Here is an 84127-nt window from a genome sequence, read left to right as displayed (position 1 = left end):
AAAGCTCGCGGCCGAGATCGGCATGAATTCGGCGGTGCACCGCATGCCGGCGGAGACCAGCGAGGCCGAGCTGCTCGCCAAGCTCGCGGAGCTCAATGCCGACGACGCGGTCGACGGCATCCTGGTGCAGCTGCCGCTGCCGAAACATATCGATACCGGCCGGATCATCGACGCGATCGATCCCGCCAAGGATGTCGACGGCTTGCATCCGATCAATGCCGGCCGGCTCGCCGGCGGCAAATCCGGGCTGGTGCCGTGCACGCCGCTGGGCTCGATGCTGCTGCTGAAAGCGGCGCTGCCCTCGCTGTCGGGCCTCGAGGCCGTGGTCGTCGGGCGTTCCGAGCTGGTCGGCCGGCCGCTGGCGCAATTGCTGCTCCAGGCCGATTGCACAGTCACGATCGCGCATTCGCGGACGCGCGACCTTCCGGCCGTCTGCCGGCGGGCCGACATCCTGGTCGCGGCGGTCGGCCGGCCGAACATGATCAAGGGCGACTGGATCAAGCCGGGCGCGACGGTGATCGATGTCGGCATCAACCGGCTGCCGGACGGCAAGCTCACCGGCGACGTCGATTTCGCGGAGGCGGCGAAGGTCGCGGGCGCGATCACGCCGGTGCCGGGCGGCGTCGGTCCGATGACCATCGCCTGCCTGCTGCGCAACACGCTGAGTGCGTTCCACGCCCGGCGGGGGTGACGGTCAAGCGCGCCGCGACGCGAGAAGGTCTTCGATCGCAGCGCGCAAAGGCAGAAGATCGTCGGTGATCACGGCCCAGACGATGTCGGGGTCGATGCGCCAGTATTCATGCCGAATCAGATTGCCGATCGCTCTGATATCGGCCCAGGCCCACATCTGCCCGCAGGGCGAGTAAATCGTCTGGAAGATGTCGCACGGCCTCGGAGATGATCTCCAGCGACCGCTCGACGCCACGCTGCACGAACAGGGCTTTACTGAAGCTCGCGCGGTCATGGCTGGCGGCGGCCTCTTCGATCAATGCGATCGCGTCGAGAATATCCTCGAGGACGACATCGACATGTCGCGCCATCAGAAGACCCTGACGGCTTCGCCCTCGATCTGCGCGCGCAGCTTCGGGTGCAATCCCTTGCGCGTCGTCAGGTCGATCTCAACGCCGAGTTGCTCGGCGAGATAGCTGCGCATTCCCGCGAGATCGATCAAGGAGAATTTACGGCCCGGTGCGACATCGATGAAGACATCAATGTCGCTGTCGGCAGTTGCTTCGTTCCTTGCCGTCGAGCCGAACAGATAGGCAGCCTGCGCGCCGCGGGCGCGCAGGGCGTCGGCGCGACGCGCCAGTTCAAGAGATGCCTCGTCTCGTGTCATGGGCGAAACCTATCATGGCTGCGCCGATCCACGAAGCAAGCGAGGCTCACATATGGATCGGGCGCTTGTCGACGGCGAGCGCCGCTTCCTTGACCGCCTCGGCCAGCGTCGGATGGGCGTGGCAGGTGCGGGCGAGGTCTTCCGAGGAGCCGCCGAATTCCATCAGCACGGTGACCTCGGCGATCAGATCGCCGGCATGGGGGCCGATGATGTGGCAGCCGAGTACGCGGTCGCTCGCGGCATCGGCCAGGAACTTCACGAAGCCGTCGGTGTGCCGCATGGCGCGGGCGCGCGCATTCGCCGTGAAGGGGAACTTGCCGATCTTGTAGGCGATGCCGGCGGCCTTGAGCTCCTCCTCGGTCTTGCCGATCGCGGCGACCTCGGGGGCGGTGTAGATGATGCTCGGGATCGCGTCGTAGTTCACATGGCCCGCCTTGCCGGCGATGAGCTCGGCCACCGCCATGCCCTCGTCCTCGGCCTTGTGGGCCAGCATCGGGCCGCGCACCACGTCGCCGATCGCATAGATGCCGGCGACATTGGTCTTGAAATGGTCGTCGATGACGACGCGGCCCTTCTCGGTCGCGACGCCGGCCGCCTCCAGCCCGAGGCCATCCGTGTTCGGGCGGCGGCCGATGGCGACCAGCACGATATCGGCCGACAGCGTCTTGGCCTCGCCGCCAGCGGCGGGCTCGACCGTCACGGTCGCGCCCTTCTTGCCGGTCTCGACCTTGGTCACCTTCGAGCCGAGATGGAAGGTGAAGCCCTGCTTCTGCAGGATGCGCTGGAACTGCTTGGCGATCTCCTCATCCATGCCGGGGATGATGCGGTCGAGATACTCGACCACGGTGACCTTGGCGCCGAGACGGCTCCAGACCGAGCCGATCTCGAGGCCGATCACGCCGGCGCCGACGATGAGCAGCTCCTGCGGCACGGTTGTCAGCTCGAGCGCGCCGGTCGAGGTCACGACGGTCTTCTCGTCGATCTTCACGCCCGGCAGGCCGGCGGCTTCCGAGCCGGTGGCGATGACGATGTTCTTGGTCTCGAGCGTCTGGCTCTTGCCGTCAGCGCCCTTGACCTCAACCTTGCCGGCACTGGGGATGCTGGCGACACCCTGGAAGGCCTCGATCTTGTTCTTTTTCAGCAGGAAGGCGACGCCGTTGACATTGGCGTCCACGGTTTCCTGCTTGTGGACCAGCATCTGCTTGAGATCGAGCTTCGGCTTACCGACGACGACGCCGAGGCTGGGGAAGGTATGGGCGGCTTCCTCGAACATCTCGGACGCATGCAGCAGCGCCTTGGACGGAATGCAGCCGACATTCAGGCAGGTGCCGCCATGGGTCTTGCGCTTTTCGACCACCGCGACCTTGAGGCCGAGCTGGGCGGCGCGAATGGCGCAGACATAGCCGCCGGGGCCGGTTCCGATGACGACGAGATCGTAGGACATGAGCTTCTTCCGCTGAGGATGACTTTCAGAGCGTAGCCGACTGGCGCCGCAAGGGCGCAGGGCGTCGACCCGGCCATACATGGCTTTGTGCCGTGACGCCATGCCGACAACCGTTGACAAGGTTGCAGGCGGGGTTGTGGCGCGCTCCGATTGGGAGCGTAGTCTCCCAGATAACAACAAGAAGAAAAATGCTCATAGTCGTACGACTATCGTCTAATTCCTTGGGGAAGGAAGGGCATTCCATGTGGAACCAAGTCTACGATCCATTCGACAATAGCGTCTTGTCCACGATTGCCGCCGCGCTGCCGGTTGTTGTCTTGCTAGGACTCATCGCATCCAACGCCGTAAAAGCCCATATCGCAGCGATCATTGCCTTGATCGTCGCGAATATTGTCGCGATATTTCTATTCACCATGCCTGCGGGGATGTCGCTCCGCGCCACTGTTCTCGGCGCGGTGACGGGTTTCTTCCCGATCGGCTGGATCGTCTTGAACGTGATTTTTCTCTACCGGCTCACGGTCGAGAAGGGCACCTTCGAGACCTTGCAGACGACGATCGGCGGCGTCACCAGCGACCGCCGCATCCAGCTCCTGCTGATCGCCTTCGCCTTCGGCGCGTTCTTCGAGGGCGCGTCGGGTTTCGGCACGCCCGTGGCCGTCACCGGCGCGATCCTGATCGGGCTCGGCTTCTCGCCGCTGGCGGCGTCGGGGCTGTCGCTCATCGCCAATACCGCGCCCGTCGCCTATGGCGCGCTCGGCACGCCGATCCAGGGCCTCTCCCAGGTCACCGGCATCGATCCCTTCCTGCTCGGCGCCATGGTCGGCCGGCAATTGCCGTTCTTCTCGCTGCTGGTGCCGTTCTGGCTGATCTGGGTCTTCGCCGGCTGGCGCGGCATGCTGCAGATCTGGCCGGCGATCCTGGTCACTGGCGTCTCCTTCGCCGTGCCGCAGTTCCTGATCTCGAACTACATCAATCCCTGGATCGTCGATATCGGCGCCTCGCTGATCTCGATGGCCTGCCTGATCGGCTTCCTGCAGGTCTGGAAGCCGAAGGAGGTCTGGACCTCGCCAAAGCTGCGCAGCCACGACATCTCGGACGAGGGGCGGATCGCGCCGGTCCCGTCGACCGTGGTGCCGAGCCGCGCACAGGTCTGGATGGCGCTGACGCCCTGGATCATCGTCTGCGCCGTGCTGCTGATCTGGGGCACGGGCTGGTTCAAGACCGCGGTCAATCCCTGGACGACCTGGAACTACGCCGTACCCGACCTGCACAACCAGATCGCCAAGGTTGCGCCGGTCGCGCCGAAGCCGACGCCGGAAGGCGCGGTCTTCTCGTTCACCTGGCTGTCCTATACCGGCTCGGGCATGCTGATCGCCGCGATCATCTCCGGCTTCGTCATGGGCTTCACGCCGGGCCGGCTGCTCATGACTTATGCGCGGACGATCAAGCTCTGCGCCTATTCGTTGATCACGATCTCGGCGATGCTGGCGATCGGCACACTGACCAGGCTGTCGGGCCTCGACGCCACGCTCGGCCTCGCCTTCGCGGGAACCGGCGTGCTCTATCCCTTCTTCGGCACGCTGCTCGGCTGGCTCGGCGTGGCGCTGACGGGCTCGGACACGGCCTCGAACGTGCTCTTCGGCAACCTGCAGAAGGTCACCTCCGAACAGCTCGGCCTGTCGCCGATCCTGATGGGCGCGGCGAACTCGTCCGGTGGCGTGATGGGCAAGATGATCGATGCCCAGTCGATCGTCGTCGCTTCGACGGCGACCAACTGGTTCGGTCACGAAGGCACGATCCTGCGCTTCGTCTTCTGGCACTCGATCGCGCTGGCCTGCCTCGTCGGCGGGCTGGTGATGCTGCAGGCCTATGTCCATCCCTTCTCGGCGATGGTGGTGCAGTAGGAAGAGCAGCCTGCGTCAACAACCGTCATCCCGGACGGAGCGCTGCGGCGCTCCGTCCGGGATGACGCAAAGAGATCTTTACCTCGTTGCAGGTGTCTACCCGGGAGCTCCCGTCTTCACGTCATCAAGCGGATGAGCATGAGGACGAGGCCGATGAACGAGGCGAGCCAGACGAAAGTCCGGATCACCGGGATGCCGGCGGCGTAGAGCAGGACATAGGCGACGCGTGCCGCGAGGTAGAGCCAGGCGCCGGTCGCGCCGAGCCCGCCGGCCTTGCCAGTGATCGCGAGCGCCAGCGCCAACGCGACGAAGGCCGGGTAGCTCTCGAGCAGGTTGTCGAGCGCTCGCTTCAGCCGACGCGACACGACGCTGGCGGACTCGCGCGGCTCGTCGCGCGGGCTGAACAGGTATTGCGGGCCAAGGTCGCCGGACGTGCCGGCCTGCAGGATAATCTGAAGCAGCAGGAGCACGACGCTCCAGCCGAGAACCGTGATTTCCGTCGTCGCAGCAATCGCGTTCATGACACCCTCCCAGCCAAACGCGTGGCCGAGGGACGATGGCAGTTTTGACAACCGGGCGCCAGCGGCGCGCCCGTTCAGGCCTTGCGGCGCTGCGCCTCGAGCAGGTGGATCAGGGAATCGACGATCATCGCGAGGCCGTGCGGGTTGGCCGGCCTGTGGTCGATCCACGGCCAGGAGCCGACCAGCGTGCCGGCGACGGCGATCAGCTCGATTTGCCCCTCGGCCTCGATCCGCCGAAGCTTCGCGTCGATCCCCAGGCCGAAGATGTCCTGTCCGTGGATCGTGATGTCGGTATAGGGATGATCGCCCGGCTTGCCGTTGGCCATGATCAGCCCACCCGCGTGCCCGAGGCCTCGGCGTAGCGCTTCACCGCGACCAGGATGGACGACAGCCGCTCCGGCTGTACCGGCTTGTAGTCGACCAGCGGCCAGTTCCAGATGATGTCGGAGACGAGCCAGCGCAGGTCGGGCGAGCCAGTCGCGTGGAGCTGGCGCACCATCTCGTCGATCCCCATGCCGAACAGGTTCTCACCATGGGTGGTGATGTCGGTATAGGGATGATCGCCCGGCCGGCCGTTCGCCATGGCCCGGCCTCAGAGGTCGAGCACGAGACGCGCCGGGTCCTCCAGGGCTTCCTTGATGCGGACGAGGAAGGTCACCGCCTCCTTGCCGTCGATGATGCGGTGGTCGTAGCTGACCGCGAGATACATCATCGGGCGGATCTCGATCTTGCCGGCGACGACCATCGGCCGCTCCTGGATCTTGTGCATGCCCAGGATGGCCGATTGCGGCGCGTTCAGGATCGGCGTCGACATCAGCGAGCCGTAGACGCCGCCATTCGAGATGGTGAAGGTGCCGCCCTGCATGTCCTCGATCTTGAGCGCGCCGTCGCGCGCCTTCTTGCCGAGTTCGCCGATCGCCTTCTCGACGCCGGCAATGGAGAGCTGGTCGGCATCGCGCACCACCGGCACGACCAGGCCCTTGTCGGTGCCGACCGCGACGGCGATGTGGTAATAGTTCTTGTAGACGATGTCGGTGCCGTCGATCTCGGCATTGACCGAAGGGATCTCCTTCAGCGCCTGGACGCAGGCCTTCACGAAGAAGCCCATGAAGCCGAGCTTCACGCCGTGCTTCTTCTCGAAGACCTCCTTGTACTGGTTGCGCAGGGCCATGACGGCCGACATGTCCACCTCGTTGAAGGTGGTCAGCATGGCGGCGGTGTTCTGCGCCTCCTTCAGCCGGCGCGCGATGGTCTGGCGCAGCTTGGTCATCTTGACGCGCTCTTCGCGCGAGGCGTCGTCCGGCACTGAGGGAGCGCGGACCTGCACGGGGGCGGCCGGAGCCGAGCCGGCGACCGCCGGGCCGGTCGCGATCGCGGCCAGCATGTCGCCCTTGGTGACGCGGCCATCCTTGCCCGAGGCGTTGACGCCTGCGGGATCGACACCGCTCTCGGCGGCGAGGCGGCTGACGGCGGGGCCCGAATCGGTGGCCTTGGTCGCGGGCTTGACCGGCGTGTCGCCGGCGACCGCGCCCGCCTTCTTCTGCGCCTCGGCCGAGGTGTCGGCGCCGGTCTTGCCGGCGGCCTGGGCCACGGAGGTCTCGTCCTTCTTGGGCTCGGCCTTCTTGTCCTCGGCCTTCGGCGCACTCGCGGCGGCCTTGCCGTCGCCAGCCCCGATCGAGCCGAGCAGCGCGTTGACGCCGACCGTCTCGCCTTCCTTGGCGACGATCTCGCCGAGCACGCCGGCTGCCGGCGCGTTGACCTCGAGCGTGACCTTGTCGGTCTCGAGCTCGACCAATGGCTCGTCGGCCTTCACCGCATCGCCCTGCTTCTTGAACCATTTGCCGATCGTCGCTTCCGAGACGGATTCGCCGAGGGTGGGTACGCGGATTTCGGTCGCCATATCAGGCCTCTTATGCAAACTCGTGGGCGTCATCCCCCGGAGCGAAGCGGAGAGCCGGGATCCATGCCGGAACGGTCAGGCATGGATCCCGGATCGGCGCCGCTTCGCGGCTTGTCCGGGATGACAGGGTTCAGGCGGCAAAAGCTTCGTCCATGAAGGCGGCGAGCTGGGCGAGATGCTTGGACATCAGCCCGGTTGCCGTCGCGGCCGAGGCCGGTCGGCCGACATAACGCGGACGCTTCGATTTCGAGCCGGCATGGCCGAGCACCCATTCGAGATAGGGCTCGACGAAGGTCCAGGAGCCCATGTTCTTCGGCTCCTCCTGGCACCAGACGACGTCGGCCGCCTTGAAGCGCGCCAGCTCCTGCGCCAGCGACTTCAGCGGGAAGGGGTAAAGCTGCTCGACACGCATCAGGTAGACGTCGTCGACGCCACGCTTCTCGCGCTCCTCCAGCAGGTCGAAATAGACCTTGCCGGAGCAGAGGATGACGCGGCGGATCTTCGAATCCTTGACCAGCTTGGTCGTGGAGGCGCCGCGCTCGGCATCGTCGTGCAGGACGCGATGGAAGGTCGAGCCCTCGGCCAGATCCGCCAGGTCGGAGACGCAGCGCTTGTGGCGCAGCAGCGATTTCGGCGTCATCAGGATCAGCGGCTTGCGGAAGTCGCGCTTGAGCTGCCGGCGCAGGATGTGGAAATAGCTCGCAGGCGTCGAGCAGTTCGCGACCTGCATGTTGTCCTCGGCGCACATCTGCAGGAAGCGCTCGAGGCGGGCGGAGGAATGCTCCGGACCCTGGCCCTCATAGCCGTGCGGCAGCAGGCAGACGAGGCCCGACAGCCTGAGCCATTTGCGCTCGCCCGACGAGATGAACTGGTCGAACACGACCTGCGCGCCATTGGCGAAGTCGCCGAACTGCGCCTCCCACATCGTCAGCGCGTTCGGCTCCGACAGCGTGTAGCCGTATTCGAAGCCGAGCACCGCCTCTTCCGAGAGCATCGAGTTGATGACCTCGTAGCGCGCCTGGCCCTCGCGGATATTGTTGAGCGAGGTGTGGCGGGCCTCGGTCTCCTGGTCGATCAGCACCGAATGACGCTGGCTGAAGGTGCCGCGCTCGCTGTCCTGGCCGGAGAGCCTGACGGGATTGCCGTCGAGCAGCAGCGAGCCGAAGGCCAGCGATTCCGCCGTCGCCCAGTCGATGCCCTTGCCGGATTCGACCGACTTGCGCCGGTTGTCGAGGAAGCGCTGGATCGTCTTGTGGACGTTGAAGCCGGCCGGCACGGCCGTGATCTTCTCGGTGATCTCCTTCAGCACCGCTTCCGCCACGCCGGTCGCGCCGCGGCGCGGGTCGTCCTCGTCGGCGCGGATCGCCTTCATGCCGGCCCAGCGGCCGTCGAGCCAGTCGGCCTTGTTGGGCTTGAAGGTCTGGCCGGCCTCGAACTCGATCTCGAGCTTGCCCTTCCAGGCCGCACGCATCTCGTCGAGCTCGCCCGGCTGGATCACGCCCTCGGCCTCGAGCTTCGTGCTGTAGAGCTCGAGCGTCGATTTGTGGCTGCGGATCTTGCGGTACATCAGCGGCTGGGTGAAGCCCGGCTCGTCGCCCTCGTTATGGCCGAAGCGGCGATAGCAGAACATGTCGATGACGACCGGCTTGTGGAATTTCTGCCGGAACTCGATCGCGATCTTGGCCGCGAAGACGACCGCCTCCGGATCGTCGCCGTTGACGTGGAAGACCGGCGCCTCGACCATCTTCGCCACGTCGGACGGATAGGGCGAGGAGCGCGAATAGCGCGGATAGGTGGTGAAGCCGATCTGGTTGTTGATGATGAAATGCACCGAGCCGCCGGTGCGGTGGCCCTTCAGGCCCGACAGGCCGAGGCATTCCGCGACCACGCCCTGGCCGGCGAAGGCGGCGTCGCCATGCAGCAGCAGCGGCAGCACCTTGGAGCGCTCGACGATATCGCCGAACTGGTCCTGCTTGGCGCGGACCTTGCCGAGCACCACGGGATCGACGATCTCGAGATGCGAGGGGTTGGCGGTCAGCGAGACATGGACGTTGTTGCCATCGAACTCGCGGTCGCTCGAGGCGCCGAGATGGTATTTGACGTCGCCCGAGCCCTCGACGTCGTCGGGCGCGAAGGAGCCGCCCTTGAACTCGTGGAACAGGGCGCGGTGCGGCTTGCCGAGCACCTGGGTCAGCACGTTCAGGCGGCCGCGATGGGCCATGCCGAAGACGATGTCGCGCACGCCGAGCGCGCCGCCGCGCTTGATGATCTGCTCCAGCGCCGGAACCAGCGATTCACCGCCGTCGAGGCCAAAGCGCTTGGTGCCGGTATATTTCAGGTCGAGGAATTTTTCGAAGCCCTCGGCCTCGACGAGCTTGTTCAGGATCGCCTTCTTGCCCTCGGGAGTGAAGGCGATCTCCTTGTCGGGACCCTCGATCCGCTCCTGCAGCCATGCTTTCTGCTCCGGATCGGAGATGTGCATGAACTCGATGCCGATCGTGTTGCAATAGGTCCGCTGCAGGATCGCGACCATCTCGCGAACCGTGGCGAACTCCATGCCGAGCACGTTGTCGATGAAGATCTTGCGATCGAGATCGGCCTCGGCGAAGCCGAAGGCGGCCGGCGACAGCTCCTCGGGATTGGCGACCTGCTCGATGTCGAGCGGATCGAGCTTGGCGTGGAGATGGCCGCGCATGCGGTAGGCGCGGATCAGCATGATGGCGCGCACGGAATCGCGCGTCGCCTGCTGGACGTCGGAGGCGCTCAGCGTCGCGCCGGCGGCCTGGGCCTTGCCCTTGAGCTTGTCGGAGACGACCTTCTCGACCACGGCCCAGTTGCCGTCGAGTGCCGAGATCATCTCGCCATTGGCGGGAATCGGCCAGTTCGGCTTCTTCCAGGAGGCGCCCTTGGCGTTCTGGACGATGGCCGAGCCCTCGTCCTTCAGCCCGGCGAAGAAGCCCTGCCACTGCTCGTCGACCGAACCGGGGTCGGCCTGATAGCGCGCGTAGAGATCCTCGATATAGGCCGCGTTGCCGCCATAGAGGAAACCCGTCTGCGCGAGAGCCTCGTTGATGTCCTGGCGAGCCATTGTCGTCCTGCCTTCTTCCTAACCTGCCACGTCATGCCCGGGCTTGGCCCGAGCATCTCTTCGTGAATCTCGCTGGTCACGAGATGGCCGGGTCAAGCCCGGCCATGACGGCGAGATATTCAGCCCTTCAATACTTCGACCAAGGTCTTTCCAAGGCGCGCCGGCGAGGGCGAGACCCGGATGCCGGCCGCTTCCATGGCTGCGATCTTGTCCTCGGCGCCGCCCTTGCCACCGGAGATGATGGCGCCGGCATGGCCCATGCGGCGGCCGGGAGGGGCCGTGCGGCCGGCGATGAAGCCGACCATCGGCTTCTTGCGGCCGCGCTTGGCCTCGTCCTTGATGAACTGCGCCGCGTCCTCCTCGGCCGAGCCGCCGATCTCGCCGATCATCACGATCGACTTGGTCTTCTCGTCGGCCAGGAACATCTCGAGCATGTCGATGAACTCGGTGCCCTTGACCGGGTCGCCGCCGATGCCGACGGCCGTGGTCTGGCCGAGGCCCTCGTTGGTGGTCTGGAACACCGCCTCATAGGTCAGCGTGCCGGAGCGCGAGACGATGCCGACCGAGCCGGGCTTGAAGATGTTCGCCGGCATGATGCCGATCTTGCTCTCGCCCGCCGTGACGACGCCCGGGCAGTTCGGCCCGATCAGCCGCGACTTCGAGCCCGAGAGCGAGCGCTTGACCCTGACCATGTCGAGCACCGGGATGCCCTCGGTGATGCAGATGATCAGCGGGATCTCGGCATCGATCGCCTCGCAGATCGCATCGGCCGCGCCCGGAGGCGGCACGTAGACGACGGAGGCCGTGGCCCCGGTCGCATCGCGCGCCTCGGCGACGGTGTCGAAGACCGGCAGGCCGAGATGCAGCGCACCGCCCTTACCGGGCGAGGTGCCGCCGACCATCTGCGTGCCATAGGCGATCGCCTGCTCGGAATGGAAGGTGCCGTTCTTGCCGGTAAAGCCCTGGCAAATGACCTTGGTGTTCTTGTCGATCAGGATGGACATGGTTTTCCCTCAAGCCTTCTTGATCGCAGCCACGATCTTCTGGGCGGCATCGTCGAGGTCGTCGGCCGGGATGACGTTGAGGCCGGAGGACCGGATGATCTCCTTGCCTTCCTCGACATTGGTGCCTTCGAGCCGGACGACCAGCGGAACCTGAAGCCCGACCGCCTTCACTGCGGCGATGACGCCGCGCGCGATGACGTCGCATTTCATGATGCCGCCGAAGATGTTGACGAGGATGCCCTTCACCTTCGGGTCGGCGGTGATGATCTTGAAGGCCGCAGTGACCTTCTCTTCGGAGGCGCCGCCGCCGACATCGAGGAAGTTCGCCGGGGATTCCCCATAGAGCTGGATGATGTCGAGCGTCGCCATGGCGAGGCCGGCGCCGTTGACCATGCAGCCGATCGTGCCGTCGAGCGCGATATAGGCGAGGTCGTGCTTGGAGGCCTCGATCTCCTTGGCGTCCTCCTCGGTCTCGTCGCGCAGCTCCATCAGCTCGGGATGGCGGTAGAGCGCGTTGGAGTCGAAGGAGACCTTGGCGTCGAGGCACTTGACCTGGCCTTGGGTCGTCACGATCAGCGGATTGATCTCGAGCATCGCCATGTCCTTGCCGACGAAGGCGGCAAAGATCTGGGCGAGGACGGTCTGGGCCTGCTTGGCCTGATCGCCCGAGAGACCGAGCGTCTTGGCGACGGTGCGGCCGTGATGCGGCATGATGCCGGTCGCGGGATCGACCGAGAAGGTCTTGATCTTCTCGGGCGTGTCATGCGCCACCTTCTCGATATCCATGCCGCCCTCGGTCGAGACGACGAAGGCGATGCGCGAGGTCTCGCGGTCGACCAGGGCCGAGAGGTAGAACTCCTTCTCGATGTCGGAGCCGTCCTCGATATAGAGGCGGTTGACCTGCTTGCCGGCCGGGCCGGTCTGCAGGGTCACCAGGGTGTTGCCGAGCATCTCCTTGGCATGGGCCTCGACCTCTTCGATCGACTTGGCGAGCCGCACGCCGCCCTTGGCGTCGGCCGGCAATTCCTTGAACTTGCCCTTGCCGCGGCCGCCCGCATGGATCTGGCTCTTCACGACGTAGAGCGGGCCGGGCAGCTTCCTGGCGGCCTCGACGGCTTCCGCCACCGTAAGCGCCGGGAAGCCGGCGGAGACCGGCGCGCCGAACTCCTTGAGAACCGCCTTGCCCTGATATTCGTGGATGTTCATGTGCTCGGATTCCTTGCGTGCGCTGGCGAAGGGCGAATAGGGCGGGCGACTGTGAGGCCGTCCGCCCTTCGCTCTATCTCACGCCAATGACGAATCGATGGACTTGCAGGCGTCGATCAGGCCCTGCACCGAAGCCACCGACTTCGACAGCATCTCCTGCTCCGCCTTGTTGAGGCGGATCTTGACGACGCGCTCGACGCCCTTGGCGCCGATCACGACCGGCACGCCGACGAACATGTCGCGCACGCCGTACTGGCCCTTCAGCGCCGCCGCCGCCGGCAGCACGCGCTTCTGGTCCTTGAGGTAGCTCTCGGCCATGGCGATGGCGGAGGCCGCCGGCGCATAGAAGGCCGAGCCGGTCTTGAGCAGGTTGACGATCTCGCCGCCGCCCTTGCGGGTGCGCTCGACGATGGCGTCGAGACGCTCCTGCGTCGTCCACTTCATCTTGACGAGGTCGGGCAGAGGAATGCCGGCGACGCCCGAGTAACGGACCAGCGGCACCATGTCGTCGCCATGGCCTCCCAGCACGAAGGCCGAGACGTCCTTGACCGAGACCTTGAACTCGTCGGCGAGGAAATGGCGGAAGCGGGCGCTGTCCAGCACGCCGGCCATGCCGCAGATCATGTTGGGCTTAAGCCCTGAGAATTTCTGCAGGGCCCAGACCATCGCGTCGAGCGGGTTGGTGATGCAGATCACGAAGGCCTTGGGCGCGTATTGCTTGATGCCCTCGCCGACTGCCTTCATCACCTTGAGGTTGATGCCGATCAGGTCGTCGCGGCTCATGCCGGGCTTGCGCGGCACGCCGGCGGTGACGATGATCACGTCGGCGCCCTTGATGTCCTCATAGGACTGCGTGCCGCTATAGGCGGCGTCGAAGCCGTCGACCGGGGCGGACTCGGCGATGTCGAGACCCTTGCCCTGCGGGATGCCTTCGGCGATGTCGAACAGCACGACGTCGCCGAGTTCCTTGAGCCCGGCGAGATGGGCGAGCGTGCCGCCGATCTGGCCGGCGCCGATAAGGGCGATCTTCTTGCGGGCCATAGCCTAGTCCTTGTCCTTGCGCTGCAAAATTCCGGATACCCGGCAAAACCGTGCGTTCCTTTGGCCCAAACCGGCCTTTCGCCGCAACCCTGTCGCGATCCGGGTCAGCCGAGGGGAGAGAGCGATGCGGGGCGAGCAGACTTTACCTTTCTTGCCGTCAAATCAACGCCTTGTGAAAAAGCGACCTGATCGTCCTTCCTGATATGGTGGCGAAAGCGGCGATTACATATTACGATAATTGTAATTCGTAACCGGAATTTCAGATGATGCCGGTCGCCAGTACACGCAATGCGACGCGGATCAGTGCCGATAGCCGGATATCGACCGAGGCCTGCGGGACATCGGCGTCGAGCTCCAGCGCGGCCGGGTGGATGAAGCGATGGGTGGCGTCGATGACGAAGGCGATCGCCCGGTCGCGGTCGCGCGGCTCGAAGGCGCCGGACGCGATGCCCTCGTCGATGACGCGCTCGAACAGCGCCCGGACGCGGGTGCGGTTGCGCCGGCTGATCGCATGGCGCCCGGCCACGGCCTGGGAGAGTGCCGCGAAGAGGTTGCGGTCCTCGATCAACAGGTCGCGATTGGCCTTGGCGAGCGCCAGGATCAACCGCTCGAGCTTGTCGTCGGCCGGGTCCGGCCCGTCGGCGATATCCGCGAGGCGGCGCTCCGTCGCCTTCAGCCAGAGATCGACCACGGCGTCGACCAGCGCCGCCCGCGACGGGAAGTAGCGATAGACATTGGCATGGGTCATGCCGGCTTCTTCGGCCACCGCGACGACGGTGAAGCGCTTCAGGCCATGAAGCCGCAGATGCTCGCTGGCGACGGTGAGGATGCGGGTCTCGCTCGGCTCGCGCGTCGGCATCGGGAGCGCTCCCTAAGTCTCGACCAGCCCGGTCGAGTCGCCGCTGGCGGCGGAATCGGCCCGGCCATGGGCGAGCGCGAGATAATCCTCGGAGCGCATCTCGATCAGCCTGGAGACGGTCCGGTCGAATTCGAAGGCCTCGCGGCCCTGCTTGGCGACATAGAGCTCGTGCGGCTCGGCCGCCGCCGAGGCGAGGAGCTTGACGTGGTGCTCGTAGAGCGTGTCGATCATGATGATGAAGCGTTTCGCCTCGTTGCGGCGCTCGTCGGCCAGCACCGGGATGTCGTCGAGGATCAGCGTGTGGAAGCGCTGCGCCAGCTCAATATAGTCCGAAGCGCCATAGGCCTGCGAGCAGAGATCGGCGAAGCTGGCGCGGGCGACGCCGGCGGCGGCCTGGGGCAGGCGCAATTCGTGGCCCTTGACGGTCAGCGTCACGGGCTCGCCATGGGCCGAGCCGCTCAGCCGCTGGAACGCCGTGTCGAGCGCGGCGCTGGCCGCCGCGTCGGCCGGAACATGGTAGGTCGGCGCGCCGCCGAGCTTCTCCAGCCGGAAATCGGTGCGGGCATCGAGCCGCACGACCTCGACCTTCTCGGTCAGCAGGGCGATGAAGGGCAGGAACAGCGCCCGGTTGAGCCCGCCCTCGTAGAGCCGGGACGGCTCGACATTCGAGGTCGCGACGACGACGACCCCGGCCGCGAACAGCGCCGTGAACAGCCGGCCCAAAATCATCGCATCGGCGATGTCGGTGACGGTGAACTCGTCGAAGCAAAGCAGCGTCGCCTCTTCGGCGAGATCGGCCGCGACGGGGGCGATCGGGTCCGGCTCCTTGACCTCGCCGGCCTTGAGCCGCTGGCGATAGGCGTGGATGCGGCCATGGACGTCGGCCATGAAGGCGTGGAAATGCACGCGTCGCCGGGCCGCGACCGGCGCTGCGTCATAGAACATGTCCATCAGCATGGTCTTGCCGCGCCCGACTGAGCCCCAGATATAGAGCCCCTTGAGCCCGTCCTGCGCGGATTGCCGATTGCCGAAGAGCCAGCCGAGCGCGCTGCTCTTCTTCGCCAGCCGCCGGGTTGCCAGCGCTTCCGTCAGCGTAGCGAGCCGCCTGACCACGGCGACCTGCGCCGGGTCGCGCTCGATCGCGCCGTCCTGGACCAGGGCTGCGTAGCGTTCGGTGATCGTCTTGGGCATGGCCGGCGGGCGGGACAGCATTTGAACCCGGGGTTACGTCAGGCCCGGCCCGACCGCAAGCCTGGGACGTTGCCGAGGTGCGGCCAGATGACGCTGATCGCGCCAAAATGAACAAAAAATCCTCCCTTTCGTCCAAAATAGCCGCAGGTTCGCCTCTTGTATTCCATGATCGAGGGAACATCTTCCCCTCGAGACTAGGGACAAACGCCTCCTGGACGGTAGCGCCGCATTGGCGCCGTGACAGGAGAAGATATTTTGGCTCGTTCCACAAAGACCGGCGCAGTGACCGGCCAGGGCGAAACCCGCCGACTCTGGCCCGCGGAGCGCTCGCTTTTCACCAACCACCTGCTGCGTCTCGACGCGCTCACGCGCCGCGAACGCTTCGGCACGGCGGTGAATGACGACTTCCTGATCAACTACGCCGAGACCACGTTCGGGGTCGGCGGGCTGGTCTATGCCTATATCGAGGATGGCGAGGTCCGTGGCGCGGCCGAATTGCGCGGGCTCGAGGACATCGTCGCCCAGACCGGCGAAGCCGCCTTCAGCGTCGAGAAGGACTGGCGCCGCCGCGGCATCGGCGAGACGCTGTTCGCGCGGCTGATCACCGCTGCGCGCAATCGCAGCATCCGCACGCTCTACATGACCTGCCTGCCCGAGAACGCGGCGATGCGCCGGCTGGCGCGCAAGTTCGAGGCCGATCTCGTCGGCGGCTACAACGATGTCGAGGGCACGATCGCGACCGGCGGGCCGACGCCCTTCACCGTGCTCGACGAGGCGCTCGACAACGCCAAGGGCTTCGCCACCCTGGCGCTGTCGCTGCAGCGCCGGTTCTGGCGGCCGGCCTTTTTCGCACGCGCCGCGTCGCGAGGCTGAGGCGAGCCCGCGGTCAGCGATTGAGCGAGAGCGCGGCGCCGGACTTCGTGACGGCGCCGTTCATGCCGCCGCCGTCGCTGGCGCGCAGGCGGGCGACCACAGAGCCACCCGACTGATAGAGATAGACCTCGCCGTCACGATAATCCCAGGCATTGACCTTCTGCAGATCGCGGTTGGAGCAACCCGCGGCATTGGCGCGGTAGAGGTCGAGCGAGGGCGCGCTCGAGAGCTGGACGCGGCAGGAACCGCCAGTCGCCTCACGCGCCGTCCAGTTGCCGACCACGCTGTCGCGCGACGAGGCGCCGCCGCGTGGGGAGGTGGTGCTGGAGCCGAGCGTCGCGACCTGGCCGCCGCCGCCACGCAGGGTCGGTGGTTCCGTGGTGCGCTCGACCGGCGGCGCGCCCGAACCGGGCGGTGCGCCGGCATTGGGATCGAAGAAGGGATCTCCCTGCGGCGGCAGGCCGCCCGGAGAATTCGGGGCGGAGGCGACCGGATAGCCTCCGGGAGGCGGCAAGGGCTGCGAGCTGATCGGGGCTGAGCTGATCGGTGGAGCCGATTGCAGCTGCGGCTGGGTATAGACCGGCCCGCCCGCGATGGCGGGGCCCGGCCCGGTGAAACGCTGCGAGCCCGCGCAAGCGGTCAGGGCAAGCAGGGGCAGCAGGCTCGCGGCCGTGATCAGGCGATGGCGATTGGCGGTCCCGATAGTCATGCAGCGCTCATTTCCGTCAGTTTGACCTGGTCTTCTGATTCGCAGTCTACGCCTTGCGGGTGAACGTGGCATGAGCACGGCGATCACCCAAATGTCCCTGCACCTCAGCGCCTCTCGCCACGAACACATCGCGGCCGCTCTGGTTCCGGATGTCGTGGCGCGGCATAGTCCGCCGGCACTGGAGGACCAGCATGACGCCGCTCAACCCGCCCTCGATCCACGCGCCCTTCGCGCGCTACAGCCACGGCGCCGAAATTCCGGCCGGCCAGCGCCTGGTGTTCTGCTCCGGCCAGCTCGGCGTCGCCGCCGATGGCAGTATCCCCGAGGATGCGCGGGCCCAGGCCGATCTCTGCTTCGCCAATATCGCCGCCATCCTCGCCGAGGCCGGCATGACCCTGGCCGACATCGTGCGCGTCAATGCCTATGTCACCGACCGCGCCCATATGAAGTCCTATATGGAGTCTCGCGACGCCCATGTCGGGGCGGTTCCGCCGGCTTCGACGCTGATGATCGTCTCGGGCTTCACGCTGCCGGAGTTCAAGGTCGAGATCGAGGCGGTAGCGGCTGCGCCGTGACGCCTCACGCCTCGGAGCGCCACGGATAGCTCCAGGTCTCGGTCAGCGTCTTGTCGCCGCTCTTCAGGAAGGCGCGCATCTCGGCGAGCTGTCCGGGCTCGACGACGATGTCGATGAAAGCGCGGAAGCCTTCGGTCTTGGGATTGGGGACGATGAAGGCGCGGTTGATCCGGCCATAGGCGATCGACGGCACGATCTCGACCTTCTCGGGCTGCTTCAGGTGATAGGCTAGGTCGCCGCCGGCGAAATCGACGATGAAGCGGCGCGCCCCGTCCGTCACCGGCTCGCCCGAGCCGAGCGCCTTCGGCTTGGCCTGATAGGTGTTGATCACGCGCCCGCCAGGATGGAGATCGCTGGAATCGAGCAGCGCGGTGAGCTTGTAGCCGAAGCGGAACTCGCGCCCCGGCTCGATCGGCGCCTTCGGGGCCCAGAGCGCGACGATGTTGTCGTTGGTCTCGTCACCGGTCGGCAGCTCGATCAGCTCGACGCTACCCTCGCCCCAGTCGCCCTGCGGCTCGATCCAGTAGGAGGGGCGCAGCTCGTAGCTGAGATCGAGATCCTGGTAATGCTCGAAGACGCGGTCGCGCTGCATCAGGCCGAAGCCGCGGACATTGCGCTCGACGAAGGAGGAGACCGCCTGGACGCGCGGGTTGCGCAACGGCCGCCAGATCCACTCGCCGGTTCCCGAATGGATCATCAGCCCGTCCGAATCATGCAGTTCGGTGCGGAAGTCGTCATGGAAGCGCCGGTCGTTCTCGCCGGTGAAGAACATCGAGGTCAGCGGCGCGAGACCGAGCTTCTCGATCGGCTTGCGCGGGAACAGCACGACGCCGACATCGAGCACGCTGTCCACGTCCGGATAGATGTGGAACTGGTAGGCGCCCGAGACCGAGGCCGAATCCAGCAGCGCATAGACGGTGACGCGCTCGGCGCCGGCGCCCGGCGCATCGACCCAGAATTCGCGGAAGACCGGAAATTCCTCGCCGCCGGGCACGCCGGCGCCGATCGAGAGGCCGCGCGCCGATAGCCCATAGCGCTGCTCGCGCCCGAGCACCCGGAAATAGCTCGCGCCGATGAACGAGATCAGCTCGTCGAAGATCCGCGGGTCGTTGAGCGGGTAATGCAGCCGGAAACCGGCGAAGCCGAGATTGACCGGCAGCGGCTTCTCGAACTTGACCCGCCCGTAATCGAACAGATTGGCGGAATAGGGCACCGGCGTCGGCACGCCGTCGCGGATGATGTTCACCGTCACCGGCCGGGTGAAGAGGAAGCCGGGATGGAACATCTGCATGCGGAAGCCCGAGCCGGACTGCGCCAGCAGCGCCCGCTCCGGCCGGAAGCGGATATCGCGCCAGGCATCGAAATCGAGCCGCGACAGCGGCTCCGGCAAGGTCGGCCCCGCCTCATAGGGCGCTGCCGCGATCTCACGGGCGCGCTGCACCACATCCTCGAAGCCGAAGCGCGGTTGCGGCGGCGCGGGAACGGGAGCGGGCCTCGCCTCGGGCTGCTGCGCCAGCAGCGCGGCGGGCGCCACGGAGAAACTCAAGGCGGCGGAAAGGCCGGCCAGGATCTGGCGGCGGTCGGTCACGGTCATGGTTCGAGGAAGCCCCGTCGCGTTTGCACCCGAAGGCGCATCTGGCCAACGAATTAGGCGATGAAATGGGGCCGGTCTAGGGCGCGGCCGCGTCGCAGCCGCGCCGATAGGCGCCTGATAGCGGACCGCACGGCCTTCCGGTGGGGGCGTTCGCTAAAAAAACCGAACCCGAGGGTCAAAAAAAACTTGTAGAGCGGGGCCGCAATCCGTATATGCCGCTTACCCAATTCGCACGTGCCTGTGGCCGCGTGTCAGTCGGTGGGCATCCGGACAAGAGGCCGGACAGCCGCCAGGGATGGGAAACGGATGGAGGGGGATGGATATCCCCTCAAATCACGCTCCCGGCGCTCGCAAGAGGGCCGCTCCCGAACAGCGACTGGCAGCCGGAGGCGAAACCGGCGAACCCCGAATCTCCACGGGGGACGCAGCTTAAAGCAACGACGGAACGGGCTTTTTTTGGTCTCGCTGGTCCTCCAAAGACCAGCACCGAAGAGGCTTGTCCTTCATTGCCGGGCGTGCGGGGTCTCCCCAAGCGACGGTCATCAGAGTCCGGACGTATCGTTCGGCGGTACTTGGCGTCTCCATCGCGCCTTGAGCCGCCTGCGATTCAACCGGCTTCACGTCGCATCGGCGCCGCTTGCGCCGGAGGAGAAGCGTCTCATGACCGAGCGCATCCGTGAGTTTCTTCGTAACCGCCGCGAGGACGGTCCCTGCGTCGTCATCGATCTCGATGTCGTGCGCGAGAACTATCATGCCTTCGCCCGGGCGCTTCCCGACACGCGCGTGTTCTACGCCGTGAAGGCGAACCCGGCGCCGGAGGTGCTCGCCCTGCTGGCCAAGCTCGGCTCCTGCTTCGATTGCGCCTCGGTCGTCGAGATCGAGCTCGCGCTCGCGGCCGGCGCCACCGCCGATCGCATCTCCTTCGGCAACACGATCAAGAAGGAGCGCGACGTCGTGCGCGCTATGGAGCTCGGCGTGCGTCTCTTCGCCGTCGACTGCACGGCCGAAGTCGAGAAGGTCGCCCGCGCGGCCAAGGCGACCAACGCCAAGGAGGCGCGCATCTTCTGCCGCATCCTGTGCGACGGCGCCGGCGCCGACTGGCCGCTGTCGCGCAAGTTCGGCTGCGTGCCCGAGATGGCCGCGGACGTGCTCGAGCATGGCCATCGCCTCGGCCTCCAGGCCTATGGCATCTCGTTCCATGTCGGCTCGCAGCAGTCGAATGTGAACGCCTGGGATTCGGCGCTGGCCTCGGCCTCCGCCGTGTTCAAGGAGTGCGCCACTCGCGGTCTATCGCTGTCGATGGTCAATCTCGGCGGCGGCTTCCCGGCGCGCTATCTGCGTCCGATCCCGGGCGTCCCGGCCTATGGCGATGCGATCTTCCAGGCGCTGTCGAAGCATTTCGGCAACCGCCTGCCCGAGACCATCATCGAGCCGGGCCGTGGCATGGTCGGCGAAGCCGGCATGATCGAGGCCGAAGTCGTGCTCGTCTCGAAGAAGAGCGAGGACGACCAGGTTCGCTGGGTCTATCTCGACATCGGCAAGTTCAACGGTCTCGCCGAGACCATGGACGAGGCGATCCGCTACCCGATCCGCACCCCGCGGGACGGCGACGCGACGGTTCCCTCGGTCCTGGCCGGCCCGACCTGCGACTCGGTCGACGTCATGTACGAGAAGACCCCGTACATGCTGCCGTTCAGCCTGGAGATCGGCGATCGCGTGCTGATCGAAGGTACGGGCGCCTATACGACGACCTATTCGGCCGTCGCCTTCAACGGCTTCCCGCCGCTGAAGCAATACGTCATCTGACGTTCACGGCTCCGGCACCCGCCGGAGCCGATCACCCCCCAATCGTTCATTTGTGGCCGCGTTCGCGCGCGGCGCCGGGAAGGTCTGCGGTTCGATGCAGGCGCTCCGGCCGGAGGTGCGTCATGATCACGATCCGCGAGGAAGCCGTTTCCGATGTCCCGGTGCGGGAAGCCCTGCTCGACCGCTGCTTCGGCGAGCGTCGCTTCGCCAAGACCAGCGAGCGCCTGCGCGAGGGCCGGCTTCCGGCCGAGGGGCTCGCGCTCGTCGCCGAGCGCGACGGCGTGGTGGTCGCGACCGTGCGGCTCTGGAACGTCGATGCCGGTGGCCGCGACGCGCTGCTGCTCGGCCCGCTCGCCGTCGCGCCCGAATGCCAGGGCGAGGGGCTGGGCCGGATCATGATGCGCGAGGTGATCTGGCGCGCGGCCTGCCGCGGCCATGGCGCGGTGCTGCTCGTCGGCGATGCGCCCTATTACGCGCGCTTCGGCTTCTCGACGGAGCCGACACGTGATCTCGCCCTGCCGGGGCCGGTCGAGCGCGAGCGCTTCCTCGGGCTCGAGCTGCGCGACGGCGCCCTCGCCGAGGCGAGCGGCATTCTCGCCGCGACCGGCCGGCTGCTGGATGATGGCGTCGACGCCATCCGCCAGGCCGCCTGATCCGTCATCGCGCCGTCATCGGACGGCGCTCCCTCCCGCATTCGACGCCGCCAGACGCCCGGCATGACCGCCGGCGCGATTGACGGCGTCGGATCGCGTCAATACGACCCGCCCCAATCCTTCAATCCTGTTCTTTAGTGAGGTTCCCGACCATGACCAGCTGGCCCGTACACGGCAAGATCACCGGTCCGATCGTGATGATCGGCTTCGGCTCCATCGGACGTGGGACGCTGCCGCTGATCGAGCGGCATTTCGAGTATGACCGGGCCCGCTTCGTCGTCATCGATCCGGACGATGCCGATCGCGGCCTGCTCGACGAGCGCGGCATCCGCTTCATCCAGGAGGCGGTGACCAAGGACAACTACAAGAGCTTGCTCGAGCCGCTGCTCACCGGCGGCGGCGGCCAGGGCTTCTGCGTCAACCTCTCGGTCGACACCGGCTCGCTCGACATCATGCAGATGTGCTCCGAGCTCGGCGCGCTCTATATCGACACCGTCAACGAGCCCTGGCTCGGCTTCTATTTCGACTCGAGCAAGGGACCGGAGGCGCGCTCCAACTATGCCCTGCGCGAGGCGACCATCGCGGCCAAGCGGGCACGGCCGGCCGGCACGACCACGGCGGTCTCCTGCTGCGGGGCCAATCCCGGCATGGTCTCCTGGTTCGTCAAGCAGGGGCTGCTCAACATCGCCGCCGATCTCGGCCTGCAGACGCCGGAGCCAAAAAACCGCGCCGAATGGGGCGCGCTGATGCGCGAAGTCGGCGTCAAGGGCATCCATATCGCCGAGCGCGACACGCAGCGCGCCAGGCTGCCGAAGCCGCGCGACGTCTTCGTCAACACCTGGTCGGTCGAGGGCTTCGTCTCGGAAGGCCTGCAGCCGGCCGAGCTCGGCTGGGGCACCCATGAAACCTGGATGCCCGAAAACGCTCGTACCCACGAGGCCGGCTGCCAGGCTGCGATCTATCTGCTCCAGGCCGGCGCCGACACCCGCGTCCGCACCTGGTGCCCGACGCCCGGCCCGCAATTCGGCTTCCTGGTGACCCATAACGAGTCGATCTCGATCGCCGACTACTTCACCGTCCGCGACGAGGCCGGCAAGCCGGCCTACCGGCCGACCTGCCATTATGCCTATCACCCGGCGAATGACGCCGTGCTCTCGCTGCACGAGATGTTCGGCCGCGCCGGCAAGGCCCAGGAGCAGAACCACATCCTCGAGGAGGACGAGATCGTCGACGGCATCGACGAGCTCGGCGTGCTGCTCTACGGCCATGGCAAGAACGCCTATTGGTACGGCTCGCAGCTCTCGATCGAGGAGGCGCGCCGGATCGCGCCCTACCAGAACGCGACGGGCATGCAGGTGACCTCGGCCGTACTCGCCGGCATGGTCTGGGCGCTCGAGAATCCGAAGGCCGGCATCGTCGAGGCCGACGAGATGGATTTCCGCCGTTGCCTCGAGGTGCAGTTGCCCTATCTCGGGCCGGTCACAGGGGCCTATACCGACTGGACGCCGCTCAAGGATCGCCCGGGACTGTTCCCGGAGGATATCGACACCAACGATCCGTGGCAGTTCCGGAACGTCCTGGTGCGCTGAGGCGAGTGCTCGCCGGAAAACGGTCCGCCGGACCGTGAGAGACGAAAAAGGCCCGCCGGTGAGGCGGGCCTTTGCATTCATATCGCTGCTTTGATGAAACGCGGGTCATCCCGGCCGGAGCGCAGCCTAGCGCCGGGATCCATGCCGGAACCTTCATGGGGAGCGCTCCGGCATGGATCCCGGGTCGGCGCGGCTAAAGCCGCTTGCCCGGGATGACGGAGCTTTTTCGATTCCGTCAGATCACCATCAGCTCTGATGCGAAACCGCTCAGTAGCGCGGCGTCGCGAAGGTGTTCGCGAACGGGTTGGCGCCGGAGCCGATGCGCGGCGGCAGGGTGCCCTCGCCATAGAGTTCGGCCGAGTTGGCATAGACCGGCGTGGCGCGGACATGCTGGCTCGAATACTGGTTCATCGAGCCGACCGGGACGACCTTGCCGGCGTCGAAATAGCTGCGCTTCTGCACCGTGACGCGCAGGGGCCGGCGCTGCTGCGCCTCGGCCACCGAAGCGACCACGGTCAGCGCCACGAGCGAAATGCCGAAGCCGGCGGCGAGACGCTTGAAGGAACGCATGACGAATGTCTCCTGAGGCGATGACCAAGGGGAATAGACGACGATCGATTGCGACAAATCTACCCGCCCGTGGTTAACGTTTTTATTGCCCCTTACAAACGAAATAGCGCTGCCGGGGCGGTTTTCAATGGATCGTGATTCAACGCCGCGCGGCGGTCTTCAGGGCAGGGGTCCTGCCGTCGGCGTCGAGCCATGACGCCTTGCGTCCGCTGGCCGAGAGCCGCGGCGGCGAGCAGGCGCCCTGGCGGTTGAGCTCGGTGCGGGCGAAGACCGCGCGCAGCGCTTGGTCCTCGCCGGCGCTGAGCAGGTCGAGCCTGTCGATCAGGCAGATCAGTTGCTGGCGGTCGGCCGGGCGCTTCTCGCCGCCGCACCACCAGCCGCTCATCGCCAGATGCGACTCGCCGCCGCGATGGCGGAAACCGATGCAAGCCCGGCTGGTCTCGCCGTCGCTCATGGTGGCGTCGGAGGTTTCGACGAGCCCGAACTTGGTCTCGATCCCGGTCGGTGCGCCACTGCGCAGCACCGACATGCCGCGCGCTGCCGTATCCCGCATCAGCGTAATGAGGAAGGGCTGCGACAGCGGATCCTCGCCGCGATCGGTCACGAGCCGCAGCAGCAGATGCGGCTTGGCTTCGGAGAAGGCACCGAATGTCAGCACGTCCTCGCGCTGCATTCCGTCCTGGCTCCGGCGCGCCTCGTAGACCGGCGACTGACGGTCGAGCTCGGGGGATTCGAGCCCGAATAGCGCGATCGGCCGGGGGATCCGCACCCAGTCCTCGCCAGCCATCGCGAGGAGGCGGGGCTCGCGACGCACGTCGCGGACGGGGCGGGTATCGGAAGCCGGCTGCTCGGTCAGGCTTGCCAGACGGAGCTCGCTGTCGCCGCTCGAGAGGCCGCCGGCGAGCGCGGCGGCCATGCCGATGCCGGCCATGGCCGCCAGCCCGCGCCAGGCGAGCCCCCCGCTCAGGCCGAAGCCGCGATGGCGGATGGCGGTACGCGACCAGCGCAGGACGGCGCGCAGGATTGCGCGAATACCGAATTCGAGATGGTCGGTGATGGTGATCAGAGCGCCGATCGGGTCGAGGGTGGCGAACCTCGCCTTCGAGGCACGCAGCATCGGCGCGGCGCGGCGCGAAACCTCCGCGGCGAAGCCGAGGCAAGCGGCCGCGAGCCCCAGCAGGCGATCGACCAGAAGCGACAGGAACTCACGCGACACGACTGCACCCCACTCGACCGCTCGCGCCCCCACGCAAGCGATGTCCCGACCCGGGCGCGAGCCTGGACCTGGCCGGTCAGCACCGGGTTACCGCGCGGCGGCAAACCGCGATCAACGTGAATCGCCGGTTAGGAGGCAGGGTTAACGTCGCCCCGAGGCTCCGGACCGGCGAGAGTGATTGACTTTTTATCGCTGCCGGTGTTCTGGATTTGCTGCGCGAGCGGGTGCCAATTCCCGACGCGACGCGAATGCCTGCAGCCCTATGGGATTTGGTTCCGTGACTGTCGCCCTGACGACGAAACGCACGACCAAAACGGCGACCGGAACGCTCCGGACGCCGCGCTGACGCTTCGCCTCGGTTCCGGGCCCTCCCCCCCGGCGGGGGCTATCGCCGAACCCGCCAGGTCAAACCGGCGAGCCGGCATCCCCGGGGGAGACAGAACCGGTCATTCCAAAAGGATTTATCACCATGAGCTTCAAGGTCGCGATCGTCGGCGCCACTGGCAATGTGGGCCACGAAATGCTGGACATCCTGGCCGAGCGCGCCTTCCCGGTCAGCGAGGTCGTGGCCCTGGCCTCGTCGCGCTCGATCGGCACCGAGGTCTCCTTCGGCGACAAGACGCTGAAGGTGAAGGCGCTCGAGCATTACGATTTCTCCGACACCGATATCTGCCTGATGTCGGCGGGCGGCGAGGTCTCGAAGCAATGGTCGCCGAAGATCGGCGCGCAGGGCTGCGTCGTCATCGACAATTCCTCGGCCTGGCGCATGCACCCCGACGTGCCGCTGATCGTGCCCGAGGTGAATGCGGCCGCTGCTGCCGGCTTCTCGAAGATGAACATCATCGCGAACCCGAACTGCTCGACGGCGCAGCTCGTCGTGGCGCTGAAGCCGCTGCATGAGCGCTTCGGCGTCAAGCGGGTGGTGGTCTCGACCTACCAGTCGGTCTCCGGCGCCGGCAAGGAGGCGATGGACGAGCTCTTCAACCAGACCCGCGCCGTGTTCTCGGCAGGCGAGGTCGTCACCAAGAAGTTCCCCAAGCGCATCTCCTTCAATGTCATTCCCCACATCGACGTCTTCATGGAGGACGGCTTCACCAAGGAAGAGTGGAAGATGATGGCGGAGACCAAGAAGATCCTCGATCCGAAGATCAAGCTGACCGCCACCTGCGTGCGCGTGCCGGTCTTCATCGGCCATTCCGAGAGCGTCAATATCGAGTGCGTGAAGCCTGTCACCGCCGACGAGGCGCGCGAGGTGCTGCGCTCGGCCCCCGGCATCCTCGTCATCGACAAGCACGAGCCCGGCGGCTACATCACCCCGCAGGAGGCAGCCGGCGAGGATGCGACCTATGTCTCGCGCATCCGCGAGGACGCCACCGTCGAGAACGGCCTCGCCTTCTGGTGCGTCTCCGACAATCTCCGCAAGGGCGCGGCGCTTAACGCGGTGCAGATCGCCGAGGTGCTGGTCAACCGCAAGCTGATCCAGCCGCGCAAGAAGGCGGCCTGACGCCGATCGGCAAGGAACGCTGAGGAGGCGGGCTTTGCGCCCGCCTTTTCTCTGCTGGTTGGACGCATGGGGGCTGTTCTGCCTTTGCGCGCGGGACCGGGAGATAAACCTGCTAGGCTGCGCCCCGTCATCGTCTCGTCTCCCTGTCCGGTCCCTTGCCCGATCCTCTCCCTTCCGAAAGCCCTGCGCCGGCGCTGCCGGTCACGGCCGAAGCCTTGCCGCGCCCCCGGCCAAGCGACGATAACGGCCTGCGCGGCATCGGACTGACCCTGCTCGCCTCGGTCTTTCTTTCCAGCGCCGACGTTGCCTCGAAATACCTGGCCGACAGCGTGCCGGCCCTGCAGATCACCTGGATGCGCTATGCCGCCTTCGCCTCGATCATGCTGGTGATCGCGCTGCCCGGGGGCGTCGCCGTGCTGCGGCCGAAGCGCTTTTCCACGCAGCTTCTGCGCGGCGTCGCGGTCACCATCTCCTCGATCCTCTTCGTGTCGTCGCTGAAATACCTGCCGATCGCCGACGCCACGGCGACGAGCTTCGTCGCGCCGCTCTTCGTCACGGCCCTGTCGATCCCGCTGCTCGGCGAGAAGGTCGGCTGGCGGCGCTGGAGCGCGACGCTGATCGGACTTCTCGGGGTCCTGATCGTGGTCAGGCCGGGAGGCGCGGGCTTCCAGATGGCCTCGCTCCTGCCGGTGCTCTCGGCCCTGACCTGGGCCTTCGCCCTGATCGTGACCCGGATGATGAGCGCCAGCGAGAACCCGGTGACGACCCTGACCTATTCGGCGCTGACCGGCTTCGTGCTGCTGACGCTCCTGCAGCCGCTGACCTGGCAGCCGCTCTCGGCGTCAGCGATCGCGATCGGCGCCTTCATCGGCATCGCCTCGACGGTGGGGCACTGGTTCGTGATCCTCGCCTTCCGCCATGCCGATGCCTCGCTGCTGGCGCCATTCTCCTATGTGCAGCTGCTCTGGGCCTCGCTTTTCGGCTTCTTTCTCTTCGCCGTTCTACCCGATATCTGGACCCTGGTCGGCTCCGTCATCATCGCCGGTTCCGGGCTCTACACGGCGCATCGCGAGCGGATGCGGGCAAGGGAAGCGCTTCGCTGACGCGCGAGCCGGGTTCAGCGGCCCGCCGGCCGCTTCGCATAGCGCGCCAGGAACATCTCGACGGCGGCTGCGACGACCCGGCTGATCTCCGCGTCGGAGGGCGGCTTGCGCACGGCGTTGAACAGGCGTGGGCGCAGCAGGCCCGATTGGCAGAGATCGAGGAACTGCATCGCCGCCAGCGCGGTGTCGTCGATCGCGAGCTGGCCTGCGGCGACCTTGCGGTCGAGATAGCCGGCGATGCGCTGCGCGCCCTGCATCGGCCCGTTCTCGTAGAACTCCCGGCCGAGATCGGGCATGCGCTCGGCGACACCGATGACGATGCGATGCGCGCTCATGGCGAACTCGCTGACGAGCAGCCGGATCAGCCTTTCGCCGAAATTGGTCAGGGCGTGGGCGAGATCGGGATCCTCGTCGAGGGCCTCGAAGGCGCCGCGCTTCTGAGCCTCGCGCTCGCGCTCGATCAAGGCGACGAAAAGATGCTCCTTGTCCTCGAAATAGACGTAGAGCGTGCCTTTGGAGACATTCGCCGCCGCCGCGATGTCGCTCATGCTGGCGGCGTCGAAGCCGCGCGCAATGAAGATCTCATGCGCTCCGTCGAGAATCTGCCGGCGCTTGTCCGGGTCGGCGCCGGCGGCGCGACGTCTGCGTCGCGGCATTGTCGGCATGGTTGCGGGGGCCTCGCTCATTCCGATTTCGCTTGTCTGTTCTGCTGTTGGTGCATTGCACAAAAATAATCGAACCGATTGGTTCGATTTCCCTTGATATGCGCCATCGCCCGCGCTATTTCAAGCGAAATCGAACCCGATGGTTCGAATGTTAATCGTCAGGACCGCCCATGTCTGCCGAGACAATCATTGAGCCGCGCAGGGATCGCCTCAAGCTGGTCGACCCCGTGCTCGAGACCGCTCCCGCCCCTGTGCAGGACCGCAAATCCGACGAGGCGCTTCCGCGCGAGGCCGAAAAGCCGGCCGCCGCGCCGCGCGGCAAGACCGTGCGCCGCGCCGGGCTGATGCTGCTGGCGACGGCGGTGCTCGGGACCGGGCTCTGGTACGGCACCGACTGGTGGCGCAATGGCCGCTTCATCGTCTCGACCGACGACGCCTATGTCGGTGCCGAGATGGCGACGGTCTCGGCCAAGCTCGCGGCCAATATCGCGACGGTCTCGGTGAAGCAAAACCAGGAGGTCAAGGCCGGCCAGCCGCTGGTCGCGCTCGATGACGGCGACCAGCGCATCGCGCTGGAAAGCGCCCAGGCGAAAAGCGCGACGGCCGCCGCCACGCTCCAGCGCATCGACGCACAGACGGAAGCCGCCCGCGCAAGCCTTCAGCAGGCCCAGGCGCAGCAGACCTCGGCCGAGGCAGCCGTGACCCGCACCGCAGCCGATTTCGACCGTGCCCGCAGCCTCGCCGCCAAGTCCTATGGCTCCCAGGCCACCCTTGACGCGGCCGTCGCAGCGCGCGACCAGGCGGTGGCCTCGCTGGCGAGCGCCAAGGCCGGCGTCACGCAGGCGCAGGCCAATATCGAGGTGCTGAAGGCGCAGCGCATCGAGGCGGCGCGGCAGGCCGACGAACTCAAGGTCGCCGAGGAAAAGGCCGAGCGCGATCTCTCCTTCACCAAGATCGCCGCGCCGATCGACGGGCTCATCGCCAACACCAACATGCAGCTCGGCGATCTCGTCAGCGCCGGCAAGCGGCTGATGTCGATCGTGCCGCTCGACCAGGTCTATGTCGATGCGAACTTCAAGGAGACGCAGGTCGGCGGGCTGAAGATCGGCGACAAGGCGACGGTCACGGTCGATGCGCTGCCCGATCAGGTCTTCACCGGCACCGTCAGCGGCATCGCCGGCGGCACGGGCTCGGTGTTCTCGCTGCTGCCTCCCGACAACGCCACCGGCAACTTCACCAAGATCGTGCAGCGGGTTCCCGTGCGCATCGCGCTCGACCGCCAGGCGGCGGAGCGCCATGTCCTGCGGCCCGGCATGTCGGTCGTGGTCTCGATCGACCCGCGGCCGGGCAGCCAGCGCTGAGACGTCGCGAGCCTTCACCCTGAGGAGCCGCTCCGCGAGGAGCGACGTCCCGAAGGTGGATCCAGCGCCCCCTGGAAACATTCTTCGAGACGCAGCCTGAGGCTGCTCCTCAGGATGAGGGCTCGCCACCGCAACCGCGATCCCGATCGCACCAGGAGGCCATGATGGCCACCGCAACCCTTGCAAGCCCTGCCGGCGCCCCGCCGGCCGACGACGCCATTCCGATGCGCCGGATCTTCGCCTTCCTGGCGATGGTCTTCGGCATGTTCATGGCGATCCTCGACATCCAGATCGTCTCGGCTTCGCTGGCCGAGATCCAGGCCGGCCTGTCGGCCAGCGCCGACGAGATCGCCTGGGTCCAGACCGCCTATCTGATCGCGGAGGTCATCATGATCCCGCTGTCGGGCTATCTCAGCCGGGCGCTCTCGACCCGCGTCTTCTTCTCGATCGCGGCGGCGGGGTTCACGGTCGCGAGTATCCTCTGTGCGACCTCGACCTCGATCAACGAGATGATCCTGTGGCGCGCAATCCAGGGCTTCATCGGTGGCGGCATGATCCCCGGCGTCTTCGCCGCCGCCTTCACCATCTTCCCGGCCTCGAAGCGGCCGATCGTCTCGCCGCTGATCGGCCTGATCGCGACGCTGGCGCCGACGATCGGCCCCACGATCGGCGGCTATCTCAGCCATGCCTTCTCCTGGCACTGGCTCTTCCTGGTCAACGTCATCCCCGGCATCGGCGTCACGATCGCCGCCTGGACGCTGATCGACTTCGACAAGCCGGATCACAGCCTGCTCAAGCGCTTCGACTGGCTCGGGCTCGGCGCCATGGCGGCCTTCCTCGGCAGCATGGAATATGTGCTCGAGGAGGGCACGCGGCTCGACTGGTTCCAGAGTCACGAGATCGTGTTCTTCAGCGGGCTGATGCTGGCCGGCGCGGTGCTGTTCTTCTGGCGGGCGCTGACGCGGGACGACCCGCTGGTCGATCTCTACGCCTTCAGGAACCGCAATTTCGCCTTCGGCTCGCTGTTCTCCTTCACCATGGGCATCGGCCTTTACGGGCTGACCTATCTCTACCCGGTCTATCTCGGGCGCATCCGCGGCTATGACGCGCTGATGATCGGCGAGACGATGTTCGTCACCGGCCTCGCCATGTTCCTGACGGCACCGATCGCCGGGCGGCTGTCGGTCAAGCTCGATCCGCGCATCATGATGATGATCGGCTTCGGCGGTTTCGCGGCGGGCACGTATATCGCCTCCTTCATCACCGCCGATTGGGACTTCCACGAATTGCTGCTGCCGCAGATCCTGCGCGGCTGCTCGCTGATGCTGTGCATGGTGCCGATCAACAATCTGGCGCTCGGCACCTTGCCGCCGGCACAGCTCAAGAACGCGTCTGGCCTTTACAATCTGACCCGCAATCTCGGCGGCGCCGTCGGGCTGGCGGTGATCAACACCTTGCTCAACACGCGCACCGATCTGCACATCACCCGGCTGCACGAGGCGGTGGCGGTCGGCCGGCAGGTGGCGGAGGAGAGCCTCGCCAACATGACGCAGCGCTTCTCCGATTTCGGCGATGCGGCGCAGGCGATGGCGCTGACCGTGATGAACCAGCGCGCGCATAAGCAGGCGCTGATCATGGCCTTCGGCGATGTCTTCCTCGGCCTGACCTTCATCTTCGGAGCGCTCGTCCTGCTTTCCGTCTTCATGCGCAAGCCGCCCAAGGCGGCGCCGGCGGGGGGAGGGCATTGATCGTTTGCGACCCTGCCTGATGCGACTTGTCGCAGCCGGCTCGCAATTGACATTCGCGCCTGACTTCGCCAAATATAGCAATAATATCAGTAGTTTATATATTTTCTAAACTACGCGGCCGGCCTGCCGGCATTGTGGAAGGCGTATCGATGAGCGTTTTGACCGCGAAGGAACTCAGCCCGGCACGCGTGGCCCCGGAACAGATCCCGTGGCCGCAGAAAAGCCCGGCGTCCTGCCCGATCAGCGCCGTGAAGGCGCGGCTGCGGACCGCCGGGCTGCGCCCGACGCGCCAGCGCATGGCGCTGGGCTGGCTGCTCTTCGCCAAGGGCGACCGCCATGTCAGCGCCGAGATGCTCTATGAGGAGGCGCTGCGGGCCCGCGAGCCGCTCTCGCTCGCGACGGTCTACAACACGCTGCGCCAGTTCTCCGAGGCCGGCCTGCTGCGCCAGGTCTCGGTCTCGGGACCGAAGACCTTCTTCGACACCAATGTCTCCGAGCATCACCACTTCTACAACGAGGACGACGAGACCGTCGTCGATATCCCGGGCTCCGAGATTCATGTCAGCGGCCTGCCGCAGGCGCCCGAGGGTATGCTGATCTCCTCGGTCGAGGTCATCGTGCGGCTGCGCCGCGCCGATGGCGAGGAGATCGAGACCAGGGTCGCGTCCGGAGCTGGGCACCACGCGTGATCGTCTGTTCCTGCAACGTCCTGTCCTGCCGGCAGATCAAGGGCACCATCGCCCCTGACGGCTCCGGCCCGGTGACCGCCGGCGAGGCCTATGACTGCCTCGGCTGCAGCCCGGACTGTGGGCGTTGCGCGCGCGAGGTCCGCGCCATTCTCGCCGAGGCGCGCGCCGCCTGCGCCAGCCAGTGCCAGTCCTGCGCCAGCCGCGAGATCGAATGCGCGGTGCATGTCTCCGTCGGCCAGATGCTGGACGGCCTCGCCACGAGCGACGAGCGCGCCGCGGCCTGAACGGGCTTCCCAAAAAGCGCTGTCCAAAAAAGCGTTCCGGACCGCCACTCTCCCCTTTCTTTTCGCGGCTGCTCTCTCTACATTAGGATCATTCTAATGTGAGATTGGAGCGGCGCCATGAAGGGTGACAAGAAGGTCATCGAATATCTCAACAAGGGGCTCCGCTCGGAGCTGACCGCGATCAACCAGTATTGGCTGCACTACCGGATGCTCGACAATTGGGGGCTGAAGGACATGGCCAAGACCTGGAAGAAGGAATCGATCGAGGAGATGGTCCACGCCGACCGCTTCGTCGACCGCATCCTGTTCCTCGAGGGCTTCCCGAACCTGCAGACGCTCGACGCGCTGCGCATCGGCGAGAACGTCAAGGAAGTGATCGAATGCGACCTCAAGGCCGAGGTCGAGGCGCGCTCGCTCTATCAGGAGGCGGCCAAATATTGCCGCGAGGTCGGCGACTATCCGTCCGAGGACCTGTTCAAGGATCTGATGAAGGACGAGGAGGGTCATATCGACTTCCTCGAGACCCAGCTCGAGCTGATCCAGCGCGTCGGCCTGGAGCTCTACACGCAGAAGCATATCGGCGGTCTCGAAGGCGACGATCACTGAGGTTGCTTTAGGCGTAGGTTGATCGAAGCCGGGCTGCTTGCGGCCCGGCTTTTTCGTATATGGATCTGCCTCCGCGCGTTGATCCTACGTCTGAATATCGGCATGGCGCCGAGAACCGACGAGGATGAAGGAGGCAGGTTCTGACATCTCATCCGCACCGTCTCTGGATTGTCCTCCTGGCGGGCCTGGCAGCGATTCTCGGTGTCGCCGCCTTCCATCCCTCGATCCGGAGCCGGCTTCTCGTGCAGCAGGACCACCCCGTCGTTGCATTCGCCCGCGATTTCTCGGGCCATGACGAGGCGCTCGTCGCCAAGGTCAAAGCCTTCGTCGATTCTCCGCCGACGACGCTCGAGCAGCTCGGCTTCTACAGTGTCGAAAAATACAATCCGACGGCCCGGCTCTTCCTCGCGACGGTGAATCTGCTCGACGAGGCCGGCCATCTCAGCTCGGTCGAGGACAAATACACCTATGAGCTCCTGCAGATCTGGAACGACGACAAGATCGTCGACGCCGATTCGCTGCCGGAGCCGGCAAAAACGGTGTTCGCGCCCTTTCTGAAGGGCGCTTCCCTGGACAAGCCCGCCGAGGAGGTCGCCGCCTACCGCGCCGTGGTCTGGGAGAACTACGCCGAGGCCACCCAGCAGCTCGAAGAGCACCTGGCTGCGCGCGGCAAGGTCCTGCTGTCCATCGACGCGACCGATGGCGACACCATGCTCTTCGCCCTCGTCGACAAGGACATCGCCGCGCGCTGGCGTGACCGGGCGCTGAGCGAGCAGGACGGCTATCGGGCCGGGGTGCGCGCGCCGATGTGGGACCGGTTCTGGGCTCATTTGAGCTATGCCGCCCGCGGCTTCCTTGTCGACGAGGCGCGGACCGGCTATCCGCCGGGCACGCGCCTGCGCAGGGACGACATTCCGTTCGCCCCCTGATCCGGAGGCCTCGGACGCTCAAACGTGTTCGAGGCGGCGCACCGTCCGGTACGCCGCCTCGAAAACTGCGCTTCGCGCGCCGATCAGACGTAGCTGACGTTCGCCGCCTCGGGGCCTTTCTTGCCGGCGCGGATCGAGAAGCGCACGCGCTGCCCGTCCATCGGTGGCTGCAGGCCGCTACGGCTCAGCGACGAGACATGCAGGAACACGTCGGGCCCGCCCTTGTCGGGGGCGATGAAGCCGAAGCCGCGATCGGCATTGAAGAATTTCACGGCGCCGTCGAAGGGGCCTTCCATCGGCGCGCTGTCGCGGTCGCCAAAGCCGCCGCTCCGGCTGCCATAGCCGCCGCGATCGCCGCCACCGCCATAGCCGCCGCGGTCGCCGCCATACCCGCCGCCGCCATAGCCGCCGCCACCGCCGAAATCGTCACGCGGCGGGCGCGGCGAGAAGGGCCGGGGCGGGCGCTCGCCGCGCGGGGCGGCCGGCGTCGCCGTCGAGGGATCGATCTCGTGCACGGCCACGACCTGCAGGCCGCGCCGGCCCTCGCCGAGATCGGCGATGATCGTCGCGCCCGGCTGGAGTTCCTGGGGGTCGAGCGGGCCAATGGCCGAGACATGCACGAAGACGTCGCCCGAGCCGTCGGCCGGGGACGCGAAGCCGAACCCCTTCTCGGGGTCGAACCACTTGATCTTGGCTTCGATATTTTCGTGGGTGACGAAGGGAGCAGGTGCCGAAGGCTTACGACGATCGAACATGGAGGCTTCAAAAATCAGTGACCGGGAGGCGGCAATCTAGCGCAAGCCGAACGCGCCGTCATCGGGGGCCACGCAGCTAAATTAGCGCCGTCACTCCGCCTCGCTGCAGCGGATGGTCTGGACCTTTTTCGGCATTTCGCCGACAGCCGGAACGAACTGTCCGGTCATCGGATCGAGCACCATCAGCACACCGGTCGCGACGGCGAAATAGGCGCCGTGCAGATGCAGCCGGCCCTTGCCCTCGAGGATGCTGATGCAGGGGAAGGTCCGCAGATTGGCGAGCGATTGCTGGACCGAGGCCAGAGCCAGACGCTCGACATAACCTTCGAAGCTCTCATTGCGTCCGCGCCCGCCGGTGCGCCGCGCCGCCGGCTCGATCAGCGTGATCCACTTGCCGATGAAGTCGCCGGGCGAAAGCGGACCCTGGGTATCGTCCGCGAAGGCCCTGATGCCGCCGCAGCGGCCATGGCCCATGACCACGATATGCTCGACCTTCAGCGCCTGCACGCCGTATTCGAGGGCGGCCGAGGTGCCGTGCAGCTGATCGTCGGGGGAGAAGGGCGGAATGAGGTTGGCGACGTTGCGGATCACGAACATCTCGCCGGGGCTTGCATCGAAGATGGTCTCGGGCGCGACGCGCGAATCGCAGCAGCCGATCAGCATGATCTTCGGTGACTGGCCGCCCTCGGCGAGTTCCTTGTAGCGGCTGCTCTCGCGGGCGAAGCGCTCGTCGAGAAAGGCGCGATAGCCTTCGGTCAGGCGCTCGGGGAATGGCCGTGGCGTATCCATGGCCTCTTCGGATAGGATGAGACCGGCTTCGTCAAGAGATTTGTGCAGCGCGGCAGGGGCGGATCTTCGCTAGCCCGAAGCGAGAACCTGCTCCAGCCGCCGCGCGATCAGGCCGCCATCTCCGGCAATGAGCAGAGCCTTGCGCCGCGCCGCGCCGCCGGCGATGAGGGTGACGCTGGACCGCGGCACTGCCAGGCTGCGAGCGACGAGCGCGATCAACGCCGCGTTGGCTTCGCCCTCGCTCGGCGCCGCGCGCACCCTGAGCTTGAGCACGATCTGGCGGTCGGCCAGCTCCCCGACGCCGTCGATGGCGTCGCGGCCGCCGCGCGGGGTCAGTCTCACGTAGAGCCGCAAGCCCTCGGGCGCGACCACCCAGGGCGTCGGCACCTCAGATCGCGATGGGATAGAGGTAATAGACGATCAGCCGCTCGATGAAGAAGATGATCAGCAGCAGGATGATCGGCGAAATGTCGATGCCGCCGAGATTGGGCAGCATGTTGCGGATCGGCCTGAGCGCCGGCTCGGTGACGCGATAGAGGAAGTCCCAGACCGCCGCGACGAACTGGTTGCGCGTGTTGACGACGTTGAAGGCGATCAGCCAGCTCAGCACGGCCGATGCGATCAGGATCCATGTGTAGATGTTCAGCGCGAGCATCACCACGTCGAGAACGGCACGCATCGGCATCCCTCTTGTTGTCATCGGCCAGTGGCGCTGAATGATTTCGCCTCGACCGCGAAACTCGTGGCGCAGGCGATTGACATTCACGCGACGCAGGGCCTAGAAGGCCAGCGCCTCGGGGCTGTAGCTCAGATGGGAGAGCGCTGCAATCGCACTGCAGAGGTCAGGGGTTCGAATCCCCTCAGCTCCACCAGGCTTCCCACATGTCACTGATATGCCGCGAAATCATTTGATTTCAGCGGCTTATCCTGTGTGCGGTGCACGTTTTCGTCGCGAGCCGGGCGAGGCCGCGATGCCCGCCTGATCGCCGTCGCCCAGGCCATGGAGGCCAGATCGTGACCGAGCTCACACCGAACCTGCCCGACGTGGTCGCGGAAATTACCGACCTGTTCGAACGCTACGAACAGGCGCTGATCGACAAGGATGTCGCGGTCCTGGACGCCACGTTCTGGGAGAGCCCCTACACGATCCGCTATGCGTTGCATGAGAACGGTTACGGCTTCTCGGAAATCCACGCTCACCGGGTCGCGCGGCCACCGGGACCGGGCATCAAGGAAAAGCGGCTGCGACTGGAGATCCTGACCCTGGGGCGGGACATCGCGACGGTGAACCTGGAGTTCAAGGTGCGCGGGCGGGACCTGGTCGGCCGGCAGAGCCAGACCCTGGTGCGCTTTCCCAAACTGGGCTGGAAGGTGGTCTCCGCCCATGTCTCGACCATGGACGGCGCGCCGCTCTGGTGAGCGGCCTTGACCGTCGCCGCGCTAAACGGGCAGCAATGCGCTGCTGCTGCGGCTATTCCGGCTCGGCATCGACCCGCGCCTGACGGACGCCATCGCTCGGATCGCGCTCGTCCTGCTCGTCGCGGCGCAGGTCGTCGCCTGGCACCTGATCCTCGGCTGAGCGCGACACCTGAATGGCGCCGCCGAGGGCGAAAGCGGTTGCCGGAGCGAGCGCCTCGTCATCTTGCGCGACGGTTTCGGGAACGATGAAAGTGATCGTGCTGTACTGCCCGGCCTCGGGATCGGCCGGAACGAGCACATCCATCTGGACCAGGTAACTGTCGCCGGCCTTCACATAACTCCGCTCGATCGGCAGATCCGAACCGTCGACCTCGATCCGCAATTCGTCGCGGATCGCGTCGCTGAGGAAGACGTCGCCCCGGAAGCGAAGGGCGAGAGGCTGGCTTCGGTCGAGGGGAAGGTGGAGGGAGCTCTCCAGCGTCGGCCCGGACCACAAGCGCCAGTGCCCGTCCTCATGGGGATAGCAGCGCGCGAAGCCGTCCTGCCGAATCTCCGGCGAGATGAGCACCGTCGCCTCGGACAGAGGTTGTGGTGCCTCCGCCTCGACCGGCTCCGGGGGAGCGATGATTTCCTTGACCGGCGCAGGCGCGATCTTGATGCTGCCGCCGAGCGCAAAGGCGGTCGCAGGGGCGAGTGCCTCGTCATCCTGCGCGACGGTTTCGGGAACGATGAAGGTGATCTTGCTGTCCTGCCCGGCCTCGGGGTCAGCCGGAACCAGCACATCCAGCTGGACCCGGTATCCGTCGCCGGCCTTCACATAGCTCCGTTCGATCGGCAGGTCCGAACCGTCGATCTCGATCCGCAATTCGTCGCGGATCGCGTCGCTGAGGAAGACGTCGCCCTGGAAGCTGAGCCGGAGGGGTTGGCTTCGGTCGAGGGGAAGGTAGAGCGAGGCCTCCAGCGCCGGACCTGACCACAAGCGCCAGTTCCCGTCCCCGGCGGGATAGCATTGCGCGAAGCCGTCCTGCCGAATCTCCGGCGATATCGGCACGGTCGCGTCGGACAGAGGTTGGGGCGGCTCCGGGATGCTTGCTTCGGCTGGCGCAGGCGCGATCTTGATACTGCCGCCGAGCGCAAAGGCGGTCGCAGGGGCGAGTGCCTCGTCATCCTGCGCGACGGTTTCGGGGACGATGAAGGTGACCTTGCTGTCCTGCCCAGCCTCGGGATCGGCCGGAACGAGCACGTCCATCTGGACCAGGTAACTGTCGCCGGCCGTCACATAACTCCGCGTGATCGGCATAGCCGAACCGTCGACCTCGATCCGCAATTCGTCGCGGATCGCGTCGCTGAGGAAGACGTCGCCCTGGAAGCTGAGCAGGAGCGGCTGACTCCGATCGAGGGGAAGGTAGAGCGAGCTCTCCAGCGCCGGCCCCGACCATATGTGCCAGCGCCCGGCTTCGGCGGGATAGCAGCGCGCGAAACCGTCCTGCCGAATGCCGGGCGATATCGGTATGGTCGCGTCGGACAGGGCGCGAGGCGGTTCCGGGGGAGGGGCGACTGCTTTGACCGGGGCGGGTGCGATCTTGATGCTGCCGCCCAGCGCGAAGGCCGTCGCGGGGGCGAGCGCCTCGTCATGCTGTGGGACGAGCTCTGGAACGATGAAGGTGATCGCGCTGTATTGCCCTGCATCGGGGTCGGCCGGAACCGGCACATCGATCCGGACCCGGTATCCATCGCCGGCCTTCACATAGCGTTTTTCGATCGCAACATCAGACCCGTCCACCTCGACCCGCAATTCGTCGCGGATCGGGTTGCTGAGGAAGACGTCGCCCTGGAAGCGAAGCACGAGCGGCTGGCTCCGGTCGAGCGGAAGGTAGAGCGAGCTCTCCAGCGCCGGGTCTGACCACAAGCGCCAGCGCCCGGCCTGGTCGGGAAAGCGACGGTCGAAGCCGTTCTCGATGATGCCCGCCGACAAGGGGACCGTTGCCTTGGACATGAGGGGCAACCCCCTGTCCGTATGCAGGAACTGCTGAAGCAGCGGTTCGCGGAATTCTTCGAACCCCGCATCCGGTGCGAGACCGAATTTTTGCCGCGCCGCCGCCAGCCGCTCGTTAAAAAGGGAGCGGGCATAGTCGTAGAGTTTCAGATCGAGGCTGTGCGTTTTTCGGACCCCGTCAAGAAAGGCCTTCGGAACCTTGGGCTTCCGGCCCGGAGTCGGATTATGGCGATAGTCCATGGCCCGCAGCGGCAGGCCATAGGCATCGGCAAACAGGATCGCGGTTCCGCCCCAGTCCTCGACAAGGCCGAAGAAGCGCATCGCATCCAGGCGCGCCTGGGCGAGAGCAAGCTCGCGTTCGCCAGTCGGCGGCGCGCTGGTGTCTTCCGTGCCCGACAGCGCGATAAAGCGCAGCGTGATGTTACTGAACTGACCTTCGATCTCCGCCGCCTCGGCCCCGAGCTTGGCCGTCGCCTCCTCCGGGGACAGCGAGGCGTCGTGGAAACTCGCCAGAATCAGCTCGCCCATCTCGCGATGACGATCCGCGCCCTCGCCAAGCTTCGCGATATCGTCTTCCGCAATGTCCGTCGTATAGCGGAGGCCCGAAAGGACGTGATCGACAGGTTCGCGCAGTATGGTGACGGGGTCGAACGAGGCGCGGGCCGTTTTCGAAAGCTCCATCAGCCGCCAGCCGAAATGACCTGATGCAAAGCGCTTTCGCTTTAGACTTTTGAGCTCGAGCTCTTCCAGTTCATTCAGGTGATCGATCGGCAGAAGATCGTCGACATCGAAGAGACGGTGCAACCAAAGGCGGAAACTCGTGCCAGCTGTCTTGGGAATATGAAGAAAATAAATCTCGGGGAGGTGATTAATAATCGTTCGGGGTTTCATACTGTGTCCAAAACGTAAAGCTTTACTTTTTATTTTCGGCTCTGTAACGTAAGGTTATCGTTGGGAATTCCTCAGCACCTTTCGAGTCGACCGGTGTTTATAATCTAGATTTTGTAGTTGGGCACTGCGAATCGCGCATGGCGAATTCTCTCCGGCCGCATTGTGGAGAACTTTCGTCTCTTAAAATTGTTCCGAAGCACTCACGTTCGAATCGGACGCGGCCGGTTGTTGAGCTCGTTGCGGTGCCTCGTCATGAAGCGCTTTGCCCGCGGCGGTCGGTTGGCCGTCGCATGACAGGTCGACGGGTCTCGCGCCCGATGCGCCGGCATTCGGCGACCCTGCGCCACCATGCGTCCCGTTGGCCGAATGTCTCAGGAACGGGCAGGTGCGGGACCGGCCTTCGGCGGTGTAAGGTGCGCCCAATCAGGCGTTGGCGAGCCAAGGCCGGACATAAGGGAGAACGCTCATGAAGAAGGTTTTCTTGCTGTCGGCCTTGTCGGCGGCCGCCCTCATGGCGGCGGCGCCGCTATCGGCCAAGACCCTGATCTATTGCTCGGAAGGCAGTCCCGAGAACTTCGCGCCGAGCATCAACACGACGGGCACGTCGTTCGACGCCAACACCCAGATCTACGACACCGTCGTCCAATTCGAGCGCGGGGGCACCAAGGTCCTCCCCAGCCTGGCGGAGTCATGGGCGGTCTCGGAGGATGGGCTGGTCTATACCTTCAACCTGCGCAAGGGCGTGAAATGGCACAATACCCGCGCCTTCAAGCCGACGCGCGACTTCAATGCCGACGATTTCCTCTTCATGATCGAGCGGCAGTGGAAGGAAGATAACCCCTATTACAAGGTGACCAGCTCGAACCATTCCTATTTCAACGACATGGGCATGCCCAAGCTGCTGAAATCGGTCGAGAAGGTCGACGACCACACCGTCAAGATCACGCTCAATCAGCCCGAGGCACCCTTCCTGTCCGACCTGGCCATGCAATATGCCAGCGTCCAGTCGAAGGAATATGCCGACGCGATGCTGAAGGCCGGCACGCCGGAAAAGATCGACCAGGACCCGATCGGCACCGGTCCCTTCTCCCTGGTGCAATACCAGAAGGACGCGATCATCCGTTACAAGGCCTTCCCGGACTACTGGGCCGGCAAGGCCAAGATCGACGACCTGATCTTCGCCATCACGCCCGACGCCTCGGTGCGCTGGGCCAAGCTGCAGAAGGGCGAATGCCACGTCATGCCCTATCCGAACCCGGCCGATCTCGACGCGATCAAGAAGGACGCCAATGTCCAGATCCTCGAGCAGCCGGGCCTGAATATCGGCTACCTGGCCTACAACACCACCAAGAAGCCGTTCGACAACGTCAAGGTGCGCCACGCCGTCAACATGGCGATCAACAAGCAGGCGATCATCGACGCGGTCTATCTGTCGAGCGGCATCGCGGCGATCAACCCGATCCCGCCCTCGATGTGGTCCTATAACGAGACCGTTAAGGACGACCCCTACGATCCGGAAGCCGCGAAGAAGGCGCTTGCCGAGGCGGGCTACCCGAGCGGCTTCGAGATCGACCTCTGGGCCATGCCGGTGCAGCGACCCTACAACCCCAATGCCAAGCGCATCGCCGAATTGATGCAGGCCGATCTCGCCAAGGTCGGCATCAAGGCCGAGATCAAGACCTTCGAATGGGGCGAGTACCGCAAGCGCCTTCAGGCGGGCGAGCATCAGACCGGGATGTTCGGCTGGACGGGCGACAATGGCGACCCGGACAACTTCCTGCACACGCTGCTCGGCTGCGATGCCTCCAAGAACAACGGCGGCAACGTCGCGAAGTTCTGCTACCAGCCGTTCGAGGAGCTGGTCCAGAAGGCCAAGACAATCACGGACACGGCCCAGCGCACCGAGCTCTACCGCCAGGCCCAGGTGATCTTCAAGGAGCAGTCGCCCTGGTTCACCATCGCGCATGCGGTCCAGCTGAAGCCGGTCCGCAAGGAGGTGAAGGACTTCAAGCTCTCGCCCTTCAGCCGGCATACCTTCTACGGTGTCGACATCAACTGAGGCGTCGATATCGACGGAGGCCTTGGCCTGCCTGATGCATCGATCCTCAGGGCGCGGCGGGAAAGCCGCGCCCATTCCCGATCGGAGAGCGCGATGACGATTCGACAACTGGTAGCGGCGGCAGCCGTCGCACTGGGGCTGCAGGTCGGCGCCGTTCAGGCCCAGACGCTGGTCGTCTGTTCCGAGGCGAGCCCGGATTTCCTGAACCCGCAATTCACCGGCCAGAACACGGCCTTCGACGTGGCGGCCCAGATCTATGATCGCCTGGTCGCGACCGAGCGCGGTGGCTCGCAGATCATCCCCAGCCTGGCCGAATCCTGGACCATCTCCGATGACGGGCTGGCCTATACGTTCAAGCTGCGCACGGGCGTGACATGGCACGCCAGCAAGGCCTTCACGCCGACGCGCGCCTTCAACGCCGACGACGTGGTGTTCTCGTTCCAGCGCATGTTCGACGAGAACCATCCCTACCATAAGGTCGGCGGCAGCAATTATCAGTTCTTCAACGAGATCGTCCGGCCGAGCCTGAAGGCGATCGAGAAGGTCGACGACCAGACCGTGCGCCTCGTGCTGTCGCGGCCCTATGCGCCTCTGCTGAGCGCGCTCTCGGTCGAGCCGATGTCGATCCTCTCGGCCGAATATGCCGATGCGATGATGAAGGCGAAGACCGCCGAACAGGTGAACCTGGCGCCGATCGGCACCGGCCCGTTCTCGCTGCTCGCCTATCAGAAGGATGCGACGATCCGCTTCCGCGCCGTGCCCGACCATTGGACCAAGACCGTCGGCAATCGCGACCGCATGGCGCTGGTCAACGACCTGATCTTCGTGATCACGCCTGACGCCTCGGTGCGCTATGCCAAGGTCAAGTCGGGCGAATGCCAGATTGCGCGCTATCCCAATCCCGGCGACCTGCCGGCGATGCGGGCCGATCCGAACCTGACCCTGCTCTCGGGCAGCATCGCCGACCAGAGCTTCCTCGCCTTCAACCAGCAGAAGAAGCCCTTCGACGACAAGCGCGTGCGCGAGGCACTGGTCTACGCGACCAACATCCCGGCGATCGTCGAGGCGGTCTATCAGGGCACCGGCAAGCAGGCCGCGGCGATCATCCCGCCCTCGCTCTGGTCGCATGACGAGGACTTGAAGCCGCGGCCCTACGATCCGGAGAAGGCCAAGGCGCTGCTCAAGGAAGCGGGCCTGCCCGACGGCTTCAAGACCACGCTCTGGGCGATCCCGGTCGTGCGCGCCTATATGCCGAACGGCCGCCGCGCCGCCGAGATGATCCAGGCCGACTGGGCCAGGATCGGCGTCCAGGCCGAGATCCAGAGCTATGAATGGGGCGAGTATCTCAAGCGCGGCCGCGCCGGCGACCATGAGGTCGGCATGTTCGGCTACACTTGGGACTATCCCGACCCGAGCCAGATCCTGCTCTCGGGCTGGCATTGCGACGGCGTCAAATCCGGCGCCAATCGCGCGCGCTGGTGCAACAAGGAGTTCTCCGACCTGCTGACCAAGGCCAACACGATCACCGACCAGGCCGAGCGCACCAAGATGTTCCGGCGCATGCAGGAGATCTGGCAGGATGACGTCGCCGGCCTGTTCTTCGCCAATGCGCAGGCCTTCACGCCCGTCACCAAGAACGTCAAGGACTACAAGATCCATTTCTTCGGCGGCCAGCCCTTCGTCGGCGTCTCGCTGACGAAGTGATCTCCGTGCGGCGGGACTCAGGGTCCCGCCGGCTCGCTTTCCGTCAAGAGGGTCGAACCGCCTTGCGCATCTACATTTCCGCCGACATCGAGGGCATTGCCGGGGTCGTGACGCGCGAGCACACGCGCCCCGAGGGTTTCGAATACCAATCGGCGCGCCTCTGGATGACCGACAGCGTCGCGGCCGCCGCCAATGCTGCCTTCGAGAGCGGCGCGAGCGAGGTCGTGATCAGCGACAGCCATGGCAATGCGCAGAACCTGCTGCTCGACCGACTGCCCAGGGCCGTTCAGGTCGTGCGCTCCTGGCCGCGTCCGCTTTCGATGATGCAGGGCGTCGAGTTCGGCGATTATGCCGGCGCGCTGTTCATCGGCTACCATGCCGGCGCCACCAATCCGGACGGCATCCTCGCCCATACCTTCCGCAGCGCCTCCTTGCGCGAGGTCCGCGTCAACGGCGTCTCGGCGCCCGAGGCGCTGATCAACGCCGCCATCGCCGGGCATTTCGACACGCCGGTGCTGCTGATCAGCGGCGACGATGTCTGCATCACGGAGACCACCGCGCTCATGCCCGAGATCGAGGCGGTGACGGTGAAATGGGCGCATAGCCGGCTCTCGGCGCGCACGCTGACGCCCGAAGCCTCCTATGACCTCATCGCCGAGGGCGTGAAGCGCGCCATCGCCCGCCGCGCCGGCATCTCGCCTTACCGCATCGCGGGACCGATCACGCTGGAGCTCAGCTTCCTCTACCGGCAACCGGTCGAATATCTCGCGATGCTGAAAGGCATCGAGCGCCTCGATGCCTTCACCATCCGCTACATCGCCGACGACATCCTCGACTTGCAGCGTTTCATGGTGTTCGCATTGGGCTACAGTTCGACGCTGCAATAGCAGGACGAGACAATCCGCTCGCGGCCTGGGAGCAGGCCGCCGGCTGCACTGACAAGACTGGCTCTCCCATGCTGCGTTTCATCCTGACCCGCGTCAGCCTCGTGATCCCGACCTTCATCGGCATCACGCTGCTCGCCTTCTTCCTGATCCGCCTCGTGCCGGGCGACCCGATCGAGACCATGGCCGGCGAGCGCGGCATCGACCCGGCGCGCCACGAGGTGCTGCGCAAGGAATTCGGCTTGGACAAGCCGCTCCTCGTCCAATACGGCATCTATATCGACCGCGTCCTGCACGGCGATCTCGGCAAGTCGATCGTCACGCGCGAAAGCGTGATCTCGGAATTCTCGACCCTCTTCCCGGCGACGATCGAGCTCGCGCTCTGCGCCATCTTCCTGGCGCTGGCGATCGGGCTGCCGGCGGGCATCCTCGCCGCGGTGAAGCGCAACTCGATCTTCGACCACGGCGTGATGGGCATCTCGCTGACCGGCTATTCGATGCCGATCTTCTGGTGGGGCCTGCTGCTGATCCTGCTGTTCTCCGTGCAGCTCGGCATCACGCCGGTCTCGGGCCGGATCGCTGTGCAATATTATATCGAGCCGGTGACCGGCTTCCTGACCATCGACAGCCTGCTGGCCGGCGATTTCGATGCCTTCAAATCGGCTTTGTCGCATCTCGTGCTGCCGGCGATCGTGCTCGGCACGGTCCCGCTCGCGGTGATCGCGCGAATGACGCGCTCGGCCATGCTCGAGGTGCTCGGCGAGGATTATATCCGCACCGCGCGCGCCAAGGGCATGGCGCCGCTGCGCGTCATCGCGCTCCATGCCCTGCGCAACGCCCTGATCCCGGTGGTGACGGTGATCGGCCTGCAGGTCGGCGTGCTGTTCACCGGCGCCATCCTGACCGAGACGATCTTCTCCTGGCCGGGCGTCGGCAAATGGCTGATCGAGGCGATCAGCCGGCGCGACTATCCGGTCCTGCAGGGCGGCACGCTCCTGCTCGGCATGGTCGTGATGAGCGCCAACCTGCTGGTCGATCTGCTCTACGGCCTGATCAACCCGCGCATCCGGCACGCGCGCTGAAGGAGATCGCGATCATGGCACGCCCCGTCTCACCGCAGGTCACCAGCCCATGACCGCCGAAACGCTCGAAGCTCCGGCCGTATCCGTGCCGACCGGCACGCCACCGCATCCGCTGCGCGAGTTCTGGAGCTATTTCAGCGCCAATCGCGGCGCAGTCGCGGGACTTTTCGTGATCGTCGCGGTGCTTCTGATGGCCGTGTTCGCCGATCTCATCGCGCCGCATTCGCCCTATCTCACCAATAACGAGGCCTTCCTCAGGCCGCCCTTCTGGCAGGAGGGCGGGTCCTGGACCTATCCGCTCGGAACCGATGCGATCGGCCGCGATATCCTGTCGCGCCTGCTCTATGGCGCGCGCCTGTCGCTCGTCATCGGCATCGCCGTGGTGGCGCTGGCGATGGCTCTGGGCATCGTGCTCGGGCTGGTCGCCGGCTTCTACAAGGGCATCACCGAGATCGTCATCATGCGGCTAATGGACATCGTCCTGACGCTGCCAAGCCTGCTGCTCGCGATCGTCATCGTCGCGATCCTCGGACCCGGCCTGATGAACGCGATGCTGGCCGTCGCGATCGTCGTGCTGCCGCATTATGTCCGCATCACCCGCGCGGCGGTGATCGGCGAGACAGCGAAGGACTATGTCGTCGCGGCCCGGGTCAGCGGCGCCGGCACCTTGCGCCTGATGTTCAAGGAGGTGCTGCCGAACTGCGCCGCGCCCCTGATCGTGCAGGCGACGCTCGGCGTCTCGACCGCGATCCTCGACGCCGCGGCGCTCGGGTTTCTTGGGCTCGGCGCGCAGCCGCCGACGCCGGAATGGGGCACGATGCTCGCCGATGCGCGCGAATTCGTGTTGCGCGCCTGGTGGGTCGTGACCCTGCCCGGTCTGGCGATCCTGATCACCGTGCTGGCCTTCAACCTGCTCGGCGACGGCCTGCGCGATGCCCTCGACCCCAAACTGAAGCGCTGACCATGCCGCTGCTCGAAGTCAAGAATCTCAGCGTCGAATTTCCGACCTCCTCGGGCCTGATGCGCGCCGTCGATGGGGTCAGCCTGTCGCTGGACGAGGGCGAGATCCTCGGGGTCGTCGGCGAATCCGGTTCCGGCAAGAGCGTCACCATGCTCGCGCTGATGGGGCTCGTCGCCTATCCGGGCCGGATCAAGGCCGAACGGCTCGCCTTCGCCGGGCGCGACCTGCTCTCGATCTCCGACCGCGAGCGCCGCAAGCTCACCGGCAAGGATGTCGCGATGATCTTCCAGGAGCCGAGCACCAGCCTCAATCCCTGCTTCACCATCGGCTTCCAACTCGCCGAGACCCTGAAGGCGCATGAGGGCATGGACAGCAAGGCGGCGCGGCGGCGCAGCATCGAATTGCTCGAGCAGGTCGGGATCCCGGCGCCCGAGAGCCGGCTCAAGGCCTTTCCGCACCAGATGTCGGGCGGCATGAACCAGCGCGTGATGATCGCCATGGCGATCGCCTGCAATCCGCGCCTGCTCATCGCCGACGAGCCGACGACGGCGCTCGACGTGACGATCCAGGCCCAGATCCTCGATCTCCTGATGTCGCTGCAGAAGGAGCGCGGCATGGCGCTCGTCCTGATCACACACAACATGGGCGTCGTCGCCGAGACGGCGCAGCGCATCATGGTGATGTATGCCGGGCAGGTGATGGAGGAGCGCGAGGTCGCCTCGCTCTTCGCGGCGCCGCAGCATCCCTATTCGGCCGCGCTCCTGGCGGCGCTGCCCGAACGCAGCGAGGGCGACCACCGCCTCGCGACGATCCCGGGCATGGTGCCGGGCCCGCATGATCGGCCGCAGGGCTGCCTGTTCAGCCCGCGCTGCGCCTACGCCACCGAGCATTCGCGGCGCGTGCGCCCCGAGCTGCGGCCCTGGCAGGGCGGACAGGTCCGCTGCCATTATCCGCTTGGCGATCCCGAGCGCGAACGCGCCATCGCGGCCGATGGCGGCCAGCCGGCGACGGTGGGGGCGGCATCGTGAGCGGCCCCGTCGTCGCGGCACGCGAGCTGACGCAGATCTATGCGGTCAATCGCGGCTTCATGCGGGCGCCGGCGCATCTGCAGGCCGTGACCGGCGTCTCCTTCAGCGTCGAGGCCGGCCGGACGCTCGCCGTCGTCGGCGAATCCGGCTGCGGCAAGTCGACGCTCGCGCGCATGGCGACGCTGATCGAGAAACCGGCCTCGGGCACGCTGACGCTCGACGGTCTCGACGCGGTCAACCCGCCAGCGGGGGAGGCGAAGCGCCTGCGCCGCACGGTGCAGCTCGTCTTCCAGAACCCCTATGGCTCGCTCAATCCGCGCAAGAAGATCGGTGCGATCCTGGAAGAGCCGCTGGTGATCAACACCTCGCTGACCAAGGCGGAGCGTATCGAGCGGGCGCGCGGAATGATGGCCCGGGTCGGGCTGCGGCCCGAGCATTACGGCCGCTATCCGCACATGTTCTCCGGCGGCCAGCGCCAGCGCATCGCGATCGCCCGCGCGCTCATCCTGTCGCCGAAGCTGCTCGTCGCGGACGAGCCCGTGTCGGCGCTGGACGTCTCGATCCAGGCCCAGGTCCTCAATCTCCTGGCCGATCTGCAGGACGAGCTGCAACTCGCCTATCTCTTCATCTCGCACGATCTCGGCGTCGTCCGTCACATCGCCCATGACGTCATGGTGATGTATCTCGGCCATGCCATCGAGCACGGCCCGAAAAAGGCGATCTTCGCCCGACCGCTGCATCCCTATACCCAGGCCCTGCTGGCCTCGACGCCGAGCGTGGCGGCCGGCAAGCGCCAGCGCATCGTGCTGCGCGGAGAGCTGCCGTCGCCGCTCGATCCGCCGAAGGGCTGCGTGTTCTCGACGCGCTGCCCCTATGTGACCGAGCGCTGCCGCAGCGAGCGCCCGCTGGCCCGGCCGCTCGACCAGCGGCTCGTCGCCTGTCATTACGCGGAGCGTTTCCTGGCCGAGGCGGCCTGAGCGGGCCGCGCGGATTTGACAATCCCGGCGGCGCACCCCAGCTTTGAGCCATGATGTCGTGTTTCTCGCATTTCCGTCGCGGCCTGCACCGGGCAGGTAACCTGATCGCGGGCCACTAGCCCCGGATTCGTCGCGCCGCGCGCCTCGAATTCGGGGAGCGCGGGCTTCCGGCATCGACCGGAACCCGGCGCCGCTGCGGAGATTTCCGCGCAAACCATCCTTGAGAACCGAAAACATGCAGCCCTGGCCGGGCGCGGGCCTCCCGCCGCGGCATCGCTGCGCCTTTGGGCAGAAATGGAATCTTTGACATGGCCAGCCGGCTTTCAGGCGGGGCAAAGCCCCGCATCACCTTGACCGCGGTCGATCACGAGCGCCTGACGCAGCTCGCGACCGCGGCGACCGATACGTTCCCCGAGGTTGCGGCGGAGCTCGCGGACGAACTCGCCCGCGCCCGCGTGCTGGCGAAGGGCCGTCATCTTGCCGACACCGTGCGCATGGGCAGCGAGGTGCTGTTCCGCGACGAGACGACGGGCCGCGAAACCACCGTGACCCTAGTCTATCCGCAGGATGCCGATATCGCGCAAGGCAGGATCTCGATCCTGACGCCGGTCGGCACGGCCCTGATCGGGCTGTCGGTCGGCCAGTCGATCAACTGGACGACGCGCGGCGGCGACGTGAAGCGCCTGACGGTTCAGGCCGTGCGCGAGCCCGCGCAGGCGGAGGTGCTGCCGGGGTGATCCACCTCAGGAGCGGGAGGCGGCCAGCATATCGGCCAGCGCCGGCCGCCGATGGCCGTCGCGGCCTGTCGTGTCGGGAGCGGCGAGCATCGCGTTGAGCACGGCCTCCTGCGTCGCCTCCGCCGCGGCGCGGAAGGGCAGGTCGATGCGGCTCTCGTTCAGCGCGGTGAGCGGCACGAGATCGGCCGTCTCGTGATGCGCGATGCGGCCGGCGGTTGTGAAGGCGAGCGCGATGTCGCCGCTGCCATGGCCCCAGAAGGCGCCGAGCCGTGCCAGGCCGGCGCCGCAGCGCCGCGCGACGCGGGTCAGTTGCCGGCTCTCCATCGGGATGTCGGTCGCGAGCACGATGATGACCGAGCCGCGCTCGGGCGGCGGCGGGGCCGGCACCTCGGGCGGGACGGGGCGGCGGCCGTCGGGCAGGACGAGGTCGGCCGCCTGGCCGAAATTGGCGAGGACCAGCACGCCGAGCGTGTAGGAGTGCCCGTCGAGCGCGAGCAGCCGCGACGCGGTGCCGATGCCGCCCTTGAAGCCGAAGGCGCTCATGCCGGTGCCGGCGCCGACCGCGCCTTCCTCGACCGGACCGGTCGCAGCTGCATCGAGCGCGGCGAAGGCGTCGGCCTCGGTCGGCGCCCGGGCGCGGATGTCGGAGAGCCAGCCGTCATTGCACTCGAGCACGACCGGATTGACGGTGCCGGTCTCGCGGCCGATATCCGGGTTTGCCGCAAGAGCCCGGGTAACCAGCGCATTGAAGCCGGTCCCGACCGAAAGCGTGTTGCCGAGCAGGAGCGGGGTCTCGATCTGGCCGAGCTCCGCCACCTGCACCAGGCCTGCGCTCTTGCCGAAGCCGTTAATGACCTCGACGCCGGCGCGCAGCTTCTCGCGGAACATGTCGCCGTCATGCGGCAGGATCGCGGTGAAGCCGGTCCGGATCGCGCCCTCCCGGATCGTGCGGTGGCCGACGCGCAGGCCGGGAACATCGGTGATCGCGTTGAGCGAACCGGGCGGCAGCGTGCCGCAGACGAGGCCGAAGGAGCGGGCGCGGGCAGTCATCGGCGATCTGGGCCTCCGGTCACAAGCAGAGCCACCGGGTATATCCGAGGATGCCGTTTTCGCCATGGCCACGCAGCCTGCTGGTGCGGACCGGCAACGGCCGCTGCATAACATTCCCGAACGGCAACAAGCCGGTTGACAGCAGATGGCCGCGTCGTCCTAGATTGGGCGGTCACGGTCTCTCGAACCCCCGGTTCGAGAGCTAAGAGGGAAGCCGGTGCGATACCGGCGCTGCCCCCGCAACTGTAAGCGGCGAGTTCTGACGTCCAGCCTATGTCACTGGAGCCTCAAGGCTCTGGGAAGACGGACGAGAGCGACGACCCGCGAGCCAGGAGACCTGCCGCGACGGAATGATGATGTCGCGCGGGCGGGGTGTCCGGCGGGTCGCCGACGCTCGGGCAGCCCCTGCGGCAGGCCATCTGCGTTCGCGTCACGCAACTAGCCTCCTCTGCGGTTTTAGCGAGGGGCTAAACGATGCAGACCAAGTTCAATCGCGAGCCAGCGGCCGCCGGATACGCATGCCGGCGACGGGCCGGGCAGCGATGCTGCCGAAAAGCATCTTGCAACGTTATAACATATCATAAATAAGCGCCGTCATGAACACGGTTTCCTCTTTTCACCCGCCAGCGGGGCGGGCGGCGCATGGCGTCGTCCCATCGTCCGGCGCGCTCGATCCGCTCGCGCTCTATGCGTCGGCGATCGACAGTTCCGACTATGTCACCCGGGTCTCGCCGATCATCCATCGTCTCGTGCCGGATATCGGTAGCCTGATCGATGTGGGTGCCGGCGGCGGCCAACTCGGCGCGTCGCTGGTCGCGGCCGGCCAGCGCTGGGTCGCGGTCGAACCGGCGCCCGTGATGACCGCGCGATTGCGGGCGCTGCCCGGCGCGCCCCAGGTCATCCCGCTAGGCTGGGACGCACCGGAGCTGACCTGCGAGCCGGCCGAGACCGTGCTTGCAGCAACGATGCCGGCCTATCTCACCGATCCGGCTCGCTTCCTCGCGCGCTGCCGGCAATGGGCGCGCCGCCGGGTCGTCTGGGTCGTGCCCGCGCAGAAGGCGCCGCGCGGCCTGATCCTCGCCGCTTGCCTGCCGCGCGAATGGCATGGCGAGGACGAGACGCCGGGGATCGACCTCGTGCTGCCGCGCCTTGGGCCGGATCAACCGGACCATGTCGAGGCGACCGACTGGACGTTCTCGCTCGTCACGCGCGACCTCAAGGGCTTCGCGGCCTTCCAGGCTGACCGGCTGGGTTGGCCGGAGGACGATCCGCGCCGCCCGGACCTCTTCGCCCATCTCCTCAAGCAGGCCGTGCCGACCGCGGCGGGCCTGCGTCTCTCCTGCCATCGCCGCTCGGCCATCCTCGTCTGGACCCTGTCATGACCATGCCCATTCTCCGCAGGCGCCTGCTCCAGGCCGCGACCTGCCTCTCCCCCTTGACCCTGGCGGCGCCTGCCGCTGCGCAAGCCGAGATCCAGCTCGACGAGCTGGTCGTCACCGCCACCGGCCGGGCCGAACCGCGCAGCCAGATCCCGGGAACGGTGCAGGTCATCGACCATGAAAAGATCGAGCGCTCCTCGGCCAAGTCGATCACCGACCTCCTGGCCGAGAATGCCGTCGGCTTCTTCAGCGAATGGACGCCGGGCCAGACCTCGATCAACATCCGCGGCGGCGCCAGCGACGGCCAGGGCAAGGATTTCCGCAGCCAGATCCTGGTGCTCGTCAACGGGCGACGCGCCGGCACGGCGAACCTGTCCAAGCTCTCGGCCGCCGATGTCGAGCGGATCGAGGTGGTGCGCGGGCCGTCCTCGGTGATCTATGGCAGCCAGAATATCGGCGGCGTGATCAACATCATCCTGAAGACGGGCCGGACAGCGCCTGGCACCATGATCGAGGCCGCCGGCGGCTCCTGGGGCCTGCTGCAGGGCAAGGCCCAGACCGGCGGGCTCTATGACAGCATCGACTATTATGCCGGCATCTCGGGCGGCACGCGCGACGACTATCATTCCGGCCGCGGCGGCCAGGTCATGGCCAATACGGGCTGGAAGCGCTTCGGGCTGACCGGCGCGCTCGGGCTGCAGATCAATCCCGACCACCGGATCGAGGTGACCTTGCGCACGGACGGTATCTACGATGTCGGCTTCCGCGGCTCCGGCGCCAACACGATCAGCCAGGAGGACCGCTACAACAACTCCTTCGACATGACCTATCGCGGCCAGCTCCCGGAGGGGCGGTTCCGCTGGATGCTGCAGGGGTACGCCGTGCAGGATGTCGACAGTTTCCGCTGGGCCTCGCCGGTGATCCGCGGCGGCACCGGCCTACCGGCGCCCGGCACCGCGGCCGACTATAACCGCCGCCAGCTCGACATCTTCGGCACGCGCTTCCAGCCGGGGGCGACGCTCTGGCAAGGCAACGACATCCTCGCCGGCTGGGATTGGGAGACGAGCCGGCTGCGCTCGACCCGCGACCGCGTCGGCGTGCCGGGCAACCCGCTGGCGCCGGTCTCGCCGCAGGACAACAACCAGTCGGAGACCGTCAACGCCATCTATGTCGAGGATGCGCAGAAGCTCTTCGACGACCGGCTGGTGCTGCGCGGCGGCGTGCGGCGCACCTTCGGCACCACGAGCTTCGAATGGACGCCGAACCTCGCCGGGCAGCGCCCGCGCGACGTGGATTACCAGGCGACGACCTGGTCGACCGGGGCGACCTTCAAGGCGACCGACGCGCTGACCTTCCGCGCCGGCTACGCGACCGGCTTCCGCGCGCCGACGGCGACCGAGCTCGCCGCCGATTTCAACACGCTGGGCGGCGGGCGCATCTTCGGCAACCCCTCGCTCAAGCCCGAGACCAGCGAGCAGATCGAGGCGGGCGGGACCTTTGCCGGCGATGGCTGGCGCGTCGATGCGGCGATCTTCCAGAACGTGATCTCCGACCGCATCGTGACGAGGCTGCGTCCCGGCGTCGCCAATACCTCCGACTACGCCAATAATTCCGGCGACGTGGTGGTGCGCGGCGTCGAGCTGCAATTCGATGCCGATCTCATGAAGCTGGCGCGCTATGGGGATACCCGCTGGCGCTGGTCGGTCTTCGCCAATGGCGCCTATCATTTCGATATGGAGGACAAGGGCGCGGCTGCCACAGCCAATACCCGCAAGGTCGAGCGGATGTATCGGTACCAGGCGGCGATCGGCACCCGCTTCGGCCAGAGCGGCGGGCAATATGACTGGTCGATCCAGGTTCAGGGCATCCTGCGCGGGCCGATGTGGTACAATACCGAGGAGAACCTCGTGGCCGGCGCCGAGCCGTTCCGCGAGTTCATCCACCGCAAGAATCCGTTCTGGATCTGGAACGTGCGCGGCGAGGTCGAGATCAGCAAGGGCGTGAAGCTGTTCGCGCTGGTCAACAACCTGTTCAACAAGAACGAGCACCCGATCTTCATCGGCCTCGACAAGAAGCCCTACAAGCTCGACTCGCGCTTCGCCAATGGCGGCACCGGCACGTCGATGCCGGGGCTCGAGGTCCAGGCCGGCCTGCAGGCGCGGTTCTGAGCACGCCCTTGATTATCAAAGCCCTCATCCTGAGGAGCGCCAAAGGCGCGTCTCGAAGGATGCTCCAGATGATTCCGGAGCCTCCTGAAGCATCCTTCGAGACGCCATTCCTGATGGAATGGCTCCTCAGGATGAGGACGCGATACATGCCTCTAAGATATCGGAACAGGCTGAGCCTATCTTGGTGGCCTTGGTTGGCTCTCCTGCCAGTCTTCGCGAGCGGAGCCGCTTCGGCCGAGCCGATCAGGCTGGTCGATGCCGTCGGCCGCGAGGTCGTGATCGCCCAGCCGCCACAACGGATCGTGCCGATCTTCGCCTCGAACACCGAGCTCGTGGCGGCGCTCGGGCTGAGCGAGCGCATCGTCGGCGTCGAGGCCTATACGCGCTTCCCGCCGGAGGTCGCGGGCAAGCCGCTCGTCGGCGGTAGGCTCGGCTTCTCGGTCGACGCCATCGTCGCGCAACGGCCCGATCTCGTCATCGTCACGCCGGCGCGCCAGGCCATGCACCAGCTCATCGAGCCGATGAGCCGGCTCGGCATTCCGGTCATGGTGCTGCTGAGCCGCAGTGTCGCCGAGGTGATGAGCAATATCCGGCTCGTCGGCCGGGCCGCGGGCCTGGAGGCGAGGGGAGAGGAGGTTGCGCGCGGTCTGGAGGCGCGGCTTGCCGAGGTCGAGGCCCGACACCCGCCCGGCCCGGCGCCTCGCGTCCTGATGATCACCGGCCGCCTCGGGAATGGTCTGGTGCTGGTCGCGCGCGCCGACACCTATACCGGCGATGCGATGCTCAAGGCCGGCGGCCGCCACGCGCTGGAGCGCACGGTGGTGCCGCAGGTCTCGCCCGAGGCGATCATCGCGGCCGATCCGGACGTGCTGCTCTTCGCCAGCCGGCAGGACGAGCTCGACGCGTTGATCGCGCAGCCGGGCTGGGGCCTGCTGCGCGCCATCCGTAGTGGGCATGTGCATCTGGTCTCGCGCGCCGAGTTCCTGATTCCGGGACCGCGAACGGTCGCCGGTATCGAGAAGCTCGCTTCCCTGTTGCGCGCCCAACCGGTCGCCGCCCGATGAGCCGGGCGTTCATTCTCGTCGGCGCGATCCTGCTCGCATTGCTGTTCGCGGCCATGGCCGGCCATGACTGGGCCTCGCCAGGCCAGCTCCTGCAGGCGCTGTCGGGCGATCCCTCGCTCGGCAGCCAGTTGTTGCTGGTCTGGCGGGTGCCGCGCGTGCTCGCCGCGGCGCTGGTCGGCGCCCTGCTCGGGCTCGGCGGCGCGATCTTCCAGGGCGTCTTCCGCAACCCGCTGGCCGAGCCCTATCTGCTCGGCAGCTCCGGCGGCGCGGCGATCGGCGCGACCGTCGCGCTGCTGGTCCCGCTCGGGTTGCCCGGCGGGCCGTTGCTCGCCGTCCTGTCCTTCCTCGGCGCCTGGGGGGCGACCTGGATCGTGCTCGCCGTGGCGGGGTTCCATGGCCGCCCCGACGCGGCGGGGCTGCTGCTCGCCGGCGTCGCCGTTGCCGCGATGCTGGGGGCGTTGCGCTCCTTCCTGATGCTCGCCTTGTCCGACGACGCGATCAATCTCCAGGTCGTGTTGAGCTGGACGCTGGGCGGCATCCAGACGCCGAGCTGGGCCGGGCTGGCGTTGCTGCTCGCCCTGACGCTGCTTGCGCTGGCCGGCGCGGCGAGGCTCGCATCGGGCCTCGACCTGCTCGGCCTCGGCGACGAGCAGGCCCATGCCTTCGGGCTCGACCCGCCGCGCTTCATGCGCCGCGCCGTTCTGGTCGGCGCGGCGATCGTCGCCGCCGCCGTCGCCTGGGGCGGGCTCGTCGCCTTTGTCGGGCTGATCGCGCCGCATGTCGCGCGCTGGTGGGCGGGGCCGCGCCATGGCGCGTTGCTGCCGCTCAGCGCCGGGATCGGCGCCGTCATCGTCACGCTTTGCGATGGCATCGCGCGCGCAGCGCTGCCGCCGGCGGAGATTCCGCTGGGGCTGATCACGGCGCTGGCCGGCGGGCCGTTCTTCCTCGTCTTGCTCGCGAGGAGGCTACGGTCATGAGCGCGATTTCCTGTAATGGGCTCGGCGTCTCGGCCAACGGCCAGGCGCTGCTGCGCGACGTCTCGCTCGACTTCACGCCCGGCGCGCTGACCGGGCTGATCGGTCCGAACGGCGCGGGCAAGTCGACCCTGCTGCGGGCGTTGGCGGGCTATCGCCGGCCGGACCGCGGCTCGGTCGTGTGGAACGGCCGCGACCTCGCGCTCTGGAGCGCGGCCGAGCGCGGGGCGGCCAGCGGCTATCTCCCGCAGCATCTGGAGCCGGCCTGGAGCTATTCGGTGCAGGAGATCGTCGCGCTCGGCGCGGCGCGCGCTCCGGTGCGCGCTGCGCCGCTTCGTGAACTCATGGCCGAGCACGGGCTGGAGGCCCTGGCGCAGCGGCGCTGGAACCAGCTTTCCGGCGGCGAGCGGGCGCGCGCGATGCTGGCCGCGATCGTGGCGACGAAGCCCTCGATCATCCTGGCGGACGAGCCCGGCGCCAGCCTCGACATCCGGCACAGGCTCGATCTCGTCAGGCGGCTGCGGACGCTGGCGCGCGACGCCGTCGTCATCGTCGTGATGCATGATCTCGATCTGGCGGCCCGGTTCTGCGATCGGATCGTCCTGCTCGGCGACGGCCGGGTCGCGGCGGACGGCGCTGCGCCCGAGATCATCCGGGGGCCGGCCTTCGAGCAGGCCTTCGGCGTCCGCTTCCAGCGCGAGACGCTGAAGCGGGACCATGATTGGCTGCTCGGGCTGCATGGGCCGGGAGACGGCTCCTAGCGGCAGACCTGGTCTGACCTAGGCATTTGCCGAAGAGCGAGCGGCGGCTCTCCGAAACTCGCCTTGAAGTCCCGCGACAGGTGGACGCTGGCGCAAAACCTGCCCTCATGGCGGTCCGGGCAGGAGCGGCCCGGCGCTTCTATTGACAGGCGGAATTTGGATATATCATATAGTTTTGTTCCTCCCGATGCCGACCTTGAGACGACCGAAGAGGATGCCCTATGTCATTGTCCGAGATCAGCAAACGTTCTCTGCTGCAAGGCGGCGCCGCCGCGCTGGCAAGCCTGGCCGTGCCGCAGGCCGCGCGCTCCGCCGGCATGCCGCTGACGGTGGTGCTCGAATCCGAGGTCGTGATCGTCGATCCGCACGTCACGACGGCGGCGATCACCCGCACCTTCGCCTATCAGGTGTTCGACACGCTTTTCGCGATGGACACGAAGGGCATGATCCACCCGCAAATGGTGGAGAGCTTTGAAACCGCGCCCGACGGTCTCTCCTGGCAGTTCAAGCTGCGTGACGGCCTGCTCTGGCATGACGGCGCACCCGTCAAGGCCTCCGACTGCACCGCCTCGCTCAAGCGCTGGGCCCGCAGCGACACCCTCGGCAAGATGCTGCTGGCCAATGCGACGGCGATCGAGCCGATCGACGACCGCAGCTTCAGGATCGCGCTGAAAGAGCCTTTTCCGCTGATGCTCGACGTGCTGGGCAAGCCGAACGCGCCGGTGCCGGCGATGATGCCGGAGCGGATCCTGCCGCAGGGCGATCAGCGCATCACGGAGATCGTCGGCTCCGGCCCGTTCAAGTTCCGCGCCGACGCCTGGCGCGCGGGCGATCGCATGGTGCTGGAGCGCTTCGACGGCTACAAGCCGCGCTCCGAGAAGCCCGATTTCCTGTCCGGCGGCAAGGTCGTCAATGTCGACCAGATCGTGATCAGGGCCATGTCGGATGACGCGACATCGGCCTCCGCGCTGATCGCCGGCGAGATCGACTACATGCAGTACCTGCCATTCGACTGGCTCGGAAAGCTGGAGGGCACGAAGGGCCTCAGCGTCATGGCGCTGACCGGTGTCGACATGTTCCAGGGCAATTTCCGCCTCAACCATGCGACGGGCCCGCTCGCCGACCCGGCCGTGCGCGCCGTGTTGTGGAAACTGGTGGACCAGGCCGAGGTCCTGCAGGCGATCGGGATCCCCGATCGTTATGCGGCAAAGAGCTGCTCCTCCTTCTTCATGTGCGACGCGCCGCTCAGCACGAGCGAGGGCGCGGGCGTTGCCAAGCTCGCCGTGAACGAGGCGCGCGAGGCGCTCAAGAAGACCGGCTACAACGGCGAGCCGGTCATTTTCCTCACGGTTGCCGGCTCGATCTCGCAGACGGCCGGGAGCGTCCTTGCCGATCACATGCGCAAGGCCGGCTTCACGGTCGACGAACAGGTGATGGACTGGGGAACGGTGCTGGCCCGGCGCGCCAAGAAGGACGGCTGGAGCATCTTCCCGGTCTATGCCAACGGCATCGACATGGTCTCGCCCCTGACCCATTTCTACATCGGCAATAACTGCGCCGATTATGCCGGCTGGAGTTGCAGCCCGGCGATGCGTGACAAGCTCGTCGCTTTCGCCAAGGCGCCCGACGCTGCCGCGCGCAAGCGGCTCGCCGCCGAGATCCAGGTCGAGGCCTACAAGGACACGCCGTCGGTGATGTGGGGGCAATTCTGCCGCCCGGCCGGATATCGCTCGCGGGTCAAAAACCTCATCCAGTCGAGCTTCCCGATGTTTTGGCAGCTCACCGTCGAGGCCTGAACCGGCCGCCTCCCGAACCTGTCCGACAAGGGAATCCCATGGCCACTGACGCCGATCGCAGCGCCTTGAAGGCGGCTGTGCCGCCGCTCTCGGGCGCGTTCACCTTCCCGGGGCTGGAGAAGACGGGCACCGTTCATCGCGATTCCTGGGGAATTCCGCATATCCGGGCGGGCAGCGAGGCCGATGCCTTCATGGCGCTCGGCTTCGTGCACGCGCAGGACCGGCTCTTCCAGATGGACCTGACCCGCCGCAAGGCGCTCGGCCGCGCCGCCGAATGGCTCGGCCCGGAGGCGGCGGAAGCCGACATCCTGGTGCGGCGCCTCGGCATGGAGAGCGCCTGCCGGCGCGACTATGCGGCGCTGAGCGCGCCGGCGAAGGACATGCTCGTCGCCTATGCGGCCGGCGTGAATGCCTTTCTCGCATCGGGCGCGCCGCTGCCCTACGAGTACCAGCTGCTGCAGGCCGAGGCCGAGCCTTGGCAGCCCTGGCACAGCATCGCCGTGATGCGGCGGCTGGGCCTGCTGATGGGCTCGATCTGGTTCAAGCTCTGGCGGATGTTGGCGCTGCCCGTCGTCGGCGCGGAGAACGCGCTCAAGCTGCGCTATGACGATGGCGGGCGCGACCTGCTCTGCATTCCACCGGGTGCCAGCGCGCAACGCTTCGAGGCCGATCTCGCGGCCCTGGCGCCGGCCGTCGAGAGCCTGCTTCAGGCCATGGGAGGCGACGCCGCGGACGGCACCGGCGGCGGTAGCAACAATTGGGCGGTCGGCCCGAAGGCAACGGCCACGGGCCGGCCCGTCCTCGCTGGCGATCCGCATCGCGTCTTCGAGATCCCGGGCATGTATGCCCAGCATCACCTCGCTTGCGACGCCTTCGACATGGTCGGGCTGACCGTGCCCGGCGTGCCGGGGTTCCCGCATTTCGCCCATAACGGCAAGGTTGCCTATTGCGTCACCCACGCCTTCATGGACATCCACGATCTCTTCCTCGAGCAGTTCACGGCCGAGGGCGCGCAGGCAAGGTTCGGCGACGGGTTCGAGCCGACGCGCCGCCGCACGGACCGCATCTGCGTCCGTGGCTCAGCCGACCGCATCTTCGAGATCGTCGAGACGCGGCACGGTCCGGTGATCGCCGGTGACCCGGGCAAGGGTGTCGGCCTCTCCTTGCGATCCGTCCAGTTCGCGGAGACGGATCTGTCCTTCGACTGCCTGCCGCGCATGACGCGGGCTGCGACCGTCGCCGGCCTCTATGAAGCGACGCGCGGCTGGGGCCTGATCGACCACAACCTCGTCGCCGGCGACACGGCCGGTTCGATCGGCCATCTCGTGCGCGCCCGCGTGCCGCGCCGGCCGCGGGAAAACGGCTGGCTGCCGGTGCCGGGCTGGACGGGGGAGCACGAATGGCGCGAATGGATCGCGCATGAGGACATGCCCTGCATCATCGACCCGCCCGGTGGGATGATCGTCACCGCCAATAATCGCGTGGTCGACGACAGCCACCCGGACTATCTGTGCACCGATTGCCACCCGCCCTATCGTGCCGAGCGGATCTTCGAGCGCCTGCGCGCGGCTCCGTTCAAGGTCGAGGACGCCGCGGCGATCCATGCCGACACCGTATCTCCCCATGCCGGACTGTTCCGGAAGCGGCTCGCAGCGCTGGGCGCCGGGGCCGGCCGGAAAGCCGAAGAGCTCCGACAATTGCTGCTCGGCTGGGACGGGCGCATGGACGAGGGCTCGCGGGCGGCCGCGGCCTATAACGAGTTTCGCCGGGCCCTGACCGGGATCGTGACCGCCCGCAGCGGACTGGCGCAAGCGACCTCGCACGCTTTCGCCCATGTCCCGCCCGGCATTTCACCGGATGGGCAGGTCTGGTGGGCGCTGCCGAGACTGCTGCGCGACGACGATACCGGCCTGCTGCGCGGCGGGACCTGGGACGAGGCGATTGCGGAGGCGCTGTCGCTCGCGGCGGAACGCTTCACCGGAAAGACCTGGGGCGAAGCGCACCAACCGCGTTTCGTCCATCCGCTATCGGCGCATTTTCCGGACGTCGCCGCGCTGCTCGATCCGCCGTCGCGGCCGATCGGTGGCGATGGCGACACGGTGCTGGCGACCGGCATCGTGCCGGCGGCCGGGCCGGCCTCGACCTATGGCGCCCTGTCTCGCTATGTCTTCGACGTCGGAGCCTGGGAGAACAGCCGCTGGGTCGTCTTCCACGGAGCCTCGGGGCATCCCGGCAGCAGTCACTATGCCGACCAGAATGCGCCCTGGAGCGCCTGCGAGATGGTGCCGATGCTCTATGACTGGGATCGCATCGCGGCGGAGGCAAAGGCGGTTCAGCAGTTGGTTCCGCGATAATCGCCCCGACCGTCCGTGGGCTATGAGGCCGCGGCGCTTGGCTTCGAGGCTTCGGACGGCAGGCGTCCGCTGCCGTATTCGGCGTAGCGCGCCAGAACCGTATCCATCTCGGCATCGTCCAGCATCACGACCGCGCCGGTCTGCTTCGCCAAACAATATTGACGGGCGAGCATTTCCAGCTTGATCGCCCGCGCGAGCGCCTGCTTCAGGCTGTCGGCGCGGCAGACCATGCCGTGATTGGCCATGAGGCAGGCGTTGTGCAGCCGCAGCGCCTCGATGACGCCCTCGGCCAGGGCGGCCGAGCCGAAGACGGCATAAGGCGCGCAAGGCACTTCCTTCCCGCCGAACGACGCGACCATGTAGTGGAAGGCCGGGATGGGCTTGCGCAGGCAGGACAGGGCGACGCAGTGATCGGGATGGGCGTGGATGACCGATCCGCCGAGCCCGGCCTGGTAGACTGCAGCATGGATCGCCCATTCGCTCGACGGCACGCCCGGCGACAGGGCGGTTCCGTCCAGCCGCGTCAGGACGAAGTCCTCGGGGCGGATGGTGGCGCCATCAGCCCCGGTCGGGCTGATCAGCATGTGCTCGCCGAAGCGGATGCTGATATTGCCGGCATTGCCGATGCTGAGCCCGACCTGCTCGATCCGGCGATAGACGTCGCGCAATTCGACGCGTGCGGCCTGTTCGTTGGCTCCTGCCTGCCCGTTCTCAGCCATCATCCGTCTCCGCGTTCCATCGTCTCGAGCATCGGCAGGAACATGTCGTCGGGACCGAGCTTCCCGGATTTCAGGCAGAATGCGAGCGGCTCGGCGCCGTCCGCCACGGCGTGCGAGATGCCGGGCGCGCGATAGGCTCCGACGGTCAGCCGGGTGATGCCGAAGCCGTCGAGGATCGCGCCCGAGGTCTCGCCACCGGCGATCAGGAAGCGCCGGACCCCGGCCTCGCGCAGGCGCTGGGCGAGGAGCGACAGGATCGTCTCCGCCCGCGCCGCAGCCTCGCGGCGGCCGAGGCGCTCCTGCAAGGCGGCAACCTGTTCTGGGCCGGCGGAGGTCGCGATCGCGACCGGACCGGCAGCGAGCCGGGGCAGCGCCCAGTCGAGCGCCTGCGCGCAGGCAGCCTTCGGATCGCTGAATTCTCCCGGGTCGATGGTCAGGACGGGCCGCGACTGCGCGAAGATCTCGAGCTGCTTCAGCGTCTTCTCGGCGCAGCTTCCGGCCAGCACCACACCCGGCCCTGCAATCGCGGGCAGGAGCGCCTTTTGTGCCTCGCCGACCAACCCTGCCCGCCGCCACAGCGCCGGGTAATAGGCGGCGACGGAGGAGTTCCCGGTCATCAGTGGCCAGGCCATCGTCAGCTCGGCAATGGCAGCAAGGTCTTCGGGCGTCGCCGCGTCGGCGAGCGCAAAGCCGATCCCGCGCCCGACCAGGCCGGCGCAATGCCGCTCCATCGCGGCGAGACCGTCGCGGACCACCTGCTGCGGGATCAAGCCGACCGATGTCGCCGTCTGCTGTTGCAGGACCCGGACCAGGTCCGGGTCGGTCATCGGCGTCAGCGGATCATAGCGTTTCGACGATTCCGAGATCAGCCGGTCGTCGGCAAAGAGATGCCCCTGGAACACCCGCCTGCCGGCTTCGGGGAAAGACGGGCAGAAGGCGGTGAGGCCGCCGCCAGTGATGGCGCGCAGCGCATCGGCGCAGGGGCCGATATTGCCGGCGGGTGTGGAATCGAAGGTCGCGCAATATTTAAAGAAGATCTGCCGCGCGCCCTGGTCGCGCAGCCAGCTGCCGATCCGCGTGAACTCGTCGCGGGCGAAGGCGGGATCGGCCACGCGCGTGCGCCTCGCCACGACGATCGCCTGCGCTTGTGCCGGCTCCGCCGCGTCCGTTACGAATTCGCAGGCGACGCCCTGGGCACACAGCATCGCCGCCAGTTCAAGCCCGCCGGTCAGATCGTCGGCGATCGCACCAAAAACCAGCGCCATCCGTTCTCGGCCTCCCTAGACGCAAAACGAATATATCATATACATAGACCCGTCCACCCGACAGGAGGCCCCTCATGGTAGTCCTCGCCAGGCAGGCGCGCCGCGCGCCGACACATCGCGGCAGGGCGCCATGACGGCCCGTCCGGAACGCCAGCCCGCGCCGCGCATCCTCGATGCCGCAGCGCTAGCGGCAGTGGCCGCCCGCCTGCGGCGGCGCGTGGTCGAGCTCGTCGCGCCCACCGGACAAGGCTATGTCCAGCAGGGGCTCGGCGCGGCCGATCTGTTCGCGGTGCTCTATTTCGCCGAGCTGCGGCTCGACCCGTCCGACCCGGACTGGGCCGATCGCGACCGGCTGCTGCTGTCGACCGCCCATAACACCGCGATCTTCTATGCGACGCTCGCCGAGCGCGGCTTGGTCGATACCGCGGAGCTTGCCAACTATTGCCGCGATGGCTCGCCCTTCGAGGTCAACGCTTCCGAGCGCCTCGGCACGGTGATCGAGGCGACCTGCGGCTCGCTGGGGCAGGGGCTTTCGGTCGCGATCGGCATGGCGCTGAGCGCCAGGCGCCGCGGCGCGGCAAGCCGGATCTACGTGATCCTGGGCGATGGCGAATTGCAGGAGGGGCAGGTTTGGGAGGCGGCGCTTCTCGCCGGCAGCCTCGGCCTCGACAATCTCTGCCTGCTGATCGACGACAACCGCATGCAGGTCGAGGGCCATGTCGACACGGTGGTGAAGCTCGAGCCGATCGCCCAGAAATGGGCGGCCTTCGGCTGGGCCCAGGAGAATGTCGACGGCCACGATATTCCGGCCCTGCTCGTGGCGCTCGAGCGCGCCCGCGCGGCCTCCGGGCAGCCGACATGCCTCGTCGTCCGGACCTTGCCGGGCAAGGGCGTGTCGGCGCTGGAAGGCATCCTTGCCCATAACCTCAAGCTGCCGCCGGATGTTGCCGCGATGGCGCTCGCAAGCCTGGCCCAGTCGGAGGGCGAGCCATGACCTCGAAACCTGCCGAGACGCTCGCCGTCCAGGATTTCAACCAGCGCGGCGCCGCTGCGGCACCAGTGCGCAAATACTATGGCGAGACGCTGCTGGCGCTGGCCAAGGCGGACCCGCGCATCGTCTGCCTCACCGCGGACCTGACGCTGCCGACGGAAACCGACCTGTTCCGGGACGCGCTGCCCGAGCGCTTCCTTCAGGTCGGCATCGCGGAAGCGAACATGATCGGCATCGCCGGCGGCATGGCCCGCAGCGGCGAGATCCCCTTCGTGCATTCCTTCTGCGTCTTCGCGACCCGTCGCTGCTACGACCAGATCGCGATGCAGGTGGCCTACCCGAAGGCGAATGTGAAGATCGTCGGCGTGATTCCCGGGCTGACGACGCTGCTCGGCGTCTCCCACCAGGCGATCGACGATATCGCGCTGATGCGGGCCCTGCCGAACATGACGGTGATCGAGCCGAGCGGGCCGGGCGAGGTACCGGCCGCGGTTCGCGCCGCGGCCGCCCATGACGGGCCGGTCTATCTCCGACTCAAGCGCGCCGACGGGACCGAGCAGGTGCCGGCCGTCAGCGAGGAGGCAATGCCGATCGGGCGGGTGCGCATCCTGCGCGCGCCCGGAGAGGGGCTGCTGCTCGCCTGCGGCATGATGGTCGAGCAGGCTCTGCTGGCGGCCGAGCGCCTGGCGACCGAGGGGATCCATGTCGGTGTCGTCGACGTGCCGACGCTGAAGCCGATCGACCCCGAGATCGCCGTGCTCGCACGGTCGGCCCGCACTGTCATCACGGCGGAGAACCACTCGATCATCGGCGGGCTCGGCAGTGCGGTCGCGGAACTGCTCATGGATAGCGGCGTCCGCTGCGGCTTCGCGCGCGTCGGCGTGCGCGACGTCTTCGCGGAAGGCGGGACGACGCCCTATCTCTTCGAGCGCTACGGCCTGACCGCAGAGGCGATCGTCCGCGCCTACCGCAGGGCGCGTGAGACCGCGTCAGCCTGACGGGGCGGTGCCCTGCTCGCGCGACAGGTTGCGGGTATCGCCGCCGGCTTCGAGCAGCTTGACGAGATTGACGCCGCCCTGCCGCATATCGGTCTGGATCGCGTCGCGCACGCCGGCCGCATCGCGGCGGCGCAGGTTCTCGAGGACGCGCAGATGCTCGTGCGGGCCGGGATAGGTCGGCGGCGCATGCGGATAATGGTAGTTCAGCAGCGGGCCGTTGCGCATCCAGATGTCGTCGAGGATCGCGAGCAGCTCCGGCATCTCGGCGGCTTCGTAAAGCCTGTGGTGAAAGCGCCAATTGGCGCGAACCGCGTCGGACCAGCGCTTCTCGGCTTCGGCCGCGACCAGTTCTTCATGAAGCGCCGCCATCTGCGCGATGCCTTCGTCGGTGATGCGCGCCGTGGCGCTCTCGGCGGCCGTGCCCTCGAGGAACAGCCGGATCGTGCGCAGCTCGAGATATTGCGCGAGCGACATATGGGCGACGATGATCGAGCGGCCGTCGAGCAGCTCCAGCGCGCGGGCGCGCACCAGCTGCATCAGCGCCTCGCGGATCGGCGTCTCCGAGACCCTCATCGAGGCGGCGAGCTCGCGGATCTTGAAGCGATGACCGGGCCAGAAGCGGCCCTCCATCAAGGCGAGGCGCAGGTTGTTGTAGACAATCCTGGTCAGGCTGTCGCGCGCCACCGGCGCCATCGCACCCGATCCATCGGCCGCCGCGTCTTCCGTCATCGCCACGTCTTGCCCCACGCTGGAACGACCCATTCAATGCGGGTGTACATGATATTTCGGCGCGCCAGAACCTCAGCCTGCGATCCGTGCACATCAAGGCAGGCCCGCTAAATTCACGACATCCCGGCAAAGCCAGATCAAGCTTGCCACGAAGGATATATCAAATATTATGTCGGGAAATAAGAGGGGATAATGCTGCAATCGACTGAAGCGAGCAGCCGTTCTGTCGGCATCGAGCTGAGAGATATCGTCAAGCGGTTCGGTTCCGTCGCCGCGGTCGATGGCGTGTCGCTGGACGTCAGGCCGGGCGAATTCCTGGCGCTGCTGGGGCCGTCCGGCTCGGGCAAGACGACGATCCTGATGGCGATCGCCGGCTTCGAGTACCCCGACGCGGGCAGCATCCTGGTCGGCGGCGAGGACGTCACCTGGGTGCCGCCGAACAAGCGCAACCTCGGCATGGTCTTCCAGAAATACACGCTGTTTCCGCATATGTCGGTGCTGGAGAACATCGCCTTTCCGCTCAAGATGCGCGGCGTCGGCCGGGCCGAGCGCGAAGACAGGGCGCGCGCCGCTCTCGCGACCGTCCGGCTCGACGCCTATGGCGACCGCAAGCCCTCGCAGCTCTCCGGCGGCCAGCAGCAGCGCGTCGCGATCGCCCGGGCGATCGTCTACAAGCCGCGCGTCCTGCTGATGGATGAGCCGCTCTCCGCGCTGGACAAGAATCTGCGCGAGGAAATGCAGATCGAGACCAAGCATCTGCAGCGCGAGATCGGCGTCACCGTCGTCTTCGTCACCCACGACCAGACGGAGGCCCTGACGATGGCCGACCGTGTCGCGGTGCTCGACCAGGGCAAGCTCCAGCAGGTCGGCTCGCCGCAGGACCTTTATGAGACGCCGCGGACCCCCTTCGTCGCCGGCTTCATCGGCGAGACCAATTTCTGTGCCGGCACGGTGCGCGATGCGGGCGCGTCGGGCGGACCCGTCACGGTCGTGCTCGACGGCGGCGCCCTCGTCGCGGCAACGGCGGTCGATCCGGTCGCTGCCGGCGGCCGCGTAAGGCTCGCGGTCCGGCCGGAGCGGCTTGCCGTCGTCGCGGCGGACGGCGCCGCCCTGACGGCGCGCGTGAACGAAGCCATCTATGCCGGCAACGCGACCACGCTGATCCTCGAGGGGCCAAACGGCCTGCCGTTCCGCGTGCGGCTGCCCGCCGGCAGCCAGCATGCCGCGCCGGCGCTGGGCGACCAGGTCGGCCTGCGCTGGAGCGCCGAGGACGCGCGCGCCTTCGGAGATGCGCCTTGAGCCGGCGCCCGAGCAGCTGGGTCCTTGGCGGCCGTCACTACAGCCCGGCGGCGAGCCTGCTGCTGGCAAGCCCCTTCCTGCTGCTGGCCCTCGTCACCTTCCTGCTCCCGCTCGGCTCGCTTCTCCACGAGAGCCTTTTCCTGCCGGCGCCGACGCTCGCCCATTACGAGCGGGCGCTCGGCGAGCCCGTCTATGTCCGGGTGATGCTCAGGACCTTGCGGATCGCGGTCCTGGTCACGTTCCTGACCCTCATTCTCGCCTGGCCGCTGGCCTGGGCGATGTCGCGGGCCGGAGGCGTCAAGCTCGCGATCCTGGTGGCGTCCGTGCTGCTGCCGCTATGGACCTCGGTCCTGGTGCGCACCTATGCCTGGATGGTGCTGCTGCAGAAGAACGGCGTCATCAACCAGGTCCTGATGTCGACCGGCGTGATCGGCGAGCCGCTCAAGCTGCTCTACACCGAAGCGGCCGTGGTCTTCGCGATGAGCCATGTGCTGCTGCCTTTCATGGTGCTGCCGATCTATTCGGCGCTGCGTGGCATCCCGGACGATTACGGCCGGGCGGCGCAGATGCTCGGCGCCTCCGACTGGGCAACCTTCCGCGAGGTGATCTTCCCGCTCTCCCTGCCCGGGGTGAGTTCCGGCTGCCTGATGGTCTTCCTGCTCGGCTTCGGCTTCTTCGTCACGCCGGCCCTGATCGGCGGCCCCCAGCAGATGATGATCGCGACGCTTGTGTCGCAGCAGGTCCGCGAGATGCTGGACTGGTCCTTTGCCGGCGCGCTCGTCGGGGTCATGCTCGCCTTCGTCCTGCTGATCGCGATCCTCTTCCGCCGCGTCGTCCGGCTCGACCGCTTCGTGGGGGCCGCGTGAGCGCCGGCAACCAAAGGGGTCGGCCGCAACGCCGCGGGGGCCAGGCGGCGCTGGGCGCAGCCGCCTATGCGGTCACCATCTTCCTGCTGCTGCCGACGCTGGTGATCGTGCCGATGTCGGTCGGTCCCGAGCGCTATATGCGGTTTCCGCCAAACGGCTTCTCGCTGCGCTGGTACAGCGAGTATTTCGCGGATCAGGACTGGATCAACGCGACGCTCTTCAGCCTCGAGACGGGCGTGATCGCCACCATCTGCGCGACCGTGATCGGCACCATGCTGGCGCTCGCCCTCGTGCGCGGGCGGCTGCCGGGGAAGGGGCTGATCGAGCTCCTGGTGATCGGGCCGGTGATCGTGCCGCATATCGCGCTCGCGGTCGCGATGTTCCTGGTCTTCGAGCAGTTGCGGCTGACCGGCACGCTGCTCGGCTTCGCCATGGCGCATACGATCCTGGCGTTGCCCTTCGTCGTGTTCACCGTGCTCGCGGCGCTCTATCGCTTCGACGCCGATCTCGAACGGGCGGCGCTCTCCTGTGGCGCCGGCCCGCTGCAGACCTTCCGCCATGTCACCTTGCCGCTGATCGCGCCCGGCGTGATCTCGGCGGCGCTGTTCGCCTTCATCATTTCCTTCGACGAGGCGGTGGTCTCGTTCTTCATCTCCAATCTCGACCGCAAGACGCTGCCGCGGAAGATGTTCGAGGACATCGACTACAACATCTCGCCGACGCTCGCCGCGGTCGCGACCATGCTGACGCTGCTGACCGCGCTCGCGCTGATCGGGAGCCATTTCGTGAAGAGCCGCACGGACCGTCGCAACGCCCGTATCTCGCCGTGATCAAGAACCATTCCGGACGGCAAAAAAGGGGAGTCTCGCAATGAGCCAGGATCACAAAGGACGACGCCTTCAGACGACACGCCGCCATTTTCTTGGAGGCGCACTCGGCGTGGCGAGCTTCGCCATCGGCCGGCCGGCAACCGCTCAGTCCAAGGAGGTCATCATAGCGACCACCGGCGGCCTGATGGAACGCAGCCTGCAGGAGCATTTCTACAAGCGCTTCGAGACCGAGACCGGCATCAGGGTCCGCTCCGTGCCGATCGAGCTCCCCGACCAGTGGGCCCGGGCCCGCGCCGGCCAGCGCAGCGGCAACGTGCCGTTCGACGTGGTGACGGCGACGCCGCCGGACTTGATCCAGCATGCCGACTTGATCCAGCCGCTCGACTGCGCCGGCATGCCCGGCATCGTCGCCAACGGGCTGCCGAACGGCTGCTTTCCGCAGGGCATCATTCGCACCGCCGGCGGCATGGCCCTGACCTGGAGCAAGAAGGCGTTCCCCAATGGCGGGCCGCAATCCTGGGCCGATTTCTTCGACGTGCAGCGCTTCCCGGGGCCGCGCTCGTTGCCCGATACCGGCGACAGGGAATGGTGGGTTCCGCTCGCCGCGCTGCTGGCCGACGGGGTCGCGCCGGACAAGGCGTTCCCGATGGATGTCGATCGCGCCTACAAGAAGCTCGACGCGCTCAAGCCGCATGTCGCCGCCTGGTGGAAGAGCGGCGACAACGCCATGCAGATCATGCGCGGCGGCGACGCGGTGATGATGATGGTCTATTCCAGCCGCTCGGTCCCGCTCGCCAAAAGCGGCGAATTCGACTTCACCTGGAATCAGGCGATCCGCGATGTCGGCAACTGGGCGGTGCTGAAGGGCAGCCCCAATACAGCAAACGGCGTCAAGTTCCTGGATTTCTTCGTCCAGAACGCCAAGGAGCACCTCGGCTTCAGCGAGAAGGTCTCCTTCGATTCCAACAACCGCGAGGCGCCCAACCTCGTCCCGGCCGAGGAACGGCGCTTCCGCGCCTCCTGGCCCGACAACTGGTCCAGGCTCGTCATCGCCGACTACGAATGGGTCGCGGCGAACCGCAATGCGTTGCGCGAGCGCTGGGTCACGTGGCTGACGAAGTGACCTGGCTGACGAAATGAGTGCGTCTTCGCTGTCCTGCCGGCGCGGCCCTGGGGTCGCGCCGGTCGTTTCGCCGGGGTGTCCTGGATGCTGGTGAACTATGCCGACGCGGCCCATTGGCCGATCGATCCGACACGGCAGGATCTGGTCGAGGAGATGCGCGCCAGCCCGCGCGGTCCTCATAGCGACGACCTGCGCAAGCTGCTGCACCGCATGCGCTGGACCGGCGTCGGAAAACGCCATGTCCTGATCGTGCTGGAGCCGAACCGTCGCTGGATGCTCGGGCGCCTGCCGGGCCGCCGCGGCGCGCCGGTTGAAACCTTCCCGAACCGGATCTTCACCAGCCTCGCCGAAGCCGAATGGGCCGTATTCGTCATGCGCTGGGAAGCGCTGACCGGACAGCGGCTCGACGATGGAACCCCTGCACCATGAAAGACACGACTTCCGTACTCGGCTATGCGTGGCCGCTCGTCGTCTCGCCGGGCGAGGCGATCGCCTTCCATCTCTCGAGCCCGACGCTGTCGCAGGCCGAAGCCCGGATCGTGCGGGTTCGCTGCGGCGATCCCGATCCGGCGGGTCCGGGCGTCCAGCTCACCAGCCCGGGGGCGCCGATCGACGGGACAGTCGCGCTGCGCGATCAGCCGATCCATGCGGGCTCCGCCGCGATCATCCCTGACGCGCCCGTCCTGTCGGCGCCGAGCTTCTCGACCGGCTGCTTCCTCTACCCGACGGCGCCGCTCGCCGGACCGCAGACGATCCTGTCGCGCTGGCGTGACGACCTGCGGCAAGGCTGGCGGCTCGGCCTCGATGCGGGTCACCTGGTCTTCGAGGTCGCCGGAGCGACCTTGCGCGCGGCCACGCCACTGATCGAACGCGAATGGGTCTTCATCGCCGCGAGCTATGACGGCGCGACCGGCGCACTGACCCTGGTTCAGCGCAGCCTCGACCCACAGGCGGGCCGCGACACCAGCGGAGTGTTCAGCCTTGCGGGGCCGGCCGGCCTCGCCTGGCCGGCCGACGCCGCGCTCGTCTTCGCCGCCCACGCGAACGAGGCCGGCCCGGATCCCCGGACCGGGGGACATTACGACGGCAAGATCGACCGGCCGCGGCTTTATGGCGCGGTGCTCGCGGAGGAGGCGCTGCGCCGCGCCTGCGAGGCGACCGCACCATCTCCATCCGATCCCGACCTGATCGGCGCCTGGGACTTTTCGCTCGAGATGGCGAGCGAGATCGCCCGCGACGTCTCGACCAACCGGCTCGACGCGCGGCTCCGGCAGATGCCGATGCGCGCGGTGAGCGGTGCCAATTGGGACGGCTCGGTGGTGCAATGGACCGAGCGGCCGGAACTCTACGGCGCGATTCATTTCCACAGCGACGACATGGCCGATTGCGGTTGGGCGCCGGACCTGACGATGACGATCCCCGGCGAATGGCGCAGCGGCTTCTATGCGCTGCGCCTGACCGCGCGCGACGACAGCGACGACCCCGTCGAAAGCTATGTCTCGTTCTTCGTGCGCGCCCCGCTCGGCCAGCCGAAATCCCGCCTCGCGCTCGTCGCCAGCACGGCGACCTTCCAGGCCTATGCCAACAGCGCGCTCAGGCTCGATCAGGTCCATGCCGAGGCGATGCTCGAGGGCGTGATCGCGCTGTCGCGGGACGACGTCTACCTGCAGGAGCATCGCGAGCTGGGCCTGTCGACCTACGACACCCATAGCGACGGCAGCGGCTGGTGCTATTCCACCGCCAAGCGGCCGATCCTGAACATGCGGCCGCTCGGCAACACCTTCAACTATGTCAACGACACCCACATCATCGACTGGCTGGAGCATCACGGCTTCGACTACGACGTCATCACCGATTGCGACATCGACCGGCATGGCGCGCAGCTGCTCAAGAGCTATGCCTGCGTCATCAACGGCTCGCATCCCGAGTATTTCAGCCGCAACATGATCGAGGCCTTCGACGCCTATCAGCGCGGTGGCGGGCGCCACATGTATCTCGGCGGCAACGGCTTCTACTGGCGCATTGCCTGGCATCCGAGCCGGCCGCATGAAATGGAGATCCGGCGCGGCATGAACGGCCTGCGCACCTGGGAGGGCGAGCCGGGCGAGAACGGGCTGTCCTTCACCGGCGAGCCGTCCGGCCTGTGGCGAACCCATGGCCGCCCGCCGCAGCGCCTCGTCGGCGTCGGCTTCGACGCGCAGGTCTTCACCCGCTCCTATCCCTATGAATGGCTGGGCGAGGCGCGCGACCCGCGGGTCTCCTGGCTCGTGGACGGGATCGATCTCGATCAGCCGCTCGGCGATTTCGGCCTGCGCGGCGGCGGCGCGGCCGGGCTCGAGGTCGATCGCGTCGAGCCGACGCTGGGATCGCCGCCGCATCTGCTGCGTCTGGCGACGGCCGACAAGCTCGACTATGGCGGCGTGCCGACGCTGGAGGAATTGCGCACGCTGCATCGCGGCACGATGGGCGATCAGAACGCGCTGGTGCGGGCCGATCTCACCTTCTTCCCGACGGCGGCGGGTGGCGGCGTGTTCTCGACAGGCTCGATCGCCTGGGCCTGCGCGCTCTCCTGCAACGGCTATGACAACTCCGTCAGCCGCCTGACCGGAAACGTGCTCCGCCGCTTCCTGGATGCCGCACCATTCTCCGGGTTCGGCGAGTAGGGCGTGTTATTTTCATATTGAAACACGGCGTCTTTCCGGGGCGCTGCGCAGCAGCGAGCCCGGAATCCAGAACCGCAGATCTTCACGAGCGATCCGCAACGATCGCTGCGCCATATCGATCGGCGTCGGCGTTTCTAGGTTCCGGGCTCAGGCCTGTGGCCTACCCCGGAATGACAGTGCGCTCATCCCGGCCCTTGCGATGAAGCGATACCGTCAGAGGCCGACGAGGTCGCTTGCCGCCTGCATCTGGGCGAGCAGCATCTCCTTGCCGCGAACGATGCGGCAACTACGTGCGGATGCGGCGGCGAGGAACGGCGTCATCTCCGGTGTCATGATCACCTCGGCAGCGACGCAGGACGGCGCGAGCCGGGCCAGATCCAGCGGATCCGCATCGTCCGGCTTCATGCCGAGCGAGGTGGTGTTGACCGCGATGTCGAAGCCGGCCGGGTCGGCGGGCCCGGCCTCCGTTCGGCAACCAGGATAAGCCGCCGCAACTGCGGCAGCGAGATCGACGGCGCGCGCATGCGAGCGGTTCGCAATCTGCAAATGAGCGACACCGGCCTCGGCCAGGGCAAAGGCGATGGCGCGACCCGCGCCGCCGGCTCCGACCTGCAGGACGCGCTTGCCGCGAAGCTCCACTCCCGCCTTGGCGAGGCCGCCGATGAAACCGAGGCCGTCGACATTGTCGCCGAACAGCGTGCCATCGGCCCTGCGGCGGACGAAATTGACCGCGCCGACCTGCCTGCCGCGCGCGCCGACCTCATCGAGCAGCTCGATGACGCGGATCTTGTGCGGAATGGTCACGCCGAATCCGGCGACGTTCTGCAGCCTGCGCAAGGTCGCGATGGTCGTGGCGAGGTCGTCAGGCGCGACATGGAGCGGCGAGACGGCGGCATCGATGCCGCGCGCCACGAAATGCTCGTTGAGCAGCGCCGATCCGACGATATGCGCGACCGGATCGCCGAGGATGAAGAGGATGCGGCTCTTGCCGGTGATGCGCTGCATCCGATCGGGCTTTCCGGTCAGGCCGCCACGCGAGAATGCTCCGCCACCGCGGCAAGCCCGATATCGGCGGCGGCGAGGGCTTCCGCGATCTCGGCCTCGCCATGCGCGGCGCAAAGGAACATGTTGTGGCGCGGGTGGAAATAGACGCCCTCGGCCAGGGCGGTCCGGCAGAACAGCTCACCCTTGCGGAAATCCGCATCGTCCTCGAACAGGATCATCGGCATCTGCGCCGGGCCGGTCTGGCGCAGGCCGAGGCCATGGCGTCGCGCCAGCTCGGCAAGGCCATCGCGCAGCGATTGTCCCATGGCGGCCAGATGCTCGACGACACCGTCCCGGCGCAGCACGGTCAGCGTCGCGACGCCGGCCGCCATCGGCACGGCGCCGCACCAGAAGGAGCCTGTCACGAAGATCTGCGAGGCCGCCTTGCGCAGCCATTCGCGCCCGGTCACGGCGGCGAGCGGATAGCCGTTGGCGATCGCCTTGCTCCAGGCCGCGAGATCGGGCCGGATGCCGAGATGCTCCCAGCTTCCGGCGAGGTTGAGCCTGAACCCGGCCCGGACCTCGTCCATGATTAGCGCCGCACCCTTGGCGTCGCAGATCTCGCGGGCGGCCTGTGCGAAGGCGGCCGTCGGAAGCTCCTGGTCGCGCCCGAGATCGTGCCGGAAGGCGGAGACGATGACGCCCGCGAGGTCGTCGCCGGCCTCCTCGGCCGCGGCGCGCAGGCTTTCGGGGTCGTTGTAGTCGTAAAGCAGGATATGCGCCCGGTCCTCGGCGGTGACGCCGATCAGTGACGGCGAGCACCACGGCACCGCGCCATGATAGGCGCCGCGCGCGGCCAGCAGCTTGCGGCGCCCGGTCGCCGCACGCGCAATGGTCACGCAGGTCGTGGTGGCGTCGCTGCCGTTCTTCTGGAACTGGGCCCAGTCGGCATGGGCGACCGTGTCGACCAGCAGCTCGGCGAGCTCAACCATGGCCTCGGCTGGCCCGTTCATGCAGTCGCCGAGACGGGCCTGGCGCTGGGCCGCTTCCTCGACCTCGGGATGGTGGTGGCCGAGCATGTTCGGCCCCCAGCTGCACATGAAATCGAGATAAGGCCGGCCATCGACATCCCAGACGCGGCAACCGTCGGCGCGGGAAAAGAACTGGGGATAGCCTTCCGGCAGCTTCGCAGCGTGCTGGTGGCCCCACATGCCGCCGGGCACGACGCGGCTCGCGCGCTCTCGCAGCGCCGTATCGAACGAGTTCGCAAGCTTCGTCATCGCTTCCTCCGAATCTCGATATATCATATAATGACAGTGCGGGTTTCGCAATATGCCGCTTTCGGCCCCCGGGCTGAGCCTGGCGTTGGCAAGCTTGGCGATGTCCGGCCGGAGCGAATCGCGGGGGGCGGGATTCCGGCTCGATCACGCCCCCGTTCACGTTGACAAGCCGATCAAACTGGTCTCGGATATATCGTATTTCATAAAAAGGAGGGGTGCATGCGCTACGCTTCGTCTGCGAGAGTCGCCGGATTTCTCCTGGCGTTTTCCGTTCTCGGCCCTGCCGTCTCGACAGCCGTCGCGAACGACAAGCCGCTGGTGATCGCCCGCAACATGGACATCACCTCGCTCGATCCGGCGCGCGCCTTTTGCGACACCTGCCAGATCTACCTCTCCGCCACCTATGAGACGCTGGTGACGCTCGGCGAAGACAACAAGACGCTGGCGCCGAAGCTGGCCGCGTCCTGGTCGGCCAATCCGGAGCAGACCGCGTTCACCTTCAAGTTGGCGCCCAATGCCGTGTTCGCCGATGGCACGCCGGTCACGGCGGCCGACGTCGCCTGGTCGCTGACGCGCCTGAAGAACATCAAGTCCGACTCGTCCTTCCTGATGGAGGCGCTCTCCTCCGTCGAAACGCCCGACGACAAGACGGTGGTGCTGCACACGGCCGCCTCGAACTCGGAATTCCTCAACATGCTGGCCGCGCCCTATGCGGGAATCGTCAACCGCAAGCTCGCCGAGGCCAATGGGGCTACCAGCGCGGCGAACGCCAATACCGCCGACCAGTCGGATAGCTGGTTCTTCGCCAATTCCGCCGGCAGCGGCCCCTACAAGCTCTCGGTCTATCGCAACGGCGATCAGCTCAGGGTCGTCGCCAACGAGAAATACTGGGGCCCGAAGCCCAAGATCCAGGACATCATCATCAAGCAGGCGGCGGACTCGGTCGCCCAGATGCAGATGCTGCAATCGGGGGCGGCCGATGTCGCGATGCAGGTCGATGCCGACACGGCCGGGTCCGCGAAGGACCCCAATGTCGTCCTGTCGAGCGTGCCGAGCTTCAATTTCATCTATGTGGCGCTCGGCCCCGGCGCCAAGGCCAACACGGTTGCGATGAGCAAGTCGATCCGCGAGGCGATCGCGGCGGCGATCGACTATGACGGCCTCGTCGAGTTCACGGTCGGCGGCAAGGGCAAGCTGCAGCCGGTCGCGATCCCCAACGGCTTCCCCGGCACCGACAATCTCCCGGCGCCCAAGCAGGACCTCGCTTTGGCGAAAGCGAAACTGACCGAGGCGGGACAGCCCAACGGCTTCACGCTCGAGGCCAAATATCCCGCGGTCAACGCCTATGGCGTCGACCTCTCGCTGATGATGCAGAAGCTGCAGCAGGATCTCGTCCGCGTCGGCATCAAGCTGGAGCTGTCCCCGATCACCTTCGCGGTCTGGCGCGAGCAACTGGCGGGCGACGGCATTCCGCTGACCGCCTCCTATTACGCGCCCGACTATTACGGCTCGGCCCAGTATGTTCAGTTCTTCTCGATGATGAGCACGAGTTCCTGGGCGAAGCGTTCCGGCGCGACCAAGGTCCAGGGCGTGATCAACGAGAAGGAAGGCGAGCTCCTGAAGAAGGCGCTGGCGTCCTCGGCCGAGCAGAGCGGGGCGGTCTATCGCGAGATCGCCCTCGAGATGATCGCGGACAAGGTGATCATACCTGTGGTCAGCCCCGATCTGATCCTGGCCGCCCGCAAGGGTGTGAACGGCGTGCGCTACAGCGCCTGCTGCAACCTCGCGCTCGACAAGCTCAGCCGCGACTGACGGAGTGCTGAGGACGATCATACGACGCCTGGTCGCGATGCCGCTGCTCCTGCTCGGCGTCGTGACCGTCGCTTTCTTCCTGACCCAGTTCACCAAGGGCGATCCGCTCGTCGCCCTGATCGGCGAGCGCCAGATGAGCAACCCGGTCGTCGTCGCCGCGGCGCGCGAGCGCTGGGGCTTGGACCAGCCGCTGCACATCCGCTACGCGGTCTATCTCGGCAACCTCCTCAAGGGGGACATGGGCACCTCGCTGCGCACGCGCCAGCCGGTCGCGAGCGATCTCGCCCAAAGGCTGCCCGCGACGCTCGAACTCGTCTTCGCCGCGATCCTCGTCGGCGGAGTGGTCGGCGTCGCGCTTGGCGTCCTGTCGGCGCGCCACCGCGACACGGCGGCCGATTCCGCGATCCGGCTTTTCGCCCTGACAGGGTCCTCCGTGCCGATGTTCTGGCTCGGCCTGATGGCGCTCTTCCTGTTCTCCGTCCAGCTCGGCTGGCTGCCGGGGCCCGGCCGCCTCGACACCCGGACGACGGCGCCGGCCTTCGTCACCGGCTTCTACACGGTGGATGCGTTGCTGGCCGGCAACTGGGCTCTGGTCCGGGAAGCACTCGCCCATCTCGTCCTGCCGGCCTTGATCCTGGGCTGGACGGTGGTCGGGGTCGTGGCGCGGCTCGTGCGTGCGAGCATGATCGATGTCCTGTCGCAGGATTTCGTGCTCGCGGCGCGGGCGCGCGGCGCCGGCGAATGGCGCGTCCTGATCAATCACGCGCTGCGCAATGCGCTGATCCCGACGCTGACGATTCTCGGCTTCACATTCGCCTATCTGATCACCGGCGCGGTGCTGACCGAGACCATCTTCGCCTGGCCCGGAATCGGCTCCTACGCCGTCGATGCGGCGCGGACCCTCGACTATCCGGCGGTGATCGGCGTCACGATCGTCGGCGGCGCCTCGTTCCTGCTCGCCAATCTGATCACCGATATCGCCTATGTCCTGGCCGATCCCCGCGTCGGCAGGGGTGGCCGATGAAAACCGGAGCGCCCAGCCTCCGGCCAGGCGCGGCGCAGCCGATTGGCGCGGCAGGCGCCGACGCGCGGCGGCTGTTGCCGGCCTGGCTGAGCCTGTCCGTCCTGGTCGCCCTGCTCGTCATCCTGCTCTGGCTCGTGGTCGCGGCGACGATCGACCTGTGGGCGCCCTATGACCCCATCGCGCTTGCCGGCCGCCGCCTGCAGCCGCCGAGCCTGGCGCACTGGTTCGGAACCGATGCGCTGGGACGCGACGTGCTGGTGCGCACCCTCTACGGCGCCCGCTTCTCGCTGCCCGTCTCGGTTTTCGTCCTGACGGCGGCGGTCGCGATCGGCTGCACGCTGGGAGCCCTGGCCGGCTTTCTCGGCGGCTGGCTCGACAGCCTGATCATGCGGCTCGCCGATATCACCTTGTCCTTCCCGCCGATGCTGCTCGCCATGGGCATCGCGGCCTCCCTCGGTCCGGGATTGTTCAACGCCGGCCTGGCGATGGTGATCGTCTGGTGGCCGGTCTATGCAAGGCTGATGCGCGGCCAGGTCCTCACCGTGCGCTCGCTCGATCATGTCGAGGCGGCCGTCGCCGGCGGCGCGTCGCAAGCGCGCATCCTCACCAAGCATGTCGTTCCGCTGTGCTGGAGCCCGATCCTCGTCAATGCGACCGTGGATCTCGGCCAGGTCATCCTGCTTCTCGCCGGCCTGAGCTTCATCGGCCTCGGCGCCCGGCCGCCGACCCCGGAATGGGGGCAAATGATCGCCGAGGGCGCCTCGAACTTCTACAACTGGTGGGTGGCGGCCGCTCCGGGACTGGCGATCTTCTCGCTGTCGTTGTCCTTCAGCTTCGTCGGCGACGGCATCCGCGACCTGCTCGATCCGAGGACAGGCTCGCAATGACGCCGAGGCCCAAGCTGCTCGAGATCAGCGGGCTCTCGATGGCGATCCGTGCCGGCGGGCGCGAGCTGCCGCTGGTGAGGCACCTCGACCTCGAGCTCGATCGCGGCGAGGTGCTCGGACTGGTCGGCGAGTCGGGCTCCGGCAAGAGCCTGTCGATGCTCTCGGTGCTCGGGCTCCTGCCGAAGCGGGCGCAGGTCAGGGGCTCGGTCCGGCTCGACGGCCAGGAGCTGCTCGGGCTCCCCGAGCGCGCCATGCAGCGCATTCGCGGCAAGAAAATCGGCATGATCTTCCAGGACCCGATGACGGCGCTGGACCCGGTCATGACCGTGGGGGCGCAACTGGTGGAGGCGATCCATATCCACGATCGCGCCCTGGCGGCGTCCGGTCTGCGCAGCCGCGCCATCGAGCTACTGAGGCAGGTCGCGATCGCCGATCCGGAGCAGCGCTTCGACCAATATCCCCACGAGTTCTCGGGCGGCATGCGCCAGCGGGTCATGATCGCGATCGCGATCGCCAACGATCCCGACCTGCTGATCGCCGACGAACCGACGACCGCGCTCGACGTGACGATCCAGGCGCAGATCGTCGAGCTGCTCGACCGGCTGCGGCGGGAGCGCAATCTCGCGCTGGTGCTGATCACGCATGATCTAGGCCTCGTCGCCGGCCTCGCCGACGATGTCGCGATCATGTATGCCGGGGAGATCGTGGAGCGCGGCCCGGTGCGGGAGATTTTTGAGGGACCGCGCCATCCCTATACGATCGGCCTGATGCGGGCGATGCCAAGCCATGACGGCCCGCTGGCGCGCCTCGTTCCGATTTCCGGAGCGCCGCCGTCCCCGGCGGCACGGCCGAGCGGATGCGCGTTCCATCCCCGCTGCCCCTCGGCCATTCCGCTCTGTCTTGCGACCGCGCCCGGTCCGCAGAGGCTGGGAGCCAGCATGGCCATGTGCCACCGTGCCGCCGAGACGGCGGGGCTCGCGGAGCCCGAGCATCATGCCAGCTGAACCTCGCGACAGCGCGACCGCCCTGCCGGATGAGGCCTTGCTGTCGGTCCGGAATCTCACGGTCGAATTCCCGATCAGGCGCGGCCTGATCATGCAGCGAAAGGTCGGCGCCGTCCGGGCGGTTTCGGATGTCAGCTTCGACGTGGCGCGCGGCGAGACGCTTGGGCTGGTCGGTGAATCCGGCTGCGGCAAGTCGAGCCTGGCGCGATCGATCATCCGCCTGATCGAGCCCACGAGCGGGCAGATTCTGTTCGGCGCGCGCGATCTCGTCACGCTGCCGCGGCGAGAGATGACGCAAATGCGTCGCCACCTCCAGATCGTCTTCCAGAACCCCTACGCCTCGCTTCACCCGCGCATGACGGCGGGCGAGCTGGTGGCGGAGCCGCTGCGGATGCTCGACCTGACGCGAGACGAGCGCGAGGCCCGGGTGCGGCGCGCGATCGAGCGGGTCGGCCTGCTGCCCGAGCATCTCGACCGCTATCCGTTCACGTTCTCGGGCGGCCAGCGGCAGCGGATCGGGATCGCACGCGCGCTCGTGCTCGATCCCGATCTCATCGTGCTCGACGAGCCGGTTTCGGCGCTCGACGTCTCGATCCAGGCCGGCGTCCTCAACCTCCTGCAGGACCTGCAGGTCGAGAGAGGCATTTCCTACCTGTTCATCGCCCATAATCTGTCGGTCGTGCGCTATATCGCCCACCGGATCGCCGTGATGTATCTCGGCAGAATCGTCGAGATCGCGCCCACGGCACGCCTCTTCGGCTCGCCGGCCCATCCCTATACGGAGGCGCTGCTCTCGGCCGCGCCGATCGGCGACCCGGTGCGCGAGCGCGAGCGCAAGCGGATCGTCCTGAGCGGGGACGTGCCGAGCCCGGCGAACCCGCCTTCTGGCTGCGGCTTTCGCACACGCTGCCCGCGCGCAGCGAAACTTTGTGCCGAACGGCAGCCTCCGCTGACGCTGCGCTCCGACGACCACCTGTTCGCCTGCCACTTCCCGATCGACGGCAAGCCGGCGGCGGCGGGCGCCTGATCCGGATCAGCGCCGCCTGAGCAGCCACATCAGGTAGGGGCCGCCGATCAGCGTGGCGAGCAGTCCGGCCGGGACCTGGAAGGGGAAGATCGCCACGCGCCCCGCCCAATCGGCCAGCATCATCAAGAGGGCGCCGATCAGCCCGGCCAGCGCGAGCTGGTGCAGCGGGCGGCGCATGCCCATCATCCGCGCCATATGCGGCGCCATCAGCCCGACGAAGCTGAGCGGACCGACGACGAGCGTTGCCGCAGCGGTCAGCAGCGCTGCGTGCAGCATCAAGGCCAGCCGGCTTGCCGCGACCGCAAGCCCGACCGAGCGCGCGCTCGCGCGGCCGAGCGGCAGGATTGCGAGCGGGCGGGCGAGGACGGGCGCGGCGGCCAGCAGAACGGCGGCCACGCCGCAGAGCAGCAGCGCCTCGCTGCCATCGACGCGATAGGTCGAGCCGGCGAGCCAGGTCAGCAGCATGCCCATGCGTGGGTCGCCGGTGGCCATCGCGACGGCGATGACGGCGCCGAAGACGGCGCTGGTCGCGATGCCGGCGAGCAGGAACCGGTCGGGGCTGAATTCCGAGCGGCGGCCCAGCAGGAGGATCATGGCGAGCACGATAAAGGCGCCCGCAGCGCCGGCGCCGACCTGCATCAGGCGGCTCGCAGCCTGCACGGAGAAGGCGAGGATTATCACGCCCATCGCCGCGCCCGAGCTGATGCCGAGCACTTCCGGCGCCGCCATGGGGTTGCCGGTCATGCGCTGCGTCAGCACGCCGGCCACCGCGAGCATGGCGCCGGCAGCGAGCGCCGCAGCCATGCGCGGCCAGCGCCATGGCGCGAGATCGACGATCCCGTCGAGCCCGCTCCAGCGCCAGCCCGCGGGCCCCTGGCCCAGCGCGAGCGCCATCCAGATCGCGAGCGCCAGGATGGCGAGCCCGGCGAGCAGGAGGCGGCGCGGGTGGCGGCTGCGGACCGCAAGGGTCTGCATGTCCTGACCCACCGGCGCGGCCGATCGCAGGCGGTGAAGCAGCAGGAGCAGGATCGGCGCGCCAAGCAGGGCGGTTGCGACGCCGGTCGGGACCTCGCGATAGCCCGAGGGCAAGGTCAACACGATCTGGTCCGTGAACCAGAGCAGCGCCGCGCCGCAAAGCGGCGCCCAGATCAGCCGATCCCGGAAACGTCTCGCGCCGGCCAGCCGGACCAGCGTCGGCGCGGCGAGGCCGACGAAGCCCAGCACGCCGACGGCGCTCACCACCGAGGCGGCAAGGGCGATCGCGACGGTCAGGCTCGCCAGGCGCGCCATGGTGAGGCCAAGGCCGAGATTGCGCGCCGTCTCGTCGTCGAAGCCGAGCAATGTGAGCGGGCGCGTCATTGCGGCGATCAGGACGAACGAGACGGCGAGCCGCGGCCACAGGAACGAGGCGGCGTTCCAGTCCTGCTGGTTGAGGAAGCCGGCGCCCCAGATGAACAGGCCGATCAGGTAGTCGTGGTTGAAAATGACCAACGCGCCGCCGAGCGCGCCGCAATAGAGGCTGACGATCAGCCCGGCGAGGACGAGCGCGAGCGGCGAGAGCGCGCGCGACCAGGCGAGCGCGAACACGCAGAGCGCAGCCGAGAAGCCGCCGAACAGCGCGAGCCACTCCCGGCCGGCGGCAACGAGTGCCGGCGCCCAGAGCATCGCGGCGGCGAGCGCCAGATTGGCTCCGGCCGAGACGCCGAGGGTGGTGGGCTCCGCCAGCGGGTTGCGCAGCACCTGCTGACAGACTGCCCCGGACAGCCCGAGCGCGGCGCCGGCCAGCAAAGCTACCGCCATGCGCGGAAAAACGGTGTAATGCATCAGCATCTGCCGCGGGATGTCGATATCGGGATCGAACAGCGCGGTGAGCCAGACCGCAGGCGGCAATTGCGCGGACAGGCTGCGCCAGGCGAGCAGAACCGCGCCGACGAGAAACGCCGCGACGAGAAGGGCCGGGTGAAGCCAGCCGGAAGAGCGCCCCGTCGACATCACGGCCTCAGCCTTGGCCATCGCCATCTTTCGGCAGGCGTTCGGCAAGCAGCCGGGCAAAGCGTTCGGCGGCGGGCACCCCGCCCGAGAAGTGCACGTCCGACAATACCGTCAGTCGCGACGCCCGGATGGCGGGCAAGCTGCCGAGGAAAGGGTGGGTCCGCAGCAGGCGCGCGAAATCGGCGGCGCGTGAATTGATCAGAACCAGCCGCGCCTCTGGCACATCGGCCAATTCCTCGATTCCGATGACGATATGGCCGTAAAGACCGCTGGGGCCAGTCCAGGCATTGCGCAACCCGAACCGAGAGAGCACGTCCTGATAAAGACCTGTGCTGCCGAAGACGAGCGCCCGGTTTCTGAACATTTCATGGATCAGGTAGAGCGGGCCACCTCGATAGCCCGCCGCCTGCGCGGCATAGCCGGCTAAATTCGTCTCGAAGCGTGCGAGATAAGTCTCGCAGGCGGCGTCGAGGCCAAGGCGCGCGGCGAGGCGGCGCATCGCTTCTTGCGCGACTGTGAGCGGCCGGCGGCCGGGCGCCAGTGTCGTGAAGACATCGACCGGCGCGATCTGCTCCAGCCGCCCGCGCGCGCTCGCCAGGCCAGGGTCGATGACGATGAGATCGGGCGCCAATTGGCGCAGCAATTCGAGATTGGGCTCGGAGCGCAGGCCGACCTCGCTGACCTGCGCCGGCATTGCCGGCTCGACCACCAATCGGCCGTAGCGCTCGATTTCCGGCACGGCCAGCGGGACGAGGCCGAGCGCGAGCAGGGTCTGGGGCGCAAGACCAGCCGAGCGCCGCCACGCGCGGCGGCAGCGATGCCGCCCGGGCGCGCGGGCCGCAGGTCAGAATGAGCGCGCTCGCCGCAAGGAGTTCGCGTCGGTTGAAGCCGCCGTTCCCTCCTGTCGCTTGCCCAGACAATCCCGTGCCGCCGCGTCAGAAGCGATAGGACACGGTGCCCAGCACCGTGCGCCTCGCGCCTTCGATGACCGTGCCCTGGTAGAAGCCGGCCTGGTAATAGCGCTTGTCCAGCAGGTTGGTGCCGCTGACGGTGAATTTCAGCCCGGTGAGGCTGGGGTTCATCCTGGCGAAATCATAGCTGAGCGAGGCGTCAAGCAGCGTATAACCGGGAATACGGTCGAGATTGGTCGTGTCGGTCGTCTCGCCGGTATAGCGCAGGCCGATGCCGGTCCGCAGCCCGGCGAAGCTGCCTTCCTGCACCTCGTAGTCCAGCCAGGCCGAGGCGCTGTGATGCGGCACGCGCTCGAGCCGGTTGCCCTGGAGGCTGACGCCCGTCACCGGGTTCGGCGTGTCCTTCGTCACCTTCGCGTCGAGATAGGCATAAGAAGCGATCAGGCCGAAGCCACCACCGAGGCTTACCTTGCCTTCGAGCTCGAAACCACGCGAGCGCGTCTCGCCGGCCTGGGTGAAGAAACCGGAGTTAACCGGATCGCGGGTCGGAACATTGGTCTGAACAATGTCGAAGACGGCCGCCGAGATGTAACCATTGAAGTCACGCGGCTGGTATTTGATGCCGGCCTCGAATTGCTTGCCCTCGGCGGGATCGAAAGGCCGCCCGTCCGAGCGCGGCAGAGCCTGCGGATTGAACGAGGTTGAATAGCTGACATAGGGCACGATGCCGTTGTCGAATTCATAACCGAGGCCGGCGCGGTAGGACCAGGCCATGTCGAGATTGGATGTCGGTTGGTTGTTGCCGATCCGGTTCGTGACCTTACTCTTGACCCAGTCGCGACGCGCGCCGAGGGTGACGATGAAGCGCTCGAACTTGATCTGGTCCTGCAGATAGACGCCGGTCTGCTCAAGCTGCGTCAGTGACGA

The 84127-nt window shown here is 67.1% G+C and carries 76 protein-coding genes, 1 tRNA gene, 1 pseudogene and 1 riboswitch (1 of these 79 cut by a window edge); of the genes and pseudogenes, 45 read left to right on the top strand and 33 right to left on the bottom strand.

Annotated elements, in window-relative coordinates:
- The coding region (locus ACTIF2_RS07405) for a bifunctional 5,10-methylenetetrahydrofolate dehydrogenase/5,10-methenyltetrahydrofolate cyclohydrolase (protein ID WP_439496399.1) at window positions 1-691 on the top strand (691 nt) is incomplete at its 5' end.
- Window positions 692-694: 3 nt separating this feature from the next.
- Here ACTIF2_RS07405 and ACTIF2_RS07400 read toward each other — a convergent pair.
- From ACTIF2_RS07400 to lpdA, 4 genes are read right to left on the bottom strand one after another with little or no spacing between them, the layout of a single operon-like run.
- Window positions 695-847, bottom strand: a complete 153-nt coding sequence (locus tag ACTIF2_RS07400; RefSeq protein ID WP_439496398.1) for a HepT-like ribonuclease domain-containing protein — start codon at window positions 845-847, stop codon at window positions 695-697.
- Window positions 798-1040 (bottom strand): HepT-like ribonuclease domain-containing protein, encoded by a 243-nt coding sequence (locus ACTIF2_RS07395; RefSeq protein WP_439496397.1) that lies wholly within the window; start codon window positions 1038-1040, stop codon window positions 798-800. The genes ACTIF2_RS07400 and ACTIF2_RS07395 overlap by 50 nt, the downstream gene beginning before the upstream one ends.
- Window positions 1040-1336, bottom strand: coding sequence for a nucleotidyltransferase family protein (locus tag ACTIF2_RS07390; protein ID WP_439496396.1), 297 nt, complete (start codon window positions 1334-1336; stop codon window positions 1040-1042). Before ACTIF2_RS07390 ends, ACTIF2_RS07395 begins: the two co-directional genes overlap by 1 nt.
- A gap of 46 nt (window positions 1337-1382) precedes the next feature.
- Window positions 1383-2780 carry a dihydrolipoyl dehydrogenase gene (lpdA, locus tag ACTIF2_RS07385; protein WP_439496395.1) on the bottom strand — a complete coding sequence of 466 codons (1398 nt, stop codon included), beginning with the start codon at window positions 2778-2780 and terminating at the stop codon, window positions 1383-1385.
- A gap of 242 nt (window positions 2781-3022) precedes the next feature.
- On the opposite strand from lpdA, the gene ACTIF2_RS07380 reads away from it, so the two are divergent.
- Complete coding sequence (locus tag ACTIF2_RS07380; RefSeq protein ID WP_439496394.1) at window positions 3023-4684, top strand: L-lactate permease; 1662 nt, start codon at window positions 3023-3025, stop codon at window positions 4682-4684.
- A gap of 116 nt (window positions 4685-4800) precedes the next feature.
- On the opposite strand, the gene ACTIF2_RS07375 is transcribed toward ACTIF2_RS07380, so the two are convergent.
- The 10 genes from ACTIF2_RS07375 to zapE all read right to left on the bottom strand — a co-directional run bounded on the left by ACTIF2_RS07375 (window position 4801) and on the right by zapE (window position 15515).
- Window positions 4801-5205: an MAPEG family protein gene (locus ACTIF2_RS07375; protein WP_439496393.1), complete on the bottom strand. Its 405-nt coding sequence runs from the start codon at window positions 5203-5205 to the stop codon at window positions 4801-4803.
- A gap of 74 nt (window positions 5206-5279) precedes the next feature.
- Window positions 5280-5531 (bottom strand): hypothetical protein, encoded by a 252-nt coding sequence (locus ACTIF2_RS07370; protein ID WP_439496392.1) that lies wholly within the window; start codon window positions 5529-5531, stop codon window positions 5280-5282.
- Between the two features lie 2 nt (window positions 5532-5533).
- The gene (locus ACTIF2_RS07365; RefSeq protein WP_439496391.1) at window positions 5534-5788 is read right to left on the bottom strand and encodes a hypothetical protein; all 255 of its coding nucleotides are present in this window, start codon (window positions 5786-5788) and stop codon (window positions 5534-5536) included.
- A gap of 9 nt (window positions 5789-5797) precedes the next feature.
- Complete coding sequence (gene odhB / locus ACTIF2_RS07360) at window positions 5798-7105, bottom strand: 2-oxoglutarate dehydrogenase complex dihydrolipoyllysine-residue succinyltransferase (RefSeq protein WP_439496390.1); 1308 nt, start codon at window positions 7103-7105, stop codon at window positions 5798-5800.
- Between the two features lie 130 nt (window positions 7106-7235).
- Complete coding sequence (locus ACTIF2_RS07355) at window positions 7236-10193, bottom strand: 2-oxoglutarate dehydrogenase E1 component (protein WP_439496389.1); 2958 nt, start codon at window positions 10191-10193, stop codon at window positions 7236-7238.
- Between the two features lie 119 nt (window positions 10194-10312).
- Window positions 10313-11197, bottom strand: coding sequence for a succinate--CoA ligase subunit alpha (gene sucD / locus ACTIF2_RS07350; protein ID WP_439496388.1), 885 nt, complete (start codon window positions 11195-11197; stop codon window positions 10313-10315).
- 9 nt (window positions 11198-11206) lie between these two features.
- The gene (sucC, locus tag ACTIF2_RS07345) at window positions 11207-12403 is read right to left on the bottom strand and encodes an ADP-forming succinate--CoA ligase subunit beta (protein WP_439496387.1); all 1197 of its coding nucleotides are present in this window, start codon (window positions 12401-12403) and stop codon (window positions 11207-11209) included.
- A 78-nt stretch (window positions 12404-12481) separates the two neighbouring features.
- Complete coding sequence (mdh, locus tag ACTIF2_RS07340; RefSeq protein WP_439496386.1) at window positions 12482-13444, bottom strand: malate dehydrogenase; 963 nt, start codon at window positions 13442-13444, stop codon at window positions 12482-12484.
- Between the two features lie 259 nt (window positions 13445-13703).
- On the bottom strand, window positions 13704-14303 hold the full coding sequence (locus tag ACTIF2_RS07335; RefSeq protein ID WP_439496385.1) for a TetR/AcrR family transcriptional regulator: 600 nt from the start codon (window positions 14301-14303) through the stop codon (window positions 13704-13706).
- A gap of 12 nt (window positions 14304-14315) precedes the next feature.
- Window positions 14316-15515, bottom strand: a complete 1200-nt coding sequence (gene zapE / locus ACTIF2_RS07330; RefSeq protein ID WP_439496384.1) for a cell division protein ZapE — start codon at window positions 15513-15515, stop codon at window positions 14316-14318.
- A 234-nt stretch (window positions 15516-15749) separates the two neighbouring features.
- Between zapE and ACTIF2_RS07325 the strand changes: the two genes are divergently transcribed.
- Complete coding sequence (locus ACTIF2_RS07325) at window positions 15750-16367, top strand: GNAT family N-acetyltransferase (protein WP_439496383.1); 618 nt, start codon at window positions 15750-15752, stop codon at window positions 16365-16367.
- 13 nt (window positions 16368-16380) lie between these two features.
- On the opposite strand, the gene ACTIF2_RS07320 is transcribed toward ACTIF2_RS07325, so the two are convergent.
- Window positions 16381-17076 carry an AprI/Inh family metalloprotease inhibitor gene (locus tag ACTIF2_RS07320; RefSeq protein ID WP_439496382.1) on the bottom strand — a complete coding sequence of 232 codons (696 nt, stop codon included), beginning with the start codon at window positions 17074-17076 and terminating at the stop codon, window positions 16381-16383.
- A 191-nt stretch (window positions 17077-17267) separates the two neighbouring features.
- Here ACTIF2_RS07320 and ACTIF2_RS07315 point away from each other — a divergent pair, with 191 nt between their 5' ends.
- Window positions 17268-17651, top strand: a complete 384-nt coding sequence (locus ACTIF2_RS07315) for a RidA family protein (protein WP_439496381.1) — start codon at window positions 17268-17270, stop codon at window positions 17649-17651.
- 4 nt (window positions 17652-17655) lie between these two features.
- On the opposite strand, the gene ACTIF2_RS07310 is transcribed toward ACTIF2_RS07315, so the two are convergent.
- The gene (locus tag ACTIF2_RS07310; protein ID WP_439496380.1) at window positions 17656-19245 is read right to left on the bottom strand and encodes an OpgD/OpgG family glucan biosynthesis protein; all 1590 of its coding nucleotides are present in this window, start codon (window positions 19243-19245) and stop codon (window positions 17656-17658) included.
- A 660-nt stretch (window positions 19246-19905) separates the two neighbouring features.
- Between ACTIF2_RS07310 and ACTIF2_RS07305 the strand changes: the two genes are divergently transcribed.
- From ACTIF2_RS07305 to ACTIF2_RS07295, 3 genes are all read left to right on the top strand, one after another.
- Complete coding sequence (locus tag ACTIF2_RS07305; protein WP_439496379.1) at window positions 19906-21051, top strand: type III PLP-dependent enzyme; 1146 nt, start codon at window positions 19906-19908, stop codon at window positions 21049-21051.
- 122 nt (window positions 21052-21173) lie between these two features.
- On the top strand, window positions 21174-21704 hold the full coding sequence (locus ACTIF2_RS07300) for a GNAT family N-acetyltransferase (protein WP_439496378.1): 531 nt from the start codon (window positions 21174-21176) through the stop codon (window positions 21702-21704).
- A gap of 152 nt (window positions 21705-21856) precedes the next feature.
- Entirely contained in the window at window positions 21857-23293 is a 1437-nt protein-coding gene (locus tag ACTIF2_RS07295; protein ID WP_439496377.1) for a homospermidine synthase, read from the top strand.
- Between the two features lie 267 nt (window positions 23294-23560).
- Here ACTIF2_RS07295 and ACTIF2_RS07290 read toward each other — a convergent pair whose 3' ends face one another.
- Both ACTIF2_RS07290 and ACTIF2_RS07285 read right to left on the bottom strand, forming a co-directional pair.
- Window positions 23561-23863, bottom strand: a complete 303-nt coding sequence (locus tag ACTIF2_RS07290; protein ID WP_439496376.1) for a hypothetical protein — start codon at window positions 23861-23863, stop codon at window positions 23561-23563.
- 139 nt (window positions 23864-24002) lie between these two features.
- Window positions 24003-25079, bottom strand: coding sequence for a hypothetical protein (locus ACTIF2_RS07285; protein WP_439496375.1), 1077 nt, complete (start codon window positions 25077-25079; stop codon window positions 24003-24005).
- Between the two features lie 469 nt (window positions 25080-25548).
- On the opposite strand from ACTIF2_RS07285, the gene ACTIF2_RS07280 reads away from it, so the two are divergent.
- Together ACTIF2_RS07280 and ACTIF2_RS07275 are read left to right on the top strand one after the other, a co-directional pair.
- Window positions 25549-26583 (top strand): aspartate-semialdehyde dehydrogenase, encoded by a 1035-nt coding sequence (locus ACTIF2_RS07280; protein ID WP_439496374.1) that lies wholly within the window; start codon window positions 25549-25551, stop codon window positions 26581-26583.
- A gap of 155 nt (window positions 26584-26738) precedes the next feature.
- Window positions 26739-27686, top strand: coding sequence for a DMT family transporter (locus ACTIF2_RS07275; protein ID WP_439496373.1), 948 nt, complete (start codon window positions 26739-26741; stop codon window positions 27684-27686).
- Window positions 27687-27700: 14 nt separating this feature from the next.
- On the opposite strand, the gene ACTIF2_RS07270 is transcribed toward ACTIF2_RS07275, so the two are convergent.
- Window positions 27701-28372, bottom strand: coding sequence for a TetR/AcrR family transcriptional regulator (locus ACTIF2_RS07270; RefSeq protein ID WP_439496372.1), 672 nt, complete (start codon window positions 28370-28372; stop codon window positions 27701-27703).
- A 149-nt stretch (window positions 28373-28521) separates the two neighbouring features.
- On the opposite strand from ACTIF2_RS07270, the gene ACTIF2_RS07265 reads away from it, so the two are divergent.
- The 6 genes from ACTIF2_RS07265 (at window position 28522) to ACTIF2_RS07240 (ending at window position 33968) form a co-directional block, all read left to right on the top strand.
- Window positions 28522-29712 (top strand): HlyD family secretion protein, encoded by a 1191-nt coding sequence (locus tag ACTIF2_RS07265; RefSeq protein WP_439496371.1) that lies wholly within the window; start codon window positions 28522-28524, stop codon window positions 29710-29712.
- Window positions 29713-29873: 161 nt separating this feature from the next.
- The gene (locus ACTIF2_RS07260) at window positions 29874-31460 is read left to right on the top strand and encodes a DHA2 family efflux MFS transporter permease subunit (protein ID WP_439496370.1); all 1587 of its coding nucleotides are present in this window, start codon (window positions 29874-29876) and stop codon (window positions 31458-31460) included.
- Between the two features lie 149 nt (window positions 31461-31609).
- Window positions 31610-32149, top strand: a complete 540-nt coding sequence (gene irrA, locus ACTIF2_RS07255; protein WP_439496369.1) for an iron response transcriptional regulator IrrA — start codon at window positions 31610-31612, stop codon at window positions 32147-32149.
- Window positions 32146-32433: a (2Fe-2S)-binding protein gene (locus tag ACTIF2_RS07250; RefSeq protein ID WP_439496368.1), complete on the top strand. Its 288-nt coding sequence runs from the start codon at window positions 32146-32148 to the stop codon at window positions 32431-32433. The genes irrA and ACTIF2_RS07250 overlap by 4 nt, the downstream gene beginning before the upstream one ends.
- Window positions 32434-32550: 117 nt before the next feature.
- Entirely contained in the window at window positions 32551-33039 is a 489-nt protein-coding gene (gene bfr / locus ACTIF2_RS07245; RefSeq protein WP_439496367.1) for a bacterioferritin, read from the top strand.
- 242 nt (window positions 33040-33281) lie between these two features.
- The gene (locus ACTIF2_RS07240; protein WP_439496366.1) at window positions 33282-33968 is read left to right on the top strand and encodes a hypothetical protein; all 687 of its coding nucleotides are present in this window, start codon (window positions 33282-33284) and stop codon (window positions 33966-33968) included.
- 83 nt (window positions 33969-34051) lie between these two features.
- Here ACTIF2_RS07240 and ACTIF2_RS07235 read toward each other — a convergent pair whose 3' ends face one another.
- The 4 genes from ACTIF2_RS07235 to ACTIF2_RS07220 all read right to left on the bottom strand — a co-directional run bounded on the left by ACTIF2_RS07235 (window position 34052) and on the right by ACTIF2_RS07220 (window position 36191).
- A complete protein-coding gene (locus ACTIF2_RS07235) occupies window positions 34052-34723 on the bottom strand; it encodes a cold-shock protein (protein WP_439496365.1) in 672 nt (223 codons plus the stop codon).
- A gap of 90 nt (window positions 34724-34813) precedes the next feature.
- A complete protein-coding gene (locus ACTIF2_RS07230; RefSeq protein WP_439496364.1) occupies window positions 34814-35512 on the bottom strand; it encodes a carbonic anhydrase in 699 nt (232 codons plus the stop codon).
- Window positions 35513-35581: 69 nt separating this feature from the next.
- On the bottom strand, window positions 35582-35899 hold the full coding sequence (locus ACTIF2_RS07225) for a DUF167 family protein (protein ID WP_439496363.1): 318 nt from the start codon (window positions 35897-35899) through the stop codon (window positions 35582-35584).
- 1 nt (window position 35900) lies between these two features.
- The gene (locus ACTIF2_RS07220) at window positions 35901-36191 is read right to left on the bottom strand and encodes a YggT family protein (RefSeq protein ID WP_439496362.1); all 291 of its coding nucleotides are present in this window, start codon (window positions 36189-36191) and stop codon (window positions 35901-35903) included.
- A 117-nt stretch (window positions 36192-36308) separates the two neighbouring features.
- On the opposite strand from ACTIF2_RS07220, the gene ACTIF2_RS07215 reads away from it, so the two are divergent.
- A tRNA-Ala gene (locus ACTIF2_RS07215) sits at window positions 36309-36384 on the top strand.
- A gap of 142 nt (window positions 36385-36526) precedes the next feature.
- Window positions 36527-36931, top strand: a complete 405-nt coding sequence (locus tag ACTIF2_RS07210) for an AtzH-like domain-containing protein (protein WP_439496361.1) — start codon at window positions 36527-36529, stop codon at window positions 36929-36931.
- A 52-nt stretch (window positions 36932-36983) separates the two neighbouring features.
- Here ACTIF2_RS07210 and ACTIF2_RS07205 read toward each other — a convergent pair whose 3' ends face one another.
- On the bottom strand, window positions 36984-39818 hold the full coding sequence (locus tag ACTIF2_RS07205) for a hypothetical protein (RefSeq protein ID WP_439496360.1): 2835 nt from the start codon (window positions 39816-39818) through the stop codon (window positions 36984-36986).
- A gap of 466 nt (window positions 39819-40284) precedes the next feature.
- Here ACTIF2_RS07205 and ACTIF2_RS07200 point away from each other — a divergent pair, with 466 nt between their 5' ends.
- From ACTIF2_RS07200 to rnk, 8 genes are all read left to right on the top strand, one after another.
- Window positions 40285-41877 carry an ABC transporter substrate-binding protein gene (locus ACTIF2_RS07200; protein WP_439496359.1) on the top strand — a complete coding sequence of 531 codons (1593 nt, stop codon included), beginning with the start codon at window positions 40285-40287 and terminating at the stop codon, window positions 41875-41877.
- Window positions 41878-41970: 93 nt separating this feature from the next.
- Window positions 41971-43581, top strand: a complete 1611-nt coding sequence (locus tag ACTIF2_RS07195) for an ABC transporter substrate-binding protein (protein WP_439496358.1) — start codon at window positions 41971-41973, stop codon at window positions 43579-43581.
- A gap of 62 nt (window positions 43582-43643) precedes the next feature.
- Window positions 43644-44468: a M55 family metallopeptidase gene (locus ACTIF2_RS07190; protein WP_439496357.1), complete on the top strand. Its 825-nt coding sequence runs from the start codon at window positions 43644-43646 to the stop codon at window positions 44466-44468.
- A gap of 68 nt (window positions 44469-44536) precedes the next feature.
- Window positions 44537-45547 (top strand): ABC transporter permease subunit, encoded by a 1011-nt coding sequence (locus tag ACTIF2_RS07185; RefSeq protein WP_439496356.1) that lies wholly within the window; start codon window positions 44537-44539, stop codon window positions 45545-45547.
- A gap of 49 nt (window positions 45548-45596) precedes the next feature.
- Entirely contained in the window at window positions 45597-46508 is a 912-nt protein-coding gene (locus ACTIF2_RS07180) for an ABC transporter permease subunit (RefSeq protein WP_439496355.1), read from the top strand.
- Window positions 46509-46510: 2 nt separating this feature from the next.
- On the top strand, window positions 46511-47536 hold the full coding sequence (locus ACTIF2_RS07175) for an ABC transporter ATP-binding protein (protein WP_439496354.1): 1026 nt from the start codon (window positions 46511-46513) through the stop codon (window positions 47534-47536).
- Complete coding sequence (locus tag ACTIF2_RS07170) at window positions 47533-48513, top strand: peptide ABC transporter ATP-binding protein (protein ID WP_439496353.1); 981 nt, start codon at window positions 47533-47535, stop codon at window positions 48511-48513. The genes ACTIF2_RS07175 and ACTIF2_RS07170 overlap by 4 nt, the downstream gene beginning before the upstream one ends.
- A gap of 308 nt (window positions 48514-48821) precedes the next feature.
- Window positions 48822-49250 (top strand): nucleoside diphosphate kinase regulator, encoded by a 429-nt coding sequence (gene rnk / locus ACTIF2_RS07165; protein WP_439496352.1) that lies wholly within the window; start codon window positions 48822-48824, stop codon window positions 49248-49250.
- A gap of 6 nt (window positions 49251-49256) precedes the next feature.
- Here the strand turns inward: rnk and ACTIF2_RS07160 are convergent, their stop codons facing one another.
- The gene (locus ACTIF2_RS07160) at window positions 49257-50300 is read right to left on the bottom strand and encodes a DmpA family aminopeptidase (RefSeq protein WP_439496351.1); all 1044 of its coding nucleotides are present in this window, start codon (window positions 50298-50300) and stop codon (window positions 49257-49259) included.
- A gap of 158 nt (window positions 50301-50458) precedes the next feature.
- Window positions 50459-50659, top strand: a riboswitch (cobalamin riboswitch).
- A gap of 237 nt (window positions 50660-50896) precedes the next feature.
- Here ACTIF2_RS07160 and ACTIF2_RS07155 point away from each other — a divergent pair.
- The 7 genes and pseudogenes from ACTIF2_RS07155 (at window position 50897) to ACTIF2_RS07125 (ending at window position 60796) form a co-directional block, all read left to right on the top strand.
- A complete protein-coding gene (locus ACTIF2_RS07155; protein WP_439496350.1) occupies window positions 50897-51682 on the top strand; it encodes a class I SAM-dependent methyltransferase in 786 nt (261 codons plus the stop codon).
- Window positions 51679-53847, top strand: a complete 2169-nt coding sequence (locus tag ACTIF2_RS07150; RefSeq protein WP_439496349.1) for a TonB-dependent receptor — start codon at window positions 51679-51681, stop codon at window positions 53845-53847. The genes ACTIF2_RS07155 and ACTIF2_RS07150 overlap by 4 nt, the downstream gene beginning before the upstream one ends.
- A 194-nt stretch (window positions 53848-54041) precedes the next feature.
- On the top strand, window positions 54042-54911 hold the full coding sequence (locus ACTIF2_RS07145; protein ID WP_439496348.1) for an ABC transporter substrate-binding protein: 870 nt from the start codon (window positions 54042-54044) through the stop codon (window positions 54909-54911).
- Window positions 54908-55888 (top strand): FecCD family ABC transporter permease, encoded by a 981-nt coding sequence (locus ACTIF2_RS07140; protein WP_439496347.1) that lies wholly within the window; start codon window positions 54908-54910, stop codon window positions 55886-55888. Before ACTIF2_RS07145 ends, ACTIF2_RS07140 begins: the two co-directional genes overlap by 4 nt.
- Before the next feature lie 62 nt (window positions 55889-55950).
- A pseudogene (locus ACTIF2_RS07135) lies at window positions 55951-56646 on the top strand (ABC transporter ATP-binding protein); the annotation flags it as partial.
- A gap of 221 nt (window positions 56647-56867) precedes the next feature.
- A complete protein-coding gene (locus ACTIF2_RS07130; RefSeq protein ID WP_439496346.1) occupies window positions 56868-58442 on the top strand; it encodes an ABC transporter substrate-binding protein in 1575 nt (524 codons plus the stop codon).
- Window positions 58443-58480: 38 nt separating this feature from the next.
- Window positions 58481-60796 (top strand): penicillin acylase family protein, encoded by a 2316-nt coding sequence (locus tag ACTIF2_RS07125; RefSeq protein ID WP_439496345.1) that lies wholly within the window; start codon window positions 58481-58483, stop codon window positions 60794-60796.
- A gap of 20 nt (window positions 60797-60816) precedes the next feature.
- On the opposite strand, the gene ACTIF2_RS07120 is transcribed toward ACTIF2_RS07125, so the two are convergent.
- Together ACTIF2_RS07120 and otnK are read right to left on the bottom strand one after the other, a co-directional pair.
- Window positions 60817-61515: a class II aldolase/adducin family protein gene (locus tag ACTIF2_RS07120; protein WP_439496344.1), complete on the bottom strand. Its 699-nt coding sequence runs from the start codon at window positions 61513-61515 to the stop codon at window positions 60817-60819.
- On the bottom strand, window positions 61515-62780 hold the full coding sequence (gene otnK / locus ACTIF2_RS07115; RefSeq protein ID WP_439496343.1) for a 3-oxo-tetronate kinase: 1266 nt from the start codon (window positions 62778-62780) through the stop codon (window positions 61515-61517). Before otnK ends, ACTIF2_RS07120 begins: the two co-directional genes overlap by 1 nt.
- Window positions 62781-62910: 130 nt before the next feature.
- Between otnK and ACTIF2_RS07110 the strand changes: the two genes are divergently transcribed.
- Together ACTIF2_RS07110 and ACTIF2_RS07105 are read left to right on the top strand one after the other, a co-directional pair.
- Window positions 62911-63774, top strand: a complete 864-nt coding sequence (locus ACTIF2_RS07110; protein WP_439496342.1) for a transketolase — start codon at window positions 62911-62913, stop codon at window positions 63772-63774.
- A complete protein-coding gene (locus ACTIF2_RS07105) occupies window positions 63771-64769 on the top strand; it encodes a transketolase family protein (protein ID WP_439496341.1) in 999 nt (332 codons plus the stop codon). The genes ACTIF2_RS07110 and ACTIF2_RS07105 overlap by 4 nt, the downstream gene beginning before the upstream one ends.
- On the opposite strand, the gene ACTIF2_RS07100 is transcribed toward ACTIF2_RS07105, so the two are convergent.
- Window positions 64761-65498, bottom strand: a complete 738-nt coding sequence (locus ACTIF2_RS07100) for a GntR family transcriptional regulator (RefSeq protein ID WP_439496340.1) — start codon at window positions 65496-65498, stop codon at window positions 64761-64763. The two genes, ACTIF2_RS07105 and ACTIF2_RS07100, sit on opposite strands and share 9 nt — an antisense overlap.
- A gap of 192 nt (window positions 65499-65690) precedes the next feature.
- Here ACTIF2_RS07100 and ACTIF2_RS07095 point away from each other — a divergent pair, with 192 nt between their 5' ends.
- The 6 genes from ACTIF2_RS07095 (at window position 65691) to ACTIF2_RS07070 (ending at window position 72279) form a co-directional block, all read left to right on the top strand.
- Window positions 65691-66797 (top strand): ABC transporter ATP-binding protein, encoded by a 1107-nt coding sequence (locus ACTIF2_RS07095; protein ID WP_439496339.1) that lies wholly within the window; start codon window positions 65691-65693, stop codon window positions 66795-66797.
- Window positions 66798-66853: 56 nt separating this feature from the next.
- A complete protein-coding gene (locus ACTIF2_RS07090) occupies window positions 66854-67663 on the top strand; it encodes an ABC transporter permease (RefSeq protein WP_439496503.1) in 810 nt (269 codons plus the stop codon).
- Entirely contained in the window at window positions 67660-68493 is an 834-nt protein-coding gene (locus ACTIF2_RS07085; protein WP_439496338.1) for an ABC transporter permease, read from the top strand. The genes ACTIF2_RS07090 and ACTIF2_RS07085 overlap by 4 nt, the downstream gene beginning before the upstream one ends.
- 109 nt (window positions 68494-68602) lie before the next feature.
- A complete protein-coding gene (locus ACTIF2_RS07080) occupies window positions 68603-69616 on the top strand; it encodes an extracellular solute-binding protein (protein ID WP_439496337.1) in 1014 nt (337 codons plus the stop codon).
- Between the two features lie 84 nt (window positions 69617-69700).
- The gene (locus tag ACTIF2_RS07075; RefSeq protein WP_439496336.1) at window positions 69701-70045 is read left to right on the top strand and encodes a hypothetical protein; all 345 of its coding nucleotides are present in this window, start codon (window positions 69701-69703) and stop codon (window positions 70043-70045) included.
- Window positions 70042-72279: a N,N-dimethylformamidase beta subunit family domain-containing protein gene (locus tag ACTIF2_RS07070; RefSeq protein ID WP_439496335.1), complete on the top strand. Its 2238-nt coding sequence runs from the start codon at window positions 70042-70044 to the stop codon at window positions 72277-72279. The genes ACTIF2_RS07075 and ACTIF2_RS07070 overlap by 4 nt, the downstream gene beginning before the upstream one ends.
- 213 nt (window positions 72280-72492) lie before the next feature.
- Here ACTIF2_RS07070 and ACTIF2_RS07065 read toward each other — a convergent pair whose 3' ends face one another.
- Window positions 72493-73284, bottom strand: coding sequence for a shikimate dehydrogenase family protein (locus ACTIF2_RS07065; protein WP_439496334.1), 792 nt, complete (start codon window positions 73282-73284; stop codon window positions 72493-72495).
- A gap of 17 nt (window positions 73285-73301) precedes the next feature.
- Entirely contained in the window at window positions 73302-74543 is a 1242-nt protein-coding gene (locus tag ACTIF2_RS07060; protein ID WP_439496333.1) for an aminotransferase class III-fold pyridoxal phosphate-dependent enzyme, read from the bottom strand.
- 219 nt (window positions 74544-74762) lie between these two features.
- Between ACTIF2_RS07060 and ACTIF2_RS07055 the strand changes: the two genes are divergently transcribed.
- Genes ACTIF2_RS07055 through ACTIF2_RS07035 form a run of 5 tightly spaced genes read left to right on the top strand, consistent with a single transcriptional unit; the run spans window position 74763 to window position 80297 of the window.
- Window positions 74763-76355: an ABC transporter substrate-binding protein gene (locus tag ACTIF2_RS07055; RefSeq protein WP_439496332.1), complete on the top strand. Its 1593-nt coding sequence runs from the start codon at window positions 74763-74765 to the stop codon at window positions 76353-76355.
- 4 nt (window positions 76356-76359) lie between these two features.
- Window positions 76360-77379 carry an ABC transporter permease gene (locus ACTIF2_RS07050; RefSeq protein WP_439496331.1) on the top strand — a complete coding sequence of 340 codons (1020 nt, stop codon included), beginning with the start codon at window positions 76360-76362 and terminating at the stop codon, window positions 77377-77379.
- On the top strand, window positions 77376-78266 hold the full coding sequence (locus ACTIF2_RS07045; RefSeq protein ID WP_439496330.1) for an ABC transporter permease: 891 nt from the start codon (window positions 77376-77378) through the stop codon (window positions 78264-78266). Before ACTIF2_RS07050 ends, ACTIF2_RS07045 begins: the two co-directional genes overlap by 4 nt.
- Window positions 78263-79270 (top strand): ABC transporter ATP-binding protein, encoded by a 1008-nt coding sequence (locus ACTIF2_RS07040; protein WP_439496329.1) that lies wholly within the window; start codon window positions 78263-78265, stop codon window positions 79268-79270. The genes ACTIF2_RS07045 and ACTIF2_RS07040 overlap by 4 nt, the downstream gene beginning before the upstream one ends.
- Window positions 79260-80297: an ABC transporter ATP-binding protein gene (locus ACTIF2_RS07035; RefSeq protein WP_439496328.1), complete on the top strand. Its 1038-nt coding sequence runs from the start codon at window positions 79260-79262 to the stop codon at window positions 80295-80297. Before ACTIF2_RS07040 ends, ACTIF2_RS07035 begins: the two co-directional genes overlap by 11 nt.
- Before the next feature lie 6 nt (window positions 80298-80303).
- On the opposite strand, the gene fhuB is transcribed toward ACTIF2_RS07035, so the two are convergent.
- From fhuB to ACTIF2_RS07020, 3 genes are all read right to left on the bottom strand, one after another.
- A complete protein-coding gene (fhuB, locus tag ACTIF2_RS07030; RefSeq protein ID WP_439496327.1) occupies window positions 80304-82310 on the bottom strand; it encodes a Fe(3+)-hydroxamate ABC transporter permease FhuB in 2007 nt (668 codons plus the stop codon).
- Window positions 82297-83058: an ABC transporter substrate-binding protein gene (locus ACTIF2_RS07025; RefSeq protein ID WP_439496502.1), complete on the bottom strand. Its 762-nt coding sequence runs from the start codon at window positions 83056-83058 to the stop codon at window positions 82297-82299. The genes fhuB and ACTIF2_RS07025 overlap by 14 nt, the downstream gene beginning before the upstream one ends.
- Before the next feature lie 166 nt (window positions 83059-83224).
- Window positions 83225-84127: the 3' end of a TonB-dependent siderophore receptor gene (locus ACTIF2_RS07020; RefSeq protein ID WP_439496326.1), read on the bottom strand. It continues 1575 nt past the right edge of the window; only the last 903 of its 2478 coding nucleotides appear in the window; its start codon lies off the right edge, out of view — the gene reads right to left on this strand; the stop codon is at window positions 83225-83227.

It is taken from the genome of Allobosea sp. (assembly GCF_051860145.1).
Lineage (GTDB): Bacteria > Pseudomonadota > Alphaproteobacteria > Rhizobiales > Beijerinckiaceae > Allobosea.
Note: the sequence above shows the minus strand (reverse complement) of the source record. Positions and strands in the feature narration are given on the sequence as shown.

Excerpts from the sequence above, each read along its gene's own strand:
- zapE (WP_439496384.1), bottom strand. The coding sequence starts at position 15,515 with ATGCTGTCCCGCCCGCCGGCCATGCCCAAGACGATCACCGAACGCTAC.
- ACTIF2_RS07380 (WP_439496394.1), top strand. The coding sequence starts at position 3,023 with ATGTGGAACCAAGTCTACGATCCATTCGACAATAGCGTCTTGTCCACG.
- ACTIF2_RS07320 (WP_439496382.1), bottom strand. The coding sequence starts at position 17,076 with ATGACTATCGGGACCGCCAATCGCCATCGCCTGATCACGGCCGCGAGC.
- ACTIF2_RS07400 (WP_439496398.1), bottom strand. The coding sequence starts at position 847 with ATGTGGGCCTGGGCCGATATCAGAGCGATCGGCAATCTGATTCGGCAT.
- ACTIF2_RS07045 (WP_439496330.1), top strand. The coding sequence starts at position 77,376 with ATGAAAACCGGAGCGCCCAGCCTCCGGCCAGGCGCGGCGCAGCCGATT.
- ACTIF2_RS07065 (WP_439496334.1), bottom strand. The coding sequence starts at position 73,284 with ATGCAGCGCATCACCGGCAAGAGCCGCATCCTCTTCATCCTCGGCGAT.
- bfr (WP_439496367.1), top strand. The coding sequence starts at position 32,551 with ATGAAGGGTGACAAGAAGGTCATCGAATATCTCAACAAGGGGCTCCGC.
- fhuB (WP_439496327.1), bottom strand. The coding sequence starts at position 82,310 with ATGGCCAAGGCTGAGGCCGTGATGTCGACGGGGCGCTCTTCCGGCTGG.
- ACTIF2_RS07200 (WP_439496359.1), top strand. The coding sequence starts at position 40,285 with ATGAAGAAGGTTTTCTTGCTGTCGGCCTTGTCGGCGGCCGCCCTCATG.
- ACTIF2_RS07130 (WP_439496346.1), top strand. The coding sequence starts at position 56,868 with ATGTCATTGTCCGAGATCAGCAAACGTTCTCTGCTGCAAGGCGGCGCC.
- ACTIF2_RS07120 (WP_439496344.1), bottom strand. The coding sequence starts at position 61,515 with ATGGCTGAGAACGGGCAGGCAGGAGCCAACGAACAGGCCGCACGCGTC.
- ACTIF2_RS07150 (WP_439496349.1), top strand. The coding sequence starts at position 51,679 with ATGACCATGCCCATTCTCCGCAGGCGCCTGCTCCAGGCCGCGACCTGC.
- ACTIF2_RS07140 (WP_439496347.1), top strand. The coding sequence starts at position 54,908 with ATGAGCCGGGCGTTCATTCTCGTCGGCGCGATCCTGCTCGCATTGCTG.
- ACTIF2_RS07230 (WP_439496364.1), bottom strand. The coding sequence starts at position 35,512 with ATGGATACGCCACGGCCATTCCCCGAGCGCCTGACCGAAGGCTATCGC.
- ACTIF2_RS07270 (WP_439496372.1), bottom strand. The coding sequence starts at position 28,372 with ATGAGCGAGGCCCCCGCAACCATGCCGACAATGCCGCGACGCAGACGT.
- ACTIF2_RS07305 (WP_439496379.1), top strand. The coding sequence starts at position 19,906 with ATGACCGAGCGCATCCGTGAGTTTCTTCGTAACCGCCGCGAGGACGGT.
- ACTIF2_RS07060 (WP_439496333.1), bottom strand. The coding sequence starts at position 74,543 with ATGACGAAGCTTGCGAACTCGTTCGATACGGCGCTGCGAGAGCGCGCG.
- ACTIF2_RS07035 (WP_439496328.1), top strand. The coding sequence starts at position 79,260 with ATGCCAGCTGAACCTCGCGACAGCGCGACCGCCCTGCCGGATGAGGCC.
- ACTIF2_RS07220 (WP_439496362.1), bottom strand. The coding sequence starts at position 36,191 with ATGCGTGCCGTTCTCGACGTGGTGATGCTCGCGCTGAACATCTACACA.
- ACTIF2_RS07355 (WP_439496389.1), bottom strand. The coding sequence starts at position 10,193 with ATGGCTCGCCAGGACATCAACGAGGCTCTCGCGCAGACGGGTTTCCTC.
- ACTIF2_RS07105 (WP_439496341.1), top strand. The coding sequence starts at position 63,771 with ATGACCTCGAAACCTGCCGAGACGCTCGCCGTCCAGGATTTCAACCAG.
- ACTIF2_RS07280 (WP_439496374.1), top strand. The coding sequence starts at position 25,549 with ATGAGCTTCAAGGTCGCGATCGTCGGCGCCACTGGCAATGTGGGCCAC.
- ACTIF2_RS07310 (WP_439496380.1), bottom strand. The coding sequence starts at position 19,245 with ATGACCGTGACCGACCGCCGCCAGATCCTGGCCGGCCTTTCCGCCGCC.
- ACTIF2_RS07070 (WP_439496335.1), top strand. The coding sequence starts at position 70,042 with ATGAAAGACACGACTTCCGTACTCGGCTATGCGTGGCCGCTCGTCGTC.
- irrA (WP_439496369.1), top strand. The coding sequence starts at position 31,610 with ATGAGCGTTTTGACCGCGAAGGAACTCAGCCCGGCACGCGTGGCCCCG.
- mdh (WP_439496386.1), bottom strand. The coding sequence starts at position 13,444 with ATGGCCCGCAAGAAGATCGCCCTTATCGGCGCCGGCCAGATCGGCGGC.
- lpdA (WP_439496395.1), bottom strand. The coding sequence starts at position 2,780 with ATGTCCTACGATCTCGTCGTCATCGGAACCGGCCCCGGCGGCTATGTC.
- ACTIF2_RS07205 (WP_439496360.1), bottom strand. The coding sequence starts at position 39,818 with ATGAAACCCCGAACGATTATTAATCACCTCCCCGAGATTTATTTTCTT.
- ACTIF2_RS07155 (WP_439496350.1), top strand. The coding sequence starts at position 50,897 with ATGAACACGGTTTCCTCTTTTCACCCGCCAGCGGGGCGGGCGGCGCAT.
- ACTIF2_RS07315 (WP_439496381.1), top strand. The coding sequence starts at position 17,268 with ATGACGCCGCTCAACCCGCCCTCGATCCACGCGCCCTTCGCGCGCTAC.
- ACTIF2_RS07180 (WP_439496355.1), top strand. The coding sequence starts at position 45,597 with ATGACCGCCGAAACGCTCGAAGCTCCGGCCGTATCCGTGCCGACCGGC.
- rnk (WP_439496352.1), top strand. The coding sequence starts at position 48,822 with ATGGCCAGCCGGCTTTCAGGCGGGGCAAAGCCCCGCATCACCTTGACC.
- ACTIF2_RS07100 (WP_439496340.1), bottom strand. The coding sequence starts at position 65,498 with ATGACGGAAGACGCGGCGGCCGATGGATCGGGTGCGATGGCGCCGGTG.
- ACTIF2_RS07375 (WP_439496393.1), bottom strand. The coding sequence starts at position 5,205 with ATGAACGCGATTGCTGCGACGACGGAAATCACGGTTCTCGGCTGGAGC.
- ACTIF2_RS07235 (WP_439496365.1), bottom strand. The coding sequence starts at position 34,723 with ATGTTCGATCGTCGTAAGCCTTCGGCACCTGCTCCCTTCGTCACCCAC.
- sucD (WP_439496388.1), bottom strand. The coding sequence starts at position 11,197 with ATGTCCATCCTGATCGACAAGAACACCAAGGTCATTTGCCAGGGCTTT.
- ACTIF2_RS07370 (WP_439496392.1), bottom strand. The coding sequence starts at position 5,531 with ATGGCCAACGGCAAGCCGGGCGATCATCCCTATACCGACATCACGATC.
- ACTIF2_RS07195 (WP_439496358.1), top strand. The coding sequence starts at position 41,971 with ATGACGATTCGACAACTGGTAGCGGCGGCAGCCGTCGCACTGGGGCTG.
- ACTIF2_RS07265 (WP_439496371.1), top strand. The coding sequence starts at position 28,522 with ATGTCTGCCGAGACAATCATTGAGCCGCGCAGGGATCGCCTCAAGCTG.
- ACTIF2_RS07160 (WP_439496351.1), bottom strand. The coding sequence starts at position 50,300 with ATGACTGCCCGCGCCCGCTCCTTCGGCCTCGTCTGCGGCACGCTGCCG.
- ACTIF2_RS07260 (WP_439496370.1), top strand. The coding sequence starts at position 29,874 with ATGATGGCCACCGCAACCCTTGCAAGCCCTGCCGGCGCCCCGCCGGCC.
- ACTIF2_RS07300 (WP_439496378.1), top strand. The coding sequence starts at position 21,174 with ATGATCACGATCCGCGAGGAAGCCGTTTCCGATGTCCCGGTGCGGGAA.
- ACTIF2_RS07290 (WP_439496376.1), bottom strand. The coding sequence starts at position 23,863 with ATGCGTTCCTTCAAGCGTCTCGCCGCCGGCTTCGGCATTTCGCTCGTG.
- ACTIF2_RS07055 (WP_439496332.1), top strand. The coding sequence starts at position 74,763 with ATGCGCTACGCTTCGTCTGCGAGAGTCGCCGGATTTCTCCTGGCGTTT.
- ACTIF2_RS07075 (WP_439496336.1), top strand. The coding sequence starts at position 69,701 with ATGCTGGTGAACTATGCCGACGCGGCCCATTGGCCGATCGATCCGACA.
- sucC (WP_439496387.1), bottom strand. The coding sequence starts at position 12,403 with ATGAACATCCACGAATATCAGGGCAAGGCGGTTCTCAAGGAGTTCGGC.
- ACTIF2_RS07040 (WP_439496329.1), top strand. The coding sequence starts at position 78,263 with ATGACGCCGAGGCCCAAGCTGCTCGAGATCAGCGGGCTCTCGATGGCG.
- ACTIF2_RS07390 (WP_439496396.1), bottom strand. The coding sequence starts at position 1,336 with ATGACACGAGACGAGGCATCTCTTGAACTGGCGCGTCGCGCCGACGCC.
- ACTIF2_RS07175 (WP_439496354.1), top strand. The coding sequence starts at position 46,511 with ATGCCGCTGCTCGAAGTCAAGAATCTCAGCGTCGAATTTCCGACCTCC.
- ACTIF2_RS07335 (WP_439496385.1), bottom strand. The coding sequence starts at position 14,303 with ATGCCGACGCGCGAGCCGAGCGAGACCCGCATCCTCACCGTCGCCAGC.
- ACTIF2_RS07125 (WP_439496345.1), top strand. The coding sequence starts at position 58,481 with ATGGCCACTGACGCCGATCGCAGCGCCTTGAAGGCGGCTGTGCCGCCG.
- odhB (WP_439496390.1), bottom strand. The coding sequence starts at position 7,105 with ATGGCGACCGAAATCCGCGTACCCACCCTCGGCGAATCCGTCTCGGAA.
- ACTIF2_RS07395 (WP_439496397.1), bottom strand. The coding sequence starts at position 1,040 with ATGGCGCGACATGTCGATGTCGTCCTCGAGGATATTCTCGACGCGATC.
- ACTIF2_RS07110 (WP_439496342.1), top strand. The coding sequence starts at position 62,911 with ATGACGGCCCGTCCGGAACGCCAGCCCGCGCCGCGCATCCTCGATGCC.
- otnK (WP_439496343.1), bottom strand. The coding sequence starts at position 62,780 with ATGGCGCTGGTTTTTGGTGCGATCGCCGACGATCTGACCGGCGGGCTT.
- ACTIF2_RS07095 (WP_439496339.1), top strand. The coding sequence starts at position 65,691 with ATGCTGCAATCGACTGAAGCGAGCAGCCGTTCTGTCGGCATCGAGCTG.
- ACTIF2_RS07295 (WP_439496377.1), top strand. The coding sequence starts at position 21,857 with ATGACCAGCTGGCCCGTACACGGCAAGATCACCGGTCCGATCGTGATG.
- ACTIF2_RS07185 (WP_439496356.1), top strand. The coding sequence starts at position 44,537 with ATGCTGCGTTTCATCCTGACCCGCGTCAGCCTCGTGATCCCGACCTTC.
- ACTIF2_RS07365 (WP_439496391.1), bottom strand. The coding sequence starts at position 5,788 with ATGGCGAACGGCCGGCCGGGCGATCATCCCTATACCGACATCACCACC.